Here is a 115343-nt window from a genome sequence, read left to right on the forward strand (position 1 = left end):
CCGGGTCCGGGATGCCCACCGAGGCCGCCTGGGCGACATCGGGGTGCTTCGCGAGCACTTCGTCCAGCTCCCGGGTGAACACCTTGAACCCGGAGACGATGACCATGTCCTTCAACCGGTCCACGATGGAAAAATAACCGTCCTCGTCCATGACCGCGATGTCGCCGGTGTAAAGCCAGCCGTTCCGGATCGTTCCGGCTGTCTCCTCGGGCTTTTTGAAATACTCTTTCATGAGCTGCGGACCCCGGACGACGATCTCCCCGGGCTCGCCCTGCTTGACCGGCTGCCCTGTCCCCGGGTCGAGGAGGACAAACTCGGTGTCCGACAGCGGCATGCCGATGGAGCCGGCCTTTTTCACCCCGTAACGGGGATTGCAACTGGTCACCGGGGATGTTTCCGTCATCCCGTAGAGCTCGATGAAATTCCCCTTCCCGATGATGGACTCCAGTTCTCCGATGCTCTCCTTCGGAAACGGAGCGGCGGCGCTGAGGCACCACTTCAGGTTCTTCATGTCCAGGCGCTTGAATTCGGGGTTCTTCATGAGTTCGTAAAAGACCGTCGGGACGTTGACGATGTAGTGCGGCTGGTAGGCCTTGATCGCCTCGATGATGAAGTGCGTGTCCCGGGGGTTGGGCACGCACACCTGCGTGGTGCCGTGGGCCATGGAGAAACCGCCCAGGGCGAGTCCGGCGATATGGAACAGGGGGAACGCCGACAGGATCGTGTCCTCCGCCAGGATGTCGGTCCAGGCGAGGACCTGCTGCCGGTTGCACATGTAGCTCCGATGGGTGAGAACCGCACCCTTGGCCGGGCCCGTTGTGCCGCCCGTGTACATGATGAAGATCGCGTCGTCGAGGCTGCGGGGCACGCTCACGGGTCCCGGGGGCGTCTCCCGGATGACGTCCGTGAATTTCACCGTCACTTTCCCGGCCAGCGGTGCGACTTCCGCGGTGGGGATCTTTTTCAGGAGGTTTCCCAGGACCCGTTTCACCCCCGGCAGAAAGTCGGCGATTCCGGATACCACGACCGTCCTCGTGTCGATCCGGTCGGCGATCTCGGCGATCTTCCCGTAGAGCAGGTCGATCGTGAAGATCATTTTCGTGCCGGAGTCCCGGATCTGGTTGACCAGTTCGCCCGGCGTCAGGAGCGGGCTCAGCCCGGTGGAGACGCACCCCGCCTTCTGAATGCCGACGATGCTGATGTAGTGGGCGGGAATGTTCGGCAGGTGCAGGCCGATGACGTCGTCGGGTTTCAGCCCGCCCCGGACGAGGTAGCGGGCGACCCGGTCGGACAGATCGTCCAGTTCACGGAAGGTGATCCGCTTTCCCATGTAGATGATCGCCGGCTTGTCCGGGTATGCCTCCACCACCTTCCGGAACTGCTCGACATAGGTCATGGTTTCGTAATTCATGGTCTGCGGCACGTTCGGGTCATAGTGATTCAGCCAGCGCTTGTCGACTTGAAAATCGCTCATGATTCACCCTCCTTTCCGAAAACGGACCCTGGGGCTTGTCTGTCCGTGGCTGCAACGGTTGCGGCCGCGGGCCTGACTGCGATGAACACCGGGTGTATGTCCGGACTTCGTGGGGATTCTGGTTTCGATGGAGTGACGATTGCCTGCCGTTCGACGCGTTGTTGGCTGTGAATGGGTGGCCGACTGCTGTCCGATCCTTCTTCCGGGATGAAATGCCCTCGGAAGGAAGGAATAAGAGAAATGTTGTGGCTCAATTATAAAGGGTCACAGGGAGCAATTGTCAAGCAATATCATGCAATATCAATGAATGTCCGGTATCTTGCCGGCGGAACGGAAGAATCCGTTCGACGTCGGCCCGGCCAGCCCGGCGGCCGCCTCCGGGTTTCACGGGGTTTCATTGACATGGCTGAGAAGCCTGATGTATGAATCTACCTATGAAACCCCGATTTCTTCGGAGCAACTCCCCATGAGCCCCGATCGCACCCCGGATGGAAATCCGCGCTCTTCGCTTCCGGCCCGCTGGCCCTGGGCGGCGGGGGCGCTCGTCCTGGCGCTGTTCCTGATTCTGCTGGCCGTCCGGATGGACTGGATCCCCCGGTCCCTCAAACCGGCCGGCATCCAGGCAGGGCAGGCAGGCGGCATGGTCGAGCGGGATCTCTGGATGAGCATCCTCCAGAACGGCCGGAAGATCGGCTACACCCATCGGGTCACAGAGTCTTCCCCGGAGGGGTGGAAGGTTCGGGAAGACGTATCCATGCGGATCAACACCATGGGATATCGCCAGAACATCCGTTTCCGCACGACCGGCGATCTCCATACCGACCTGACCATGAAGGCGTTCACGTTCGATCTCCAGTCCAGCCTGTTCCGCTTTTCCGCCCGGGGTTCCGTGGAGGGAGACACCCTTGTCGTCACCGCCGGGCCGCCGGGTGAGGGAAAAGGAGCTCGTTATCAACTCCAGTCGGCCCCGCGCCTGTCGGCGGGAATCCTGGAAGCAGTCTGGGCGGCGAAGCTCGGGGAAGGCGAGCAGCGCACGTTCCATGTCTTCGACCCTGTGGCGATGGGGCAGCGTCCCGTGACGGTGACCGCCGGTGGGGAGGAAAATGTGGAGATCGGGGGAGCGAGGCACCGGGCGAGGCGATACGATGTCGATTTCATGGGCGCCCGCCAGACCGCCTGGATCGGGAACCAGGGAGACGTGCTGAAGGAATCGGGGGTGCTGGGCATTACCCTGGAGCGGACCACCCGGGAGCGGGCACTGGAGGACCTTTCCCCGGATGCGTCGGCGGACCTGACCGATGTAGCCTCCGTAATGCCCGACCGGCCGCTGAATCATCCTGCCGACTTGAACCGGCTCCAGATCCGCCTGAGCGGGGCGGATGTGCCGAACCTCGCCCTTGACGGAGACCGGCAGAGTTTCAAGGGCGGCGCCGTCACGGTGGCGAAGGAGGCCCTTCAGCCGGCCGGACCGACGGAACGGGCATTCGTGGTCCGGGGTGCCTACCTGGGGAGCGATCCCTTCATCCAGTCGGACGACCGGTTGATCCTGGCTCAGGCCCGCGAAATCGTCGATCCGAAGGTTCCCGATTCCATCAAGATCCTCAAGATCGTCGACTGGGTCTTCCGGAACATTGAGAAGAAGCCTGTCCTCTCCATTCCGAATGCCCTCGAGACCCTCCAGAACCGGGTTGGAGATTGCAACGAGCATGCCGTCCTCGTGGCGGCCCTGGGACGCGCCTCGGGTATTCCCACGGTGGTCGAGGCGGGACTGGTGTACCAGCGGGGGCGGTTTTACTACCATGCCTGGAACGCCTTCTACATCCGGGAATGGGACCGATGGATCACCGCCGACGCCGTGTTCAACCAGGTGCCCGCCGATGTGACCCATCTCCGCCTCATCCGGGGCGACATGGATCGGCAGATGGACCTCCTGGGCCTGATCGGACGGTTGCGCATCGAGATCCTTTCCGCATCGTAGGGACACATGATCGAATTGAAACAGCTCTCCAAGCGGTACGGCCAGACCCTGGCGGTGGACCGGCTCGACCTGTCGGTGCCGCCGGGGGAAATCTTCGGCTTCATTGGGCCCAACGGGGCCGGCAAGACCACGACGATCCGCATGATGGGCGGAATCCTGGCCCCCACCGGGGGGTCCGTGCGGATCGGGGGGATCTCCATGGCGGAGGATCCCGTGCGTGCCAAGCGGGCCATCGGCTTCATTCCCGACCGTCCCTATCTGTACGAGAAGCTCACGGGAATGGAGTTTCTCCGCTTCTCCGCCGATCTCTACGGTGCGGCGGGTACGGGCTTCCGTCAGAAGGCCGGGGCGCTCCTGGAGCAGTTCTCCCTTGCCGGCTGGGCGGACGAACTGGTGGAGGCGTACTCCCACGGGATGAAGCAGCGGCTGATCATCGCCGCGGCGCTTCTCCACGATCCCCGGGTCCTCATCGTCGACGAGCCCATGGTTGGCCTGGACCCGGGAGGCATCAAGATGGTGAAGGACCTGCTCCGGGATCTGGCCGGGCGGGGAACCACCGTCTTCATGTCGACCCACACCCTCCAGGTGGCCCAGGACGTGTGCCATCGAATCGGCGTCATCCACCGGGGCCGCCTCATTGCCCTGGGGACGACGGGTGAACTGCAGAAAACATCGGGCGCCGGTGAAGCCGACCTCGAATCGGTCTTCCTGGTCCTGACGGCAGAGGAAGCGAAGTAATCCATGAACGCCGTCCGGCTCCTGCTCACTCCACGGATTCTGACCTTCCGCAACGGCGCCGTCGCCGATGCCCAGCGTTACCGGATCCGTGCCGCCCTGTTCGGCTCCCTGGGCCTTGTCTTCTGGGCGGGCATCTTCGCCGTTTTCTATCGGGTCCTGCGATATTTTCGGGGCGCCGAGGGGTTCGGCGACATCCTTGCCGCCAAGCTCCTCTCCATGGTGCTGGTGACGTTCTTTGCGATCCTCGTCTTCAGCAGTATTATTACAAGCTTATCCAAACTCTACCTGAGCCGCGACCTCATTCTCGTCCATGCCCTTCCGGTTTCGCCGGCGCGCATCTTCCTGTCCCGCTGGATCGAGAGTACCGCCGACAGCTCCTGGATGGTGATCGTGTTCAGCCTGCCGGTGTTCCTTTCCTACGGGATCGTCTATTCGGCAGGCCCGGGATTCTACGCCACCGCAGGGCTTTCCCTCCTGTCCATGTGCCTGATCGCATCGGGTGTCAGTGCCCTGGCCGTGCTCATTGCAGCCGTCGTACTGCCGGCGGGGCGCCTGCGGACGGTGTTCCTGTTTCTCGCGGTCATCATCACGCTGGGGCTCGTCCTGGCCTTCCGCCTCATGAGGCCGGAGCGGCTGGTCAACCCCGAGCAGTTCCAGACGGTGATGGCCTACCTGAAGTCCATGGAGACGCCGGGATCGCCTCTCCTCCCCACAACCTGGATGATGGACGCCATGATGGCGTCGCTGAAGGGAGCGTGGCGGGAATCCCTGTTTCACCAGGCCCTGTCCTGGAGCTGTGCGTCCTCCTTCGTCTTCGTCGCAACGGGGCTGGCCGGCGTCCTGTATTTCCCCGGTTTTTCAAGGGCCCAGACGGCGGCCGAGCGCCTGTTCCCGACCCGCTGGCTCCGTCCGGGAAGGCGCCCCCTCCTGCTCCGCTTCCTGCCGCCCCCGGTTCGGGCCCTGGCATTCAAGGAGACCCGGAGTTTCTTTCGGGACCAGACCGCCTGGCCGCAGCTGTTCATGATCGCGGCCCTCATCGCGGTGTATCTCTACAATTTCTCGGTCCTTCCCCTGGACAAGACGCCCATCCGGACGGTCTACCTCCAGAACCTGTTCTCCTTCCTGAACATGGGGCTGGCGTCATTTGTGCTCATCGCGATTGCGTCCCGCTTCGTCTTTCCCGCCGTGAGCATGGAAGCGGAAGCCTTCTGGATTCTCCGCGCAGCGCCCGTCTCGATCCGGACCTTTCTGTGGGTCAAGTTCTTCCTTTATTATGTGCCCCTCGTGATCCTTGCGGAGATCCTGATCGTCGTTTCCAACCTGCTCCTGGATGTGACACCGTTCATGATGGGCCTGTCGACGTCCACCGTGTTCGCCATGGTCCCCGGTGTCGTGGCCCTGGCGGTCGGCCTGGGGGCGGCCTACCCGGATTTCAAGTCCGAGAATCCCGCCCAGGCGGTGACCAGCTTCGGGGGACTTCTGTTCATGATCTCAAGCGCCGGGTTCATCGGCGCGGTCATCATCCTGGAGGCCGGCCCGGTGTACCAGGTGTTCATGAAGGGCCTCCATGGCGGCTCTCTTTCCGTTCTTCAGTGGACCTGGCTCGTCGTATCCTTTGCGGTCTCCCTGGTCCTCTGCATCCTCGCCGTCATCCTGCCCATGCGGATGGGGGAGAGGCACCTGCGTGACCTCGAATAATCATTACGGAAACAACAGGGGATGATTGCCAATCCAATCGTCAGTCTGCTATAGTCCGACCGTTCTAAGGGGAGGGGTCATCCATGTACGTCCACTTCTGGGGAACGCGCGGATCCCTGCCGGTTTCCATGACGGCGGAGGCGGTCCGCGGCAAGATCCGCCGAGCCCTGCTGGAGAGCAGGAAACACAAGATCGAGACCGATCGCGACGTGGAGGCGTTTCTGGAGACGCTGCCCTTTCCCGTCCGGGGCACCTATGGCGGCAATACGTCCTGCGTGGAGATCGGAGGGGGGAAGGAGACCGTTCTCTGTGACGCCGGCACGGGGCTCCGGGACTTCGGCAATGCCTTTTTAAAGTCCGGTCGAGGCTCCGGAAACCATAACGCCATTTTTCACCTGTTCATCACCCATGTCCACTGGGATCATATCCAGGGGTTCCCGTTCTTCGTCCCGGCTTACCTGCCGGGGAACCAGATCGTCATTTACGGTGTTCACCGGGACCTCAGGCGCTCCTTCACGCACCAGCAGGATCCACCTTTTTTCCCGGCGCCGCTTTCATCCATGAGGGGGGACATCCGGTTCGTCACCATCGAGGAGGACAGGGACTACGAGATCGCCGGACTGACGGTTCGGGCGATCCAGCAGAATCACCCGGGAGACTCCTACGGGTACTCGTTCACCGGAAACGGCAGGAAGATCGTCTTTGCCACCGACGCGGAGCACAAAAGGGAGAACAGCCCGGGTGCGGACGGAATTGTGGAATTCTTCCGCAACGCCGACCTGCTGATCTTCGATGCCCAGTACACCCTGCTGGACGCGATCGACACCAAGGAGAACTGGGGGCACTCGAGCAACCTGACGGCCGTGGAGATCGCCGTGCTGGCGGGAGTGAAACGACTGTGCCTGTTCCACACGGAACACAGCTATTCCGACGAGGTGATCGAACAGTTCTGCCGGGACACGCGGAAATACCTGAAGATCCACGCCGAGGCCGAGTTGCCTCCCCTGGAGATCATGGCGGCCTACGACGGCCTCAGGATCGAGGTCTGACAACCATCCCGGGAGCGCCCCGCCGTGGCGCGTCCCGTGTCAAGATTTCCGGCCCGCCGCGGAAGAATGTTTGCCAAAACGGCAGCGGGCATTCCATTCGATAGAGGCGCCATCTGTTGCGCCCTCCGACATCAATTATTCATCTTGCCACAACGGCTGTCTGTCTCTTGCAGTGAACAACATATGGATTCCTTGTTCGGCATGTTGCGCATGACGTTCGTGCGAATGGGGTGGCTATTTCTCATTACCATGAAATCATTGCGGTAAATCCATTTCGACGGATGGCACCTTTCTTGCGGCTGCTGTCCTGAAGCATCCGGCATGTACCCGGCCCATGCAGCCGGGGCAGACGTCTTTTCCCCCTCCACCTCCAACAGGTCCGGACAAGACGATGCTCAAGATCACCAATCTCGAGACAACCTACCATGATGTCATCCTGGCGCTGAAGGGCATCTCGCTCACGGTCCCGGCAGGTGCGATCGTCGCTCTTCTCGGCTCCAACGGGGCGGGAAAGACGACGACCATCAATACCGTCTGCGGGATCAGGAAGACCCTGAACCTGGAAGTCGAGGACGGGACGATGGAGTTTGCGGGGTCGATCATCAACGACCGGGCGCCCCACGAGATCGTGGCCCTGGGGATCTCGCAGGTTCCCGAGGGAAGGCGGATCTTCGCGGAGCTGACCGTGGAGGAGAACATCCGGATCGGGTCGTGGCGGATCGACCGCAGGCGCTACCCGGAGAACCGCGAGCGCGTGCTCCGGCATTTCCCGGTCCTCCGGGAGCGGGGGCGGCAACTGGCGGGATACCTGAGCGGCGGCGAGCAGCAGATGCTGGCCATCGCAAGGGCCCTGGTGGCGGAGCCCCGGCTTCTCATCATGGACGAGCCCTCCCTGGGGATCGCACCGATCGTGGTCCGGGAGATCTTTGAGATCATCCACCGGATCAACGTGGAGGAGGGGACCACGATTCTCCTTGTTGAGCAGAATGCAAACGCGGCCCTGTCCGTCGCCGGTTACGGCTACATCATGGAGAACGGGCGCATCGTCATGGAAGGGTCGGCGGCGGAACTCCGGGAGAGCAGGGATATCCGCGAGTTCTACCTGGGCCTGACGGAGGTGGGGACCCGGAAGAGCTTCCGGGACGTGAAGCACTACCGGCGGAAAAAGCGATGGCTTTCGTGAAGGACGCGGGTGCGGAACTTCTGGCGCTGGAGGACCTGTCGATACATTTCGGCGGCATCCGGGCCCTCGAGAACGTCTCCCTCTCCGTGCGGGAAGGGGAGATCTACTCCATCATCGGCCCCAACGGGGCCGGAAAAACGACCCTCTTCAACTGCATCAGCGGAATCTACCGGTACCAGCGGGGGACCATCCGCTTCGCCGGGGAATCGATCACCGGCCGGAAGCCTCATGAGATAGCCCGCCTGGGCGTCGGCCGTGCCTTCCAGAACATTGCCCTCTTCCGGGGCATGACAGTCCTGGACAACCTGTTGTCGGCCCGGGAGCCGATCCTCCGCTACGGCCTGGTCGAAGCCGCCCTGTTCTGGGGAAGATGCCGGCGGGAAGAGATCCGGAGCCGCGACGCCGTCGAGGAGATTGTCGAATTCCTCGATCTCCAGGCGGTTCGGAAGCTGCCCGTGGGGAGCCTCCCCTACGGAGTCCAGAAGCGTGTGGAACTGGCCCGGGCGCTGGCCATGAGCCCCAGGATCCTGCTGGTCGACGAGCCGGTGAGCGGCATGAACCTGGAGGAGCGGGAGGACATGGCGCGCTATCTCATCGACATCAATGAGGAGATGAACATCACCATCGTGCTGATCGAGCATGACATGGGACTTGTGATGGACCTGTCCGACCGGGTCTCCGTTCTGAATTTCGGAACGCGGATCGCCGAGGGGACACCCGACGAAATCGCCGGGAATCCCGAGGTGATCCAGGCGTACCTGGGAGCGTAGCGGACCATGGAAACGACGGACACGACCCTGCCCCGGCTTCTGATTGAAAAGACGGACCGTTACGGTGACCGGGTCGCCATGCGGCGGAAGTACAAGGGCATCTGGCAGGAGATTTCCTGGCGGACCTACCTCGAACGGGTACAGGCACTGGCCGCGGGACTGGCGAAACTGGGGATGGAGCGGGGCGACCACGCTTCCATCCTGGGGGAGAACTGCCCGGAGTGGGTCATCGCTGACCTGGCGATCCAGAGCCTGGGCGGCGTCTCCGTGGGCGTCTATCCCACCAACTCGGCGGAGCAGGTGCACTACATCCTGGATCACTCCCGGTCGAGGTTCGTCGTCGTCAAGGACCAGTAGCAGGCTGACAAGGTCCTCCTCGTGGCGGACCGGCTGCCTCTTCTTGTGAAAATCGTCGTCATCGACATGAAGGGCCTCCGGAACCACCCGGACCGGCGGATCATCCCTTTTTCGCAGGTGGAAGAGGAAGGGCGCGAGGAGGTCCGGAGGACCCCCGGGTCCTTTGTTGAGGCCGTTTCCCGGACGCAGCCCGACGACGTGTCCTTTATCGTCTACACCTCCGGTACAACGGGCGCCCCCAAGGGGGCCATGATCACCCACCGCAACATCATCCATCAGATCCTTTATGCCCTGCAGCCGGTGCTCCACCTGGGAGAGAAGGATTCGATCCTCTCCTATCTCCCGCTGTGCCACATCTTCGAGCGGAACCTGGCCATGGCGATGCCGCTGGTTCTGGGCTACACGGTCAACTTTGCCGAGTCCATCGACACGGTCCAGGAGAACCTGCGGGAGATCTCCCCGACGTTCTTCGCTGCGGTGCCGCGGATCCTGGAGAAGATCCATTCGACGGTGCGGATCAAGATGGAGGACTCGACGCGCTTCAAGCGGTTCCAGGTCCGCCTCTGGGAGCCCCCGGGAAAGGCCGTCGCCCAGTGCCGGATGAACCTGCGGCCGGTGCCGCCGCTACTCCGGCTGGCGTACACCCTGGGGTACTTCTGGAGCTACCGCCCGCTCCGCGACCGGATCGGACTTGCCGACTGCCGGTGCATCATGAGCGGCGGCGCGCCCATCGCGCCGGAGATCCTGGCCTTTTTCCGGTCCCTGGGGATCCGGACGGTCGAGATGTACGGCCTGACGGAGACCGCCGGCGGGGCCACGGGTCCCCGTGGACGGATCAAGCACGGATCGGTGGGCGAGCCCTGCCGTGCCCTGGAGTGCCGCCTGGCCCCCGACGGGGAGATCCTGCTGAAAGGCGACTCGATCTTTGCCGGGTACTATCGCGACGAGGACGCTACGGCCAACGTGATCCATGGCGGCTGGCTCCATACCGGCGACATCGGCCAGTTCGACGAGGACGGCCACCTCTTCATCGTGGACCGCAAAAAGGACATCATCGTCACCTCCGGCGGCAAGAACATCTCCCCCTCGGAGATCGAGAACCGCCTCAAGTGCAGCAGCTACATCAAGGAGGCCATCATCGTGGGCGAAGGCCGCAAGTACCTGACCGCCCTGATCCAGATCGACTACGACAATGTGGGCAACTGGGCCCAGCGCAAACGGGTTCCCTACACGACGTACCGGAGCCTGGCGGAGAACCCGGACGTGTACCGGCTGATCCAGGACGAAGTGGAAGCCGTGAATGTGCATTTGGCCCAGGTGGAGCGGGTCAAGAAATTCCACATTCTCGTCAAGGAGCTCGACCAGGATGACGAGGAAGTGACGGCAACGCAGAAGGTGAAGCGGAAGATCATCGACGAGCGGTTCTGCCGGGAGATCGAGCGGATGTACGGCGAGGCCGGGAAAAGCGGTCCGGGGGCATAGGCGGAGGGGAAGGCACGGCAGGCGGGAAGACGAAAAGGCGGGGAGGTGCGGATGGAGAAGGTGCTGGAAATCGCATTCAACGGAATGTCCATGGGCGCAATCTATGCGCTGCTGGCGCTCGGATTCGTCATGATCTTCAAGTCCACGGGCGTTCTGAACTTTGCCCAGGGGGAACTGGCCATGGCGGGGGCCTTTCTATGCTTTACCTTCGCCACGCTGGCACAACTCCCCTATGTCCTGTCCTTTCTCCTCGCGCTGGGCGCCGCTGCCGTTCTGGGATGCATCGTGGACGTCGTCTTCTTCCGGCGCATGGTGGGGGAGCCGGTCTTTTCGACGATCATGGTCACCGTCGGGCTGGCCAGCATCCTCACCTCCATGGCGGGATTCCTCTGGGGGCATGACGTCTACTCCATCGTCTCCCCCTTCACGGACAAAACGGCGGACCTGGGCGGCCTGGTCGTCTCCCAGGGATCCCTGTACACCATGGCCGTATCGGTTGTCCTCTTCCTCCTGCTTCTCCTCTTCTTCAACCGTTCGCTCCTGGGGATCGCCATGAAGGGAACGGCGGAGGATGCGGACACGGCGGGCCTGATGGGCATCAATGTGAAACGGATCCACGCCCTGGCCTGGATCCTCGGAGCGGTGCTGGCCGCCGTGGCGGGGATCTTCCTGGCGGAGCAGAGCTTCGTCCGCCTCTCCATGAGCCACACGGGGATCAAGGCCATGGCGGCGGCCATCCTCGGCGGGATGGAGAGCGTCGGCGGCGCCATCCTGGGAGGGCTTCTCATCGGGATCATCGAGAGCCTGGCGGCCAGTTACCTGAGCGGACTGGAGCTGGGGAACTTTCATTTCGGGGATATCAAGGACGTCGCCGCCTTTGCGATCATGATCCTGGTCCTGATGATCCGTCCCCACGGAATCTTCGGCCGGAAGAAGGTGGAGCGCGTGTAACGACATGGGACGATCCTTCAAGACGAGCTACGGAGCCGACATGGCCCTGCTCCAGAACCTCTGGGTGAAGATTTGGCTGGCCCTGTTGCTGCTGATCCTCGCCACCGTCCCGTTCCTTCTGACACGATACCAGCTCAGCATCCTCAACGAGATCCTGATCGCCGTCATTGGGGCGCTGGGCCTGAACCTCCTGACGGGATTCACCGGCCAGATCTCGCTGGGCCACGGCGCCTTCCTGGCCATCGGGGCCTACACGACGGCCCTCCTGACGGGCGAGCTCGGCGTTCCGTTTGTCGTTTCCCTGCCCCTGTCCGGGTGCATGGCGGCCCTCCTTGGATTGGTCGTGGGGATTCCCTCCCTGCGGCTGAAGGGGCTGTACCTGGCCCTGGGCACCCTGGCCTTTGGTTTCATCGTCGAGTATATTCTATTTCACTGGGATCTGACCCAGGGGGACCGGGGGCTGCCTGTGCCGCCCATGAGCCTGGGGGGATTTGCCGCCGATACGGAGCGGGAGGTGTTCCTTGTCCTCACCGTCCTCGCCATCCTGGCTGTCCTGGCGGCAAAGAACATCGCCCGGACGAAGATCGGCCGGAGCTTCTGCGCGATCCGGGACCGGGACATCGCGGCGGAGGCCATGGGCATTCCGCTGGCCCGATACAAGATCATGGCCTTCGGCATCAGCGCCTTCTATGCCGGGGCTGCCGGCTGCCTGGTGGCCCACTACCAGAAATGGATTGTTCCAGGCCTCTTCGATCTTTCGCTCTCTCTTGCCTATATCGCCATGATCGTGCTGGGAGGTCTCGGAACCATCCTGGGGTCGATCCTCGGGGCGCTTCTGATATCGGGGATTCCCCACGGCATCACGTACGCGGTGGACGCCTTCAAGGAGACCCACCCGGCGTTGAGCGGACTGATCGTGGACTTCAAGCTGGGAATCTTCGGCCTGATCATCGTGCTCACGCTCCTCTTCGAGCCGCGGGGCCTCTTCGGAATCTACCAGCGGGCAAAGACGTACTGGAAGACGTGGCCTTTCCGTTATTGAGGCTGCGAGTGTCCGGAAACCGGGCCTTTCGGGTCTGCAGGGGGCGGGCCGGGAAGGGAATCCAACCAGGAAAAAAAGGAGGAACGCCATGAAGAAGAGAACCGTCCTGTCCGCCCTTGTGGCGGGAATGCTGATCGGCCTGATCGTTGCGTCCGGTTCATGGGCCGCCGATGTGCGGGGCGTCACCGACAAGTCCGTCAAGATCGCGTGCCTGGTCGACCTGTCCGGGCCGGGCAAATACGGAGGACCTCCGGTGGCCGATGCCTTCCGGGATTACGTCGCCTGGGTCAACGACACCGGCGGCATCAACGGCCGGAAGATCGAGCTGGTCGTGGAGGACAACGGAATTCTTCCGAACACCACCATGGCGGCCGCCCGAAAGGTGCTCCTGAAGGATGGTGTTTTCGCCATCGCCTTCAACCTCGGGAGCGCCGGAGCCAGCGCGATCGTTCCCATCTGCCAGGAGAACAAGGCCGTCCTGATGCCCCACGGTGCGAACAAGAAGTTCTACCACCCGGGCAACAAGTGGGTCTTTGTCCCCCACACGGCGCAGTACGACATGGCGACCCGGGCGGTTGAGTATGTCCTGGAGAAGACCCCGAAGGCACGAATCGGCATCATCTACCAGGATGACGACTTCGGCCGGGAAGGCCTGGAAGGCGCCCGGGCGGCAGCGTCCTTCAAAAAAACGGCTCTCGTGAAAGAGGCTCCCTACAAGACCGGCACCATCGACTTCACGCCTCACATGAATGCCATGAGGGAAGCGAAGGTGGACACGATCGTCCTGTGGACTTACCTGCCCCAGTCGGCGGCCATCATCAAGCAGAAGGCCAGGATGGGCTGGAACGTCAGCCTGATCTCCAACAACACCACCGGGGTTCCGCCTCTTTTCGCCCTGGCTGGCGAGCAGGCCGACGGCTACATGCTCGTCACACCCTACGCGCCGGGGTGGATGGATCTGCCAGGCATCCGGCGGATCAAGAAGATCAACGCAAAGTATGGCGATCCGAAGAAAACACTCGGCAACCCGGCCTATCCAGATTATCTCTACCTTGCCGCCTGGGGTTACATCGAGTCGTTCGGCGAAGGGCTCCGCAAGGCCGGCCGCGACCTGACGCCGGATTCCTTCGTCAGGGGCCTGGAGAGCATCCAGAATCACGACATGGGCGGCCTGTGCCCGAATATCACCTTCGGGCCGAAGCGGCACGTCAGCAGCTTTTCCAGCCTGATCCTGAAGGCGGACGGGAAAAAGAAGCGTTTTGTCATTGTCGATCCGATCCGCGAACCGAAGACGCCCCGGTAGACACGGATGCGCCGGGCGGGTCGGACCGCCCGGCGCCGGTTTCGAGCGGCCGGCGGGAGAAGGGCGATCACGGCATCGCGATGGGTGGACGGAGGCGGCTGCACTCCAGGGCATGATGGAGGGATGAAGATGAAGGAACCGGCGAAAATCCGGACGGAACTCACGGAGATGCTGGACATCGACTATCCCATCATCGGGGCGCCGATGTTCCTTGTCTCCTATGAGGAACTGGCGGCGGCGGTCTCCCTGGCCGGAGGGTTGGGAACGCTGCCGCTGCCGAATTTCCGGACCGTCGAGGATCTGAAGCGGACCCTCGAAGCGGTTCGCCGCGCCACCGACCGGCCCATCGGAGTGAACATCCACCTGTCGGGCAAGTTTGCCTGGCGGGAGCAACTGGCGGTCTGCCTGGATTACGGCGTTCGATTTTTCCTGACGTCCCTCGGAGACCCCCAGCTTATCCTCGAAGCCGTCCACGGGAAGGGCGGTGTCGTGTTTGCCGACGTGGTTTCGCTCCGCCAGGCCGTCCGCGCCCGGGAAAAGGGCGTCGATGGCCTGGTGGCGGTGGGATCCGCCGCGGGAGGGCACGCCGGAACGACCCCCACCCTGGTTCTTGTCCCTTATCTGAGAGAAAAAACCGGGCTGCCCGTTGTAGCCGCCGGCGGCATCAGCACGGGCGCCCAGATGGCGGCGGCTCTCGCCGTAGGGGCATGCGGCGTCGTCGTGGGGACGCGGCTGATCGCCACCCCGGAGGCCAGGACGGCCGAGACCTACAAGGAGGCGATTGTCCGGGCCGATCCCGACGACATCGTCCTGAGCGACCGGATCACCGGCAACCCGGCCAACTGGCTGGCCGACAGCATCCGGGCCTTCGAGGAGCGGCCCGATCCCGCCTCGAAACGCTGGCGGGATTTCTGGAGCGCCGGACGAAGCGTGGCCCAGGTGGAGGAGATCCGGCCTGCCGGAGAGATCATCCGGGAGATGGCGGCTTCCTATGTCAAGACGGTCCGCCTCCTCGATGGGACGCTTGCGGGATAGCCGCTGATTCACTTGCCCCCGCGGAGTTTGGTTTATCCGGGGCGCGTGGGCTGCCGCCAGGATGCCACCGGTAGCGATTGGTTTCATCCCGGTCCCCTTTTAGGATTTCTTGTACGATCGGAAAGGTGCTGTGTTCCCCTGAAACGCGTGCGCGCAACATGTAGGCGGTCTTGCGCAACATGTTGTGCAAGGAGAGAGCGCTGTTCCCCTCTGAGCGTTCAATCGCATTGATATAATTAACAAATTATCCTTCCGGCCAATGGCACCGATCTTGCAAAATCATGAGGAGTGACCGTTCATCGGTCCTCATCGATCAAAGGGGAGCGGATCCGACGCCGCACCCGCCGACCGGCAAATCCACGCAGAAAGGAGAACAGCTTTGGATACTTCTTACTTGGCCCTGGAAGGAAAGGTAGCCCTCGTAACGGGAGGCAGCCGCGGAATCGGCAAGGCCATCGCCCTGGCGCTGGCCGACGCGGGGGCGGATGTGGCGGTCAGCGCCCGGAAGCTGCCGGACCTGGAGAAGGTGGCGGAGGAGATCCGCGCCAAGGGGCGGCGCGCCCTCGCCGTCTCGGCCCACGTCCGGGAGATGGACGCCATTCGCAACATGGTGGACACCGTCATGAAGGAATTCGGCCGGATCGACATCCTGGTGAACAACGCCGCCACGAATCCCGGCATGGGGCTCCTCGTCGACATGGAAGAGAAGATGTACGACCAGATCATGGTCACCAACCTCAAGGGATACACCATGACGAGCATTCTGGTGGGCAAGATCATGCAGGGCCAGAAGAGCGGCAACATCATCAACATCTCCTCCGTGGGCGGCGTATCGCCCGATATCGGACTGGGCCTCTACTGCATCAGCAAGGCCGGCATCAACATGCTGACCCGGGCGATGGCGAAGGAATTGGGGCCCTATGGGATCCGAGTCAACTGCATCGCTCCCGGCGTCGTACAGACCAAGTTCAGCCAGGCCCTCTGGACGAACGAGCCCCTGCTGAAGCAGGAAATGGGTCACACGCCCCTCGGGCGGATCTCCCAGCCGGAAGAAGTAGGCCGAGTCGCCCTGTTCCTGGCCTCGGACGCCTCGTCCTACATGACCGGCCAGATCCTCGTGGCCGACGGCGGCGGCTCCATTTAGGGATCGAGACCGGGAAGCCGGTCCAGACGGGCGGGCGGCTGCGGCGGGAATCCTTCCCATCCCGTTCCGGCAGCCCCTGCGCCCGCATTCCAGTCGGTGAAACCAGAAAGGTCGCGGAGGCCAAACCGCTTCCCGGCTTTGCATTCAACATCCGGCGCCCGGCCCCGGGGCGGAAAAAAACAATCGGGGACCGGCCTGCGACAAGGCCGGCCAATCAAAGGAGGCAATTCGAAATGGGTTTGATGACAGCACAGGAGTACCGGGACAGTCTGAACGACGGACGCATCGTCTACTACAAGGGCCGGAAGATCGAGAACGTGGCAACGGATCCCGATCTGATGGCCTGCGTCGAGACCGTCGCCGTCGACTACCTGATGGCCCACGATCCGCAATACAAGGACCTGGCCCTCGTCTATGACGAGGAGCTGGGAGAGAACATCAGCCGCTACAACCACGTGCCGAAGAACGGGGAAGACCTGCTCAAGCACCTGGAGCTTATCATCAAGGCGACGGAGCTGGGCGACGGCTACATTCCCCTGGCCCACGACATCGGTGCCGATGCGATGAACGCCATCTCCATCACGGCACGGACGATGGGCGATGCGGGGAAGGTCTACCTGGAGCGGATCGAGAACTACCGGAAGTACCTGAAGAAGACCGACAAGTGCGTCGTCGCCGGCGTCACCGACGTGAAGGGCGACCGCAGGCTCCGGCCCTCCGACGCGGGCCAGGCCCATCCTGACTTCCATGTCCGGGTTGTCGACAAGAATGACGAGGGCGTCATCGTCCGGGGCGCCAAGGTTCACATCACCGGGGCCGCTTACTGCAACGAGTTCTTCGTAATCCCCTGCCGGGCCATGAGCGGGCCGGAAGACGCTCCCTACGCGATCGCCTTCGCCATCCCGGCGAACACCAAGGGGATCCGCCAGATCGTCCGGCCTTTCCACGGGCGGATCAGCGATATGGAGTTCCCCCTCGAGAGCCCCCTCCGTCGCATGCACACGGATTCCCTGATCATCTTCGACGACGTCCTTGTCCCCTGGGACCGCGTCTTCCTGTGCGGCGAGTGGAAGATGGCCGCCACGATGGTCTACAACTTCGCCCTGATGCACCGCCGTACGGGCTGCGCCTACCGCATCCCGCTGAGCGAGCAGCTCCTGGGCGTCGCCGTGGCCATTGCGGACTACAACGGTGTGCTTGACGCGCCCCATGTCCGGGAGAAGATCACCGAGCTGGTCATCTATCTGGAGACGCTCTCGGCCCTCTCCCGCTCGGCCTGCCTGGATTTCGTGGACCACGCGGGCATCCCGGTGCCGAACCCCATCACGACGAACATCGCCAAGTACCACTTCGCCCACAACTACCACAAGGTCTGCGAGATCATCCAGGACCTGGCCGGCGGTCTCCTCGTGACGGCTCCGACCTACAAGGACTGGCAGAACCCCGAGACCCAGGAGGACATCAAGAAGTACCTGCAGGGGAAGGCCTCCGTTCCGACAGAGGACCGGCTGCGGATGTTCGACCTGATCCGCCGCATCACCTCGGCGGACCTGGAGACGATCTGCCTCCACGGCGAGGGCTCTCCCTTCGCCGAGCGGATGACGATCTTCATGGAAGCCAGGAAGATCATCGGTCGGTGCAAGGGTATCGCCGAGAACCTGGCGGGCATCAGGAAATAACCGGACGGCGGGCGGGGTCCCTTTCCCCCGCCCGCGTGCTCTTGAAATCACGGGTGACGGGACGTCTCGCGGTGAGGGGCGGCCGCTCGGACCGGCGGGTCCGTCGTCGGCGGGCTCCGGCGCGACGCGAAGCAAGGAGGAAAGCATGAGCAAGCTGAAAGGAAAGGTCGCCATCATCGGGATCGGCGAGGTGCCCACAGGCCGTTTCCCAGAAACGGCGGCCATCTACCACGGCATGGCCTCGGCCAAGATGGCCATCAAAGACGCCGGGATCAACAAGGACGAGATCGACTACGTGATGCCGACAGGGGCCCTCTACAGCCCCGCCTTCAACACGGAGCTGGTCACCTGCCGCATCGCCGAGGAGCTGGGACTCAAGAACGTGAAGAAGAACTGCCAGATCTTCGCCGGTGGCTCCAGCAGCACCTGCGCCCTCGAGATCGCGGCAGCACTGATCTACAGCGGCGCCGCCTCGATGATCCTGTTCGTCCACGCGGAAAAGCTGGGCACCGGTGTCACTGCCCAGGGGGCCATCGACCTCTTCTCCACGGCGGGCATCTCCGCCGAGTGGGAGGTTCCTTACGGCCAGCACTATTCCGCCGTCACGGCCCTCTCGACCATGCGCTACATGTACGAGACGGGCTGCACCGATGAGCACATGGCGGCGGTCTGCGTCTCCAACCGGAAGTGGGCGGAGCTGAATCCGAACGCCTTCTTCCGCAAGCCCCTCACCATCGAGGAGGTCGTCAAGTCGAAGATGCTCTCCACGCCGCTTCGGGCCAAGCAGTCGAACATGCTCTTCGACGGCGGGGCGGCCTTCATCGTGACCTCCGCGGAGCGGGCGCGGGACCTCGTGGAGAAGCCCGTCTACCTGCTGGGGGAGGGCGGGGTGGTCACCCATTTCGTCTACTCCCAGGAGCCTGACGTGTCCCGGTTCGGCTGGGCCAAGGCAGGAAAGATGGCCTTCGAGGAGGCGGGGCTCTCCCCGGCGGACATGGACCTTGCCGAGATCTACGACTCCTACCCGATCTTCCAGATCATCGGCTTCGAGGAGTTGGGCTTCTGCAAGCGCGGCGAGGCCGGGGAAATCTTCCTCCGGGGCGATACGTGGCCGGGCGGCCGCATCCCCTGCACAACCAACGGCGGCATGCTCTCCCAGGGCCACACGGGAGCCGGCGGCGCCGTGGCGCTCCTGGTGGAGACTGCCCGGCAGCTCATGGGAAAAGCGGGGGAGCGCCAGGTGCCGAACGCCCGCTTTGCTGTGGAGACGGCCGTGGGCGGGACCTATATGGACGCTCAGGTATCGATCCTGGGTACTGAAATACCTTAGCGGGCTGCTGAAAATGGGCCGTCTGCTGCGTTTCCTTCATCCTGCACCGCTCAACGTACTTCAAAGTACGCCTCGCGGCCCAGGATTTCAGGGGCCTTGCATCCAGCCCATTTTGAACAGCCCTTTGAGAAGGGAAGTAAGCCCCATGGTCCGGAACGTCGGGGGCCTTTCATCCAGGCATTTTTGAGCGGTCCGGGGGCGAAATCTGCAGAAACTGTCCCAATAAGGGGACCGATACCTGCCTGAGAAAGGGCCGCTGCCGCGTTTTTCTGTAAACCGGGAAATGACTTGTCCGGCAACTCGCCGGGGAGGAGGACTGATATGGACGCACCGAAGAAACCCGTTCCCGTGGTGAACCCCTGGGCGAAGCCTTTCTGGGACGCCGCGAAGGAAGAGCGGTTCATCATCCAGAAGTGCTCGGACTGTGGAAAATACATCTTCTATCCGCGGATCGCCTGTCCCCACTGCTTTTCCGACGCCGTCGAGTGGGTTCCCGCCTCGGGCCGGGCGACCGTCTACACCTACACCGTCGTCGAGAGCAACGCCCCCTCGGCCTTCATCGCCGACATGCCCTACGTCATCGCCGTGGTCCGGCTGGAGGAGGGAGGGGTCCAGATGCTCACCAACATCGTGGGCTGCAGGCCCGAGGAGGTCCGCTGCGACATGCCCGTGGAGGTCGTCTTCGAGACACTGAACGAAGACTTCAAGCTGCCCAAGTTCCGCCCTGCGGCGAAGTGAAGGGAAAGGAGAACGCGATGCCTGAAAAATACTGGGAAGATTTCGACCCGGGGTTCCACTTCCAGACCCCCTCGATCACCGTCACAGAGACCCACGTGGTGAACTGGGCGGGCCTCACCATGGACTTCTATCCCCTCCACACCGACGAGGTCTACGCTCAGAAGACCGTCTTCAAGGGGAGGATCGCCCACGGCCCGCTGATCTTCGGGCTCGCGGTGGGGCTGGCGGCACAGGCCAAAATCGAGGGCGGCGCCATGATCGCCTGGATGGGGACGGACAACATGCGCATGTTCGCCCCCGTGAAGCTGGGCGACACGATCACGGTCCATATTACCGTAAAGGACAAGAAGGAAACGGGCAAGCCAAGCCAGGGGTTCCAGGTCTGGCATTACGAAGTCCGCAACCAGCGGGACGAGAAGGTCATGTCCCTGGACATGAACTTCCTCATGCACCGGCGGTCCCAGGCGGGATGAGGAATCGGGGAGCGCAGGCGGAAAAGGAGACGGTGCGATGGATTTGAGCTTTACAGAACAGCAGAACGCCTTGAGGAAAACCGTCCGCGACTTCGTGGAACGGGAGATGCCCCGGGAATGGGTCCGGGCCTTCGACGGCAGGGACGAGTTTCCCCATGACCTCGTCCGGAAATTCTGCGACCTGGACCTGGCGCGGATCAACATCCCGAAGGAATACGGCGGAAAGGGCGGCGATGTCCTGGACCTGATGATCCTCTTCGAGGAGATCTCCAAGCGCCTGGCGGTCCTCTCCTGGTCCCTGGGAAACATCCTCCTCTACGGCAACGAGATCATCTCCGTGAACGGCAGCGACGAGCAGAGGGCGAATTACCTCCCGCGACTTGCGAAGGGCGAGATCATGTTCAGCTTCGGCCTCACGGAGCCCAACGCCGGGTCCGACGCGGCGAGCATCCGGACCAAGGCCGTCCCGGAGGACGGCGGCTGGGTGATCAACGGCAACAAGATGTTCATCACCGGCGCCGGCGTGACGGACTACACCATCACCTTCACCCGGACGGCCGAGTCCAAGTACAACGGGATCACCGCCTTCATCGTCGACACGAAGCTGCGGGGATACAGTACGCGGCCCGTCGAGAAGCTGGGCTACCACGGCTCCAACACCTGCGAGGTCAACTACGACAACGTGCGGGTCCGGCAGGAGGACATCCTGGGCGGTGAGAAGGGCCTCAACAACGGCTGGAAGCAGGAGATGAAGCTCCTCAACCAGGAGCGGCTCGTCCTGTCGTCCTGCTGCATCGGCATCGCCGAGGCGGCCCTCCGGGACGCCCTTGCCTTCGCCGCCGAAAAGATCAGGCGGAGCGCCGGGACCGACACCCAGTCCCTCCAGCACACCCTGGCGGAGATGGCCACGGACCTGGAGGCGATGCGCCAGCTTGCCTATTCCGCCGCCTGGAAGGAAGTGCAGAAGATGCAGCCGGTCCTGGAGACCTCCATGTCCAAGTACTTCTGCGCCGAGACGGCGAAGAAGATCTGCCTGCGCGGTATCAACGTCATGGGGGAGTCGGGTTCCCTGATGGCCCACGACATGCAGCGCTATTTCCGGGACATCCTGATCCTGGCCATCGGCGGGGGAACGTCCCAGATCCAGAAAAACATCTTGAGCAAGGTCCTGGGGATGTAAGTTCGTCCGGGGTCATACTGGTTTGCCGGAGGGGGAGAAGCATTTCCGGCGGATTCGAGAAGAGAAAAGGAGACGAGAAGCAGGGAAAGACGCGGAACAGGCCGTACGGGTGTGGGGGGGACCAGGACGAATGGCGTACCCGCGGGGCCCCCGGCGGTGAGGAAAGGATCGATACAATCACCGGGATTCACCATCGAACGAAAAAGGAGAGGAACGATGCAGAGAATCTGGGAACACAACTGGCCCAAGCAGGACCCCGTAGTCCCGCCCCTTCCCAATGAGCCCATTTTCGAGCTGATCCGGAGGCAGGCGAAGATCCGGCCCGACAAGACGGCGATCCTGTTTTACGGACATGAGACGACCTTCCGCGAACTGGACGACGCCACCGATCGCCTGGCCACGGCCCTCGTCAACATGGGTCTCAAGAAGGGCGACCGGATCGGCCTCTACTTCGAGAACTGCCCCCAGTTCGTCATCGGCTTTTACGGCATCCTGAAAATGGGCGGCATCGTCGTCAACGTGAGCCCCATGTACAAGCCGGACGAGCTTCAGTACGAGCTGGAGGACGCGGGCGTCGAGACGATCATCATGGAGGACTTCTTCTGGCCCGTCCTGGAGCCCGTCAAGGACAGGTGCGGTCTGAAAAACATTCTCGTCACGAGCTTTGCCGACTACCTGCCGGAGAAGCCGGCGATCCCTCTTCACGCCTCCATGTCCACGGAGAAGAAGACCATTCCCGGCACCATCGACTTCAAGAGCCTCATCGAGAAGACGCCTCCCAACCCGCCCAAAGTGGACATCGACCTGGAAAACGACGTGGCCCTGCTCCAGTACACGGCGGGAACGACGGGATCCCCCAAGGGGGCCATGCTGACCCACGGCAACATGGCGGTCCACAACCTGGCGGTGCGCCACTATTACGAGTACACGGAGAACGACGTCCACCTGATCATCCTGCCCCTGTTCCACATCACCGGCCTGGACATCGCCATGAACCCGGCCCTGGCCGTGGGGAGCACCTTGATCCTCTTCGCCCGCTTCGACCTCCTGCCCATGCTGGACGTGATCCAGAACTACAAGGTCACCGGCTGGGTCACCATTGCGCCCATCAACGTGGCCGTCTGCAACCTGCCCATCATCGGCAACTACAACCTGAAGTCCCTCCGTTTCGTCCTCTCCGGCGGCGCCCCGGTGCCCCTGGAGATCCACAAGCGCTGGAAGGAGCTGACGGGGACCCACATCGTGGAAGGCTACGGTCTCAGTGAGTGCACGGGCGGCATCGTGGGAAACAACTGCCAGAACTTCTCGCCGGGAACCATCGGCAGTCCCGTGTACTGGCACGACGTGAAGATCGTCCATCCAAACACGCCGGACAAGGAAGCCGGTATCGGCGAGGAGGGCGAGCTCTGGATCAAAGGGCCCTGCGTCATGAAGGGGTACTGGAACGCCCCGGAGCAGACGAAGAACACCGTCACCCCCGACGGCTACCTCAAGACGGGGGACATGGTCACGGTGGACAAGGACGGCTGGTTCCGCATCGTGGGCCGCGCGAAGGAGATGATCAAGGTCTCCGGCTTTTCCGTCTTCCTGGCGGAGATCGACGCCTTCCTGTACCAGCACCCGGCGATCGCCGAGGCGGCGGCCATCGGCGTTCCCCATCCCTACCGGGGCGAGGAGCCCAGGGCCTATGTCGTCCTGAAGCCCGATTTCAAGGGGAAGGTCACCGGAGAGGAGATCATCGGCTGGTGCAAGGACAAGATGGCCGCCTACAAGGTTCCCGCGTCGGTGGTCTTTGTGGACAGCCTGCCCAAGAGCGGAGCCGGAAAGATCCTGAGGCGGCTCCTGGCGGAGCAGGAGAAAAAATAAACCGGTTTCCCGGGTGCGGATCGTCCCTGGACGATCCGCACCAAGGAAGCGCGAAAGGATGAAGGACATGGCAAAGGCGTTTACCAGCGAGGATCAGGGCGGCATCGCCGTCATCCGGATCGACGTGCCCGGAGAGGCCGTCAACACGTGGACGAACGAGGCCATCTCCGGCTTCGAGGAGACCCTTGCCGAGCTGGAGAAAAACCGGTCGTGCTATCGCGGTGTGGTCTTCTATTCCGGGAAGGCGACGGGTTTTCATGCCGGCGCCAACCTGGACATGCTGGGAGGGCAGACGGACATCGAGGCCTTCCGCGCCCGGCTGGCCCATTTCAACGACCTGTTCGGCCGCCTGGAGAACCTCGGCATTCCCACCGTGGCCGCCATCAGCGGTCCCTGCATGGGTGGCGGGTACGAGTTCGCCCTGGCCATGACCGCCCGGATCAGCGCAAACGGTCCCCGGACCCTGATCGGCCTTCCGGAGTGCAACGTCGGGGTCATCCCGGGCGGCGGCGGCACCCAGCGCCTGCCCAGGCTGATCGGGCTTTCCGCCCTGCAGATGATTGTCCGCGGGGCCGTTGTTCCCGCCGGCAAGGCCCTGGAAGCGGGCCTCGTGGACCGGGTCTGCCCGGAAAAGGACGATCTGGTGGAGCGGGCCAAGGCCTTTGCGGAAGAGATCGCCCGTGATGCGTTGACGCTCCGGAGGAGTGCGCCGGACCTCTCCGGCCTGGACGAAGCCGTCGCCGCGGCCCGCGCCCTAGCCCGGAAGGCGTCCCGGGGCCGGGACCTGCCGGCGCCCCGCCTCGCGATCAGGGCCGTTGAGGAGGGACTGAAGTGCGCCTCCCTCTCGGAAGGGCTGAAGATCGAAACGGAGTGCTTTCTCGAGGTTCTGGCGACGCCGGAGTGCAAGGGCTCCATCAACACCTTTTTCCTGAAGACGTACTCGGACAAGCCCCTGACCATGATCCCCAAGGGCTTCCATCCCCGGCCCCTGAAGAAACTGGCCGTCCTGGGCTTCGGCACCATGGGGCGGGGGATCATCATCGACATGCTCCGGCGCCTCCAGGTGCCGGTCGTGGTAAAGGACCTCCCCGAGACCCTGGAGCCTGGAAAAGCCTTTGTGAAAAAAATCCTGGAGGGCATGGCGGAGAAGGGCCAGCTGAAAAAATCCGTCGATGACCTCATGGGTCTGCTCAAGCCCGTCTCGGGGTGGACGGCCGATTTCGCCGACGTCGATCTCGTCGTCGAGGCGGTTTTCGAGGATCCCGCCGTGAAGGACGAGGTCTACGGGGACCTCTGCCGGGCCGTGCCGGAGGACTGCCTGATCGTCAGCAACACCTCGAGCCTGCCGGTGGATCGGCTGGCCCGGAGCGTGACGTCCCCGAAGCGCTTTCTGGGCACCCATTTCTTTTCCCCCGTCTGGCGAATGGAGCTCCTGGAGATCATCCGGGGAAAGGAGACCACGGACGAGGCGGTGTACAACCTCCTGAATTTCGCGGCGGGCCTGCGCAAGCGCCCCATCGTCTGCAACGACAACCCCGGATTCGTCGTCAACGCCATGCTGTTTCCCTACTTCATCAAGGCTTACGAATTGCTGGGGGAGGGCGTGCCCATGGACGCCGTGGACAATGCCATGATGCGGTTCGGCCTTCCTGTCGGCCCGATCCGCCTCACCGACGAAGTCGGGATCGACGTGTCCTACCTGGTCCTGACCAAGTCACTCGGGCGGAAGGCGCCGATGGCGCTGGAGAACGTCTACAAGGCGGGCCGCTTCGGCCGCAACAAGAACGGAAAGGGATTTTACACGAAGGAAGGGGCCGTCGATCCGGAGGCGCTTCCTCTCGTCAATCCGCAGGGGCTGAAGAAAGAGATGACTGTCGAGTCCCTCCAGGAAATGCTGTTTCTCCCCTTCGTGGAGACGGGCAAGGAACTGCTGGAGAAGGGCGTCGTCAAGGGGCCGCGGGCCGTCGACATCGGCGCCATCTGGGGAATCGGCTTCCCCGCCGACAAGGGAGGCCCCTTGAAATGGGCCGACTTGACGGGCCTGAGTGAGAAGCTATACAAAAAAAGCTTCTACAAGGGTTGAAGCCGGCCCCGTGCAGGGACCGGAACGATCAGGAAACTCCCCACCGGGGAAAACGGAGGAGGTTGAGCGATGATATTCGGCACGACGGTCGGAGAGATGTATGACCGGTGCGTCATGAACTTCAGGCACCGGGTGGCCATGAAGTACCACGACGAATCGTACACCTATGATGACATGCAGAAATCGGCCTACAGCCTGGCCAACGCCCTGACGAAACTGGGGCTGAAAAAAGGAGACACGACGGCGTTCCTGATGGCCAACTGTCCCGAGTACATCTCCTGCGAGTACGGCCTGGCGAAGATCGGCGTCATCCGGGTGCCCCTGGCCGTCCTGCTGACCAATGACGACCACGTGTTCATGATGAACCACGCGGAGTGCAAGGCGATCATCTACCACGAAAAAATGGCATCCCGCGTGATGGAGATGATCCCCCGCCTCAAGACGGTCAAGCACTTCATCTGTGTCGGCAAGGACCCGGGGAAGATCGCCGAGGGCCATCTGCACCTCCAGACGCTCATCCGGGAAAACCCGCCGGAGGTTCCACACGTGGACATCGACGAGGAGGACCTGGCGGGGATCTTCTTCACCGGAGGTACCACGGGGCTTCCCAAAGGCGTGATGCTCTCCCACCGTTCCTGGATCGGCACGTACATCACCGAGATGCTGGAGCTGGGCTTCGGCTACGATGAAGTCTTCGCCTTTGCGACGCCGCTGACCCATGCGGGCGGGTGCCTGATGATCCCCATCATGATCCGCCGGGGGGTCTGCGTCATCCTCGACGGGTTCGACCCGAAGAGCTTCCTCGATGCCGTCCAGAGGCACGGGGTCACCTCCACGTTCGTCGTCCCGACCATGATCTACGTCCTTCTCGATTACCCGGACCTTAAGAAGTACGATGTGTCGAGCCTCCGGAACATCGTCTACGGGGCCGCCGCCATCGCCCCGGAGCGCCTCAAGCAGGCCATCAACACCTTCGGGCCCATCTTCACGCAGCTCTACGGCCAGACCGAGGCCCCCATGATGATAAGCGCCCTGCCGAGGGAAGAGCATGTGATCGAGGATCCGGAGAGGGAGCGGCGGATCTTCAGCTCCTGCGGAAGGCCGACGTTTCCGGCGACCGTCCGGCTCGTCGACGCCGACGGGAACGACGTGCCCCCGGGCGAAGTGGGGGACATCATCTGCCGGCACATCAACGTCATGAGCGGCTACCTGAAGAACCCCGAGGCCACGGCGGAGACCATCCGCGATGGCTGGCTCTGGACGGGCGACATGGCGAAGATGGACGAGGAGGGCTTCCTCTACATCGTCGACCGCTCCAAGGACATGGTCGTCAGCGGCGGATTCAACATCTTCCCCCGGGAGATCGAGGACATGCTCTTTGAGCACCCGGCAGTGAAAGGCGCCGCGGTGATCGGCGTTCCCGACGAGCGGTGGGGGGAGGCGGTCAAGGCGATCGTCGTCCTCCATGAGGGGAAGACCGCCACGGAGAAGGAGTTGATCAACTTCGTGAAGGAGCGCAAGGGGAGCCTCATCTGTCCCAAGACGGTCGAGTTCTGGGATGCCATCCCGCTGACCAACTTGGGGAAAGTCGACAAGAAGAAGATCCGGGAGCGCTACTGGAAGGGGTACGAGCGCAGGGTCTGAGGAACGGAAGAGCATCCCGGGGCGTCCCGGCCATGAGGGGCGGAGGGAGAGCCTGAAAGGAATTCAAGATGGATTTCAGACTGACGGAAGAACAGGAAGTGATCAGGGATACCATCCGCCGGTTCATTGCCCGGGAATGCACGCGCGAAGCGGCCCGGGAGGCGGATCAGAAGGGGGACTTTCCGGAGAAACTCTACCGCCCGCTTGCCGACAACGGGTTCTGCGGCCTCGTGGTTCCCGAGGCGTACGGCGGAGGAGGCCGAAACGTTCTGGCGGCGACGCTCATCGTCGAGGAACTGTCGGCCGTTTACCCGGCCCTGGCGGGTGCCTTTGCCGCCTGCGCCCTCGGAGGCGGCAAGAACCTGGGCGATCTGGGCAGTACGGAACAGAAGGAGCGCCATCTACCCTCTGTGGCCGAAGGCTCGGTGCTGTTTGCCAATGCCATCCTGGAGCCGGAAGCAGGGTATGATCCGCTGGCCGTCGGGATGATGGCCACCCTGAAGGGGGACGGGTTCCTGCTCTCCGGGGTGAAACAGTTCGTCCGCCTGGCCGGCAGCGCCACGACGATCCTGACCCTGGCGAGGACGGACGCGGACAGCGGCGGTCTGTCTTTCTTCCTGGTGGACGCAAAAACCCCGGGCGTTACGGCCGGGGCGACGGATCTGGTCGGAACCGCGAGCCTCGGCATCGGCGAGGTTCGCTTCGAAAACGTCGCTTTGTCCCGCGAGGATGTGCTGGGAGGCCCGGAAGGGCTGAATCAGGGCCGGCAACAGTGGGGGGTTCTCCGGGAAGCGGAAGACCTGGATGTCTCCGCATGCGGCCTGGGGATTGCCCAGGGGGCGTACGACTATGCCGTTCAGTATGCAAAGGAGCGGGTCCAGTTCGGCCGGCCCATCATTGCCTTCAGCGCCGTGAAGGACATGCTCGTCGACATGGCCGTACGGATCCGGGCGACCCGCCTGGTCGCCCGGCAGGCCGCCTGCCTGGCCGACGAGGAGAAGCGCTGTGCCGCGGAGGCGGCGACGGCTCGGATCCTGGCCGTGGAGACGGCCCGGAAGGCCTCCATGGACTGTGTTCAGGTGCTCGGAGGATATGGATATACCATGGAGTACGATGCCCAGCGCTACGTGCGGGACGCCATGGTCCTGCTCGGCGGTGCGGGCCCGCAGGAGATGCTCCGGGAAGACCTCGGGAAGCTCCTGGAACTGGGTTAACCAGAGAAATAGCGTCTTTCAAGCCGCCCGCAATCAATGGTGATTGTCTTCACCCTGCGGGAAGAAGGAGAAACCAGCAATTCACATCGCCTGATGCCGGGTGACAGCCGGCACGGGCACGGACCCCGGGTCCCCGGGCGCCTCCCCGGGATGGCGCCGACGGAGGAGTGTTGCCTGCACGTATCCGCAGGAAACGTGAGCAAATTCCGGGAGAACGGGAAAGGAGACCCTATGGCGGAACAGAATCAACTGCGCGTGGACGAATCGAAACCCTGGCTGCAGCCCGAGGCCGGATGGCCCGAGAAGATTCCGAAGAACATCGACTTCCCCAGGATCACCCTCTACGAGATGTTGTCGGTGTCGGCGGAGAAATACGCGGACAGCAGGGCGGCCTGGTTTCTTGACTCCTTCATGACATACCGGGAGATCCTCGGCCACGTGGACGCCCTGGCCCAAAGCCTCCGCAGGCTGGGCCTGAGGAAGGGCGACGTGCTCGCCCTCGTCCTGCCGAGCTGCTTCCAGTATGTCATTGCCTATTATGCCTGCGCCAAGCTCGGGGTCATCGTGACGGGCATCAACCCCACCTACAAGCCGGGGGAGATCCTCCATCAGCTGAACATCACCGGCGCGCGGACGGTGATCTTCCTGGACGCCCTTTATGAGCCGCTCCTCAAGCCCATTGAGCAGGATCTCCATATCCACCACTGGATCGAGACGAACGTGGCGGACATGCTCAAAATCGCCGACTGGAAGAAGTGGATGGCCAAGAAGCTCAAAAAGATCCCCACCGGTCCGGTGCCCCCCGAATCCCTCTGCTTTCTCGACCTCCTGAAAGCGAAGCCGGAGCCGCTGCGGACGACCGTGAGCCCCGACGACGTGGCCACCTACATCATGACCGGCGGGACGACGGGCGTCCCGAAGGCGGCGGTTCTCAGCCACTACAACTGCGCGTGCAACGCCATCCAGGTGGGCGCCTGGCTGTGGACGCTGGAGCCCGGTGCCTGCATGGTCGGGATCCTGCCCCTTTTCCACTCCTTCGGCATGACGGCCATCATGAACACGGTGCTTTACTGCGGGATGTGGATGATGCTCTTCCCTCGTCCGCCGGAGACGGAGGTGCTCCTGAAGACGATCTGCGAGATCGCCCCGGACGGGCAGACCTATTTCCCGGGGGCGGAAGTGATGTTCAAGAGAATCGCCGACTTCCCGGATATCGGCAAGTACCCCATTGCGAACAAGCTCAAGGGCAGCATCTCCGGGGCCGGTCCCCTGCACCGGAATGTCAAGGACAGCTTCGAGCAGGTGACGAAATCGCGGCTTCTGGAGGGGTACGGCCTCTCGGAAGCGTCGCCGGTCGTGGCGGGGGGGCCCATCAGCGACGTGGACACGACGGGAAGCATCGGGCTGGCTCTGCCCGGCCTCGACTGGAAGATCGTCGACATGTTCACGGGCGAGAGGGAAATGCCGGTGGGCGAGAGCGGCGAGCTCATCGTGGCGGGTCCCACGGTCATGCAGGGGTACCTGAACAACCCGGAGGAGACCGCCGATACGGTCCGCGTCCGGGAGGACGGGAAACGCTGGCTTTACACGGGCGACATCGGCTTCATGGACGCCCACGGACGGGTGACCCTGAACGACCGGAAGAAGCAGCTCATCAAGGTGAAGGGCTACTCGGTCTTCCCGACGGAGGTGGAGCAGCTCATGGGAGCTCACGAGGGCGTCAGCGAAGTGGCCGTGGCGGGCCTTCCGGATCCGGACACGGGAGAGGCCATCAAGGCCTGGGTGGTCCTGAAGGAGTCCTGGATCGGCAGGATTACGGAGGACGGACTCAAGGACTGGTGCAGGGCGAACCTGACCCATTACAAGGCGCCGAAGCACGTCGAGTTCATCAAGGAGATTCCCAAGACCCTGGTGGGGAAGGTGATGCGGCGGGAACTGCAGGAAAACGACCCGATCTACAAGGCAGCGCACGAGAAGGCCTGAAGCGGGGAAGGCTTTTCATTCAGGGAGGAGCGGCTTGCGGATCGTCCGCGGGCCGTTCCCCCCATCATTGGTTCCTTTCCGTCGGCAGGCCGCGGCCGGTGTTCCGTTCCCCCTCCAAGACGGAGTCGGCGCGGCCTGCCATCTTTTCCCCGGATGACCTTCAGGATTGGGTCTCGGGTCTCCGGATCCCCAGCTTTTTCATCCGGAAGGCAAGGGTCGAGGGGGGCAGCTCCAGGAGTTCCGCCGCTCCTCCCTTTCCCCGGACCTTCCAGTTCGTCTTCTGCAGGGCCCAGAGAATGTGCCTCCGCTCGTTGTCCATCAGGCTCACCCCTTCCCCCGGGGGCGGGGCCTCGGCCAGGCGCGACCCCAGTTCCGGAACCCGGAACACCGGACCGGGGTTGAGAATCGTTCCGCGCTCGATGATGTTTTCCATCTCCCGCACGTTTCCCGGCCATTCGTAATCCAGCAGCTTCTCCATCTCCGCCTCGGGGATCTTGTTGAATTCCTTGCCCCGCTTCTGGGCGTAGATCTTGAGAAAATGGATGGCCAGGAGAGGAATGTCCTCGCGGCGCTCCCGGAGAGGCGGCACGTAGATGGGGAAGACGGCGAGGCGGTAGTAAAGGTCCGGGCGGAACTTCTGGGTCTTCACGTCCAGCTCCAGGTTCCGGTTTGTCGCCACCAGGAGCCGGAAGTCGGAGCGGATGGTCTCGGCGCCCCCGACCCTTTCGAACTCCCGGGTCTGGAGCACCCGGAGGAGCCGAACCTGGAGATCCAGGCTGATCTCGCCGATTTCGTCGAGAAAGAGCGTCCCACCGTCGGCCAACTCGAAGCGGCCGAGGCGCCGGCGGATCGCCCCGGTGAATGCCCCCTTCTCGTGGCCGAAGAGCTCGCTGGGGATCAGGCTTTCCGGGAGGGCGCTGCAGTTCACCTTGATGAACGGCTTGTCCCGCCGGGTGCTGTGGCGGTGGATGGCCCTCGCCACGAGCTCCTTGCCCACGCCGGTCTCGCCGATGATCATCACCGTCGCGTCCGTCCCGGTGACCTGGTCGATCTGGGCCAGGACGCGGCGGATCCCGGGGCTCTCGCCGATGATGTCGTCGAAGTGCAGGTTCTGGAGGTGTTCTTCCTTGTAGTAGAGGTTTTCCTCGCACAGCTTGCGGTTGAGCCGCTGGATCTCCTCGTAGGCCCGGATGTTGTCCAGGGCGAAGGCCGCCAGGGCCGCGAAATAGGACAGGAGGTCCAGGTCCGATTCCCGGAAGGCGCTGGAGAGGAGCCGGTTGTCGTGATAGAGGACCCCAACGGTCTTGTCCCGAAGGATCATGGGCACGCAGATGCGGGACCGGATGACGTCGGCCTCGATGCCGCCCCCTTCCCCGGCGGGTCCGTCGGCGAGAATCCGGCCTTTTCCCGCCCGGGCAACCTCGCCGATGATCTTCAGGGACGAGGCGAACGAGTGGTGTGTCACCTGCTCCGAGGTCAGGTTCTTCGAGGCCCGAAGCACCGGCCGCGGCGTGCCGTCCTCCTCCTCGAGCAGAAAGATGGCGCTCCGCTCGGCACCGGTGATCCGGTTCAGGGTGGACAGGATGTGCTGGACCAAGTCGCGGTTGTCCCGGATCGTGACCACTTTCTGGCCCAGGTTCAGAATCTCCTTCAGGAGGGATTCACCGGCGGGACGGTCCCCCACGAGCATCCTGAGCTCGTCGGGGATGAGCTTGTCGCTGAACGCATCCGGTGTTTGCGTGGCCGTGACGGTGAGTTCCCGGGCCGCTTCCCGGTCGCCGGCGGCCAGATACTGGCGGGCCAGCTCCAGTCGGGATTTCGCGAGCTCGATCTGCTGTCCCGACTCCTCCAGGTTCGTGATGGAGTCCCGGAGCGACCGGATCACCTCTTCCCGGGGTCGGCCTTCCCGCTGCCACTGCTGCGCCTGGAAGCGGCAGGCGACGCCCTTGAGAAAGATATTGTGGCCGCTGATCGTGCTCTGGATTTCCCTCTCCAGGGAGAGGCCCTCCACGGCGGGGAGTTCCCCCTTTTCCATCGCGAAGCCAAGCTCCAGGAGGTAGGGATAGAGGTACACCGTCGTGTGGACCTTCCGGGTGTGGTGAAGGAACTCCCGGAGGTTCTGGAGGGACTGTTCGGTATCCCCCTTGAGGTAGTACGCGTAGGCCAGGGACATCTTTCCGGTGATCCAGACCCAGTCGTTGTGGGCCCGCTTGGCTATTTTCGCGGATTCTTCCAGGTACTGGACGGCCTCGTCCACCCGTCCGATTTCCAGCATGACGTTGCCGATGTTGCCTTCCGTGTAGGCCCCCAGGTACAGGTCTCCCTTGCCCAGCCCGTGGCTCCGGAGGGCGTCGAGCATACCCAGGCCCTGGGTCACCTGGCCGATCTGGGCATAGCAGTAGCCCACGGTCATGACCGCCAGCAGGGGAAACCCCCCCTGGGGATAGCGCTCGATGTCCGGAACGGCCTTTTCATACATCCGGACGGCCTCCCGGAAACGGCCCTGCCAGAAGAGGAAGAAGGCGCTGAAGGTGGTCGCCGAGTGCAGCAGCCGGGGATCGTTCACCTCCTGGGCCAGGGCCCATCCCTCCTCAAAATACTTGAGAGCGCTGTCGTAGCGGGAGCGGAGCCACTCATTCTTGGCCATGTGCATCTTCAGGAGGGCCCGGGCGCGGTCCACCTTCCAGCGGGTCGCTTTTTCCAGGGCCGACTCCAGGATGGAGAGGACCTTCGTCGTGTCGTGACGCGCCGTGGAAATCTTGGAGTACTTGATGGCCGTCTCGCTGAAGAGGCCGTCCGCCTCGCGCCCCGACAGGGCGGCGAGATCCTCCAGGGCCTTGCTGTAACACTGGAGGGCCTCTTCCGGACGAAAGGCGTCGAGATGCAGGTCCCCGGCCTTGATCAAGTAGCGGCAGCGGTTGGCGTCGTTGAGGATGTGGATCAGGTGGTGGGCGACGGCGTGAGCCTTCTGTTCGTTGTCCGGCAACTGCCGCATCAGGATGTCGGCGATGCAGCCGTGGAGATGTTTCTCCTCCCGGGGATCGAGGCTGGCCCGCAGGCGCTTGCGTTTCCTGTCGCTGGCGAAGCCGTAGTAGCCGGGCTCCTTCCGCACGAGGCTGCCGTCCGTAACCCCCTGTTCCAACTGGCCTAGAATCTGGGACGGCTTCAGGTCCGTCAGCAGGTCCACCAGCCAGTCGATGCAGAAATCGTCCCGGAAAAGGGAAGCGATGACCAGGGTCTTCCGTTCGTCGTATCCGTTGTTTCCGTCGGTATGATAGTACACGGTGAGGGCCTCCCCGAAGTGACGCGGAACCTTACATCAGAACGCCTTATTTTTCAATTGGAATCGGGTGTTGCGGATGGCCCGCGCGCCTTTTCCTGCGGCGGTATTCTCCCCTCCCGGATCTGGTCCGGGATGCCGCGGGCGGGAGCCCGGTTTTGACTTTACCGGGGTTGTCGTTTATAGCTTTCCCGTGCTTCCAGCCCCCGGCCGCGCCCCCGCGAAATTTGGTTTATCCGTGGCGCGGGGGCTGTCACGGGGTGCAAGGGGGGGATCTCCATCCACCCCTTTATTCACCGGATACAAGGATCAGGTTCGTGGAAAACGGGAAACCCTATGACGTGATCATCGCCGGAGCCGGCCCCGCAGGGACGTCGGCGGGCCGGATGCTGGCCGAATCGGGAGCCCGCGTCCTGATCCTGGACAAGGCCCGGTTCCCCCGCCCGAAGCCCTGCGGTGGCGGCCTGCCGCCTCACATCATGCCCCTTGTGGGACCCCTCCCCGAAACGGTCCTGGAGGCGTCCGTCCGGCACATCCGCTTTTCCTATGCCGGGGGGCGGCCGTTCGAAGTGGCCCTGGGGGAGCCCGGGATTGTCATGGTGATGCGGGACCGCTTCGACGATCACCTCCTGCAGTGTGCGAGGCTGGCAGGCTGTGAGGTCCGGGAGGAGCGGGCGGTGAAAGGAGTTGCGGAGAGGGACGGGACTGTGGAGGTTGTGACGGATTGCGGCGAGACTTGGCGTTCCCGGTGGCTCATCGGCGCCGACGGACCCATGGGGCGGGTCGGCCGGTCCGTGGGCCTCTATTCCTGCCGTACCGCCGGCATCGGGCTGTCCGCTGAAACGTCGGTCCCGGTGGAGGACCTGGAGAAATGGAGCGGGAAGGCCTGCATCGATTTCGGAGTCGTTCCCTCCGGGTACGGGTGGGTGTTCCCCAAGAAAAGTGGCCTCTCCTGCGGGGTGGCCACCATGACGCCGCGGCTGCCGGACATCCGGGCACGGTTGCAGGATTTCCTGGACCGGATCCCCGCGACCCGAAGACGAACGGGTGTCCGGATCCAGGGACACCCTCTCCCCTACTGCGACGGCATGCCTGCGCTCGTATCCCGCCGGACCCTGCTTGCAGGTGACGCGGCCGGTCTCGTGGACCCCCTGACGGGAGAGGGGATCCACTTCGCCGTCTTGAGCGGCCGGATGGCCGCCCGGGTCATCGCCGAAGGGAGGCCGATCCGGGAATACGAGGAGCAGGTGAACGACGAGATCCGTCAGGACCTGCAGTATGCCGCCCGCCTCGCCGCCCTGTTCTACCGGTTTCCCGGCGTATCCTACCGCATTGGGGTCCGGAGCCGGCAGGCCGTCCGCTTCTTCGAGGAGCTCCTGGCGGGAAGGCGGACGTACCGCTCTGTCCACGCCGAGCTGAAGTCCCTCTTCTCCACCCGGTTCCACCGGATCATCGGCGGCCGGCGCACCTGAGCGGGTCAGTCCGCCTTCTTTCCGCGGCCGGCGGACTTCATGGCCACTTCCTGGACCTCCTGGATGCTGAAAAAAGAGGAGTTCCAGAGGGCCACGTAATCCAGTCCCTCTTCGACGCTGTGGTTTTCCATGAAGTTCAGGAGCCGCTTGGAGCCCCTCACGGCGGAGCGGGCGTTGGCGGTGATCTCCGCCGCCAGGTTCAAGGCTCCCTCCAGCAATGCTTCCGGCGTTTCGTAGATCTCGCTGAGCAGGCCCATCCGGAGGCACTCGGCGGCGGTGAAGTCCCGGGCTGTGAAGGCCATGAGCCGGGCGTTGCCCTGGCCGATGATCCCGGGGAGCCGGTTCAGGCTACCCATGTCGGCCACGATGGCGACCCGCGCTTCCCGCAGGGAGATGACGGCATCCCTCGACGCCAGGCGAATGTCGCAGGCGGCGGCCAGGTCGAGCCCTCCGCCGAGGCAGTAATGATGGATGGCGGCAATATAGACGTTGTCGCCGCCGTGCATCCGGCTGAATCCCTTCTGCATCCGGAGAATCAGGCGGCGGAAGTCCTCCCGGTTCGCGGGGGTCGCGGCGCTGATGGTCTCCAGGAACTCCGAGGCGAAGCCGAAGATATCGATGCCGACGCTGAAGGCCCTGCCTTTTCCGGCAACCACGACCGCCTCCACCTCGGGATCCTTCTCCAGTTCGTCCACCACCAGCTCAAGGTCCCGCCAGAACGGCCAGTTCATGGCGTTCATCTTTTCCGGCCGGTTCAGGTAGAGAATGGCGGTCTTCTGCTCCGGCCGCTTTTCCACTGCATAGGTCTCGTACTCGTACATGATCGGTTCAACTCCTTTCGTGATGGGCGACCATTCCGGACGGGCCGACGCCCGGTTCTTCCGGGGACGGTACGGGCCGTCAGGCCGGAATGGTGGTGTAGGATCCGCTCAGGCAGACGGGGATGAGGCCTCCGGTCTTGCCGACAGCAGCACGGACGGGCCGGATTGCGTGGGCCAGCCCGGCGGGCAGGTACACGGCGGCGGGCGTTGCGACTTCGTATATTTCCCCATCCAGCATGATCTCGAACGTAATGGCCCCCTCCTCGCCGATCATGAGGTACATCTCATCGAAGTCGTGCCGGTGGGGAGTCGCCTTTCCCACGATGTCGATCAGGTCCACCATCTCCTGCGTGATCTCCTTGATGAACATGTAGAGAGCCCAGGCTCTGGCCTCCGGGACGAGGTCCCGGCACATGAGGACGGGATAAGGGAGGACGTCGCCGATTTCGTGGGACGGCAGTTCCTGGACCAGGATGGGTTTCCGGACGATCAGGCGCTCATGCTTCTTTTCCATGAAATACCTCCTTGCGGTGTTGGGACACATTTCACGCATGGCGTCAGGATTTGACATGATATTCCCTGCGCGCCGTTCCTGCCGCTGCTATTTCCACGCTCCCCAGAGAATGGCCAGAACCAGGGCCGGGATCAGGTTGCCGATCCGGATTTTGGTGAGTTCCAGGAGGTTGATCCCGATGGCCACAATGAGGAGCCCTCCCGTGGCGGTGACCGCGTCGAGGACAGCGGGCGCCTGCAGGAAAACGAGCCGCGACGCCAGGAGCGTCAGGCTTCCCTGGACGGCGAAGACCGAGAGGGCGGAGAACAGGACGCCGGGACCCAGCGTGGAGGCCAGGGCGATGGAGGCCACGCCGTCGAGCATGGCCTTGATGTAGAGCGTCCGGGGATCCCCCGCCACGCCGTCCTGGATGGAGCCGACGATGACCATGGCCCCCGTCACGTAAAGAAGGGAGGAGGTCACGAAGCCCTCCACAAACGTGGAGGAGCCGGAGCGGGCTTTGGTCTTGAGCCATTCGCCGAGCCGCTCGATCCACCGTTCCAGGTTCACCCCCTCGCCGATGATGGCGCCGAGGAGCAGGCAGGCGATGACGGCCATCAGTTCCTTGCCGGAGAGGGCCATCTGGAGGCCGATCAGCAGGGTCGAGAGGCCGAGGCACTGGAGAAGGAGCTTCTTCATGCGCTCAGGGAGGCGTTTCCCTGCGGCAAGGCCGATGAGGCTTCCGGCGACGACGGCTCCGGTGTTGACGATGGTTCCGGTCAAGAGAGGCTCCGGGATTGGTTTGCGGCGACAGTTCCACGCTTGTACCGGAGGGTGGAAAAGGTTGTCAACGGGTTTTATAACTAGCCGATTAACAAGCTGAAAATGTTGATTCGCAGGTCAGGAACCGCTTTCCCTGCCGTATCGATTGTGTTATGCAATCCCCCGTGTCCCGGAATGAGACGCCGGTCCGCGACTCCGCCGGCCGGAGGCGGAAGGCGCCTCCCCCCGGACCCGAACCTCTCTTGGGAAGGAGAAAGCAAAATCATGGGAAGCTTGATCGTTGACGAACGGGATCAGAAGTTTCTGCTCCACGAGCTCCTGGACGTGGAGAAGCTGTGTGCGGCGGAGCGTTTTCAGGATCTCTCGGCGGATCTGTTTGACATGATTCTCACCGAGGCGCGGAAGTTGTCCACCGAGGAGATCCTGCCCACCCTCGCCACGGCGGATCGCGCCGAGTGCTCCCTTAAGGACGGCAACGTCGCCGTTCCGGAGGTCTTCCACCGTCCCTACAGGCTGTACTGCGAGGGCGGATGGATGGGGATGAGCAGACCGGCCGAGCACGGCGGGCAGGGGCTGCCCATCGTGATCAGCTCGGCGGCGAAGGAATGGTTCATGCACAACTTCGCCTTTCACGCCTATCCCGGCCTCACCGAGGGGGCGGCCCACCTCGTCGAGACCTTCGGGACGGACGAGCAGAAGCGAAAATACATGGAAAAGATGTATTCCGGCGCCTGGGGAGGCACCATGGCCCTGACGGAGCCGGGGGCGGGTTCCGACGTGGGGAACCTCAAGACGAAAGCCGTCCGCATGCCCGACGGGACCTTCCGGATCTCCGGCACGAAGATCTTCATCACCGGCGGGGACAGCGACCTGACGGAAAACATCGTCCATCCGGTCCTGGCGCGTATCGAGGGGGATCCCCCGGGGACGGCGGGCATCTCCATCTTCCTGGTTCCGAAATTCCTCGTGAACGATGACGGGACGCTGGGGAAGAGAAACGATTACACCATCGGCAGCATCGAGCACAAAATGGGGCTCAAGGGATCGGCGACCTGCCTGATCAACTTCGGCGACAACGGGGACTGCTACGCGGAGCTCCTCGGCCAGGAGCGCCAGGGCATGCGCGTCATGTTCCAGATGATGAACGAAGCCCGCATCGGCGTCGGCCTCCAGGGGCTGTCCAGCGGCTCCATCGCGTACCTGCACGCCCTCCAGTACGCCAGGGATCGGTTCCAGGGCTCTTCGCTCATGAACATGAAGAACCCCGAGGCGCCGCGGGTTCCCATCATCCAGCACCCCGACGTCCGCCGGATGCTCCTGTGGATGAAGGCCCAGGTGGAAGGGATGCGGGCCCTGATGTACTACACGGCTTTTTGCGTCGACAAGGCCCGCACGGCGTCCGACGCGGCCGAGCAGGACAAGTGGATGGGCCTCCTGGAAGTCCTCACGCCGATCTGCAAGGCCTATTGCTCCGACACGGCATTCCGCGTCACCGAGCAGGCCATCCAGGTCTACGGCGGATACGGCTTCTGCCAGGAGTATCCCGTGGAGCAATTCATGCGGGACGAGAAGATCGCTTCCCTGTATGAAGGGACGAACGGCATCCAGGCCCTGGACCTGGTGGGACGGAAACTGGGCATGAAGAAGGGCCTCTACTTCATCAGCCTCCTGGGTGAGATCGGAGCCGTCACGGCCCGATACAAGGACCGGCCGCTCCTGAACGGGCTGTCCGACAGCGTCCAGGGGGCCGCCAACGTGCTGGGTGAGATGGCCATGTTTTTCGCCGCCAGCGGCAAGGCGGGAAAATTCATGATTCCCGTCGCCAACGCCTATCCGTTTCTCATGATGATGGGCAAGGTTGTCCTGGGGTGGCTCCTTCTCTGGGAGGCCGGCGTCGCGGAGGAAAAGCTCCAGGCCCTATGCCGGGAAAACGGCGTCGATCCGGCGGACCTGTTCAAGATGTTCGAGGTCCACGATCTCCTTAAAAACAACGGAGACGCGGCGTTCTACCAGGGAAAGATCGCGGCGGCGAAATACTTCATCCGGCACGTCCTGCCGGAGGTGGAGGCCGCGGCGCAGTCCATCCGCAGCGAAGACCTCTCCATGCTGGAGATCGCCGACGAGAGCTTCGGCTGAGCGAGAGGCGGATACCCCTGACAAAGGGACAATCCCTTCGGGGGGTGGGGGCTTTCGCGGCGGTTTCCGCCGGAGACCCCCGGCCGCACCCCGGCGGATGCAAGACAGAGGGACGGATTCAAAATCTGCCCCATTTCCAGGACTCCGATCCTGCCTGGGGAAATCCATGAGGGCCATCTTCCTTTCCGACGCGCACCTGATCGACCGGCACGAGGCGGCCTACAGGGCGGTGATGCGGTTCCTGGAAGGGCTGGAGGGACCACGCAGGGTGTCCGGGTCCGGAGGACGTCAGGTCCCCGGTGAGGGAGCGGGGCGGTGCGATGCCCTGTTTCTCGCCGGGGACTTCTTTGATTTCTGGTTCGGCCGGGAGGGCCGGATCTTTCCCGATTTCCTGCCGGTCATCGAACGGCTGACGGCCCTTCGGGACCAGGGGGTCCGCATCGGACTCTGCGAGGGGAATCACGATTTCTTCCTGGAGGACTACTTCACGGACGTCCTGGGCATGGAGGTCTTCCCCGACTGGGCGGAGCTCGACCTGGACGGGAAGCGAATCCTCCTGACCCACGGGGACATCATCGATCCGCCCGATTCCGGGGCCGCCCTGGTCCGAAAAATCCTCCGGAGCCGATTCCTCTTCCGGCTCCAGCGGATCCTGCCGGCCCCGTTCGTCTGGCGTGCCGCCCGCCTGACCTCCCTGACGAGCCGGCGCTTCTCCGGGGAGATGGAGAACCGTATCGTGGATTCCATGCGCCGCTTTGCCCTCAACAAGTTCGGGGAGGGATACGACGCCGTCATCTGCGGCCACAGTCACCGTCCTGTCATCGAGATCCACGAGACGGCCGGGCGAGCCCGGACCTTCATGACCCTGGGCGACTGGATCCGGCACTGCTCCTACGGCGTATTCGAGGACGGCTCGTTTTCCCTGTCGTTTTTCAGACCCTGAAAGGTCCCTCGGTCTCGACATCGGTGGGGCCGTGTGCTATGGTCCGCTTCTTTTTTTGGAGATGCCTATGAATTTCGGAGGTCTGGAACCTGAATATACCGGCCTGGAGCGGTCCGCCTTCGTCGTGATCCCCGTTCCCTACGACCTGACCTCGACTTACCAGTCGGGGTCCCGGCGGGGGCCGCTGGCGATCCTGGAGGCGTCGGGCAACATGGAGCTTTACGACGAGGAACTGGACCGGGAGACATACCGTGTCGGGATTCATACCGCTCCCGCCGTCGAGGCGGATGCGTCGGGGCCGGAATCCATGGTCCATGCCGTAAGGGAGCGGGTGGAGGAAGCCGTCGGTCTGGAGAAGATCCCCGTCCTCCTGGGAGGGGAGCACAGCATCTCCCTGGGCGCCGTCCAGGCGCTCAAGAGGAAGTATCCCGACCTGAAGGTCCTTCAGTTGGATGCCCACGCCGATCTCCGGGAGTCCTACCAGGGTACGCCGTACAGCCATGCCTGCATCGCCCGCCGGATCGTGGAGATCTGCCCCCTCGTCCAGGCGGGCATCCGCAGCATGAGTGCGCCGGAGGCGCTCTACCGGAAGGAGTCCGGCATCCATTCGTTCAGCGCCGATTTTGTCATGGCGGGGGATGCGAACCTGGACCGGATCAGTGAACTTCTGGACGGGGACCTGTACATCACGGTGGATCTGGACGCCCTCGACCCGGCCTTCATGCCCGCAACGGGAACTCCCGAGCCCGGCGGCATCGACTGGAGAGCCCTCACGGGACTCCTCCGACGGGTCGCAAAGCGGACCCGGATCCGGGGCATCGACGTGGTGGAGCTTTCCCCTCTTCCGGGTCTTGTGGCCCCCGATTTCCTGGCGGCTAAGCTTGTCTACCGGTTGATGGGATATGCCTGTATATCTGTAAATTCTTGAAAGCGATGGCGAATCGGGCGAGGGACCGTGCCGGCTGATTCAACTTGAAAAAAAACAAAAAATGGAGCATGAAGCCTTTCGGCGCAGCCGGAACAGATTTCAGCCTGAAGGAGCGGGGCAATGATAGGATACGTACCCAAGAAGATATTTTTCACGAAAGGGGTGGGCGTCCACCGGGAAGAACTCCATTCGTTCGAGCTGGCTCTTCGGGACGCGGGCATCGAGAAATGCAACCTGGTGCAGGTGTCCAGCATCATGCCGCCCGGGTGCAAGGTGGTCTCCAGGCAGAGCGGCCTCAAGGAGCTCAAGCCCGGGGCCATTACATTCTGCGTCATGAGCCGCTGCTGCAGCAACGAGATGCGACGTCTGCTCGCCGCCTCCGTGGGCTGCGCCGTTCCCGCCGACAAGAGCGCCTACGGGTACATCAGCGAGCACCATGCCTTCGGCCAGACCGAGAAACAGGCCGGGGAGTATGCCGAGGACCTGGCGGCGGCCATGCTGGCCTCTACCCTCGGCATCGACTTCAACGTCGATGAGAGCTGGGACGAAAAAAAGGAAATCTTCAAGATCAGCGGAAAGATCGTCCGAACCCTGAACAGCACGCAGTCGAGTATTGTGAAGGCCAACAGCTACACCACCGTTCTGGCGGCCGCCGTGTTCCTTTTCTGAGACGGCCGGCGACACCGTGCGGAGCGGGAAGCCTTTTCGGGGCGGCCCGGCCCGCGGATCTATCGTTCCCGTCTCGCCCTCAGGGGCACCCTGCGGGGGGGTGAGGCATTGCAAAAGCCGGCACCGCGCCGGCCTGAGGCATGCTTCCCGATCCCTATTCCACCTTTCCGGCCGTTGCCATCCCCCCCGTCCTCGGTATCTTTGTCCTTGTTTTTCTTGCCGCGATCACGGTTCTTAAGGGACGGCGCACGTCCGCCAACCGCCTCTTCGCCGTCCTGTGCCTGATGGGCGTTCTGAATAACGCGGACCTGGCGGCGTTGAGCCTCGTCGCGGACAACGATCGGGTGCTCTCCTTCGAGCGGCTGATTTATGTCATCTTCGTGTTCAGCCTGCCCGTGTATGTCCAGTTCGTCCACCGCCTGCTGGAAATCACGGGGCGGCGGTGGCTGGAGCGCCTCGCCTGGATGGTCGGTCTCGGACTGCTGCCGCTGACGCAGACGGACCTGTTCATCCAGGGGCTCCATCGGGGGCCCCACGGTTTCATCGCCGATGCGGGTCCTGCGTTCCAGGTCTTCTCCGTCCTGGCGGGCTGTACGGTGATCTACTGCCTCCTGCTCCTTGTTCAGGGCATGAGGGGGACTACGGACAACCGCGAGCGCAATCGCCTGAAATACGTCACGGCCGGCGTGGGATTCAGCTCCCTCCTGATCGCCCTGAACATCCTGCCGGTCATCGGGCTGGATGTGCCCCCCGTGGGCGGATTCAGCTTCGTGCCGGCGGCGATCCTGGCCTACGGTGTCCTGCGCTATGATCTTCTGGATGCCGGGGCGGCGATCCGCAAGGGAATCGTCTATTCGGTCCTGGTGATTCTCCTGGCGGTTCTCTCGGCAGCCTTCCTTTTCATGACCCACATGCTGTTTGTCCGGAGCGGTTTCCGCGACGTCGCCGGGACTTCCCTCCTGCTGGCCCTGATGATGGTGTTCCTGTTCCAGCCGATGCGGGAGCGGGTCCAGGCGTTTCTGGACCGCCTCTTCTTCCGGGGCCGCTACGATGCCCGCAGGCTGCTCCGGGACCTGAGCGGCGAACTGGCGAGCCTGAAGCGCTCCGAAGAGGTCCGGACTCTGCTGTTTGCGTCCATCCCGGAGGCCATCCCGGTCGAACGGTTTATCCTTCTCGTCCGGGACGCGGGGACCGGCCGATTCCGTGCATACAGCCGGGAAGGCGATGCCGCGGGACTGGATGAAATGCCGATGTACCATCCCATGATTCCGTTTCTGGAACGGGCGGGAGGACCGGTCAGCCGTTTCCAACTGGAGGACAGTGCCGGAACATCCTCTGGAGCGGATCTCCCTCCGGCGTATCTCGACTCGTACGGGATTGACCTCGCCGTGCCCATGCTGTCGCGGAACCGGCTGATCGGTGCGATGCTGCTGGGGCAGAAGCGATCGGGAGCGCTGTTCGTCCATGAAGACCTGGAGCTGCTCGGCACCATCGCCAACCAGGCGGCCGTCGCGCTGGAGAACGCTGCCGGGTACGAAGAGATCGAGCGGATGAACCGGGAACTGGAGCAGCGGGTCGAAGAGCGGACCGCCGACCTCCGGAAGGCGCTGGAGGAGAAGGAACGGACCCAGCAGCAGCTCATCCGATCCGAGAGCCTGGCCGCCATTGGCCAGCTTGTAGCGGGAACGGCCCACGAACTGAACAATCCGCTGGCCGGCGCCGCCAGCCTCGTCGAATCCTCCATCGAGGAGCTCCGGGAGCGGCCGGGCGGCGTGTTCGCAGACGTGCTGGAGGATCTCCGGTTTTCCCTGAAGGAGCTTCACCGGGCGGGGGCGATCGTCCGGAGCCTCCTGGACCTTTCCCGCCAGACCCAGACCTACACGGAGCCGGTGGACATTCACGCCGCGGTGGACGACGCCCTCCGGATCCTGTATAACAGCTACAAGCTCCTGCCGATACACATTGAGCGACGATATGCTGCGGACCTGCCGCGGGTGGAGGGGAATTTCGCCAACCTCGGGCAGGTCTTCGTCAACATCGTCAAGAATGCCCTCGATGCTCTGCCGGGGGAAGGGGGAGCGATCACCATCACCACAACCACCGATGGCGACAGGGATGGCAACCGGGTGTCCGTGTCGTTCCGCGACACAGGACACGGGATTCCCGACGGCCGTCTGGTGGACATCTTCAAGCCCTTCTTCACCACCAAAGAGGTCGGACGGGGAACGGGTCTCGGGCTTTACATTTCCCACGAGATCATCAGGCGGCACGGGGGCGAGATCCTCGTCCGCAGCGAAGAGGGGCGGGGGACGGAGGTGACGGTCCTCCTGCCGGCAAGGAGAATGCCATGAACGGAGTGCTCATTGTTGACGACGAGGAGGGAGTGCGCAGATCTCTGAAAAAGGTTCTGGAGCGGGACGGCTACGAGATCTGTACGGTGGAAAACGGCGGGGAGGCGATCCAGATGGTCCGGGAGCGGGGGGATGCCATCGAGACGGTCATCTCCGACTACCGGATGCCCGGTATGGACGGAATGGAGACGCTGGTCGCCATCGGGCGGATCAACCCCGAGATCACCCGGATCATGCTGACGGGATATGCCACGATGGAGAGCGCCATCGAGGCGGTGAACCAGGGGATCGACGGGTTTCTGACGAAGCCCTTCGAAAACAGCGAACTCCGGGCCAAGATCCGGGAGTTCAACGTCAAGAAGAGGCTCAAGCAGTTCGTTCCGGAGCAGGTTCTCGGGGAGCTTCAGAAACGGGGAAGGGGCATCCGGCCCATCAGCCAGACCGTGACGGTTGTGTTCACCGATATCCGCGGTTTTACCGAGATCGCCGAGGGGATGACGCCGGAGGAGGTCGCCCATTTTCTCAACACGTACTATTTCGCCCCGCTGGACGGGATCATCCTGGAGCACAACGGGACCTTGGACAAGCATATCGGAGACGGAATCATGAGCCTCTTCGGCGCCCCGGTGGCGGGTCCCGACGACGCCCTCCGGGCGGTCCGCAGCGCCCTTGGCATGCGGGACGAAATTGCCCGCATAAACAGGCAGCTCGGGGGTTGTCCGAAAGAGCTGGCCATCGGCATCGGCATCGCGACGGGTGAGGTGATGGCGGGCATCTTCGGATCTCACCGGAAGAAGGAGTACACCGTCTTCGGCGCCGCCGTGAACCTGGCCGCCCGGCTGATCGGCTCGGCCAGGAGAAGCCAGATCCTGATCTGCGAGCGCACATGGGAGCAGGTCCGGGACGCCGTGGATGCCGTCCGTCTGGATCCCTTCCCCATCCGGGGGATCAAGCGAAGCGTGGCAATATACGAGGTGCAGGGGGAGGGGGATAAAACTGCTTGACAAAACCGCGCTCCGGAGCGTAAGAAACGGACTCTTTTCCGGAACGACACGACGCGGGGTGGAGCAGTCCGGTAGCTCGTTGGGCTCATAACCCAAAGGTCGGTGGTTCGAATCCACCCCCCGCTACCAATCAAATCAGGGGGTTAGGCGAGACGCTTAACCCCCTTTGATTTGTCCGTGCTGCCATCCTGCTGCCGGGTGTCCCTCTTTCGGCCTTCCCGATCATCGAAAAATGCGGCTCATCCTTCCGGCCGGTTCCCCCAGTCCTGGAATCACCGCCGGATCGTGAATGTCAGCGGCTTCACTCGATTCGTTCCCGAAATTGTTTCACCCTGCATTGACATCCTCGTCCTTTTTTCATAGGCTTCCTTCGCCCGCAGGCCGCCGGCACACCGCTTTCCCCTGGCGGTGATCGTTTCACCGCGTGGTCTCTGCCCGATGTACAACCATGGCCGACAGCTACCAGTGATGTTTCCGTTTCCAGCGACGGGTCCGGCCGAGTTCTCATTTGAGTTTTCAAAACGAAGAAGAACGATCGCGAAGACAAGGCAACCCTGCAGTGTCTGCCGCGACGAAAGATTCTGTCTATCGGTATGCTGAAAAGCTCGTTTTGTGACCGTTCGATAAACCGGGGGTAGAATTATGGATGTTCTTCATCTTCGGAAGCGCGTGGGCCGAAACGTCTTATTCCCGAGACCGGGGAGCCGGCCGGGGGTGCAAATCCTTTGCGCCGTTCTCCTCATGCTGGCCGGGACGGTCATGACGGCGCATGCCGCTACGAAGCTCGTCCCGGACACAAATTACTCCGATATTATGATGAACATTTATGACGACAGTTACGCGGACGATGATCCTTATACAAATCAAGGGATCATTAACGTCTACAGCACACTGGACAACTACGGCACGTTTCGCAATGAGCCGGATGCCCTGCTGCGCAACTACGGCACGCTGCGCAACGATACCGGCGCCACGCTGCACAACCGGTCGGGAGGCAGGCTGTTCAATGAATCAGGCGGTACGCTGATCAACAGTACGGGCAGTACACTGAACAACTCCGGCGAGTTCGTCAACAACAGCACGGTGACCAACTCCGGCGGGCTGGTCAACTCGGGCGATTTGACGAACAAGCTGCACGGGACGCTGAACAACGGCTCCGGTGCCACGCTGACCAACGATGCAACCGGGACGCTGACCAACCAAGGTACGATAAACAATTCCGGGACGTTGACCAACCTCGGCGTCTTTGGCGGCTCGGGAACCATCGTCAACGACGGGGGCACCATTGACCATTCCGGCACATCCATGTCCATCACGACCCTGGTCGTGAATACGGGCAAAACGGGCGTCGTCACCGGTTCAAGCGCGACCTCCGTCACAACGGGCAATGTGAGCGGCACCCTGAACCATACGGGGAGTGGCGGCATCTCTTTTACCACGCTCAACCTTGACGGCGGCGTCTTCAACAACAACGGCAGCGGCGGTGTGAGCATTGGAACCGCAGCCGTTGCCGGCGGCTTCACGGGCACCATCGGGGGCACGGGACCCGTCGGGCTGACCGCGGCCGCTGTGGACGGAACGCTTCATGTCACCGCGATTCTCTCCGGTACGGAATCCCTCACCAAGACGGGAACGGGCACCCTCATCCTATCCGGTGCCAACACGTATACCGGGGGTACGAACATCCTTGGCGGGACGATCCGTGTGGGCAGCGACGGCAATCTCGGCGACGCTTCAGGAGGGCTTACCTTCGGCGGCGGCACCCTCAAGGTGACAAACAGTTTTACGACGAACCGGTCCGTTGCGCTGGACAGCGGCGGCGGCACGTTTGATACGAACGGCAACAGCCTGACCCTGTCCGGGGTCGCCTCCGGCACGGGCTCCCTTCATAAAAGCGGCGACGGCACCCTCACGCTCACCAGAGCCAACACCTACACCGGGGGCACGACCGTGAGCACGGGAACGCTCGCCCTCTCGGGGGCCGGCACCCTGGGCGATGCGACGGGGAGTACAACGGTGACGGGAGGCACCCTCGATCTGGGAACGACCACCCAGACGCAGGCGGAACTCAGGCAGTCCGGCGGAACGGTGCAGAACGGAACCATGAATGTCACAACCTATCAGATGACCGGCGGGACGCTTTCGTCCGATGCAACGGTCTCCGCCACATCCAGCTTTGACATGCAGGCCGGCACGGTGGACGGCGTTCTATCCGGTACGGGCACCCTCACGAAAACAGGCCCGGGCGAACTGACCCTGTCCGGTACGAACACCTACACCGGCGGCACGAACATCAACGAAGGGACCGTCGGTGTGAGCAAAGACGAAAGTCTGGGCGACGCTTCGGGTGCACTTGCCTTCGACGGCGGCACCCTCAAGGCGACCGGCAGTTTTGCGACGGGCCGGTCCGTCACGCTTGGCAGCGGCGGCGGCACCCTCGACACGGACGGCCATGATGTAACCATAACAGGGGATATCTCCGGCGCGGGCTCCCTCGCCAAAGAAGACGGCGGCAGGCTCATTCTCACCGGCACGAACACCTACACCGGCGGCACAAGCATCAACGGCGGTACCGTCAGCGTGAGCAGAGACGAAAACTTGGGCGATGAATCGGGGGCGCTCACCTTCGGCGGCGGCACCCTCGATGTGACAAGCGGCTTTACGATGAACCGGTCCGTTACGCTCAGCGGAGGCGGCGGCACCATCGACACGAACGGCAACGACCTGACCATCAACGGGGACATTTCGGGTACGGGCTCCCTCACCAAGGAAGACGGCGGCAGGCTCGTTCTCACCGGTACGAACACCTACACCGGCGGCACTGCCGTCAACGGGGGCATTCTGCAGGGCGATGCGGCAAGCCTTCAGGGCGATATCACCAACAACAGCCAGGTTATCTTCGACCAGGAATCGACGGGCATGTACGCCGGGAGCATGAGCGGAACGGGCTCCCTCACCAAGGACGGCGACGGCACCCTCGTCCTTGCCGGCGTCAACACCTATACGGGGGGAACCTCTGTGAATCGCGGCGCCCTCGCCGTGGAAGGCAGCATCACGGGCGATCTCGCCGTCGGCGTATCGGGAACCCTCATGGGCAACGGCACGATCACCGGCAACACCGTGATCTCAGGCACCCTCGCCCCGGGGAACTCCATCGGAACGCTGACCATCGCCGGCGACTACACCCACAACATGGACGCCGTCTATGCCGTGGAAGTCGATGCGGCCGGCCGGTCGGACAGGCTCGTCGTTACCGGGACGGCCACCCTGAACGGCGGGACGGTATCCGTGCTTGCCGGCTCAGGGCAGTATTTCATGAATACGACCTACACGATCCTAACCGCCGGGACCGTTTTGGGTACGTTTGACAGCGTCACGAGCAACCTGGCCTTTCTAACCCCGTCGCTGAGCTATGACGCCGCAAACGTCTACCTGCTCTTGACCAGGAACTCCACCCGCTTCGCCGATGTGGCCCTCACCCGCAATCAGTTCGCTGTTGCATCGGCCCTCGATCGCGGCACTCCATCCGCCGCCGGCGATATGGCCACGGTGTACAACAGCCTCCTGGGGCTTTCCGCTGTGGGCGCAAGACGCGCCTACAACCAGATGGGCGGCCTTTCACACGCATCCCTCACGGAGGCGACCTTCTTCTCCTTCAACCGGTATGCCGGCGTCCTCTCCGGACGCATGGATGGCTTCGGCAAGGGAGGATCGCCGCTTGCCGGTTCGGGAAACGTGCTCCTGGCATTCCGGGAGGACGCGGGAAGCGATGCGGGAAACATCCTCTTGGCCGCCTGGAAGAGTGCCAGGAGCGAAAACACAAAGGAGAACGACGGAGATGGATCGCCCTGGGGACTCTGGGCAAAGGGATACGGCAACCTGGGGGAACGCAGGGGAGATGACATCCCGACAAAGTATGACTATCGCGGCGGGGGGCTGATCGTCGGCTTCGACAGGACGGTGAGCAAAACGTTGCTGCTGGGTGCATCCATCGGCTATTCCCGTACGACGGTGAACATGAAGGATCTGAAGGACAACATCCGGGTGGCGGGCTATCAGTGGGCACTTTATGCTGCATACGACATGGATCCCTGGTATGTTCAGGGCCTGGTCGCCTATGGTTACAACCGCTATGACACCGCCCGCAACATCGTCTTCGGAGCCATTGCCAGGACTGCCCATGCCGGCTATGGCGGTCACAGCCTGGGCAGCTATGGCGAGGCGGGTTACCGCTACCAGATCGGTGGGGTCAGTGTCATCCCGATGGTCTCTTTGCAGGCGGGATCGCTCTGGCGCAATGCCTTCACGGAGACCGACGCCGGAGCGCTCGATCTCGCCGTGGACGGCGACCGGATGTCGTCGCTGACCGGTTCCCTGGGGATTGGGCTGAAGAAGGAATTCAGGATGGAAAGCAGCTCCATCACCCCGGAGATCCGGGTCCGATGGCGCCGCGAGTTTGTGAACGGCGATTATACGATCGATGCTTCTTTTGCGGGTGATCCCGTTTCCACCTTCAGCGTCAGGGGTGACAGGGGGCGGCGGGACAGCGCGGCCATCGGTTTCGGGCTGAGCTGGGAGATCGACGAACACTTCCGTCTTGCCCTGTCCTATGATGCCATTTGGTCGGGAGACAGCACGGAGCATGGCGGGACGGCGGGAATCCGATACAAGTGGTGATGAACGTTATCAATAGGTGCGGTACCCTGCCGTCGATCCGTCATGCGTCTTAGCGGGCAGCGAACGGCTTCTTGTTTCCCTCACCTGTATCGGAGATTCGGACCCTGTTCACAACGGGCCGATAGAGAAACAGATTCCTGCGGATAAAACTCGTCTTTTTTTCGAAATCTTCATGCGAATTGCACACATACGTAACGACGAGGGTTCCGTTACGGGCGTATTCCGGATGTTCCTTGCCGGCGTAGCAGAAATTGTTTCTGTCGAAACGGGGACTGTCCCGGTCGACCTCGGGGACGGGAGCGAGGAGGATCCTCGGCACGGACCAGGGACCCTCCAGGGCGTCTGCCGTCCGGTACAGCATCCGGTCGCCGTTGTTCTGGAGCGACAGGTAAATGCAGATCCATTTCCCGATTCCCGGATGGTAGCGTAAGCTCAGCTCCGAGACGGCGGCGTCGAGGACGATCCTGACCTTCGCGGGCTTGAGTTCTTTTGTCCACCCTCCATCCGCGTTCAGGTATTCGATGGACCGGGCCGGATCGTCAATCCTTTCGACTGGGATGCGGGCCAGGATGTTGCCCAGGATGCTCCGTCCGTCCACCGTTGCACCATAGAGGGGGTAGAAATAGACGTGATCCCGGAAGGCCACCGCCGTAGTCGCAAATGCTCGGATTTCCTCCGGGATTCCGGGTGTCAGATCCAGATACTCCACGGCCCACCGGTTCGGGTCGGTCTCCCGGAAGTCTCCGATCCGGGCGAGTTTGTGTCCTACAATCCTGAATTGGAAAGGTCCCGGAAGTTCCGGGTCGGCCTTTACGGATAGAAGCGGCACGTAAAGGGTGCCATGGGCCATGAAGGGGGCCTGCGGCCACAGCCACTCCTTTTCCCCGAAGGAAGATACAAACTCCCCGTTTTTCTTTTTCAGGTGATAACGGATTTGAAATCCGGAGTCGTCTTTGCATGTTGAAACAGCCAGTGTGGTTCCCAGGACCACGTTCATACCCGTGCGATCCTGCCTTCCTTCCTGCTCTGAAACAAAGGAATCCCCGAAGAGCCACAGAATACGCCGGTCGTCCAGACGGATGGAATACGCGCCGTCCCCGCCGTACCATCCGTCCCCGTCGGGAAATGCGGGCAGGCATTCCGCCGGCTGGGAATACGGGTGGTGCATCTTCCCCGGGACGGCCGAACACGAAGAGAACAGGAGGCAAAGAAGCAGGGCAAGCCATGCAGCGAAGTATACCGGATTTTGTGCGGGTCGACAGGGTTTCATGTGTGCTTTTTTTCCCGGTAACGTTCCGGAACGGGAAGAAGGATGGCGGATATCCCGCTTGGCATGGTCTTTTCTTAAATCGCAACTTGACGAGTGCAAAAGGCGTTGCGGTTCCTCTTTTGATGATCTCACTGGATTGAAATGTACATGTCAAGCATAGCTTATATAGTATCGATGAACGAATACTAAATATTCATGACACTCGAACCCTGCCAGGGAAATGGCATCTTGTCCAATTCTTTCTATGTCGACTGAAAACATCCTTGGTCTGTCCTGATCATTATGAATACTTTGAGTGGATGTGGCGTCGCAAACAAAGGGAACAGAGTCTGACCGGTATTTGAATTTCCCCTGTAACCACTAAAATGCAATAATGGATATATGACATCCAAATGAATGGATGATTCAACAAAAGAGACGTACATTCTTTTATAAGAAATAAAGCAAAAAGGAAGATTGACAGCCAGGATAAAGCATGCAAAATGGAATAAAACGTTATTCCAAAGAAGGAGGATTCAGTCAAAATGGCGAACCCACTCGTCGAGTTAACAGCGGAAATTGTAATTTCCCATGCATCCAGCGCAGCTTTGACAAAGGATGAGCTTCTGGAAACCATAAAGGAAGTCTATTCCACTCTGGAGGCGCTGGAAAAAGGTGGTCCGGCCGGCGTGGCCGAGCCGAAAACAGCCGTCGTGGGAAAAGGAAAGAGGGGACGACCGAGAACCAAAGTTGCAGCGGAGAAGCCGGCGAAGCAGGAAAAGCCTGCGGAACCGGCGAAAGCTCCAGCCCCCCAAGGGCCGGTGTTGTCGTTTGAGGAAGCATTTCAGCCGGATGAAGTAGGATGCATGATCTGCGGCAAGAGGGGCATGAAAACCCTGAAAAAGCATCTGTCGACGGAACACGGGTTGAAACCCGGCCAGTACAAGAGAATGTTCAAGATTCCCAAGGATGTGGACCTGGTGGCCCCGAAGTATGCCGCCGCAAGGCGCCAGATGGCCATCGACCGGGGACTCCCGGAAAAGCTGGCGGCCGCCAGGGCATTGAGAAAGAAGAAAGCCGAATAGGCATCCGGATTCAGGAACGGCATTCACGGGAAAGGCGCAGGAGACGGCGCCTTTCCCGTTTTTTTTGCCTTCCTTACGGAGCGTGCTCCGTTTCGACCCCGAGGGCCGACAGGTTCTTCTTCGCCTCGAGATGATCCGGATTCAGGAGAAGGGCCCGCCTGATTGAAGCCGCCGCTTCCTTCCCTTTTCCTTTCAGTGCCTGGGCGACCCCCAGGTTGTTCCATGCATCGGCACTGTTCGGCCGCAGGGACACGGACCTCTCCAGGTGCAGGACCCCGTCGTCAATCCGTCCCTGTTTCACGAGAGCGATTCCCAGATTGTAATGGGCCTCTGCGAAGGAGGGATCGATCTTGAGGGCGGTTCGGTAATGCTCCAGCGCCTCTTCCGTTTTCCCGAGAGCAATGAGGCTGTTGGCGAGATTGCTGTGGGCCTGGGCCATTTCCGGCTTGAATTCCAGGGCTCTTCGGTACTGCACCGCAGCCTCTGCATGGGCTCCTGTTGCCATCAGCGTGTTCCCGAGGTTGTTATAGCCCTCCGCGTAGTGCGGCCTGATGAAAAGGGCCTTCCGGATGGCGGCGATGGATGCGTCGAAATTTCCCTGCTTCCTCAAAGTTGTGCCAAGGTTGTTGTAGGCGAGATAGTTGTTCGGGACGGCCCGCACGGCCTGTGAAAACAGGGTCCAGTCGTTTCTCCATACCTGCACCTGGCGGGCGGAGAGGGCCGATGGAACAAGGACCAGTGCCGCAGACAGGATCAGCAGGAGCGGCCGCCGGAGACGAAAAGCCGCCGCAAGGTCTGCGCCTCCCCAGACGAGGATGACGAAGACGCCGATCAGGGGGAGGTAGGTGTAGCGGTCCGCCATGGCCTGGGAACCGATATGCACCAGCCCGATAACGGGAATCAGGGTGCCGAGATACCAGAGCCAGCCCATGGCCAGGTATGGATAGCGGCGCCATCCGAACAGGGCACCGAGGCTGATGCCGACGAGCACAAAACCGCTTGCCAGGATGTCGCCGACGGGCCAGGCGGCCGGAAGCGGGTAGAAGACGGACAGGTCCTTCGGCCAGAGGGTTTTGACAAGATAGGTTCCGTACGAAACGACCGCATTGGCCAGCCTGGAGTCGAATCCGTACGTGTCGATCGGCACGAGGGCGCCCGACTTCTCCTGGCTCCAGACCGCTGCCGCGCCTGCCGCGGCGGCGAGCAGAATCAGGGGCGCTTTTTCCAGGATCAGAGCGGAGAGGGTTGACTGTTTCCATCGGGACGGCGGTTCGGGGGGCGGGCCGCTGCCTGCCACCCGCCGGAGCGGGTGGAAATCGATCAGAAGCAGGAGAAAGGGAAGCGTCACGATCATCGCTTTGGATGCCAGGCCCAGGAGAAAGAAGCAGCAGACGGCAAGATAGCGGACGGTTTCCGGTTTTCGTGCGTACCAGAGGTAGGATCCCATCGTCAGCATCCAGAACAGCCCGCACAGGACGTCCTTTCGCTCGGCGATCCAGGCGACGGACTCGACATGGAGGGGGTGAATCCCGAACAGGGCGGCCACCAGGGCGCTTTTCCAAAGGGAACCCGTCATGGACGACAGCACCAGGAAAAGAAGAACCGTCGAGATGGCATGGATCAGCATGTTCGTCCGGTGGTAACCGCCGGGTGCGGGGCCGTACAGGCGGTAATCCAGGAACAGGGAAAGCCACGTCACCGGATGCCATGATCCCCCGTCCGTGGCCGTCAGCATCCACTGGATGGATTTCGCGGTCAGCCCTTCTTCGAGGCGGGGGTTGTCCTGCACGTAGAGGCTGTCGTCATAATTGATGAAATCATAATGCTGTACGGGCCAGAAAACGGCCAGGACGAGCAGGAAGAGGGCAAGGCCGGCAAGGATCTTTTTCACTCCGGATCCCGGTGGATACATGTCTTCTCCCACGATTGGAAAAGCCTTTCGTACATAGGCCTGGCAGCCTGCTTTCATGAATGGAGCCGGGTTTCTCGAAAACGACGGCCGGCGATGAGGTGCGTCAGACCCGGCGCCGTGTCTCCTGTACCACATGTCGAGGCGGAATGCCTTCGCCCGACACAAAAAAGCGGGGCCGTCCGGACGGACATGCCCGACCTTCGGGGCGGTATCATTCTTGCTGTGAACGGATGGGGATGTTCTGGTACACGCATGAAAACATCCCTCGAAAGGAATGAAACACATGATGAAGCCGCATGCAAGTGGTCGCTATTCATCATATTTCCTTATAAAACAGATAATCTGCAGTGTTTGTTTCCTTTTTCTGCTCGCCTCAGTCGTTCCGGCATGGGCAAGCCAGCAGCCTGACGGGCCTGCCGAGGATTTGACGGCCAGGAGCCTCACCGAGCTGATGGGCATCGAGGTCGAAACGGTGTACGGGGCGTCCCGATTCATGCAGAAGGTCACCCGGGCGCCGTCGTCTGTCACCATCGTCACGGCGGAAGACATCCAGCGCTTCGGTTACCGGAACCTGGCGGATATTCTCTCCGGTGTCCGGGATTTCTACGTAAGCAATGATCGCAACTACAGCTATATCGGAAGCCGGGGCTTCTCGCGTCCGGGGGACTACAACACCCGCTTTCTGCTGATGATCGACGGGCATCGCCTCAACGATGGCATTTACGAACAAGCGGCCATCGGAAACGATTTTCCCCTGGATGTGGATCTAATTGACCGGGTGGAGGTGATTCGCGGTGCCAGTTCCTCCCTTTACGGGACCAATGCCTTTCTGGGCGTCATTCACGTCCTGACGAAGAAGGGACGGCAGTTGAACGGCATAGAGCTGTCCGGCGAGGCAGGGACGCAGCACACCTTCAAGGGCCGGTTGACTTGGGGCGGGCGTTTCGACCAGAGAGATGCGGAAGTCCTGCTCTCTGCGACCCGATCTCGCAGCAAGGGCAGCAGGGAGCTTTTCTATCCGGAGTTCAACAGCCCGGACACTTCCTACGGAACCGTGCACGGTGGAGACGGCGAGGCCTATGGAAACGTTTTCCTGAACCTGTCGCACGGATTTTTCAATCTCCAGGGCGCATTTTCAAGCAGGAAAAAGGACATCCCGACAGCGTCCTGGGGGACAGTCTTCAACCAGCCGGGGACGAAATCCGTCGATGACCGGGGATATGCCGATCTGCGTTTCGACCGGACCTTCGACAACGGGCTGGGCCTCCTGGCTCGTCTTTATTACGACCATTATCGTTACGACGGGGATTACATCTTTCCGTACGGTCTGAACAGGGACCAGGCGATCGGCCAGTCCTGGGGCGGGGAAGTGAAGGTCACTGGTGTGCTCTTCGAGCGCCATCGGCTCGTGGCGGGCGTGGAGTACACGGATCATTTCCGGCAGGACCAGATGAACTGGGATGAATTCCCGCGAGTCGACTACCTGAACGAGCGGAGGTCGACCTACCAGTGGGCGGCCTACCTTCAGGACGAGATCAGGTTACTGCCGGGCCTGCTTCTTAATCTGGGCGTCCGTTATGACCACTACGGCACGTTCGGCGACACGGTCAATCCGCGGCTGGCGCTGATCTACGCCCTCCGGGAGACGACTCATGTCAAGCTCCTGTACGGCCAGTCCTTCCGGGCACCCAGCGTCTACGAGCTTTATTACAGCGACGGCAACATGACATCGAAGGCCAACCCGGACCTCCAGCCCGAGACAATCACGTCCTGGGAGCTGGTCCTGGAGCAGTATTTCCCCGGACAGATCAAGCTGTCGGGTTCGCTGTTCCACAATACCACCCGGAGCCTGATTGCGCTCCAGACGGATCCGGCGGATGGTCTGCTTGTCTTCCGGAATGTGGACAAGGTCGAAACAGTGGGAGCCGGCCTGGAACTCGAAAAACGATGGAGCAATGGAATTCGGGGACGCATCGCCTACACATTCCAGGAGTCTGAAAACAGGCTGGATGGAACCGTTCCGGTCTCATCCCCTCGTCACCTGGCCAAGATGAACCTGCAGATCCCTTTTCTGAACGAGAGGATCGTCCTGTCGCTGGAGGAGCAGTATGCAGACAGCCGCCGGACGGTCACCGGAACCGATGCGGCCCCTTATTTCCTGACCAGCGTCACTCTACTGGGCAAGGGATGGATCAGGGGCCTGGAGGGATCGGTCAGTGTGTACAACGTGTTCGACAAGCGGTACGAAGATCCTGCATCCCAGGAACACGTGCAGAACACGATCACCCGGGACGGACGGGAATTCAGGGTCAAACTGACGTATCGCTTCTGATCGGAAAGAAACATGTCCGGAAATCGTACACCCAGGCTCATCGTCTTCATGCTGACGGCATGGATCGTCCTGGGATTCCTTTCCTCTCCGTCCGCCACCCTGTCCGAGGAAGGGCCTGTCCGCGAATACGATCTCAAGGCGGCCTTCCTGTACAACATTCTGAAGTTCGTCGACTGGCCCGACGAGGTGCAGGCCCGTCCCCATCTGGTCATCGGGATTCTCGGGGAGGACCCCTTTGGGGCCTCCATTGAGGTGCTGAGGAACAAGATGATCGGCCGGCGCATCGTTGTGATCCGCAGGGGAAGCAGCGTCCAGGCACTAAAGCAGTGCGACGTCCTGTTCATTGCGCGGTCCGAGTCGGAGCGGGTGGAAAGGATTGTCCGTTCCGCCGTGCCGATGCATACGCTGGTCGTGGGCGATACCACCGGGTTTGCGGAGAGGGGCGTCATGGTCAACTTCTTCCTGCTGGATCGGAAGGTTCGCTTTGAAATCAACTTGGAAGCCGCCAGGCGCGCCAAGCTGACCGTAAGTTCCCAGGTGCTGAAACTGGGGCGAGTGATCCGGGAACAGGGGATTCCCGCGGAAAGATAACGTCATGCCGTTCGATCGCTTCCAATCGATGCCCATCCGGCAGAAACTGATCGCCGTCAGCCTTGTCACGATGGTTGTCGCCGTAGCTATCATGTCGCTCTTCCTTCTTGTCCGCGAGATCGTGACGTTCCGGACAACTTTCCTCGATCGGCTCACGGCGCAAGCCGACATGGCCGGATACAGCGTCAAGGCGGCGCTGGCATTCGATGTCCGCAAGGATGCGGAGGAGGCCATCGCCGCCCTCGGTCTCGACCGGAACATTCTTTCCGTGGCCGTCTACGACAGGCAGGGAAGGATTTTTGTCCAGTACAGCAGGAACAAGTCACAGGACACTCCTGATGTGTCGGGAGTGCCGAATGAAGTCTTCGACTGGTTCGGGGGATTTGTCCAGATTGTCGAGCCCGTCGTTGTTGACGGCGAACCGATCGGGTCGATCATGATCCGGTCAAGCCTGGTTCCTTTCTACAACCGCCTGATCGGTTATATCATCCTGAGCTTGGTCGCGATGCTCATCGCGGTTGCCATCGGCTTCGGCCTGGCGACCCTTCTAGGCAGGCTGATCGCCCGGCCGATCCTCCAGATCACCGATGTCATGAAGCTCGTCGCGGCCCGGAAGGATTTCAGCCTGCGTGTGGAATCGGATTCAAAGGATGAGATCGGATTCCTCGCGGGGAACCTGAACGAGATGCTGTCCAGGATCCAGGTCCGGGATGAAGAACTGGAGGAGCATCGCTACAACCTGGAGAGGCTGGTGCAGATCCGGACCGATGCCCTGGAGAAGGTGAACCGGCGCCTTACGGAGGAGCTCCGGCACCGCAAGCAGACAGAAGAGGACCTCCTGCGGCTGGCAACGGCCATCGAGCAGTCCGCGGAGGGGATCTACCTGGCGGATCCGAACTGGATCATTCTGTACACGAATCCCGCCTTCAACAGGATGCTCGGGTTTGAACCGGGGGAACTCATCGGATGGCACACGCGGCTTCTAAAAAGCGGTATGCACGACAGGACCTTCTACCGGAACATCAAGGAGACCCTGGCCCGGGGAGCGGTCTGGACGGGGAGGGCGTTCAACAAACGGAAGGACGGGACCATTATTCCGGTCGAAGCGACCCTGTCGCCGGTCCGGGACGGAACGGGGCGCATCATCAACTATGTAAGCAGCCATCGCGACATCAGCGTCCAGGTGCAGGCGGAAGAGGATCGGCAGGCACTCCAGGAACGCCTGCAGCGCTCCGAGAAGATGGAAGCGCTTGGCACATTGGCAGGCGGTGTCGCCCATGATCTGAACAACGTCATCGGAGTCCTGGTCGGATACTCGGAGCTGCTCCTGCTGAAGAGCCCGGAGGGCAGCCCTCTGAAGACCTATGCGGAGCAGATTCTTCAGGGTGGACAGCGGGCGGCGGCGATCATCCAGGATCTCCTGACTCTGGCACGGAGAGGGGTGACGGTATCGGAGGTGCTCAATCTCAACCCTGTCATCACAGATTTCATGAGATCCGCCGAACTGGAAAAGATCCGGTCCTACAACCCGCGCGTCCGGCTCGATATGCAGCTGGACCAGGGACTGCTGAACATCCGGGGGTCCAGTATCCACCTGACCAAGACCCTCATGAATCTGCTTCTGAACGCCGTCGAGTCCATCTCCGGAGAGGGGAAGGTAACGGTTCGGACGGAAAACGTGTACCTCGATGTACCTCTTCCGGGATATGAGAGTACGAAGGAAGGCGAGTACGCGGTCCTGACGGTAGCCGATTCAGGGGTCGGGATTCCGCCGGAGGACCTGGACCATATTTTCGAGCCTTTCTATACGAAGAAAGTCATGGGCCGGAGCGGAACCGGGCTGGGGCTGGCTGTTGTATGGGGCACGGTCAAGGACCATGACGGGTATATCAACATCAGGAGCGAGGTCGGCAAGGGGACCACGTTCATTCTGTATTTCCCCCTCTGCCGCGATTCCCTTCCCGAGCAGAGGGAAGCCGTTTCCCGGACGGAGTACGAAGGCCGGGGGGAACGGATCCTGGTGGTCGACGATGTCGAGGGGCAGCGCAGCCTTGCCGTTTCAATGCTGGAAAGCCTTGACTACGTGGTTCATGCAGTTGCCAGCGGCGAAGAAGCGGTTGAATACCTGAAAACGAATCCAGTGGACCTTGTGGTGCTGGACATGATCATGGACCCGGGATGGGACGGATTGGAAACCTGGCGGAAGGTCATCAGGCTGAATCCCCGCCAGAAAGCGATCATTGTCAGCGGGTATGCCCAGACGGAGCGTGTGCGGGAAGCCCAGGCACTGGGTGCCGGTGCTTACCTTCGCAAGCCGTATGTCATGGAACAGCTCGGGATGGCCATCCGCAGGGAACTGCTGCGGGCGCCGGAGATATAGCAGGCACCCGTTCCACCGGAGGCGGGATCGGAGCCTTGAGGATGCAGGGCATCCGGAGGCGGTCCCGATTTCCCGGGGCTCTTAGCTGGACCGGTTTCCGTCCGGATCTGCAATATTGTGTGTTGCCGCGTGTCGAAACGTGATAGAGACAGCGCCGGTAACCGTTTCACAATCTTCCGGGAGACTTCCCGCTTCGTCCGTGACCGTGCGACGAGAAGCGGACGGTTGCTGGAGGTCAACCTGTCGTCGCCTGACCCCGTTGCAGCGGAATGTAAGGCGGGATTGCCGAGATAAAGAGGAACCAATCGGCCCCCGTGTTTCGGGGCTGGAGAAGGAAAGGAAGAAATGGAGAAAAACGGATTCTATCTGATGGATAATATGGAGGAGTCGGTCCGGCTGGAGGTAAAGACGGATCCGGAGGCTGTTCGCGAAGAGGCTCGCTGGTGCGGCGTGAAACCGGGAATGCGGGTCATGGATGCCGGGTGCGGTCCGGGCCTCACAAGCGCGCTCCTTCTGGAGTTGTTGCAGCCTGGAGGAGAGGTGGTGGGCATCGACTACATGGAGCCGCGGATCCGGGATGCAAGGGAGAAGTACGGCGAACGGCCGGGGATGGAGTTTCTGCTGCACGACCTGAGGCAACCTCTGCCGCCGATGGAGCCCTTCGACCTCATCTGGATTCGTTTCGTCCTGGAGTACAATCTGCGGGAAAGCCTCGATATCGTGCGCAACCTGACTGCATGCCTGAAACCGGACGGCTGGCTCTGCCTCATGGACCTGGATTACAACTGCCTGAGCCACTATCCGCTCCCGGAATCCATGGACAGGACCCTGCAGAAGGGGATGAAGCTGTTTCAAAGGGATCTGAACTTCGATCCCTATGCCGGGCGCAAGCTCTACTCCTATCTTTACGACCTGGAATACAGGGACGTCGAGGTCCGTATGAAGGCCCACCACCTGATTTACGGGGATGTCCGGTCCTCCGACCTCTTCAACTGGACAAAAAAACTGGAAGTGGCCGCCGTGCAGGTCCAGGGCGCCTTCGATGACTACCCGGGCGGCTATCAGGGATTCTTTTCGGATTTCAATGCGTTTTTCAATGATCCCCGCCGGTTCACCTATACACCCATGATCCTCTGCAAGGGGCGGAAACCGTCCGCGGATCCCGGGACTACCGGAGGGTAAAGGACTTCTCCCGGAAGAGGCGCAGGCAGGCGTCCACGACTTCCGGGTCGTAGTACTTTCCCCGGTTCGTGACGATTTCGTCGAGGGCTTTCTCGATGCCCAAGGCCGGACGATAGGGGCGGTGGTTCATCATCGCCTCCACCACGTCGGCCACGGCCAGGATTCGCGCCTCCAGCAGGATCTCCCTACCGGAAAGGCTGCCCGGGTAGCCGGAGCCGTCGTACCGTTCGTGATGCTGGTGTACGATCTGGGCCACCGGGTGATGAAATTCGATGTTCCGGAGGACCCGGAAGCCGACGTCCGGGTGGGTCTGGATGAGGCTCATCTCGATGGCGCTGAGCCGCCCAGGTTTGCTCAGGATCTCGGCGGGGATCTGCATCTTGCCGATGTCGTGGATCAGGGCCGCCATCTGGAGACCCTCGATGCGGTCGTCCGACAGCCCCATCTCTTCCGCGATCGCCGCGGACAGGTCCCGGACGTGACGCTGGTGGCCCGCGGTATAGGGGTCCCGGGATTCGACGATATCGGAGATGGCTTTGATGGTGCTTTGCAAGGCCGCCTGCAGCATGGCGTGGCTCTTTTCGAGGGCGGTCATGTCTTTCATCGTCCCCACGATTCCTGTCAACTGCCCCGAGGGATCCACGTTGGGACAGGCACTGATGCTGAAGAGCCGCTCCGTTCCGTCCCGGCCGATCATGCGCCCCATTTCGCTCTTCACCGTTTCCCCGTTTTCCCGGATCCGCTTGAAGATCCGCGAATAGGAAGAGGTCTCGTCTTCCCTCACGAAGTCGGTGAAGGATTTCCCGATGACTTCCCCGGACTCATGTCCCAGCAGGGCCTCCCAGGCGGGATTGACATACGTGTAGGTTCCTTCCGGGTCCAGCGTGTAGATGATGTCGGGGGCATTCTCACCGAGGCTCCGGAATCGCTCCTCGCTTTCCCGGATTTTCTCGTAATCCCGGACCCGGTTGATGCTGACGCCGATCTGGGGGGCGATGCCCTGAAGCAGGTTCAGGTCGCTCTGGCTCATGGAGCGCTGGGAACGGTAGTTGTCCACGGCCAGGATTCCCTCCGCGTGTCCTTCGTAAAGGATGGGAACGCAGGCGAATGCCTTGACGCCCATGAAGCGTGCATATTCATAGCTCTTGGCGGACAGCTCGGGCCGGATCTGTTCGATGTCGTCCACGAGAAACGGCTTCTGCTCCCGGAAGGAGACGATGAAGGGGCCCCTGGAATGGGGCTTGTCCAACTGGAAGGACGTATTCTGGAGAAACCAGGATTCGTCGGAATTGTACCCGTATCCGTCGGCATACTGGAGCTTCGTGCCCTCCGGGTTTGCCAGGAGCACCATGCCGCGGTCGAAATCCAGGAGCCGCTCCATGGAGTCCATGACAGAGCGGAGGAGATCCTTCGTGTTGAGGATGCTCGCGGTCGCCTGCCCGATTTCGTTCACCAGGAGGGCATTGTTGTAGCTCGTATTGATCCGGTCCATCAGTTCGCCGGTCCGCTCGCCCTTTTTCCGGAGCGCTGTCTCGACCTCCGTTTTTTCCACCCGTTCCAGGCCCAGCGAAAGGAGCGAGACGACGGTGATGGCCGACAGCGTGAACACGACCCATTCGGTCTTGTCCATGAAGAAGAAAAGAACACCCGCGAGGACCGCTCCGACGAGAAGGGATGCATTCCGGATCTGTTTCCAGAGATGACTGGCGGAAATCTCCCAGGAAACGACGTAACGGCAGACGTCTCCTCCTTTGTGGATGCAGGTTTCATGGTCGATCCGGGCGAATTTGTCCGTGAACAGCCTGCCGATGGCCTCGAGGGTGCCGAGGCGATTGTCACACTGGTAGGGTTTTTCGATGATCCCCGGCCTGATCTTGACGATGATTTCGATCTGCTGTCTGCCAAGGCTCCGTGTGGAGACAATGCAGGAGCGGGAGGCCCGGGTGAAGATCCGGCTGAGCATCCGGTAGGCGATGGAGGGGTTGACAAAGCTCAGGGCATACTGCTGAACGTCCCCGGCGGCGGCGGAGAGGGCCGAGAAGCGGCCGGCCTCCCGGGAGATGTCGGGATTCGGAATGGCCTTGGTGATGGCTTCGTGGAAGCGATCCACCTGGTTCTGGGTGAACCAGTGGCCGGCGTCTTCGACCTGATACGGAGTCATGCCCGCATATTCGAGCAGGGCGCGGACATCCACCGCGGGATGGTGCGTCTTGAGATACTCGACGTAGTTCTTGGTGATCCGGCTGTTGTAAAGAGCGTCCGTTTTCATCTCTGGATCATTTTCTGGGCCCACTGGAGCAGCGCCAGGAGCGGCTTGCTGCGCTGTATCTTGCGCTCCATGTAGTTGATGAAGGCACGACCGTACTGGACGTCCAGGATCCACATGGAGTACTGCTTTTCCTGCTTGATCCCCTGCTCACCCGGGTAGGTGGCCGGGTAGATCATGACCGGGACCTTGGGAATGCCGTACACGGCGGTCAACTGCCCGACGGCTGCCTGGATCGCTTTCCAGGGCGTGCCGGCCGGGTCCAGCATGAACACCTTGAAGCCGTTGAGCAGTTCTGAAAGGTTCAGGCCCAGGTCCGATTCGTTCCTCCAGAGGGCGGCCTTCATCTGCCCGTCGTACAGGAGGGCGTGTGTCGAAACCCGCCGGACCATCCCGTTCCTCCGGTAGAACTCTTCAACGGTGGGTTCCTTCTCTCCCGGCCGGGCGTTCAGCACGTCCATCAGGAGCCCCCCCGAGAAGTGGCGGTAGAAGCTTTCCAGGGTCCTCTGCCTTGCGGGAGTCAATTCTTCCAGGGTCCAACCGGGTGGGAGGCTTCCCGCCTCCTCATCGTTCGTGGGGAATTCAATGAAAGCGAAAAGATCCTGGGAACAGGCCCGGGGTTCCTTGATGGCCTTGGCAAAGTCCCCCACGAGGTTGGGGAACCGGTTTTCCGGCCGGAAGTAAAAAACGAGGTGGTCCATCCGGACGGAGGGCAGCCGGTGAATCCCCTCGAAGTAATTCACAATCAGCTTGAGCATGGCCAGGGCTACCCGAAGCGATCCCTTGCGTCGCGCCGCCAGGTGATGCACCATCCACGAGCGTTCGTAGGCCTTCACCATCGAAAGGTGGCCGTAGATGATGCCGTCTTCCTGATAAAGGAAATGCTCTGCGATCTCCGGGTGGTTGCAGTACAGTTTCCGGTATGTTTCCTTGAACTGATCGCGATACTCCTGGATCATCCGGTACTTCTTCGGATAGAGAAATCCTGTCTGGAACAGGAAACTCCACAGGGCGTCCAGGTCCGGTTCCTGGGAGACGAAAAGGTGCGGATCCGTCATGTTCGTCAGGATGTGGCTCAACTGCTTGTATTCCTGGATGTCCATGTCCAGGAAAGCCAGCCCGCAGATGACCCGGGATCCCTTTTCCTGGCGGTATGCCACTCTTGCCCGGGGAGCGATGACGGCTCCGCCGGGAAAGTGAATCTGCACCTGGGGCAGCACCAGACCCTGGAGAAGAACGCCGTCGTCGGGGCGCTCGAAGACGGAAAAACCCGTGAGGGAAAGGTCGTGGATGTCCCGCTGGATCCTCTCCCCCGACAGGGGATGGCGGCACGTGATATACGCCGTGGGGTTCATCCGGTGGCGGAAACTCCGTTTCGGTTTGTTCCGGGTGCGGGGGAGGGGTTCCGGGAGGGCCGTCAGGACGATTTCCCGGGAGCGGACCCCCGGTGTATGCCGGATGCACCGGCAGGAACTGGAATATACGACGTTCCCGTCGATTGAAAGGCGGGTCAGAATGGGCCGGTCCGGCTGAAACCAGTGAAATGAGTCGGGATAGTCCGTCCGTGCCTGGATGCGGAACGCCTGATTGCTGAAATCGATGAGGTTTCCTCGGGCGGTGAAGCCGCTCTGGGTGATCTCAGCGGCAATCTCCACCGGGGCCGGGTGCCTTCTGGCACAGCGTTTCCCGATGGCAAGCCCTTTTTCAGGGATTTGAATGGTGAAATTGCCGTTGATGGACTCCATCTCCGGGATGGGGACCAGGATGACGGACTGCCCGTCGGGGATCACGAGATTGAGAAGCCGGAGGTGGTCGCTCCCGTTTGGAGGATCGCCCTTCCACCTGCAGGTGATGGTCCGATCCTGGCAGCATTCCGGGAACGCCTCGGCGAGAAAATCCTCTCCGTAGCGGACGTCCCGGAGATGAACCTGCAGGGGGGTGCCTTTGAAGTGGTGCAGGTTGATGATGTTGATCAGCTGGTTGGCGGAAAGTTTCTCGGCCGAACGCCTGCGTTTCAGGAAGTCGCTGCGGAAAACCCAGGAAGACAGGGACGGGGTTTCCCGGTGGTCGCTTTCCGTCGGGTGCTTTTCGCCGGTATGATCGATCTGGGTCTCGATCACGGGTCTCAACGGCTCCTGATGAAGAGCGGTTCGTCAGAATGAAATCTCTGCAAGGGCTGCTCCTCTGGAATCGGGATCCACAAATTGGGGTATCAGTATTATATCAGCGCCCGGAATGCAAGAAGAAATAAGGGGAAAATGAACGGGAGCGCATTGGACCCCGATGGGAATTGGAATCAGTCACAACGCCCGTTGAGAGATCGCACCAAGTCTGATAAAAGACAGCCGGAGGTTACGACATGACGGCTCTTTGCCGCTTTCATTGTGTCCCTGCCTGGAAACCCTTTGCCGCCGTGCTGTTGGCCTTGTGTTTCCTTCCCGGGATTCTGACCGGATGCGGAGCCCGGAAGGGGGTTGTCTGGCGGGAGCGACCTGTTGCCGAGAAGGCGAAACCCGTGCGGCGAGAACTGGCCCGGATGAATTACACCATCCAGGCCGGGGCGTTCGCCCGCGTGGAGAACGCCGCTCGCCTCACGGAAGGTCTCCGGCGCCAGGGTCTCGATGCTACCTATTTCAAGGCCCGGGAGGGACTGTACAAGGTCCGCTTCGGGAACTTCCAGACCCGGGAGGCGGCCCGTGAGCGCGCGGAAGCGTTGCGGCGCTCGGAAGTGATCGAAGAGTTCTACATCGTCGCCCCGGAGGATTACGCCGTTTCCAAAAGGAAGGCCCTGGGAGACGCTTACCTGCGGAAGGAACTGGTCAAAACGGCGGCGAGCTATATCGGCGTTCCCTACCTTTGGGGCGGAACGTCCGCGGAAACGGGATTCGACTGCAGCGGCCTCGCCATGACGGTCTACCAGCTCAACGGCCTGGATCTTCCCCGTTCCTCCCGGGAGCAGTTCGAAGACGGGACCACCGTGTCGATGGATGATCTGCAGGAGGGGGACCTTGTCTTCTTCGCCACGTCCGGAAGCGGAAACGTTTCCCATGTAGGGATCTACGTCGGGTCGGGGGTCTTCATCCACGCTCCGGGAAAGGGCAAGGCGATCGGCCGCGAGTCTCTGGCCAGGGACTACTACCGGAAACGGTTTCTCGGTGGCCGGACATACTTGTAGCCTGTTCCGCCGGGGTGGTCCGCGGTCAGCCTGCCGGTTGCAGAGGCCACGACCCCCCGGGAAGCATGGAGCGGGAGCGCCGCCGCGCGGCCGGGTATTCCCGTTTCGTATCCTGGAGACAAAAGGAGACGCGATGGCATTGCACACGTTCCGGGCCGAATCGGTCCTGGAGGAGGGGATGGCAGTGGCGAACACCGTGCGGGGATTCACCCTGACGGCGGACGAACCGAAAACGATGAGAGGGACCGACACAGGCATGAACCCCGTGGAAATGCTCCTGTGCGCTCTCGGTTCCTGCCTCTGCATCACGGCACGGTTCCTGGCCCGTCCCTCCAGGATCGACCTTCAGGAATTCCGCGTCTCCGTGGAGGGAACCCTGGACCCGGACGGATTCATCCGGGGAAAGGAAGGGGTGCGTCCGGGATACCAGGAAATCCGTATGACGATGACCATCCGCTCGTCTTCTCCCAGAGAGGAGGTCGAGGCCTTCCTGGGGCTTGTCAGGGCCCGTTGCCCCGTCAGCGACAGCCTCCTCAAGGGAGTGCCGGTTCGGGAGGAGGCGGAAATCCTGGATGGGGAAATTTCCCGTTGACAGGGTGGATGAATTCCATCATAGGCACACCGATGTCCGCCCCGGTCGGCGGGATCCGAAATGCCAAATGAGGGAAGTGTCATGCTGGATCTGAAAAACATTGTCTTTTCCGTGGAGGACGGTCCCGACGAAAACGGGGGGAACGGCGGCATCCGCCGCATCATCGACGGGATCGATTACAGCTTTGAACGGGGCAAGTTCTACGCCATCACGGGGCCCAACGGGAGTGGGAAAACGACGCTGGCGAAGCTCATCATGGGAATCAATCCCGTAACGGAAGGCTCCATCCTGTTCCAGGGCGAGAACATCACCGGGTACTCCATCACGGAGCGTGCGAAAGCCGGGATATCCTACAGCTTCCAGCAGCCAGCCCGGTTCAAGGGAATCACCTTCCGGGATCTCCTGTCCATCGCTTCCGGCACGGACGAGGAAATCCAGCTTCTGGCCCTGCTCCGCCGCGTGGGCATCTGCTCCCTGTCGTTCCTGGACAAGCCGGTGGACTCCAAGCTCTCCGGCGGCGAGATCAAAAAGATCGAACTGGCCACGACCATCGCCCGGAACCCCAAGGTGGCCATCTACGACGAGCCGGACACGGGAATCGACCTGTGGACCATCGGGCCCATGGTGAACCTGCTCAAGCGGGAGCAGGCGGAGCACGGGACGACGACGCTGGTGGTGAGCCACAACCGAGCCTTCCTGGAGGTAGCCGACGTGGTTCTCATCGTCAACGGCGGCCGCTTCGCCTACGAGGGTGATCTGAAGGGTGCCCTTCCTCTCCTGAGTGACATGAGTATCTGCAACTACAAGGCATGCGTGAGAATCGACGATGTTGGATGCTTTCGATAAAGACCTGCTGAAGACGGTGGCGGACCTGGAGGGGCTTCCGAAGGGGGCCTACAACATCCGAAAAAACGGGCGTCTCCTGGCCCGGGAGGTATCCGCCAACATCCAGATCGAGAGCCTCGAGGACAACCGGGGCATCGTCGTCACCATCAAGCCCGGAACGGTGAACGAATCGGTTCATATCCCCGTCATTTTAAGCCAGGCGGGCTTGAACGACGTCGTGTACAACCGCTTCATCATCGGCGAGAAGTCCGATGTGACGATCATCGCCGGTTGCGGGATCCACTGCGGCGGAGCCGACCCGGAAGGCCACGAGGGGCTCCACGAGTTCCAGGTTGGCCGGAAGGCGAAGGTCCGCTATGTGGAGAAGCATTACGCCACCGGCCCCGGCCGGGGCAAGCGGTCCCTGAACCCCTCCACCCGGGTCGTCCTCGCCGAGGGCGCCCAGGCGGAGATGGAGCTGACCCAGATCGGCGGAGTCGACGAGGCGAACCGCGTCAACGAGGCCGTCCTGGGGCCCGGCAGCGTGCTCCTGGTGACCGAACGAGTCATGACCGAGGGGAGCCAGCGGGCCGTCTCGCGAAACTCCCTGGTCCTGGAGGGGGACGACAGCCGGGCCAACCTGGTGTCCCGGTCCGTCATCAAAGACGACTCGGTGCAGGACTTTTTTGCCACGCTGGAGGCCCGGGCCCGGTGCTTCGGCCACATCGAGTGCGACGCCATCCTCATCGGAAACGGCCGGAACGAGACGATCCCCTCCCTCAAGGCCTTTCACCCCGAGGCGGAGCTGACCCACGAGGCCTCCATCGGCAAGATCGCCAACGACCAGCTCATGAAGCTCATGAGCCTGGGGCTGAGCTACGAAGAGGCCGTCAACCGGATCATCCAGGGGTTCCTGCGCTGATCCGCCGCTCGCCGGTTCCGGCGGCAACCTGAAAGGATCATCGATGATGTTCGAAAATCTCCTCGTGACGGGAGGATGCGGATTCATCGGGAGCAACTTCATCCGGTTTCTCCTGGAACGGAATGATTTTACCGGCCGCATCGTCAACCTCGACAAGCTGACCTACGCAGGCAACCCGGACAATCTGACGGAAGTCGCGGAGCGATACCCGGGACGTTATGTCTTCGAGCACGGCGATGTCTGCGACGCCGCGTGCCTGGAGGACCTCTTCGACCGGCACGGCATCGACGGGGTCTGCCATTTTGCCGCCGAATCGCACGTGGACCGGTCGATCCGTCGCCCCGAGAGCTTCATCCACACGAACATCCTGGGGACCTTCCAACTCCTGGAGCGGGCCAAGGCCCGGGGGGCCGCCTTCCGGCTCTTCCATCACGTGAGCACCGACGAGGTTTACGGGAGCCTCGGTCCGACGGGTCTCTTCACCGAGGACATGCCCTACCGTCCCAACAGCCCCTACTCGGCCTCGAAGGCCGCCTCGGACCACCTGGTCCGGGCCTATTCGGAGACCTTCGGACTTCCCGCGACGATCTCCAACTGCTCCAACAACTACGGTCCCTACCAGTTTCCGGAGAAGCTGATCCCCCTGATGGTTCTTAACGGCCTGGAGGGCAAGCCCCTGCCGGTCTACGGCGACGGCAGGAACGTCCGGGACTGGCTGTACGTGGAGGACCACTGCGAGGCCATCTGGCTGATCATGCGGGAAGGGAAGCGGGGGGAGACGTACAACATCGGAGGCAACGCGGAGATGGAGAACATCGCCATCGTCCACCTGATCTGTGCGCTCTTGGATGAACTGGCGCCGGCGGAAAACGGGGAGTCCCGGGAGCGGCTGATCACGTATGTCGCGGACCGTCCGGGCCACGACCGCCGCTATGCCATCGACTTTTCCAAACTCGCCGGAGAGCTGGGATGGCGGCCCCGCCAGTCCTTCGCGGAGGGCCTGCGGAAGACGGTGGCATGGTACCTGGCGAACCGGCCGTGGATCGAGGGGATCCGGACCGGGGCATACCGGTCCTGGATCGAGGAGCATTACGGCAAAGAAGCCTGACGGCGGAAAGGAGACAGCCATGGATTTAGGATTGAAGAACCGGGTGGCCGCGGTGGCCGGAGGGAGCATGGGCCTGGGGCTGGCGGTGGCAAAGGCGCTGGGGCGGGAAGGCGTCCGCCTGGCCATCGGCGCCCTCGACGACCCGGCCCTGCCGGCGGCAGCGGATGAAATCCGGAGGGAAACGGGGGCCGAAGTCCTGGCCGTGGCGGCGGACGTGTCCGATCCCGCACAGGCAAAGGCCTTTGTCAGCAAGACCGTCGAACGTTACGGCACGCTGGACATCCTTGTGAACAACGCCGGGGGGCCGCCGTCGGTGCCTTTCCTGGATATCGATGACGGGATGTGGGAGAAGGGCTTCCACCTGAACCTGCTGTCCACCATCATCATGACCCGGGAGGCCGTCCCCGTCATGAAGGAGAAGCGGTGGGGACGCATCATCAACATGACCTCCATCTCCGTGAAGCAGCCCATTGACGGCCTGATCCTGTCCAACACGATCCGCTCGGGCGTCATCGGCCTGGCCAAGTCCCTATCCAACGAGCTGGCGCCGTTCAACGTCACGGTCAACAGCGTCTGCCCGGGCTACACACTGACGGAGCGCGTCCGGAGCCTTTCCCGGACCGTTGCCGAAAAGACGGGCACGACGCCCGAAGCGGTGATCGCCAAGTGGGAGGCGGACATCCCCATGAAGCGTCTGGGGACGCCGGAGGAGTTCGCGGCCCTGGTGGCTTTCCTGGCCTCCGAGTCCGCCGGCTACATCACCGGCGCCGCCATACAGATCGACGGCGGCTGGTACAAAGGGGTCATGTAAACAAACGAAAGAGGGCGGATTTGAAATCCGCCCCCTCCCAAAATTGACAGGGGGCAGCTTTGGAAGCTGCCCCCTGTCTTGTCTTATCGATACGGTAAGTTGCAGGCCTCAGTGGCCGCCACCACCACCGCCTCCCCCAACACCGGCAGCCTGAGCGGCCGCTACGTCGGCCTCGGTCGCCACCGTGATGGATGTGACAACCGCTTCCGCGCTGGAGGCTGCTTCTCCGGACGACGGCGAGCCCGCGAGGGCTGATCCGCAGGGGCCGGTCGGATCGACGTTCACGCAGCGGGTGAAAGCGTCGATCGCCTTATCCCATTCCCCCAGGTCCTGCCAGTCGAGCCCCTCACCGTAAAGCAGCAGTCCCTGGTAGGAGCGTGTTGCATACCGGTTGATGATCTGCTCGTCGGCAGGCGTCAGCTTGATCCCCAGATCCTTCAGGATGCCGAAGACGATGGCCTTCTGAAGCTTGAAGAACTCCTCCGTTTTCCCGCGGGCGTCCTGGTCTCCCAGGTCTTTCCCTGTGGCGACGCTGGTCAGGATCCGAAGGATGTGCAGGTCGTCGGCACCGGCGCCGAGCATGCCGCCCGAGACGATCTTGCCGGCCCCCAGGAGCCGTCCGATCCGGGGCGAAGTGGCCGGATCCACAATCCCCGACTGGCCGAGCTTCATCTCGTCCAGCAGCTTCTGCAGCCTGATCCGTTCCACCACCTGGATCCCCTTGGCCTTGCTCAGGTCGGTGATGATCATCGCCGCCAGGGCCTTCCGAAGGTGTTTCGTCTTTTCCGTGTTTCCCTTGTCCCCGAAGGGGGACACGGCAATGATGTTATCATTCACCGGGAAGGCCTTGTCCAGCTTCTCCTTCGGTATGGCTGCCGCCTTGGGCCTGGTCGCGGCTGTGGAGCCGGGCTTTGGCGATGGAGCGACAGCTTTCACTTCCGCCCGGGGCTTTTCCTTCGTAGCGGTCCGCGACTTGCGACTGGTCCGGCTTCGTGTGGCCTTTTTGGAGGACCTGGGGGGCGGTGCCTCCCGGACGGTTTCCTGCTTGGCCGGGGAAGATACTGCCTCCTGCTCCGCAACGAGTCCGCTCGATATCAGTGCCCTCTCCTGGGCAAGGGCGTTCTTCGCCTGTTGGGATGCGTCCTTGTAGGTTGCCAGCAATCTTTGCTTTTTCACCAGGTTGGCTATGTTGCTGTCGGGTTCTCGGGCCAGGAGGACGTCCCAGGTATCGATCGCCTTCCCGTAATTCCCTGTCTCCGCGTAGGCCAGGCCGAGGTTGATGATGGTCCGCCGGTCCGGGTCGGCTTTGTAGGCCTTCTCCAGGGCGGGGACGGCCTCGGGTCCTTTCTTCATTTTGAGGTATGTCTCGCCGATTCCCTTGAGGGCCTCCACGTTGTTCGGATCCGACTTCAGGATTTCCTGGTAGGCCGCCAGCGCCTCGTCGTAACGCTTGTTCTGGAGCGCCGAGTTGGCCTTTACCTGGAGAGCAACGGAGCCACAGCCCGCCAAAAGGAAAACCGCTGCCAGGAGCAGCAGGAGCGTGCTCCGATTCGAGAGTGCAGACTTGTCCATGATGACCTCCTATGGAATCTGGGACGAAAGCTGCAGCAGAACATCCGCAGTCAGCTTCTCCTCGAGTTCTCGCAGCCGGGTGAATTTCCCGGTACCCTTTCCCGTGGATAGAATCTCGGCTGTTTCCGTCTTGACAACCCGGACACTGATTCTGACCGAATCCCGGTATTTGTGAAAGGATCCGAGGACCACGGCGTTTGCCCCCAGGAGCAGGCCCGCCCGAACGGCGTATCGCTCGTCCGGAACCCCCGATACTCCCGGATTCATCCCCTTCAGGATCTCATGCAGCCGCGACCGCTCCACGACCCGGACCTTTCCGGAGCGGGCGAATCCATCCGTGAGGGCCGCGGCAATTTTTTCCCCGAGGCCCCTCGTCTCCTCCGAGGCCGACAGGTCCTCCAGGGGAAAGACGGCGACCAGCCAGCCGCCTTTCGGCTGCCGGACGGTCTCTTCCGCGGCGTGGCATGCAAAGGATCCCACAAGGAGGACGGCCGCCAGGATGTAAATCAGACAGGAAGCCCTTCGGGTTCCGTTCAAGGCCGCTTCACCCCCCTTTTCAACTGCAGTTCCCTTCGTTTCTGAGCAGCCTGCTCGAAGCCCGGGTCGATCCGGAGGGCCTCTGTGAATGCCTTTTCCGCCTCCCGCCATTTGCGGCGGTCCATTTCGTCGAGCCCCCGGGAGTATTCCAGGAAAGCGGCAAAGGATCGTCCGCCCGCCCGCGTCAAGAGGCTCCGTTCCTCCGTCGTCAGCGGCGCGTCCAGACCAGCGGCGATTTTCTCCACGAGGGAGGTCTCCAACTGGAAGAAGTCGTCCGTTCGTCCGGTGACTTCCTCGGCCTTCAGGATGAGGCCGGTTTCCACCTCCACGATCCTGGCGTCGATGCGGATCATGTCTCCGATGGCCGTGTAACTGCCCATCAGGAGGGCCTGGACACCGAGGATCCTGCCGAGCCGGACCGCCGAGGCCGGGTCCGTCAGGCCCGACTGCTGGAGTTTCATCTCCGACAGCAGGGCGTCCAGCCGTTCCCTCTCCACGACCTGCAGGCGACCCAGGCGGCCCAGGTCGGCGATGAGCGTTTCCGCAATTCCTTTCTGAAAGGCGTCGAGCTTTTCCCGGTCAGCAATGCATTCGTTTTCGAAATAGAGAACCGCCAGGTGGATTTTCCCGGTTTTACGGGCCGCACCGGCTTCCACCGACAGGGACCACCACCCGGTCAGGGCCACAGCACATAACAGGATGAGGAAAAACGGGAATCGCCCGGAGGGGATCATAATGACGACCTTACTTGTAGGGTTTCGGCCTTTCTTATAGCGGGTTTTCCCCGGAAAGGGAAGGGGCTTCCGGTTCAATATGGGAAGTGTAATCCTATTTAACGACGGCTGCCGATGACGGATTCGAGACGGATCAGGAGGGCGGGAAGGGTCTCAGGATGGAGGGCCGAGACGGCCGGCGCCTCGTACCTCCGGGACAGGGTCTCCAGCAGGGCCGGGTCGTCGATGCGGTCCGCCTTGTTCAGGACCTTCAACAGCGGCTTCCCGGCGATGTCGAGTTCCCGAAGGATGTTATCCACCGCCTCGATCTGTTCCTCGAAGCCGGGGTTGCTCACGTCGATGACGTGCAGGAGCAGGTCCGCCTCCTGAAGCTCGTCCAGGGTTGCCCGGAAGGCCGCCATCAGTTCCCGGGGCAAGTTCCGGATGAAACCGACAGTATCTGTAATGATGGCCTCGGTGTCCCGCGGGAAGCGGAGGCGGGAGCTCTTCGGGTCGAGGGTGGCGAAGAGGCGGTCCTCGGCGAGGACGTCGCTCTTCGTGAGGGCGTTCAGGAGCGTTGATTTTCCGGCATTCGTGTAACCCACGATGGAGATGACCGGCAGGCCCTCCCGCCGGCGTCTTGTTCTTCTCTGGTCCCTGGCCTTCTCGATCTCCTTCAGCTCCCGTTCGAGGCGGTGGATGCGGTCGCGGACACGGCGCCGGTCGATCTCCAGTTTCTGCTCACCGGGACCCCGGCCGCCGATTCCTCCGGCGAGGCGCGAAAATGCGGTGTTTCGCTGGGCCAGGCGCGGGAGGCGGTACTTGAGCTGGGCCAGCTCCACCTGGATCTTGCCCTCACGGCTGTGAGCCCGCTGGGCGAAGATGTCCAGAATGACCTGGGTCCGGTCGATGACCCTGAGCTCCGTGAAATCGGCGATCGAACGGGCCTGCGCAGGGGACAGCTCGTGGTCGAAGAGAAGGCAGTTGGCGCCCATCTGGAGTGCACGGATAACGACATCCGCCAGTTTTCCCTTTCCCAGGAGGTAGCGCGGGTCCGGCTGGGGCCGCTGCTGGACGGCGGCATCGAAGACCTCCACTCCGGAAGTCCGGCACAACTCGCGCAATTCGACGAGGGCCGCCTCCGTGTCCGCCATGGGATTCGTCTCCACCCGCACCAGGATGGCCCGGTCGGCGGCATCCACCCGCCGGGAGGTCTGGCGCTTTGCGATGGCTCCCTCCAGGTCGGATATAAAGGAGGCGAAGTTCAGGACGAGGTCGGGGGGCCGGACGGGTTTCAGGAAGGACCAGTAGGAGCCTTCGGGATTTTCCGGGACCAAGTGGGCCGTGTGGACAATGCCGGGGAGCCCGTCAAGGTCCGCCAGCACGGCGCACACCAGGTCCAGCCGGAGGAGGGCCAGATCCGTCAGATCGTCTTCCGTGAGGCTTTCTCCGTTCAGGTGGGTGTGGATGAGGCGAAGCCCCCGCAGGCGGCTGGCGGCGAAGCGGAAGCGGTCCAGGCTGGGGATCAGGATGTCCCGGTGGGAGCCGACGATCACTTCCTCCACGTCCCCCCGGCGGTTCACGAGGATCCCGATCTGGCGGTTCAGTTCGCGGGACGGCTCCGTGAGATGCCGGGCGACGTCCTGGGTGACGACGCGGTCTGGCGGGATCCGGCGGCGGTAGAGCTGCTCGATCCGCCGGATCTGGTCCGGTTTCAGTCCCGTGAGATTGCCGTGAATTTTCCGGATGGAAGCACCTACTTGAACTTCTCGGGGCTGACCCTTCGCTCCATGCCGTCCAGGAAGGAAGACCAGGAATTCGTCTTGAACGCCGTGACGCGCTTCTTCGGCTTTCTGGCCCCGCACTGGGGACAGGCTAACCCGTCGTACGGTTCCCCGATCTTCAGGAAGTGGTCGTAGACGGTCTCACACTTGCTGCATTCGAATGTATAGATGGGCATGGCGGTTCCTGTTCCTTAAAATACAAGGGATTATAATGGTTTTGATTCAGGCGGATATGGTTCTTCTATGCGACACGGGCTGGATTTTGTCAATAAAAAACCCCGGAGGGTTTCCCCTCCGGGGCCGTCGGCAAACGGGGGTCGATGACGGCTGAACTTAGAAGCTCAGTGTCAGCTTGTGCATCAAGAGGTAGTCGTTGGACAGGGCCGGCTCGAAGTTGTAGCTGTTGGCCCAGTTGAGACCCGCAATCGTTGTGGGTGCGTTGTAGTTGCCCTTGAAGTAGTCACCGGGCCAGAAGTAACCGGCGCCGATCATGTACTCCAGGTTGTCGTAGATCTTGTACGAGGCCACGAGGTCAAGCTCGTACCCGTACTTGTCGGAGTTGTACTCGGACAGAGGGTTGCCCGTGTTGGGGGTACCCCCGGCAAGCCATGCGAATCCGGCTGTGGCAGGGGAGGCCCAGGGCTTCTTCTGCGCGGTGGCGTACGTGAAGGCCAGCTTGATGTCCGCCTTGGGAACAGGCTTCACGCCCACGTAGATGTGATAGAACCAGCAGTTGTCGAGGAACGTGCTGACATAGTCAGCCGCGCGTCCCGCCGTCAGGGCTCCGCGATAGTTTGCGCTGCCGCGGTCGCCGACCCAGGTGTGGAAGTCATCGTTGAACATCATGAGGGCCGGGTTGTAGGCCTGACCGGCGAGCAGGCCGGCCATGAAGCCGCCTTCCCGCTTGTCCGGGGTCGCCGGATCGTCACCGGTGATGTAGGCGAACTGGAGGCCGAAGTACACCGGGGCGAAATCAGCGCGGGCACCCAGGTAGAGGCCGTAGCCGAACAAGTCGACGTCCGTCGTCATCGATCCGGCACCGCCCACGATGGCCGCTGCCTGAATCGGGTTTTCCCAGGAGAGCTTCCCGTAGATGACCGCCGCCTCGCCTTCGATGTAGACGGGACCGAGGGTCGCCTTGAAGTAGGGATCCAGCACGAAAGCGCTCTGGAACGTACCCACGTCCCATGCTCTCGTGGTGTAAACATAGTTCGCACGGTTGACGGTAGCACCGCCGGCAGTACGACCCCACTGCAGGATGGCGCCGGCTTCAACCGACTGGCCCTTGTACACGAAACCGAGGTCGAAGATGTCCGCGTCGGTGTCGTTGTAGAACTCCGGAACCACACCAGCGGCAGCCTGAGAGGTCGGCCGCCCGCTGTCGCCTTCCGTCATCTTTTCCCAGGCCGCGATGATGGCCACCGGGCCGACGGGAAGGATGTACTTGATGCCGGGGCGGGTCGCGTTCGAGTCGCCGAAGAGCGTCCCGAAGGCGAGGAAGTTCTGGTAACCCACGAGGAATTTGCCGATGCCGGTGTTGAAGTCGACATAGGCCCGCTCGAATTCGATGTTCTCCTGAACACGAGCGTCAGCGCCGAGACCGCTCCACGCGGCGCGGCTGGTGCTGTCCACTGCACCTGCCCATCGCCGATCGCCCCACTTCTTCTCCAGGGCGTCGAACCGGGTCACCAGCGTGAGGCCTTCAACGACCTTGAACTCGGTCTGCATTCTCAGGCGCTGCTGGAAAAACGCCTGGGAGCCGTACTGGCCGATGCCAGCACCGGTCGCCGCGTTGCCGAGGAGACCGCCCGCCGCGTTAACGGCGTTCTCGTTATCGAGCAGGGAGTGGTTCTTGTCGAACACGCCCCACACGTGGTAGGTGCCGCTGAACTTTACGTCCACGGCGGATGCCGGCATGGCGATCGCGAAGACGACCATGGCCGACAGCAAAGCAATCCAAAGTTTCTTCATTGTTTCCTCCAAAAGAGAAAATCTGAATTTTGTCCGGTCCTTCCGGGCAGAAAGGACCCTTCTTCCGCTCCCTCTTGCTTCCCTGCCGCCTGACGGCGGAAGGAAATGACCGGCCGGGCGTTTGCCTTCCCGACCCGTCCTGCTGACCCCCGTGTCACCTCCTTCCTTTTTGAAAAGGTTTGCGGAAGGTATCACCCCCCGCTACCCTTTGTCAAGGCGACTGTCTGTATTTGTGACAAACGGGCAACCTTGATGAACGTTGAGCTTGCAAGGGGTGTACCACGGAAGGGCAGTACGGTGTGGATCGTGCCTCAAGGATCTCTTTATCTTATCGAAATGAAAGGAAATGTACGTTGTGTCCGGGCACCATTTGGAAACATTGCCCAGGAGCAGCCAAGGGTGCGGCCTGTCCCCGGTGTGTTCCCTTTTGGGATCGGCCCGCCGAGAGTGTAGCAAAAAAAACACACGCTCTGGAGATTCTCTGTCTGCTGTTTCCAGGTCTCTCAGCCTGGGGAGGACCGGGGGCCTTCCGGGAGCCCTTTCCGGCGTTCCGATTCACCGTGGAACACCCGCCGGACGGGCCGTGGCGGCCCATTGCCGGGGCAAAATAACGCTTGACAGAAAGAGGATAATTGATATAGGGCAAATCGCGCGTTAGCGTATGACCGGGAGTCAGCGAATGACCACCGTTCACAGGCCCCACGCATCTTGCCGCAGGCCATCCCCTTTTGGAATTCAGGCGGGTTTCATGTTCAGGTCGGATCGCCTCCGACGGTTCCGGCACGGTCGCGAAATGATGACTGTGATCATGACCCGGCGGGCACGGCCAGCCTGAATCCGGCAAACCAGGAGCGCTGGCAAACGCTCCTTCAGGCTTCGTAAAGGGACAGGGCGGGTACCCATCAATTCAAAAAACATCAAGCAAGGGAGGTACGTAGAACACATGGCAGAAGAAAAGGTTCAGTTGAAAGAGGTCTATCCGGTACCGGAGAAGATCAAGAAGATGGCCTACATCAGCGGCCGGGAAGCGTACGACAAGATCTGGAAACGCTCCATCGACGACCCTGATGGATTCTGGTCCGAGATCGCCAAGGAGTACGTGGAGTGGTTCAAGCCGTTTGACAAGGTCATGGACTACAACTTCGACATCAAGAAGGGCGACATCTACGTGAAGTTCTTCGAGGGCGGCAAGCTGAACGTGTCCTACAACTGCCTCGACAAGCAGCTCAAGACCCGGGCCAACAAGGTTGCCATCCAGTTTGAAGGCAACGAGCCCGGCGAGGACAGGGCCATCACCTACAAGCAGCTTCACGAGGAAGTCTGCAAGTTCGCCAACGTTCTGAAGTCCCTGGGCATCAAGAAGGGCGACCGTGTCTGCCTGTACCTCCCCATGATCCCCGAACTGGCCATCTCCATGCTGGCCTGCACGCGCATCGGCGCCGTCCACAGCATCGTGTTCGGCGGCTTCAGCTCCGACTCCCTGCGTGACCGGCTCCAGGACAGCACCTCGAAAATCCTGGTCACCTGCGACGGCACCTTCCGCGGCGCCAAGGCGGTTCCCCAGAAGGACAGCGCCGACGCAGCCGTGGCGGAGAGCCCCTCGGTGGAGAAGATCATCGTCGTGAAGCGCGTCGGCGACAAGATCAAGTGCAACATGAATCCCGCGAAGGACATCTGGTGGGATGATGCCATGGCGAAGGTCTCCGCCGATTGTCCCGCGGAGCCGATGGACGCCGAGGATCCCCTCTTCATTCTCTACACGTCCGGCTCAACCGGAAAGCCCAAGGGCGTCATGCACACCACGGGCGGCTACCTCGTCTTCGTCGCCTACACCCACAAGATGATCTTCGACTACAAGGAAGAGGACGTCTACTGGTGCACCGCCGACATCGGCTGGGTCACGGGACACTCCTACATCGTGTACGGTCCCCTCTGCAACGGCGCCACCTCGGTCATGTTCGAGGGCGTGCCCAACTACCCCGACATCAGCCGCTTCTGGAAGATCGTCGAGAAGTACAAGGTCAACATCTTCTACACCGCTCCCACGGCCATCCGCGCCATCGCCAAGGAAGGCAACGAGTGGGTCAAGAAGGCCGACATCTCCAGCCTCCGGATCCTCGGAACCGTCGGCGAGCCCATCAACCCCGAGGCCTGGAACTGGTACTACAACATCATCGGCCGCGGCGAGTGCCCCATCGTGGACACCTGGTGGCAGACCGAGACGGGCGGCATCCTCATCACCCCGCTCCCCGGAGCCATCGACATCAAGCCCGGCATGGCCACCATGCCCTTCCCAGGTGTCTGGCCCGTTCTCCTGGATGACGAAGGCAAGGAAATCACGACCACCGAGGCCTCCGGCGCCCTCTGCATCAAGCGCCCCTGGCCCGGCATCATGCGCGGCGTCTATGGAGATCCCAAGCGCTTCGCCGAGACCTACTTCGAGCAGTTCCCCGGCTACTACGTGACGGGTGACGGCTGCCGCCGCGACAAGGACGGCTACTACCAGATCACCGGGCGTATCGATGACGTCATCAACGTTTCCGGACACCGGATGGGAACGGCGGAAGTGGAGAGCGCGCTGGTCGCCCACGCCAAGGTTGCCGAGGCGGCCGTTGTCGGCTATCCCCATGACCTGAAGGGCCAGTCGATCTATGCCTACGTGACGGTGAAGAGTGGTGTCGAAAAGTCCGATGCCCTCAAAAAGGAACTGGTTGCCCATGTCCGGACCCTGATCGGTCCCATCGCCACGCCGGAAAAGATCCAGTTCGCCGACGGTCTGCCCAAGACCCGGAGCGGCAAGATCATGCGGCGTATCCTCAAGAAGGTTGCCGCCAATCAGATCGACGACCTTGGCGACACCACCACGCTGGCCGATCCTTCCGTTGTCGACGACATCGTGAAGAACCGGCTCTAATCGACAGGATGTAACAAGAGGGCGGGACTCCCCGCCCTCTTGCATGAAGAAACCAATACATGCTGGATGGAGGGGTCGTCCGCACAAGGCCGGCTCCCATTCGGGAAGGAGGAGAACGTGAATATCATTGCATGTGTAAAGCAGGTTCCGGATACGGAAGCCCAGATCAAGGTCAAGGCCGATGGTTCGGGGATCGACGAGGGCGGCATCAAGTGGGTCATGAATCCCTATGACGAGTTTGGTGTTGAAGAAGCCCTGAAGTTGAAGGAGAAGGTCGGCGGCGACGTGACGATCGTGTCCATCGGACCCGCCCGGGCCATGGAAACCATTCGCACCGCGCTGGCCATGGGCGCCGAGAAGGGCGTACACATCGACGACCCCGCCCTCAACGCGGCCGATGCCTACACCACGGCGGCGGCCCTGGCGGCGGCCATCAAGGGCATGCCCTATGACATCATTTTCTGCGGCCAGCGGGCCATCGACGATGACTCCGCCCAGGTCGGTGCCATCCTGGCGGAACTCCTGGGCATTCCCCAGGTGACCTTCGTCACGAAGCTGGACATCGACGGAACGGCCGTCAAGGCCGTGCGGCCCATCGAGGGCGCCCAGCTGGTCATCGAGACGGCGCTGCCCTGCGTGATTACTGCGACCAAGGGTCTCAACGAGCCCCGCTACGCCTCGCTCCCCGGCATCATGAAAGCCAAGAAGAAGCCGGTCGATGCGAAGAACGCCGCCGCTCTCGGCGTCTCCGCCGATGCCAAATCGAAAGTGGCGAAGATGGTCCCCCCGCCCGCCCGTCCTCCTGGAAAGATTCTCTGCGCCGACGATACGCCCGAAGGCAAGGCGGCGGAACTGGCGAAGCTTCTGCGGGAAGAGGCGAAGGTCATCTAATTATAAAAACATACGGAATCACGGAGGATATCGATCATGGCAAAAGGTGTATGGATTGTTGCAGAACTGCGTGACGGCGCCTTCCGGAAGGTGACTTTCGAGTTGGCCAGCACCGCCCGGAAACTGGCGGACCAGCTGGGCGAGGAAGCCTGCGCCGTGGTGTGCGGCTCCGGCGTGTCGGGCATTGCCGGAGAGCTGGGAAAATACGGAATCGACAAGGTTTACGTGGCCGACAATGCCGCGTTCGAGCCCTATACGACGGATGCCCATGCGGCGGCCGTCGCCAAGGTTGTGAAGGACAACGATGCGGCCATCCTGCTGGTGGCAGCCTCTTTTCAGGGCAAGGATCTGGCCCCCCGGCTGGTCGGCAAGCTGGCCACCGGCATGGCTTCGGACTGCACGGATGTGAAGATTGCCGATGGCAAGCTCCTGGCGGTTCGCCCCATGTACGCCGGCAAGTGCTTTGGTGAGATCGTCACGTCCGCAACGCCGCAGATCGCAGCCCTGCGTCCGAACGTCTTCCCGATTGTCGAGACCGCAAAGGCCGGCGCCGTCGAGTCGTTCGACCCGGGTTTGGGCGACCTGAAGACGAAGGTCCTGGAAGTGCAGAAGGAACAGTCGGGCAAGATCGACGTGTCGGAAGCGAACATCATCGTCTCCGGCGGCCGCGGGATGAAGGGCCCGGAAAACTTCGCCATCCTGGAAGAGCTGGCGGCCGTTCTCGGAGCCGCGGTGGGTGCCTCGCGTGCCGCCGTGGACGCCGGCTGGAGAGCCCAGTCGGACCAGGTGGGACAGACCGGCAAGGTCGTGTCTCCGAACCTGTACATCGCCTGTGGAATTTCGGGCGCCATCCAGCATCTCGCCGGCATGAGCTCCTCGAAGTACATCGTGGCCGTCAACAAGGATCCGGAAGCCCCGATCTTCCAGAAGGCCGATTACGGGCTCGTGGATGACCTCTTCAAGGTCGTGCCGGCCCTGACGCAGGAGTGCAAGAAGCTGCTTGGGTAGCAGGTTTCTTCAGTGGTAAGTCGCAGTGGGTAGCCGGCGGCCGTCAGGGTCGTCGGCTACCTGCACGTTTCCCATGCGTACGTCTTTCACCGCTGTCTTTGCTTCCCATTCGCCACCCCTCGCTGATCACGCAAGAACATATCGCTTGGAGGAGTTATGGCACACGGAATCGCACCAATCGGAATCGGCAACGAAGGCCGGCAGGTATTCTGGAATGCCGAGAGCTTCGAGCTGTTCCTCTTCCTTTTTACCGGCATTGCCATGGTCATCTTTGCAGTCGGCTTGTTCCGGCGCTGGCAGATGTGGACCGCCATGGGCAAACCGGAAATCCGCACGGACAACCGCAACGAACGGCTCAAGCTGCTCTGGAGAAACGGAATCCTGCAGATCAAGACTTGGCAAGACCTGTACCCGGGCATCATGCACGGCATGATCTTCTTCGGGTTCTTCGTTCTCATTTTCGGGGCCGCTTTCGACGCGACCGAGTTTCACATTACCGAACCTTTCGGCATCGCTTTCCTCAGGGGCAAGTTCTACCTCGTGTTCTCCATGATCATGGATCTCTTCGGTCTCTTCGTCCTGATCGGTGTCCTCATGGCCCTGTGGAGACGCTACATCCAGAGACCAGACCGCCTGACCTACAAGGGGAATCCGGATACGACCCCCGATGACGCCATCGTCCTGCTTTTGATCCTCGGTATCATCGTAACGGGATTCATCATCGAGGCTCTCCGGATCCATGTCACCTGGCAGGAGGCGCCCTGGGAGACCTGGTCGTTTGTGGGCTGGAACCTGGCCAAGGCCTTTTCCGGAGTTGAACCGGGATCTGCAAAGGCGATGCATGCGGCGACCTGGTGGATCCACACCTTCATCGCCCTGGGATTCATCGCCTACATCCCCTATTCGCGGCTGATGCACATCATCACGACACCGGCCAACCACTTCATGACAACCCTGAAACCGGTCGGCCAGCTGGAGCCCATCCGCGACTTCGAGAATGCAGAGAGCTTTGGTGTGGGCACCCTGGAGGAGTTCACCTGGAAGCAGATCTTTGACTCCGACGCCTGCACCCGCTGCGGGCGATGCCAGGATGGATGCCCGGCTTACCTGACGGGCAAGCACCTTTCGCCCAAGAAGCTGGTTCAGGACATCAAGACCTACTGGCTGGAGAAGGCACCGGCCGCCGTTGCGGCAAAGAACGCCACTGCCGGCGACGGCAAGCTCGCCAAGCTGGGAAGGATACTGGATCTGGCCTCCCTCATCGGGAAAGTCAAAATGGCCGGAGAGGGATACCAGCCGCCTGCGGAGCGGGCCCTCGTGGGCGAAGCCATCGATCTCCACGAGTTGTGGGACTGCACGAACTGCATGTACTGCATGGAGAACTGCTCGTCTTCCATTGAGCATGTACCCAAGATCGTCGGCATGCGGCAGTACAAGGTCCTGATGGAGGCGGACTTTGCCCCCGAGCTTCAGTTGACCTACCGTAACATGGAAAACAACTCCAATCCCTGGGGCGTGGGATCCCACCTCCGGGCGGATTGGGCCAAGGAACTTGGCGTGAAGACGCTGGCTGAGGACGCCAACGTGGAATACCTCTTCTACGTGGGCTGTGCCGGCTCCTTTGACGACCGCGGCAAGAAGGTCACCGTCGCGTTCACCAAAATTCTCCAGGCGGCGGGAGTCAGCTTCGGCATCCTGGGAAACGAGGAGAGCTGCTGCGGCGACTCGGCCATGCGGGGAGGGAACGAATACCTCTATCAGACACTCGCCCAGGCGAACATCGAGATGATGAAAGCCTATGGCGTGAAGAAGGTCATCGCCACCTGCCCCCACGGCTACAATGCCCTGAAGAAGGATTATCCAAACTTCGACGGGAACTTCGAGGTCTATCACCACACGGAGATCATCGCCGACCTGATCGCCCAGGGAAAAATCAAGCTGCAGAAACCTGTGGAAGGTGCCTTCACCTACCATGACTCCTGCTTCCTGGGACGTTACAATAACGTGTACGAGCAGCCCCGAAAGATCCTCGCGGCGGTTCCCGGCGCGAAGACGGTGGAGATGGCTCGGAACCACGGCAAGAGCTTCTGCTGCGGCGCCGGCGGTGCTCGCATGTGGATGGAGGAGCACGGCGACCGCATCAACGACGCCCGGGCCAAGCAGGCCATCGACGTGAATGCGGACACCATCGCCGTCGGATGTCCCTTCTGTCTCACCATGATGAGCGATGGAATCAAGTTCCACGGCAAGGAAGAGAGCATGAAAGCCCTCGACCTGGCGGAGATCGTCTGGAAGGCCATGGGTCTTGAGGAAGAGCCGGCCCCGGTCGAGGTCTGTGCCGCACCGGCGGAGGAATAAAATAGTTTCAGGCAGATCGTTTTCACGGCCCCGGCTCGAGCGAGCCGGGGCTTTTTTTATGGATAATGGGAAGACGATCCATTATAATCCAACCGATTAACTTCCGTGTCTCACCGCGCACCCCCTACCGGAACGTGGAATGCACGCGCGGCATCCGCGCCGGTATGGAAGAAACCGTTACAATTCGGTCCGTTTTTTTCTCGAAAGGAGGCTTTTCATGGCAGGAGAGAGCGTCTATGCAAAGAAACTGTGGCTGAAGTCTTACGAGCAGGGAGTTCCCGAAAACGTCAAGTACGAGAATATTTGTCTTCCGGACATCATGGAGCGGACGGCCGGGCAGTTCCCGGACAGGCCCGCTCTCATCTTCCAGGGATATACCGCTTCGTTCCGGCAGATGAAGGACATGGTGGACCGATTCGCCGCCTGCCTGACGGATTTCGGGATCCGGAAGGGCGATGCTGTGGCCCTTCTCCTGCCGAACGTGATCCCCTGCGTCGTGGCCTATTATGCAATCCTCAAGATCGGCGCCATCGCCGTCATGAACAATCCCCTCTATTCCGACCCGGAGCTGGACCACCAGTTCAACGACTCCGGTGCCAAGGTCCTGGTTACCCTGGATCTCCTGGGGAACCGGATGATCGACCTGCGACCGCGAACGTCGATCCGCCAGATCGTCTACACATCCATCGGGGACTACCTTCCCTTCCCGAAGAACCTTCTCTTCCCGCTGGTGGCAAAAAAGAAGAAGATGGCCGCCGACGTGAAGGCCGCACCGGACGTCTACCGCTGGAAGGACTGCCTGAGCAAATACGGTCCGACCGCTCCTGCGGCAAAGCTGACCTTTGACGACATCGCCATGTACCAGTACACCGGGGGAACCACCGGCGTGTCGAAAGGGGTCATGCTGACTCACGGCAACCTGAGCAAGCAGGTCCAGCAGCTTTCCGCCTGGTTCCCGAAGTTCACGAAGGGTACGGAGATCATGCTGGGCGCCCTGCCGTACTTCCACGTCTTCGGCCTTTCGGTGTCCATGAACTTTTCCATCCATATGGGATGGGCCCAGGTCCTGGTGCCGCGACCTCAGCCGGAGCCGCTCCTGGAGGCGATCGGGAAATTCAGGCCCACCTTCGCCCCCCTCGTTCCGACCATGTACATCGGAATGTTGAGTCACCCAAACCTGAAGGCCACCGACATGAGCTGTATCAAAGGGGCCTTCTCCGGAAGCGCACCGCTGCCCGTGGAGGTCATCCACGATTTCGAGAAGCTCACGGGGGCGACCATTGTGGAAGGATTCGGGATGACCGAGACCACCCCGGTCACCCATGTCAATCCCTTCCATGGCGGGGCCCGCAAGGTGGGAAGCGTCGGGGTGCCCATCTCCGACACGGAGTGCCGCATCGTGGACCTGGAGGACGGTGTTACCGACATGCCCGTGGGCGAGCGGGGCGAGCTGATCGTCAAGGGACCCCAGATCATGCTGGGCTACAAGGGGCGCTCGGAGGAGACGGCCAGCACGCTGAAGGACGGCTGGGTCTACACCGGGGACATCGCAACCATGGACGAGGACGGGTATTTCTACATTGTCGACCGGAAGAAAGACATGATCATCTCCGGCGGCTATAACGTCTACCCACGGGATATCGACGAAATCTACTACCAGCATCCCAAAATTCTGGAGGCCTGCTCCATCGGCATTCCGGACACGAAGCGCGGCGAGAACGTGAAGCTGTTCGTCGTCCTCAAGGAGGGGGAACAGGCCACGGCGGAGGAGTTGATCAACTGGGGCAAGGATCACCTGGCCGCTTACAAGCTGCCCACGGAGGTCGAGTTCCGTACGGAGTTGCCGAAAACGAACGTCGGAAAAATCCTGCGGAAGCAACTTCGAGCAGAGGAATTGGAGAAGAGAAAAAAGGGCTGATCGGGATTTCCGGCAGTCTATGCAGGAGACGGGGGGACCGGCTTGAAATCGGTCCCCCCATTCATTGTGGTTCAGGCACCGAACTTTTCCAGTCTTCCCGCATGGGCCAAGGCCAGGGCCATGAGGTTCACCATGGGGATGTGACCGAGCCCGCCCCCGATGCAATCTCTCTCCCCGAATCGCTCCACCCGGTCGGGCCGGCAGGTCCCGGCCGACAGGAGGACCGGGACGGGGTGCCAGCTGTGGCCGCTCAGGGCGGCCGGCGTGGAATGGTCGCCTGTCACCACCAGCACATCCGGCTTGAGATCGAGGATGCGCGGCAGCAGGGCATCCACCTCTTCGATCACCCTCACCTTGGCGTCAAAGTTGCCGTCTTCTCCGCGCGAGTCTGTCGGTTTGACGTGGACGAAGAAGAAATCATGCATCCCGAAGGACGCGCGGAGGGCCTCGAACTCGTCGGCGATCGTCTCTGTCGGCGCGTGGACCGTCATGCCCAGAAGACGGGCGATTCCCCGGTACATGGGATAGGAGGCGATGGCCAGGGGATTCAGCCTGAACCGCTCCGACAGGCTCGGGAACTTCCGGTATTTTGCATAGCCGCGCAGGAGGACCATGTTTGCCTTTTCCTCGTCCGCGAGAACCCGCCGGGCCTCGTTCACCAGTTCCGAGAGGACCGCTTCGGTTCCGCCCGCTTCCGGTACAATCGCCCGGGGAGGAAGGGGCGGCTTCCCCGTCTTCTGGGGATCTGTCTCCTCGATTTCATCCCGGAGACCCTCGTCCCGGAGGACGAGGAGGGCCCGATGCTCCTTTACGGGTTCGAAGAAGAACGGGACGTTGGACCGGAGGCGGATTCCCTCCTGAAGCTTGCGGCACACGCGGCGGTTCGTCTCGTTGTCGATCCGGCCGGCGCGACGGTCGATGACGAGTCCGTCCCGGTCCATGGTGGCGAAGTTGACCCGGATCAGCAGGTCCTTTTCCGTCATGGGGTAGTCGATGCCGGCCCCTTCCAGGATTCCGCGGCCGATGTTGTTCTTCACGGGGTCGTAACCGAAGAGGGCGAAGTGCGCCGGTCCGCTGCCGGGAGTGATGCCCGGGCCGACAGGGTCCAGCAGGCCGCATACTCCTTCCCGGGCCAGGGCATCGAGATGGGGCGTCCGCGCCGCCTCCAGCTCCGTATCCGTTCCGCCGGGAGCGGGCAGTCCTCCCAGGCCGTCCATGACAAGGTAAACAATTTTTGTAGAGCCCGGCTGGGCAAGGCGATCGATCTGTTCCGTGTCCATGATGTTTCCTTCTTCGATATCAGAAATGCTTGAGCGGTGGTTTCCCCAGGGGATATACGTTGAAGCCGAGATCGAAACACCCGCGATGGTCGAGGATGTTCCGCCCGTCGAAAAGGAAGGCCGGCTTCTCCATGCCGTGGAAGATCCGCCGGTAGTCCAACTGCCGGTAGAGGTCCCATTCGGTCATGACGGCGATGGCATGGCAACCCGCCGCCGCTTCATAGGGGTCTGCGACATAACGGATGTCCCCGACGGCGCTTCTCAGGTCCGCCCGTGCGCTGTCGAGTGCCTGCGGATCCGTGATGACCACCACCGCCTTTTCCTCCAGTAGCCTGCGGGCGATGAAGATCGCCGGGCTTTCCCGGGTGTCCCCCGTATTGGCCTTGAAGGCGAAGCCGAACAGGCAGATCCGCTTCCCTGCCAGGGTGTTGAACATGGCCGCCAGCATTGCGCCCATGAAACGTGACTGCTGGTATTCGTTGATGCGGACGACGCTTTCCCAGTAGGAGGCCACGTCGTCGAGGCCGTAGTGGCGGCACAGGTACACGAGATTGAGGATGTCCTTCTTGAAGCAGGAGCCCCCGAACCCGATGCTTGCATTGAGGAACTTGGGACCGATCCGGCTGTCCATGCCGACGGCCCGGGCCACTTCCTCGACATCGGCATCGGTCTTCTCGCAGAGCGCGGAAATGGCGTTGATGGAGGAGATCCTCTGGGCAAGGAACGCGTTCGAGACGAGCTTGGAAAGCTCGCTGCTCCAAATATTGGAGGTGACGATCCTTTCCCGGGGAACCCAGGAGGCGTAGATGTCCACGAGGATCTGCCGGGCCCGGAGCCCCCTCTCCGTCTCCCGCGACCCGATGAGCACGCGGTCCGGTGTCTGGAGGTCCCGGATGGCCGATCCCTCCGCCAGGAACTCGGGATTCGACAGGACCTCGAACCAGACTCCATTTCCGGTGTGGTGGAGGATGCTTTCCATGGCCTGGGCCGTCTTGACCGGGAGGGTGCTTTTCTCGATGACGATCTTTGGGGTTTCGGCGTACTGCAGGATCTGGCGGGCGGTCTTTTCCCAGTACTGCAGATCGGCGGCCATGCCGGCTCCGACGCCGAAGGTCTTCGTAGGGGTGTTGACGCTCACGAAGATGATGTCGTTCTCGCGGATTCCCTTTTCGATGTCCGTACTGAAAAAAAGATTTTTCCCCCGGACGGCCCGGATGACTTCATCCAGGCCCGGTTCGTAGATGGGCAGTCTGTCGGAATTCCAGGCTGCGATTCTCTCCGCGTTGATGTCCACCACGGTCACCCGGTAATCTGGGCACTTGAGGGCGATCATGGCCATCGTGGGGCCGCCCACGTAGCCGGCTCCGATGCAGAGGATGTTTCGGTTGTAAGGCATGGTCTCTCCTGAACTCACTCGATGGTACTGCGGAAGTAGGCGATGGTCCTCCGGAGCCCTTCTTCCAGCTGGACGGAAGGATTCCAGTCGAGGAGGCTCCGCGCCTGGGCGATGTCGGGTTTACGCTGAACCGGATCGTCCTGGGGCAGGGGACGATGAACGATCTTCGATCCGGATCCGGTCAGGCGGAGTATCTCCTCCGCAAGGGACAGGATCGTGAATTCAGCGGGATTTCCAATGTTGATCGGGCCGGTGCAGTCGTCGGGTGTGCTCATGAGCCGCTCCAGTCCCGCGATCATGTCATCGACGTAGCAAAACGACCGGGTCTGGGATCCGTCACCGTAGATGGTCAGGTCTTCGCCCCGGAGTGCCTGCAGGATCAGGTTGCTCACCACCCGGCCGTCATTAAGGGCCATTCTCGGTCCATAGGTGTTGAAGATCCGGGCGATCTTGATCCGGACCCCGTTCTGCCGGTGGTAGTCCATCATCAGGCACTCGGCGGCCCGCTTCCCCTCGTCGTAGCAGCTCCGGATGCCGATTGGATTCACCCGGCCCCAGTAGCTTTCCTGCTGGGGATGCTCCTCCGGATCGCCGTAGACCTCCGAGGTGGATGCGAGCAGGATCTTCGCCCGGACGCGCTTCGCGATACCCAGGGTGTGGATTGTCCCGAGGACGTTCGTCTTGATGGTTTTGATGGGGTTGTACTGGTAATGAACCGGAGATGCCGGACAGGCGAGGTTGTAGATTTCGTCGACCTCCAGGTAGATCGGGTTCGTGATGTCGTGGCGGATCAGTTCGAACCGTTCGTGGGAAAGCAGATGGCGGATGTTGTCCTTGCTGCCCGTGAAGAAATTGTCCAGGCAGATGACCTCCTCGCCTTTTGCTATCAGGGCATCGCAGAGGTGGGAACCGAGAAACCCGGCTCCGCCGGTAACGAGGACCCTTTTTTTCACAGTCATGGCGGAGACGCTCCGATTTCTTTGGCGTTGGCTTTTCCCGGGGAGGTTGCTATGAGTATCTCTCCGCCGGCCTGGAAACGGCTCCGTCGGTATCGTGCAGACCACAGGGGACGGTAGCCCATACGGCATCCGGACGATTCCAAGGCGGTGGCTTTTAACCATAAAACACATTGATATGTCAATCGAAAAGGGGATGCAGTCATGCCGACGGCAACGCTGTACATCGTGGCAACTCCCATTGGGAACCTGGAGGATGTGACCCTGAGGGCACTCCGGATTCTGAAAGAGGTGCACTGCATTGCGGCGGAGGACACACGCCGGACGAAGAAGCTCCTGAATGCCTATGGAATCCGGACCCCCCTGGTCAGCCTTTACGATCAGACGGAGCGCAGCCGTACGCCGTCCCTGATCCGGCGTCTTCAGGAAGGACAGGACATCGCCTATGTGGCGGACGCCGGCACCCCGGGGATCTCCGATCCCGGTTACGTGCTCGTCAACGGCGCCATCCAGGCGGGCATCCCCGTGGTTCCCGTTCCGGGGCCGACTGCGTCGATTGCAGCCCTCTGCGTATCCGGTCTTCCCATGAACCGGTTCCTGTTTGCGGGGTTCCTTCCAGCGCGTTCTCCTGCCCGCCGCCGCTTCCTCGAATCGTTGAAGGCGGAGGAAGGAACGCTCCTGTTTTATGAATCCCCGACGCGACTGACGGAGTCCATCCGGGACATGGCGGCCGTCCTGGGGGACAGGAAAGCCGTGGTAGCCAGGGAAGTGACAAAGATCCATGAAGAGATCCTCCGTGGAACCCTGGGGACGCTGCTGGAATCTCTGTCCGGGCGGGAGGTGAAAGGTGAGGTTGTCGTGCTGGTCGATGGGTGCCCGGACTCAACCGGGGAAGTGACGGACGAGTCGATTCTCCGGGTTCTCGAGGAAGCCCGGCGCAGGGGTATTCACTCGAGTCGAGACCTTGCCACAGAGGCCTGCCGCTGTTTGGGAGTCCCGAAGAAAAGGGCCTATGGACTGATCGTCCGCCATGCGGACAGGAACGGTCCGTCCTGACGGAGACAGGCTTTCTTTCCACGCAAATCCCATGGTTCGGATTCGGTTATCCCCTTGATGCCCATGGGGAGATATGATACCGTTTGCGCCGCTGTACGACCGGGAAGGCCGGTGTGGCCGGGAAATTAGACGAGGACGCGGAGGGAAAACCATGACGGGAGCGGAAATACAGGGAGGCAGCCGCAGGATCATCGATCTGGTGGACGTCCTGGAAGAGGGATCCGTCATTTCCGAAAGCCGTGAAGCTCCTTCCCCGTCAACGAGGGCTTCCGCCTCTGAAACACGGAAGATCCACGATCTCACGGACGTGGTGAAAGATGTCCCCCTCCGGGCCGTTGCCGATCCTGCTCTCCGGGACATGGTCCTCCAGCAGGTTACGGAAATTGCGGAGCGCCTGGCCAGGGAGATGATCCCGACCATTGCGGAAAGGGTGATCCGGGAGGAAATTGAAAAGCTCAAAGCGGCGGACAATCCATAAGACCATGTCCCGATCGGGCACTGAAACATGGAGACCCCGTCGGTCGGCCGTTTTGTTTTCTCTTTTACTCATGCTGTTCCCGGCGGCGATCCCTGTTTTTTCGCAGGATGATGTTGCCGTCATCCATGTCGAAGCGCGCGGAACGGCCCAGATTCGAGGCTCGGATCTGGCAAGGGCCAGGGAGGGCGCGGTTCGTGATGCCCAGAGGAAGGCGGTCCGGCAGGTCCTCTTGGAGGTCCTGAAGATCGAAGACCCGGGGAAGCTTCCTCCGGGCTCGGATCGGCTTCTTGCCCGCCATGACCGCTATGTGGATACCTTTTCCGTTCTGGAGGAAGGACCGGATGGGGGAAACTACAGCGTTCAGTTGAGGGTTGCCGTCATCTCTGAATTTCTGGTTCACGATCTCAGGAAAATGGGGGGACGGCGGGAGGGGATTGCCGAAGCTCGGCAACGTCGCATTGCCGTTCGAGTGAGCGGCGTCGGCCGGTTTGATCGCTACGTGAGGGTTCGCGAGGTGTTGTCCGGAATACCTGGTGTCCGGCAGGTCCTCCCCAGGAAGGTTGCCCGGGACGAGGTATGGCTGGAGGTGGAGTCGGTTGAAACACCGGCAGCGCTCGCGAAACATATCGAATCTTCGGGACTTTTCCGGGTTCGGAAAGACCCCGAAACGTCCGACCGCCTGGATTTCGAATTCCTGCCCTGAAAGGAAGAGTTGATGACCAGAACAATCCGGATTCTTTTCCTGCTGACTGCACTGTTCCTCCTCGCCGGGTGCGGTTCAAAGGCACCATATACGATTGTCGACGACTTCTCCAAAAGGGGTACACGGCTGATTGCCGTGGTGCCACCCATTCAGGCCTCGAAAGAGGTCGACCCGGCGGGAGGGAAGATCCTGAGGGACAGGGCGGTGGAAGAGCTTTATTTCAAGGGGTACCCAAAACTCCCGTTTGCGGGTATCGATGAGCGGCTGGCTGCAGCGGGAATAGAGATCCGGGACGGAGAGGCATCCGCCCGGTCGCTGGGCGGTGCACTGGGAGTCGATGCGATCCTGTTCATCACCGTGGAAACATGCGGCAGCTCCTTCTTTCTGAACACGGCCAAGACCACGGCGGCGGTTCAATTCACGCTTCGCAGTGCCCGGAGTGGGGAGATTCTCTGGCAAATGAGGGCGGTAAGGTCGACACGAACGTTCCATGTGACCCGGAAATGGCTTCAACAGGACGTAATTGGAATTTACGAGCCGCTTCTGAGAGAACTGGTGAGTAAAGCCCTGGCCACGCTTCCGGACGGGCCGGATGCATAATCGTCCGGAAGCAGGCGTGTGCCGGTAATTGGTTGGACTATTCGGGACAGCCCACCGGCTGGACGTTATCCGCTGCAAGGGGAGGTCGAGATGAAAAAGCATTTCTGGATAACCGGTTTATTGGCTGTCTGTGTCGCGCTGATCCTTTCGGATTCGGTACAAGCCGCCCGGGCGACCTTTCTGAAGATCGGACCCGGCCAGGCGGTGGTCAGCGTCCTCCAGGGATCGGCGACGGTGACGACGCCAGGAAAAAAAGGAGCCCGTTCACTGAAGGCGGGGGATCTCCTCAACGGCGGAGACGAGGTTGTGACGGGCCGTCGCTCCCGCCTGGAACTGACACTGCCGGACCGATCGCAGGTCCGTTTCGCCGACAACACGCGCTTCAAAATTCTGCAGATCAGCGTGGCGGAAGCGGACAAGAACCGCGACGTGCGTTTCCACATGTCCCTCGGGCGGTCGTGGGCAAAGGTCAGCAAAACCTTCACAGGACGAAGCCGTTTCGACGTGTCGTGTGAAAATGCCGTGGCGGGGGTCCGCGGAACGGTCTGGCGCATGAACGTGGATAACGACCAGTCGGCGATGGTGCGGGTTTACGACGGGGAAGTCAATGTGGCGGGAGGCGGAAAGACCATGGACGAAATCAGGTCTCAGGCGAAGCCTTCCATGCGACTGACGGCGCCCAAGCCGATTGCCGGGCCCCATGCGGTGAGCATGAAGGAATGGACCCAGATCGTTCGCGCCCTGCAGGAGATCCGCATCGACAAGAACGGTGTGCCATCAAAGCCGTTCTCGTTCTCGCCGGAGGCGGACCGTGACGAGTGGGTGGACTGGAACAGGGAGCAGGATCAGGAAGCCGACAGGTAAAAGGACGCATGACGGTTCCGAATAAGGCGGAGCGGATCAATATTCCCAACAGTCTGACTATCCTGCGCATCGTTCTGGTGCCGGCCATCGTCATTCTGTTGATGCAGGGATCCTTCAAGATCGCGATCGTGGTGTTTCTCATCTCGGGGCTGACGGATATCCTGGACGGATACCTGGCCCGGGTGCTTCACCAGCAGACCGTTCTTGGCTCCTATCTCGATCCGATCGCCGACAAGGCCCTCATGATCAGCTGTTACGTGACGCTGGCCGTGAAAAAGATCCTTCCGGGATGGCTTTCCGTCGTGGTGATCAGCCGCGACTGCATCATTTTGATCGGCGTGGCCGTGTTGTCTCTCATGTCCGTGTCCTATAAGATCCAGCCGGCCCTGATCGGCAAATTGACAACGGCCGTGCAGATCCTGACGGTCTTCATCTTCCTGGTTTCCCGTGCGGTTCCCGGCTCCGTGTCCGCTTCGGTCATGGAGGGGCTGATCTGGGTTACCGCGTTTTTTACGGTTGTTTCCGGTTTTCACTACATCATGGTCGGTGTGCAGCAGATCAACCAGCAGCAAAAGCCCCGGTCTGTGTAATTTTGTTTCATATTTGCCTTGACTTTGAAAAATCGAATTGGTAAAAGTACCAGCCTTCGAATCAGGGAATCCCATAGGCACGTAGCTCAGGGGGAGAGCGCCATCCTGACGCGGTGGATGTCCAGGGTTCAAATCCCTGCGTGCCTACCATGAAAATACACCGGTACAGCTCTTATCCCGTGCCGGTTGGGTTCAGGGAAAGGGCATCAGCATTTTCTTGATGATGCCCTTTCTTTAATTCGCAGAAATTGTTCTGTGAGCGGCATATTTGCCCGACGAAATGGACGAAGCGATGAGCGAAATCCGAGTTAGCCTGCCTGACGGATCGGTAAGAACCTACCCGGCAGGTGTGACGGCGCGGGAGGTGCTGACCTCCTGGCGGGATGACCTGGTGCCGTCGGCGGTGGCCGTGCGGTTCGGAGGGAATGCCCTGGATCTGAGTCGTACGCTTCATGAGGACGGGGCCCTGGAGGTGATCGGAATTGCCTCTCGGGAAGGGCTTGGGATCCTCCGTCACAGCATATCCCACGTCATGGCCCAGGCCGTTCAGGACGCCTTTCAGGGTGTCCGGGTCAGCATCGGTCCCTCCATTGAAGACGGATTCTACTACGATTTCGACTATGACGAGACCTTCACCCCGGAGGACCTCGCAAAGGTGGAAGCGCGCATGGCGGAAATCGTCCGTGCCGACAGCGCCTTTGAGAGACGGGAAATCAGCAGGGAGGACGCCGTTGCCCTGTTCCGGGAAAAGGGCGAGAGCTACAAGGTGGAACTGATCGAAGACCTTCCGCCGGACGTGAAAACGGTCAGCCTCTACAGCCAGGGCGATTACGTCGATCTTTGCCGCGGTCCCCACATTCCGTCCACCGGGATCATCAAGGCATTTAAACTGCTGAACGTGGCGGGTGCCTACTGGCGGGGCGACGAGCACAACAAGATGCTCCAGCGGATCTACGGGACCGGGTTTGCCACCAAAGAGGAGCTGGAAGACTATCTCCACATCCTGGAGGAAGCGCGCAAACGAGACCACCGGCGCCTGGGCCGTGAGCTCGATCTGTTCCAGGTCAACGAGGAGGCCGGTGCGGGGCTTGTCATCTTTCACCCCAAGGGCATGCTGCTTCGGTACCTGATTGAGGAGTGGGAGCGCAAGGAGCACCTGAAGCGCGGCTACGACATGGTCATGGGCCCGCAGATCCTCAAAGCGGATCTCTGGCGGCGCTCCGGTCATTTCGATCACTATCGGGAGAACATGTACTTCACGGAAGTGGAGAACCAGCTCTACGGCATCAAGCCGATGAACTGCCTCTCCCACATGCTGATCTACAAGTCAAAGGTGCGCAGCTACCGCGACCTTCCCCTCCGGTACTTCGAGTTGGGGACCGTTCACCGCCACGAGAAGGCGGGGGTCCTTCACGGACTGATGCGAGTACGCCAGTTCACCCAGGACGACGCTCACATCCTGTGCATGCCGGAGCAGCTGAACTCGGAGATCAGGGACATTGCCGATTTCGTCGCCTACGCCATGAAGATCTTCGGCTTCGATTACGAGGTCGAACTGAGCACGCGCCCGGAAAAATCCATCGGTTCCGACGCCGACTGGGACATGGCGACGAACGCCCTCGAGCAGGCCCTGAAAGACAACCGGATGACCTATGACGTCAATCCGGGAGACGGTGCTTTCTACGGGCCGAAAATCGACTTCAAGCTGAAGGATGCCCTGAAGCGGAAATGGCAGTGCGCCACCATTCAGTGCGATTTCACCCTGCCGGACCGTTTCGACCTGACCTATGTCGGGGCGGACGGGGAACGCCATCGCCCGGTCATGCTGCACCGGGTGATCCTCGGTGCCATCGAGCGGTTCATGGGCGTTCTCATCGAGCATTATGCCGGTGCCTTCCCGGTCTGGCTGTCCCCTGTCCAGGCTGTCATCCAGACGGTAACGGACAGGCAGATTCCCTTCGGGGAGGAAGTCTACCGGAAACTGATGGAAGCCGGGATCCGGGTGGAAAGGGATTTCCGGAACGAAAAGCTGGGGTACAAGGTGCGGGAAGCGCAGAGTCAGAAGATTCCTTTCATGCTCGTCATCGGAGACCGGGAAGTGGAAGGGCGGAAGGTTTCGCCCCGCCAGAGGGACGGTAAGAATCTGGGCCCCATGGATGCGGATTCCTTCATCGGCATGGTGGAGGATCTCTGCGCCCGGTATCAGTAACCAGGGGCTGACAAGACAGGGAGGTGGCCTATCCAAAAGGATTGGAGAATCAACCGGGAGATCCGTGCAGCGTCGGTCCGCGTGATTGACGCCGAGGGGAAGCAGCTGGGAATCCTGACGCTGGCGGATGCACTGGATGTCGCCGCAAAGTCCGGGCTGGACTTGGTGGAAGTTGCTCCCCAGGGGGATCCACCGGTCTGCAAGGTGATGGATTACGGGAAGTTTCGGTATCAGCAGAGCAAAAAGCTGCATACCGCCAAGAAAAGCGCGAGCGTAATCCAGATCAAGGAAATGAGGTTGAGGCCGAAGACGGAAGAGCACGATCTTCAGGTCAAGATCCGCCATATCCGGAAGTTCCTGGAGGAGCAGAACAAGGTTAAAATCACCATGATGTTCCGCGGCCGTGAGATTGCCTATGCCGACCATGCCCGCCGGACCATGGAGCAGATTCGGAACATGCTGGTGGATATCGCTACCGTGGAGCAGTTTCCGAGGCTGGAAGGGCGGCATATGACCATGTTCCTGGCCCCGAAAAAGCAGGGCTGAGCGGTCGAAAAAGGAAAATGAATGGAAAAGGGGTGAAAGAGACATGAGCAAACTGAAAACGCACCGGGGAGCGGCCAAGCGATTCCGTTTCACCGGGACGGGCCGGGTAAAGCGGAGCAAGGCCTATACCAGCCACATCCTGACGACAAAGAGCACCAAGCGGAAGAGGAACCTGAGAAAATCCGCGTTGGTGGACAAGACCAACGAAAGGGCGATCAAGGCGCTCCTGCCCTATCTGTAAATCCCGGATTCGTCGATTCACTTCACGGATACCCCGGTCGGGGCGTCCGCTCCCGCGATGGAATCATCGATTATCATCTGGAGAAGGGAAATCATGTCGAGAGTAAAGCGCAGCCTTACGGCAAAAAAGAAGAGAAGAAAGATATTCAAGATGGCCAAGGGCTATTTCGGTGCCCGGAGCCGTCTCCTCAGGACTGCCACCGAGGCGGTCAACCGGGCCATGAAGTATGCCTTCCGGGACAGGAGGGTACGGAAGCGTGAGTTCCGTGTGCTCTGGATTGCCCGGATCAACGCGGCGGCCCGCATGAACGGCATTACCTACAGCCGGCTCATGGAAGGAGTCCGCAAGGCGGGCATCGCCCTGGATCGGAAAATTCTCTCCGATCTGGCTATCCACGATCCCGGTGCCTTCTCGCGGATCGTCGGCATCGTTAAAGGTACTCCGGCGGCATGACCAGCGACCTGGAGGAGCTCAGAAAGCAGGCGGAAGTTGAGGTTGCAGAGGCCGCGTCGGAAGAGCAGCTTCTGGAGATCCGCACCCGTTACCTGGGGCGGAAAGGCCTGCTGACAGGTCTCCTGCGGACCATTTCCTCCGTGCCCCCATCGGACCGCCCTGCCTTCGGAAAGCGCCTGAACGAGATCAAGGCTGCCCTGGACGGGCGGATTGAAGACGCGCTGCAGGAAAAACTGTCCACCGGGCGTGAACAGGCGCTCCTGAAGGAGCAGATCGATGTCACGCTGCCGGGACGGGCGGTCGTGCCGGGCCGACTCCATCCCATCACCCGCGTCAGGCAGGAAATCTATGCCATTTTCTCGGGACTCGGCTTTTCGATCGTCGAGGGGCCGGAGGTCGAGACGGATTATTACAACTTCGAGGCCCTGAACATACCGAAGGACCATCCCGCCCGGGATATGCAGGACACGTTCTACGTAGAGGGTAACGTAGTCCTTCGGACCCACACATCGCCCGTGCAGATCCGGACCATGGAGCGGATGAAGCCGCCCGTCCGGATCCTTTCACCCGGCCGCGTCTATCGTCCCGATTCGGACGTGTCCCATTCGCCGATGTTTCACCAGGTCGAAGGGCTGCTGGTAGACCGCCGCGTCACCCTGGGTGACCTCAAGGGAGTCCTGACTTCCTTTCTGACCCAGTTCTTCGGGGAGGACACGGTCCTGCGCTTTCGCCCCAGCTTCTTTCCCTTTACCGAGCCCAGCGCCGAAGTGGATATCCGCTGCGTCATGTGCCATGGCGCGGGATGCCGCGTCTGCGGACAGAGCGGATGGCTGGAGATCCTGGGGTCGGGCATGGTCGATCCGGAAGTCTTCAAGAATGTCGGTTACGACCCGGAGGAAGTGACCGGATTCGCGTTCGGTCTCGGGGTGGAGCGATTAACCATGCTCAAGTACGGCATCAACGACATCCGCCTCTTCTTCGAAAACGACTGGCGATTCCTGGAGCAGTTCGGATGAAGGTTTCCCTCAAGTGGCTGAAGGATTACGTCGATTTTGACCTGCCGGCGCAGGAGCTTGCGGATCGCCTGACCATGGCCGGCCTGGAAGTGGATGCCCTGGAGGAGAAGCGGGCCGACTTCAGCGGTGTTGTGGTAGCACGGATCGTCTCCGCGAAGCGCCATCCCGATGCGGACAAGCTCTCCCTCTGCGAGGCCAGCATCGGGGACAGGACGCTCCCCATCGTCTGTGGCGCACCCAACGTCCGGGAGGGAATCCTCGTTCCGCTGGCCACTGTGGGTGCCGTCATTCCCGGCGGCTACACGATCAAGCTGACGAAAATCCGGGGGCAGGTCTCCGAGGGGATGTTCTGTTCCGAGGAGGAACTGGGCATCGGGTCCGACAACACGGGCATTATGGTCCTGCCGGATGAACTGATTCCGGGGATGCCTCTCGATCAGGCCCTGGATCTCACGGATACGGTACTGGATGTCGGCGTAACGCCCAATCGCTCCGATTGCCTCAGCATCGTCGGCATCGCCCGGGAAGTAGCGGCCATTACCGGCAAGTCGCTGCGCTGTCCGGCCATTGCGGTACCGGAGAGCGAGGAGAAGGTATCCGACGTCACCTCTGTTACGATCCTGGATCCCGATCTCTGCCCCGAGTACACCGCCCGCATCGTCCGCAACGTGGCGATCCGGCCCTCCCCCCTCTGGATGCGTCAGCGTCTGGAGGCTGTCGGCCTGAGGGCCATCAACAACGTTGTGGACATCACCAATTTCGTCATGCTGGAGCTCGGACAGCCTCTGCACGCGTTTGATTTCCGTTTCCTGGAGGAGGGACGCATCGTTGTCCGGAAATCCCGGGAAGGCGAGATCTTCATCTCCCTCGATGAAAAGGAACGGGTCCTGAAGGAAGGAACCCTCCTGATCTGCGACGGCGTCAAGCCGGTGGCCATTGCCGGGATCATGGGCGGCCTCAACTCGGAGGTGAAGGACGACACGTCCACGGTCCTCCTCGAAAGCGCCTATTTCAATCCGGGCTCGATCCGGCGATCCTCCCGCTTTCTCGGGATGGGCACGGATGCGGCGTTCCGCTTCGAACGGGGAATCGACCCGCAGGGGGTTGTGCGGGCCCTCGACCGGGCGGCCGGGTTGATGGCGGAGCTGGCGGACGGCGTATCCTGCCTCGGCTATATCGATGCCCATCCGCAAGAGGTCCAGATCGCGAAAGACATTCCCTTGCGGGTCACGCGGGTCAACGACATCCTGGGAATATCCCTGACGGAGAAGGAGATCGTCCCGATCCTGGAATCCCTGGAGATGACCGTGATGCCTGAAGACGGCAACCCCGGGATTTACCGGATCACACCGCCGACCTGCCGGGTGGACCTCACCCGGGAGATCGACCTCATCGAGGAGGTGGCGAGGCTGCACGGGTACGACCGTATCCCCGTCACCCTGCCCGCCGTCACGGCGGCGCCGTTTGCTCCGGATCCCAGGCGGCTCGTGGAGGATCGGGTCAGAGCCCTCCTGAACGGTTACGGGTACTCGGAGGTCATCACATACAGCTTCGTTTCGCCGAACTCGACTGATCTCCTGGCTCTTCGGCCGGATGATTTCCGTCGCCGGATGCTCAAAATCATGAATCCCCTGACGGAGGACCAGTCGGTCATGAGAACGGCATTGGTGCCGAGCCTGCTCAAGACCATGCTGGACAACGCCAACGCGGGAACCGTGGATTTGAAGATCTTCGAAATCGGGAAAGTGTTTCATCCGCGGGAAGGCCTTGAACTCCCGGAGGAAAGAGACCGCATCGGAGCCCTGCTCACGGGCCGGCGTTACGAGGACCGCTGGCACTTCACGTCCGTCCAATCCGATTTTTACGACCTCAAGGGATGCCTGGAAGGAGTCCTGGAGGGACTGGGAATCCGGGAAGGGGATTTCCGGGTGCGCTCGTTGGAGCCGTTCCTTCACCCGGGACGTTCCTGTGACCTGTTTCACGGCGATCTTCGACTCGGTTTTCTCGGAGAGGTTCATCCCGACGTACTGAGTCGCCTGGATTTGAAAAATCGGGCCATGGTGTTTGAACTGGACGTCGAGGCGCTGTCTACGATTGCCTCGCGGGAGCTGAAGTTCCGGGGGGTCCCGCGATATCCCTCCAGTTCACGCGACGTGGCGTTCCTGGTCAACGCCGGGATCACCAGCGGTGACATGATCCGCTGGGCTGCCGGCAATGAAGAAGAATTGCTTGAAAAGATATATGTTTTTGATGTATACGCCGGCCAGGGAATCCCCGAGGGAATGAAAAGCCTCGGCCTTCGATTTTCCTACCGCGCTCCGGATCGGACATTGACCGATCAGGAGATTCACGAAGTTCACAGCCGGATCATGGAGAGGATTATGGCGGCGAGCGGCGCCAGAATCCGTTAAGCCATCATTTTTGGTCACAGGGCAGGAGGGCAGAAATGACGAAAATCGACATCATTCAGGAAGTTTACGAGAAGCTCGGGTTTTCCAAGAAGGATTCTGCCAGCATTGTCGAATCCGTCTTTGAAATCATGAAGGAAACCCTCGCCAAGGGAGAGAAGATCAAGATCTCGGGATTTGGAAACTTCATGGTGAAGGAAAAGAAATCCCGCCGGGGCCGGAATCCCCAAACGGGAACGGAAATTACCATCACCGCCCGGAAGGTCCTGACCTTCAAATCCAGCCAGGTCCTGAGGAAGGCGCTCAACAACTGATCGCGGGCATCCGGTGATCGCGGCCGTCGATGCAGCGCCCTGTCTCCCGGATATGCACGAAATGATTCCCGACAAGGCCTACTTCAGAATCGGCGAGGTCAGCCGGATCCTGGCCGTAGAACCCTACGTGATCCGCTATTGGGAATCGGTTTTCAAGTCGGTCAGGCCGGAGAGGACGAGGTCTGATCAGAGGCGATACCGAAGGAAGGACGTGGAGGAGCTTCTGGTCATCAAAGACCTCCTGTATGGGAAGCGGTTCACCATTGCCGGAGCGAAAAAAGAGCTGCGGCGGATGAAGCAGGGTGCCGGGCAGGACTTGGAAGACCCGGTAAGACCTGACGATCCGGAGGGGATGAGCGACCACGAACCGGGAAGAGATCGGCTGGCGGCCGTCAAGGAGGGATTAACCCAGATTCGTGATCTGTTGAACTGAAAAGTCGGGCATTTCTCACCTGAAGGGAAATGAAAAAGGCCGATCCGGACTGTTTATGTACGGATCGGCCTTTTTTGTTTTCCTGGACTGAATTTCGCGGCCTATTTCTTTTTGGATCGTTTGGATGCCTTCAGGGGGTTCAGCTTCTGCACTACTTCCTTGACTTCCTTTTTGACATGGGAAGCCATGGGGCAGATACCATAGGCCCAGCGGGCGGCCGGGTCCGGGTAGATCCGGCAGTACGCGCCGCCGTTCACCTCGATCACCTTGTTGCAGCCGTTGCACTGCTCGGCGATGACCAGGCAGCTGCCTCCGGTGAAACTGCAACCCTTTTTGGACATGAAGGAACACTCGCTGCCCGCTTTCACGGTCTGACAGATCACGGTCGAGACTCCTTTCCGTTGCCTTGTATTTCCGCGGTCGGCCCGGATGGATGGGCCGGGATGATGGAATTCCGCGAGGCTGGGTTTGCTAACAAATAACGGGGGGACTGTCAAGGAAAAAGTCCCTGTCCGGACGGGAAACACTATCGCCCGATCTTGAATAACCCTTTGAATGGTTTGACTTTCGGGGATGATCATGGTAGATACGGCGCCGATTGATCCAATACGGAAGCATTGATCCGACAGGGAAACAATGAGGCCCAAACGTTCATGACCCGCCCCCCCCTGATCCAGGTTTTTGCCCGATCCCTTCTCATCCAGGCGTCCTTTAATTACTGGCGGATGCAGAATCTCGGATTTGCCTTTGCCATGATTCCGGTAATCCGCCGATTCAGCCGCGATCGGAAGGATGTGTCGGAACGTCTGGACCGTCACTTGATGCGGTTTCATACCCATCCGTGCATGGCGCCCTCGATCCTCGGTTCGGTCGTGTGCCTCGAGGAGACCGGGGGGGCGTCCGCCGGGGCCGATGCCATCGCTCTGAAGGATAGCCTTATGGGGCCGTATGCGGCCCTGGGGGACCCGCTGTTCCTGGGCGGAATACGGCCCCTTTCCTCCGTCTCCGGTGTTTTCTTTTTTGCCCTGGGGATGATGATGGCGGCTCCCCTGTGCCTCCTCGGTTTGTACAATGTGCCGTCCCTCTGGATCCGGTGGAGGGGGTTTCGGGAGGGGTACAAGAGGGGGCGCTGGGCCTTCGAGTTTTTCCAGACGCTGGATCTGACCCGCTGGACATCCCGGATGCGCTGGGCCGGGCTGGTTGCTCTGGCCGTGGTCGGGGCTGTGGTGGCCAAGGTATTCCTGCATCGTGAAGGGCTTTTTCCCCTGCCTGAGGGGTATTTGTCGGTGCTGGCCTTCCTGCTGGCGGTCTTCTGGCTCATTCGCCGGGGAGTGCCCCGGGTTTGGATTCCCTACGGCATATTTGTGCTGTTCCTGATCGTGCAAGCAGTCGTGTCATGATGATAATTCGGACCTTCGAGGTCAGAAATAAACTGGGCATTCATGCCCGGGTTGCCGCCAAACTGGTTTCCGTGGCGGTTCGTTTCCGGTCCACGATTTATTTCGAGAGGGACGGAAACGAGGTGAATGCCAAGAGTCTCCTCGGCATTCTCACCATGGCCTGTCCGCAGGGCAGTTTTATCACGATCCGGGCGGAGGGAAACGACGCGGAGGAGGCGGTAGAGGCAATCACGCGCCTTTTCGAAGATAAATTCGGCGAAGAGTGACGGGATGAAATCCAGGCAGGAAAAACAAACAGCCGTTTTGAGAGGGGTCGTCGTATCCCCGGGCATAGCGATCGGAAAGGCCTTTCATTTCGACCGCCTGGAGTCGCAGGTGGCATTCTACAAGCTCCGCGACAAGAGCCATGTATCCCATGAAATCAAGAGGTTTCGTGATGCCGTTGCGGCCTCGCTCCGGCAGCTCCGGGAAATCCGCCGTAAACTGGGCCGGGTGGAAGGCGTGGATCCCCTCTACATCCTGGATGTACACATCATGCTCCTGAAGGATCGGTCATTCCTCACCCAGGTCACCTCATTCATCCGGACCATGGAGGTCAATGCCGAGTGGGCCGTCCGGATGGCCATCGACAAGTACCGGGAGATCTTCGATAAGGTGGAGGACGAATACATCCGGGGTCGTTTCAGCGACATTCAGTACGCCGGCAACCGGATCCTCCGGAACCTGGGGGGCCACCGAAGGGAAACTGTGCCGGACCTGGACGAGGGGATCATCGTGATCGCCACGGATCTGTCCCCCGCGGACACGGCCCAGATGAAGATCGACCGCGTCCAGGGATTCGCCATCGACATGGGAAGCAAGACGTCCCACACGGCCATCGTGGCCCGTTCGCTAGAGATACCGGCCGTTGTGGGCCTGGAAAGGATCACCCGAGTCGTGAAAACCAATGACAACGTGATCATCGACGGTTCCGCGGGGCTTGTCATTGTCAACCCCGATCCGGAGATCCTCTTCCGCTACGAAGGAAAGAAGAGGGACTTTGACGAGGCCCGGCTTGAACTGCTCGCCGACGCCCGCCTGCCCGCCGTCACGAAGGATGGTCACAGCGTCGACATCGGCTGCAATATCGAGTTCATGGAAGAGATCCCTTCCGCCGTTACCCACGGGGCGGACGGCATCGGCCTGTACCGGACGGAGTTTCTCTACATCAACCGGGAGAATCTTCCGACGGAAGAGGATCACCTGGACAATTACCGGAGGGTTCTGGAGGAGAGGGAACTTCGCTGGGCCACCATTCGCACCCTCGACCTGGGTGGGGACAAATTCTTCTCCGACCCGAAGCTGGCGAAAGAAATGAATCCCCAGATGGGTCTCCGGGCGATCCGCCTGTGCCTCCGGGAGGAGAACATCTTCCGGGCGCAGCTGCGGGCGATTCTGCGTGCCGGAGCCGATGAGAGGGTCCGGATCCTGATTCCCATGGTCTCCGGAATCGAGGAGATCCGGGAAGCGAAGCGGATTCTGGCGGAACTGAAGGACGATCTGGCGCGGGAGGGGATCCCCGCTGGACTGGACCTGCCCGTCGGTGTCATGATCGAGGTGCCGTCCGCGGTCGTCATCGCCGAAGAACTGGCCCGGGAAGCCGACTTTTTCAGCATCGGCACGAACGACCTGATCCAGTATGCCCTGGCCATCGACCGGATCAACGAGCGGGTCTCCTACCTCTACGAACCGCTTCACCCTGCCGTGCTCCGCCTCATCAGGCAGGTGGTGGAGGCAGGGCACCGGGCGGGCATCCCCGTGGCCATGTGCGGCGAAATGGCGGGAGACCCTTTGTATACCCTCATCCTGCTGGGATTCGGCTTGGACGAACTGAGCATGAATCCCCTGGCGATCCCGCGGGTCAAGCGGATCATCCGCGCCTCCACGCGGAAGGAATCCCGGAGGCTCCTGAAGCGGATCTTTGCCTTTTCCTCCGCCGCGGAAATCCGCTCTCATGTCGAGGATTATATGCACAGTAGGTTTCCGGAGGCGTTTCCAGCCGCGGAATCGTAAAATGCGAATCGGGGAGGCGGCATCCGAACACCTCCCGTACTTCGTTTCTATCTTCGGGAGGCACCGGCCTTGTCCCTATCTCAGAAACTCAGATCCTGGCTCACCGGTCTTGAAGAACAACACAGCGGCTGCCTGTACGGGAAAGACAGCCTGCCCCTGATTCTCCTGCTGAAGAAAGTTCTCTCCAAGGTTCTCATTCCCGAGGAGACGGAGAAGAAAATCGCCAGGGCCGCCTCCGATGGCGTGGTCGTCTACGCCGTCAAGCAGCAGAGCCAGCTGAACACGCTGATCATCCGGGAATCGGCCCGCACCCGCGGATTCCCCCGGCCGACCTTTTCCCACGATACGAACATGCTGTTCTGGCAGCCCTTCGGCAAGGCCCTCCGGACCATTTTGGCCCTCATTCTGCTTCCTCTTTCCCGGCGCCGGAGCACCGGCCCGCGCGAGCGCTCCTTCGTCCGCAAGTCCGTCCGCCGGAGCGAGAGCGTTGTCGTCCACCTCGGAATGTCCGAACTGACCCCGAACAAACACGTGGAAGACGGCCTGTCCCAGCTTCTTTACGCCCAGTGGGAAATGGACCGGCCGGTCCTCGTCGTTCCGGCTTTGGTCAGCTATGGACGGCGGCGCGACATGGAGCGGGAGAGCGTGATCAATATCCTTTTCGGCCAGACAGAGGGCACCGGCACCATCCGGCGGGTGATCACCTTCTTCCGCTATTCAAACAAGGCCTCGCTCGTCTGCGCAGAGCCGGTGAATCTCAAGTCGTTCCTGGCGGACAACAAGGACCTGTCCAGGGAGGAGATGATCAACCACCTCCGGGGCGACCTCATCGAGCGGATCGACGAGGAGAAGACCGCCACGGTGGGTCCGATCCTCAAGTCCCGGCAGGAAATGGTTTCCCTGGTCCTGAAGGACGAGAAGGTACGGCAGGCCATCGAACAGCGGGGGATCGAGAACCGCAAGGGGTACGACGCGGCCTTCAAGGAGGCCAGGCGCTACCTGAACGAGATCGCCTCCGACTACAGCGAGATGTTCATCGAGCTGTGGGACAAGGTGCTCGGCTGGCTGTGGAACAACATCTATGACGGCGTCATCGTGGACCGCGACGGCATGACGAAGATCCGGAACCTGTCCAAGAAGATGCCCTTCGTCGTTGTGCCTTGCCACCGGAGCCACATCGACTATCTGCTTCTGTCGTACGTCTTCTACAAGCACAACATCCAGATGCCCTTCATCGCCGCGGGGACCAACATGCTCTTCTGGCCCCTGGGCTCCGTCTTCCGCAAGTCCGGCGCCTTCTTCCTGCGCCGCAGTTTCCGGGGGAACGAGCTCTACGGCGAGGTGTTCAACGGCTATCTCAACGTCCTGCTCAAAGAGGGGCTGCCCGTCGAGTTCTTCATCGAGGGGGGGCGCAGCCGCACAGGGAAGATGATCATGCCCCGCTACGGGCTCCTGTCGATGATCATCCAGGCCTACGCCAGCGGTGCCTGCGAGGACCTGGCGATTATCCCCGTCTACCTCGGCTATGACCGCATCATCGAGGAGAAGGCCTACCTGAAGGAGCTGGGAGGCGAACAGAAGCATGACGAAAGCGCCTCCGACGTGATCAAGAGCGGAAAGGTCCTCCGGAAGCGCTACGGCCATGTATACGTCAACATCGGCGAGCCCATCCTCATGAAGCAGTACCTGGAGAGCCAGGAAAAGACCTACGAGGGCATGTCCACGGAGGAGAGGCAGCGGCTATACCGGAAGATCGGATACGAGATCGTGCTGAACATCGACCAGGTCTCCGTGGTGACCCCGTTTTCACTCCTTTCGGCGGGATTCCTCTGGTCCGACCGCCGTGGTATCTCGGTGGACGACCTGATGGAGGTCCTGGGGCATTTCCGGGACTACCTCCTGGCCCGGAAGGTCCGGTTCTCCGAGACCTTCGGCGACATGGAAAAGGCCGTGACGAGCGCCCTGGGTCTGTTCGAAGAGTCCCGCCTCATTTCCCGTGTCGGGGAGGACGAAGACCTCCCGGACGAGGGAGAGGAGGTGGTCTACTCCCTGCCCGAGGAAAACCGGCTGAACCTCGAATACTACAAGAACAACATCCTTCATTATTTCGTTCCCGCCTGCTTCCTGGCCGCCTCCGTGGCGCTTCACCGGGAAGATGTCCTGTCCCTGCAGGAGATTATGGAGGATTACCGCTTCTTTAAAAAGATGTTCCGCCATGAGTTCATTTTCGATGACCGGGTGGACGACCTGGATGAGATCCGGGAGGTTCTGCTGTACCTGTCGCAGAAGGGCATGGTCTCCATCAGCGGCGGTGAGGCGGGGGGCTTTGCGTCCATCGAAGTGAAGGGCAAGGGGAAGCGGAACCTCATCCCCTTCGCGGGCCTGATCCGGAATTACATCGAGTCCTACTGGGTGGTCGTCCGGGCCTGTGCCTATCTCGCCCAGGGGCGGATGCCGGAAAAGGATTTTCTCAAGAAGATTCGGGGGCTTGGAGAAAGGATGTTCCAGAAGGGAGAGATCCGCCGCTCCGAGGCGCTCTCCCAGTCGAACTATGCCAACGCGCTTCGGTTCCTGGAGGACATGGGCATCGCCGGCATGACGGAGGAGGCGGTGAAGGGGGAGAAGCGCCCCGTTCGCTACTGGAGCCTCTCGGAAGACCGGACGCTCCTGGAGGGGCTGAGGCGGCGCCTGTTCCGGTTCCTGTAAGACAAGGGATCTGCAGGCTCCTCCGGTCGTTGTCGGTATTCGTCATGACGGTCCCAAGCCCATCCGCGGGATCAGGAACCGGTTCCACCGTTCTTCAGGACATTTAGAAAAGCCCCGAATGCGCTGTTGCATCCGGGGCTTCTGGTTTCATCCCTTCTCCCGTCAAGGAACGGTTTTCTGTCGCCGGGATCGAATCAGCCCCGAACGGAATACAATGCCCCCTTGCCGCGATAGACGGCCATCTCACCCAGCTCCTCCTCGATGCGGAGCAACTGATTGTATTTGGCCAGCCGCTCGCTGCGGGAGAGGGAGCCGCTCTTGATCTGGCCGCAGTTGGCTGCCACGGCCACGTCCGCCATGCAGGCATCCTCCGTTTCGCCGGACCGGTGGGAGACGACGCATGTGTAGCCGGCCTCCTTGGCCGTCTGGATCGTCTCCAGGGTCTCCGTGAGCGACCCGATCTGGTTCAGCTTGATGAGGATCGAGTTGGCCACGCCGAGGCCGATCCCCTTCTCCAGGAGCTTCTTGTTCGTTACGAAGATGTCGTCGCCCACGATCTGGACCTTCTTTCCCAGGGCCGCAGTGAGCAGCTTCCAGCCCTCCCAGTCGTTCTCGTCCAGGCCGTCCTCGATGGAGATGATGGGGTATCTCTTCACGAGGTCCTCGTAATACCGGACCATTTCCGCCGCTGTCTTGTTCGGCTTCTTTTCCGCTGCAAGCCGGTAAATACCCTTCTCGTAGAAGGAGCTGGCCGCCGAGTCCAGGGCGATGGAGACATCCTTGCCGGGCTTGTACTTTGCCTTCGTGATGGCCTCCACGATGAGCGACAGGGCCTCCTCGTTGGACTTCAGGTTCGGGGCGAATCCGCCCTCGTCGCCGACGGCGGTGTTGTAGCCTTTGCCCTTGAGGACGGCCTTCAGGGTATGGAAGACCTCCGCGGAGATCCGGAGCCCTTCCTTGAAGGTCCTGGCCCCGATCGGCATGATCATGAATTCCTGGATGTCCACGTTGTTGTCGGCGTGCTGGCCGCCGTTGATGATGTTCATCATGGGGACCGGGATATCCTTCGCGGCCACCCCTCCGATGTAACGGTACAGGGGAAGCTCGAGGGTCATCGCCGCCGCCTTGGCGCAGGCCAGGGAGACGCTGAGGATGGCGTTGGCGCCGAGGGCGCTCTTGTTCTCGGTGCCGTCCAGGGCGATCATGGCATAGTCGATCTCCCTCTGCATCAGGGCGTCCATGCCAAGGATCTCGGGGCCGATCTTGCCGACCACGTTGGCCACGGCCTTCTCCACGCCCTTTCCGAGGTAGCGCTTCTTGTTCCCGTCCCGCAGCTCCAGCATTTCGTGCTCCCCCGTGGATGCGCCGGAGGGGACTGCCGCGCGGCCTGTGACACCGGAGAAGAGCGTGACTTCCGTCTCTACCGTGGGGTTGCCTCTCGAATCCAGGATTTCCCTGGCGTGTACATTGATGATTTCTGTCATAAATCCTCCTCGTCTCTTCCACTGGAAGAGCTTGATTTTTTGGTAATCCGTTTCCGATATCCTTCCAGGCGCCCTGCCGGGGCCGGTCCTTATGTACTCGAATCCGCCCCGGTTATCAAGGAATGATGCGGCGTCCGGGGCTCTTGGGCTTGATTCGGAGACCCATCTGGGATAGAGGGAGAACTCCGGACAGCCCCGTGTCGAGGGGCGGCCGGGAGAAAGGCCGAAATCGGGCAGGAGCATGGAAAGAGAGCGCACGAGAACGCGCCTGTTCCTCCACCTCAAGAAGTGGCTGGAGCGGGCCGTCATGGAATACGGCATGATCGAAGAGGGCGACCGGGTACTCGTGGGGGTATCCGGCGGGGCCGACAGTCTCGTCCTCCTGGACCTCCTGGATTCGCCCATGGTCTTCACGCCGTCCTTCACGCTCCTGGCCGTTCACGTCGATCTGGGCTTCGATCCCGGCGGGGAGGACCTCCGGGCGGTGGAAGCGTGGCTCCGGGGCACCGGTTGCGAATACGTCCTCGACAGGACCGACTACGGTCCCGTGGCCCACAGCGAGGTCAACCGGAAGAACCCCTGCTTCCTCTGCTCACGCCTGCGGCGGAAACGGATCTTCGAGATCGCCGAGGAGCGCGGCTGCAACAAGATCGCCTTCGCCCACCACCGGGACGACATCATCGAGACGCTTCTCATCAACCTGTTTTACGGGCGCGAGATCAGCACCATGAAGCCGATGCAGGAGTTCTTCCGGGGGAAGCTCCACGTGATCCGGCCCCTGGCGTACCTCGAAGAGGAGCTCGTCAAGAAATACGCCCGGGAACAGGGGATCCCCGCCGTGAAGAACCGGTGCCCCACCAGCGGCGCCTCGAAGCGGCAGTATATCAAGGATCTCCTGGACCGGCTGGAGCGGGACAATCCGCAGATCCGCCACAACATCAACCTGGCCATGCGGCACGTCAAGCCCGATTACCTTCCAGGGGCGGGCCTGCGGCAGGCGCCGGGCCGGCCCTGAGGAGCAGAAGAACCATGGCCAGGAAAAGCGAAGCCGCCGAAAAGTCCATCTGCACCAACAAGCAGGCGCGGCGGAATTATTTCATCGATGAAACCTACGAGGCCGGGATCGCCCTGGTGGGGACGGAGGTAAAGTCCCTGCGGGAGGGCCGGGCCAACCTGAAGGACAGTTTTGCCTCCGTGAACAACGGAGAGGTGGTCCTCTATGACCTGCACATCAGCCCGTACACCTTCGGGAACCGCTGGAACCACGACCCGCTGCGGCCGCGGAAGCTCCTCCTTCACAAGCAGGAGATTCGCCGTCTCTACGGCAAGGCCCGGGAGAGGGGGCTCACCCTCGTACCCCTCAGGATGTATTTCAAGAAGGGTAAGGTGAAAGTGGAGCTGGGGGTTGGCCGGGGGAAGAAGCTCTACGACAAGCGGGACGACCTCCGGGCCCGCGAGGACAAACGGGACATGGAGCGGGGGTTCCGGGACAGGGGCCGGGATTGAGGCCTGCCGGTCCGGCTGTATTGAAGGCGGGCTTGGGATTTCCGGAGCGGATCATAGAATTGGCCGGGTCTGCTGGATACTCTGCCGCTGCCACGGCCGGATCGCTCCGGGATCATCCTGCGAATCGCCGCCAATCCGGATCCCGGGATTCCGCTTGACGATGACCGGATGAAGGTTATACAAAGGGCCAGTTCTTTCCAATTCCAATATGGGGGCGTCACGGTTTCGACGGGGATCGTTGAAGCTATCAGAAGCGTGCCGAGGTTCCTGCAGGCCTCGTTAAACAGGCAGGAAAACACTTAGTCGCCAACAACTACGACTACGCACTGGCCGCATAGGCCAGCGTCCTCCCGATTTCGCCTGCCGAGTCGGATGAGGGCGTCATAAAGGCAGGATAACCGACTTCCTCTGCCTGGGGGGAAGGGGGCGAAAATCTAAAAGGCTAGCCTGCATCCATCCCGCCCCTGGGAGGGATGACAGGCGAAATCAAATCAGGGGCTGCGCACGGAGAAACTGAAGTGGAAGGTTTCCGGACGCGGGTTCGACTCCCGCCGCCTCCACCATCGAAATAAAACTAATGATATCACATGGATACGTTTTGGCAGGTCGCGATTTCCGATAGGAAGCTTTAGGAAAAGGCTATACAATTCAAACAGTTATTAAATCAAACATCCAATTCTCTAATTATACCGCCGCCCATCTGTCGAAAACCCATAAATTCAATTGCTTAAAAGCAGCCGCCTTTTTTTGTGCCCACCATTGTGCCTAAAAATGGTTTTTGGGGTTGAAAATGGTGTGCCGGATGTTCCCACATATCCACTCATGGATGTTTAAAGCCTTTACATCCGTGAACCCCATTTTTATCAGTCGTGATCTTGGCTCACGGCGGTATAAGTGTCCCAGAGAACAGTGCTTGCAGCAAAGCATTGAAGCTACACATTTCAGTAGCCAAATGATAAATCAGATCCAAACCGATAACATCTCGGGGAAAATGGATTTTAAAACAGTCGACTCTATATCGTCTCTTGGTGCGTAACTGCTTCCCCATGAAAAGAGCCAAGAGGGGAGTCATCTTGGGAAGGATTGTCGAGCCAGGAGGAATGAATGGGAAGGGGAACAAAATACGATACTTCCGGCTTGTTGGAAAGTCAGTACCAGCAGGGGTCGCGGGGGCGAGTCCTGCGTAATTTGTGCGGGATAAAGAGCAAACGGCAAATGGACGCATTGGAGGCACAGGAGCTGCTGCGAGCCCTGAAGAATCTTGCCGGCCAATATGGAGAGGACCATCGGTTCACTGCGGCAGATATCTGCAGGATGCACAAAACGTGGCTTGGCGGCATCTACCCATGGGCCGGGCAATACCGTCAGGTCAACATCAGCAAAGGCTCGTTTCCCTTCGCCGCTGCGGCGCAGATCCCCCGTCTCATGGACGAGTTTGAGAAGAAAATTCTTGGCAGACATACACCCTGCCGCTCCAAGTCCCGCCATGACGCGGCCTATGATCTGGCCATCGTTCACACGGAACTGATCCTGATTCATCCCTTTCGAGAAGGGAACGGACGATTAGCCCGTCTCTTAGCCGTGCTGATGGCACTGCAGGCAGGGCTGCCGCCGCTGGATTTCGGACTGCTGAAGGGAAAGAAGCGGCAAGGGTATTTCGCGGCCGTACAGGCGGGAATGGACTGCAACTATGAACCGATGACACGGATTTTCAGCGAGGTGATCGATCGCTCTTTGAAGACTTCGCGGCCGCTTTCGGCTTCCGGGACGGCACGGAGATAGACGCCTTTTTTGCCGCGAGATGGACCCCTTCCACGGCTGCGGATGTGAACACCGATATCGTGAAGAGGGCGTCGCACACCTCGACATCTTTCAAGTAAGGATTGGTTTTCAGAAGGGATTTCTTATTCATGTCGGAAGTATACACGATGAAGACGGGGAGCGCACGGAATTTCCCCAAGGCACCGCGATCATGGGATAGATCCGCCCGGCGGGAAGATCTCGGTTGTTCCAGGGAAGGATTTCCTGTAGGCGTTGCGGGAATGGTTCCCAAAATTGTGCCCAAACAGTGATGACGACGGATGATTTTTGATGATCTTCAGTGACATACCAAACGGACGACGAGGCAAGAGAAAAGCCAGTTATGTCGTCATCATTCGTAATTGTTTGTCATCGTTGGTCATCCGTCATCATCGGCTTTTTATTGGTTCGACTCCTGCCGCCTCCACCATCACTTTTAAATCAAGTAAAAACAATAAGATGTAAATGCATAGGGGCCAAGGCAGGGGTCATGACCGCCGGGATGATCCGGTTGGTTTTGGCCCTTTTTTCTTACTTTTGGATTCGTGTGTCTGGGGAAATCGACTCCGTGTTTCTATCCGGGCGTAAAAAAAGGATCCGTTTCCACGGGCCACGTTATCGGCAAATGTGTTAAGTGACGGGAAGATCATCGATATAAAAAAAGAGAACGACCATGACGGAATGGAAATTGCCGCCAAAAGCCAAGATTTATGAAGCGTTGAGTGCCTTCGCCGACGGAAGGGTGCGTATCAAAAGCCCGAACGAGGCGGGAGTCACATCGTCCGCCGCCGACAAGGAATACTCCGTTCAATGGTCCGATGACATGAAGCGCCTCAGTTCAAACGACAATGCCTCTTATTGGCAGGGATACGCGGGATACCCTGTCGTTGCCGTTCTTCTGGCGCTTGGCAGAATCGATTTTGATGCCGAAATCGCAAACAGTCTGGCCGGGGTTCCGTGGAAGCGAATGAATGATCGGTTTAAGCGGGACTACGACAAGGCTGTCGATTGCGTCCTTGAGGAACTTGAAGCAAAGGGAGTGGATCGGGCTGCCATCGTCCGGCAGGTCGACAGCATTTATGCCCAGCTGGAGGCATTGAAAATCGAGCGCGGTCCCCGTACTGGGCCACCGCCGAAGTGATCAATCAATCGTCCGGGCAAGGGCTCATCTGCAAATCTCAAATTCTTGAGGCCTTAACTCGGCTGTCATTCTTCTCTCTTCTACCGTTTCCATTGTCATGAATCGTTTGTTATGGGACTTCCTGTTCCTAATCCGGTTTTATGACCCAGCGGAACCGGATCTCCAGGGGCGTGACAAGGGCGAGGATGTCGTAATCCGACCGATGGTTGTATAGGATGATGCAGGGCTGTCCCGCTTTGATCTTCTTTCGGAACCGGAAAGCGCTCACCTGGAAACGGGGGCGGTCAGGATGATCTCGCAGCAGTCAGCCCCCCGGTTCAGGTTTTTCGTGTGCCGGACGTCGAGGGCAAACTCCTTTCCGTAGATCCCCCGGGCGAGGCCCCGGTACGTTTCGGCCGTCGCGATGCCGCAGTCGGCGATTCCGGCCTTGGCGATGGCCTTCTGCGTTTCGCAGTCCGTCACCCTCACGGTGATCGCTCCGCCGTCTACAGTGATGCTCCTCCCCTCCATTTTCATCACGGCGCACAGGACCTCCAGCACGTCCAGGAAATCGTCCGGCCATTTCGGCTCCGCCGTCAGCATTCCCCGGAGCCTCTTCCCCATGACGTAGGAAAGCTGCCGCCATGCCGCCACGTCGGTCTCCCACGCCGCCTCCTTCCCGAATTTTTGCGCCACGGCCATGAACCACGCGCCATCCATGCGGATCATGGAGAACTGGGCAAGCTCGAAGAGCTGATTGCGATCGAGAATCATGCGAAACGAACCTCCTGGATGGATTTTTCGGGGAATCACCATGGCTCCTTAGCAGAAGCCGCCGGAAGAATCCACCGGGTCGGCGGCAGGGAGGGATCCTCCCTCGATTCCGAACGGGTGCAAGCGGCTCGTTGTTCCTGCCCGGGAGGAGCCGATTTCGGCCCGGAGGAGGGCATCCGTTCATCGAGATGAAACATCCACATGAAATTCCATGGAAATGAGCGATGCGGGCGAGTATCGCGGAATGGAAGTTTATGATGGTTACCATACCGTACGGTATGGTATGAAACGAGCCATGTCGAAAGAGCGAGACACAAGGAAAACTTGGCTTGAAGAGGGCCTGAACATCCTGGCAAAGGAAGGCCCCAGCGCGCTTTCCATCGACCGGCTCACGCTCGCCACGGGGAAGACCAAGGGCTCCTTCTATCACCACTTCAGCAGCCGTGACCATTACATCGAGGCCCTGCTCGAATACCACGAGAAGAACATGATCGACGAAGTCGTGGAGCAGACCAATGAGGCGGGCGATCATCAGGCCAGGCTGAAGAAACTCACAAAGCTGGCGTTCCAGATCTCGGGCGAGCTGGAGTTGGCCATGCGGGCATGGGCCCTGTACGATCCCAGGGTGAAGTCCTTTCAGGACCGCCTGGACAGGCGCAGGCTGGAATACGCCAGGAATCTGTATGTGGAATCGGGGATCGCCCCCGACAAGGCTCAGATGCTTTCACACCGCGACTACTCGCTTTTCATCGGGCTTCAGCAGCTCAAGCAGTACTGTGACGAAAACGAGTTCCGGAGCATCCTGCGCAGCGTTTTCACAGGCAGTGCCTGAACGGAATCCGTTTCGAACGGCGCCTCTGGAAAAATGCAGCCGGGTGAAGAGCCGCCGCGATCGCTTCATCGCATGGATG

General features: G+C 61.2%; 89 protein-coding genes, 2 tRNA genes, 1 other RNA gene and 1 pseudogene (1 of these 93 cut by a window edge). 72 read left to right on the forward strand and 21 right to left on the reverse strand.

Annotated features, from left to right (window positions below; all coding sequences use genetic code 11):
• Positions 1-1474 carry the 5' portion of an AMP-binding protein gene (locus PLO63_03785; protein ID HOI73249.1) on the reverse strand. Its footprint begins 224 nt before the window's first position, so only the first 1474 of its 1698 coding nucleotides appear in the window; it begins with the start codon at positions 1472-1474; its stop codon lies beyond the left edge, outside the window.
• Between the two features lie 466 nt (positions 1475-1940).
• On the opposite strand from PLO63_03785, the gene PLO63_03790 reads away from it, so the two are divergent.
• The 22 genes and pseudogenes from PLO63_03790 (at position 1941) to PLO63_03895 (ending at position 30394) form a co-directional block, all read left to right on the forward strand.
• Positions 1941-3452: a transglutaminase-like domain-containing protein gene (locus tag PLO63_03790; GenBank protein HOI73250.1), complete on the forward strand. Its 1512-nt coding sequence runs from the start codon at positions 1941-1943 to the stop codon at positions 3450-3452.
• A gap of 6 nt (positions 3453-3458) precedes the next feature.
• Positions 3459-4190, forward strand: coding sequence for an ABC transporter ATP-binding protein (locus tag PLO63_03795; protein ID HOI73251.1), 732 nt, complete (start codon positions 3459-3461; stop codon positions 4188-4190).
• Between the two features lie 3 nt (positions 4191-4193).
• Complete coding sequence (locus PLO63_03800) at positions 4194-5888, forward strand: hypothetical protein (GenBank protein HOI73252.1); 1695 nt, start codon at positions 4194-4196, stop codon at positions 5886-5888.
• 83 nt (positions 5889-5971) lie between these two features.
• Positions 5972-6937 carry an MBL fold metallo-hydrolase gene (locus tag PLO63_03805; protein HOI73253.1) on the forward strand — a complete coding sequence of 322 codons (966 nt, stop codon included), beginning with the start codon at positions 5972-5974 and terminating at the stop codon, positions 6935-6937.
• Positions 6938-7328: 391 nt separating this feature from the next.
• Positions 7329-8120 carry an ABC transporter ATP-binding protein gene (locus PLO63_03810; protein ID HOI73254.1) on the forward strand — a complete coding sequence of 264 codons (792 nt, stop codon included), beginning with the start codon at positions 7329-7331 and terminating at the stop codon, positions 8118-8120.
• A complete protein-coding gene (locus tag PLO63_03815; protein HOI73255.1) occupies positions 8108-8890 on the forward strand; it encodes an ABC transporter ATP-binding protein in 783 nt (260 codons plus the stop codon). The genes PLO63_03810 and PLO63_03815 overlap by 13 nt, the downstream gene beginning before the upstream one ends.
• 6 nt (positions 8891-8896) lie before the next feature.
• A pseudogene (locus tag PLO63_03820) lies at positions 8897-10729 on the forward strand (AMP-binding protein).
• Positions 10730-10780: 51 nt separating this feature from the next.
• Entirely contained in the window at positions 10781-11680 is a 900-nt protein-coding gene (locus tag PLO63_03825; protein HOI73256.1) for a branched-chain amino acid ABC transporter permease, read from the forward strand.
• 4 nt (positions 11681-11684) lie between these two features.
• Positions 11685-12722 carry a branched-chain amino acid ABC transporter permease gene (locus PLO63_03830; protein HOI73257.1) on the forward strand — a complete coding sequence of 346 codons (1038 nt, stop codon included), beginning with the start codon at positions 11685-11687 and terminating at the stop codon, positions 12720-12722.
• A gap of 88 nt (positions 12723-12810) precedes the next feature.
• Entirely contained in the window at positions 12811-14025 is a 1215-nt protein-coding gene (locus PLO63_03835; protein HOI73258.1) for an ABC transporter substrate-binding protein, read from the forward strand.
• Between the two features lie 129 nt (positions 14026-14154).
• On the forward strand, positions 14155-15060 hold the full coding sequence (locus tag PLO63_03840; GenBank protein ID HOI73259.1) for a nitronate monooxygenase: 906 nt from the start codon (positions 14155-14157) through the stop codon (positions 15058-15060).
• A 379-nt stretch (positions 15061-15439) separates the two neighbouring features.
• Positions 15440-16204, forward strand: coding sequence for a glucose 1-dehydrogenase (locus tag PLO63_03845; protein ID HOI73260.1), 765 nt, complete (start codon positions 15440-15442; stop codon positions 16202-16204).
• Between the two features lie 233 nt (positions 16205-16437).
• The gene (locus PLO63_03850; GenBank protein ID HOI73261.1) at positions 16438-17883 is read left to right on the forward strand and encodes a 4-hydroxyphenylacetate 3-hydroxylase N-terminal domain-containing protein; all 1446 of its coding nucleotides are present in this window, start codon (positions 16438-16440) and stop codon (positions 17881-17883) included.
• Positions 17884-18028: 145 nt separating this feature from the next.
• A complete protein-coding gene (locus PLO63_03855) occupies positions 18029-19213 on the forward strand; it encodes a thiolase family protein (GenBank protein ID HOI73262.1) in 1185 nt (394 codons plus the stop codon).
• A gap of 321 nt (positions 19214-19534) precedes the next feature.
• Entirely contained in the window at positions 19535-19951 is a 417-nt protein-coding gene (locus PLO63_03860; GenBank protein ID HOI73263.1) for a Zn-ribbon domain-containing OB-fold protein, read from the forward strand.
• Positions 19952-19968: 17 nt separating this feature from the next.
• Positions 19969-20424: a MaoC/PaaZ C-terminal domain-containing protein gene (locus tag PLO63_03865; GenBank protein HOI73264.1), complete on the forward strand. Its 456-nt coding sequence runs from the start codon at positions 19969-19971 to the stop codon at positions 20422-20424.
• 37 nt (positions 20425-20461) lie between these two features.
• A complete protein-coding gene (locus PLO63_03870; GenBank protein ID HOI73265.1) occupies positions 20462-21604 on the forward strand; it encodes an acyl-CoA dehydrogenase family protein in 1143 nt (380 codons plus the stop codon).
• A 216-nt stretch (positions 21605-21820) separates the two neighbouring features.
• On the forward strand, positions 21821-23470 hold the full coding sequence (locus tag PLO63_03875) for an AMP-binding protein (GenBank protein ID HOI73266.1): 1650 nt from the start codon (positions 21821-21823) through the stop codon (positions 23468-23470).
• A 67-nt stretch (positions 23471-23537) separates the two neighbouring features.
• Positions 23538-25553, forward strand: a complete 2016-nt coding sequence (locus tag PLO63_03880) for a 3-hydroxyacyl-CoA dehydrogenase NAD-binding domain-containing protein (GenBank protein ID HOI73267.1) — start codon at positions 23538-23540, stop codon at positions 25551-25553.
• Between the two features lie 69 nt (positions 25554-25622).
• On the forward strand, positions 25623-27197 hold the full coding sequence (locus tag PLO63_03885) for a long-chain-fatty-acid--CoA ligase (protein HOI73268.1): 1575 nt from the start codon (positions 25623-25625) through the stop codon (positions 27195-27197).
• A gap of 68 nt (positions 27198-27265) precedes the next feature.
• Positions 27266-28411 (forward strand): acyl-CoA dehydrogenase family protein, encoded by a 1146-nt coding sequence (locus PLO63_03890; protein HOI73269.1) that lies wholly within the window; start codon positions 27266-27268, stop codon positions 28409-28411.
• Positions 28412-28642: 231 nt separating this feature from the next.
• Positions 28643-30394: an AMP-binding protein gene (locus PLO63_03895; GenBank protein ID HOI73270.1), complete on the forward strand. Its 1752-nt coding sequence runs from the start codon at positions 28643-28645 to the stop codon at positions 30392-30394.
• Positions 30395-30554: 160 nt separating this feature from the next.
• Here PLO63_03895 and PLO63_03900 read toward each other — a convergent pair whose 3' ends face one another.
• A complete protein-coding gene (locus tag PLO63_03900; GenBank protein HOI73271.1) occupies positions 30555-33677 on the reverse strand; it encodes a sigma 54-interacting transcriptional regulator in 3123 nt (1040 codons plus the stop codon).
• 314 nt (positions 33678-33991) lie between these two features.
• Between PLO63_03900 and PLO63_03905 the strand changes: the two genes are divergently transcribed.
• Positions 33992-35146, forward strand: a complete 1155-nt coding sequence (locus PLO63_03905; GenBank protein ID HOI73272.1) for a geranylgeranyl reductase family protein — start codon at positions 33992-33994, stop codon at positions 35144-35146.
• A 5-nt stretch (positions 35147-35151) separates the two neighbouring features.
• Here PLO63_03905 and PLO63_03910 read toward each other — a convergent pair whose 3' ends face one another.
• The 3 genes from PLO63_03910 to PLO63_03920 all read right to left on the reverse strand — a co-directional run bounded on the left by PLO63_03910 (position 35152) and on the right by PLO63_03920 (position 37243).
• A complete protein-coding gene (locus PLO63_03910; protein ID HOI73273.1) occupies positions 35152-35967 on the reverse strand; it encodes an enoyl-CoA hydratase-related protein in 816 nt (271 codons plus the stop codon).
• Between the two features lie 79 nt (positions 35968-36046).
• A complete protein-coding gene (locus PLO63_03915) occupies positions 36047-36481 on the reverse strand; it encodes a hypothetical protein (GenBank protein ID HOI73274.1) in 435 nt (144 codons plus the stop codon).
• 87 nt (positions 36482-36568) lie between these two features.
• The gene (locus PLO63_03920; protein ID HOI73275.1) at positions 36569-37243 is read right to left on the reverse strand and encodes a DUF554 domain-containing protein; all 675 of its coding nucleotides are present in this window, start codon (positions 37241-37243) and stop codon (positions 36569-36571) included.
• Between the two features lie 264 nt (positions 37244-37507).
• Here PLO63_03920 and PLO63_03925 point away from each other — a divergent pair, with 264 nt between their 5' ends.
• From PLO63_03925 to PLO63_03960, 8 genes are all read left to right on the forward strand, one after another.
• Positions 37508-39379 (forward strand): acyl-CoA dehydrogenase, encoded by a 1872-nt coding sequence (locus tag PLO63_03925; GenBank protein HOI73276.1) that lies wholly within the window; start codon positions 37508-37510, stop codon positions 39377-39379.
• Between the two features lie 166 nt (positions 39380-39545).
• Positions 39546-40322: a UDP-2,3-diacylglucosamine diphosphatase gene (locus PLO63_03930; GenBank protein ID HOI73277.1), complete on the forward strand. Its 777-nt coding sequence runs from the start codon at positions 39546-39548 to the stop codon at positions 40320-40322.
• Between the two features lie 67 nt (positions 40323-40389).
• Positions 40390-41250: an agmatinase gene (gene speB / locus PLO63_03935; protein HOI73278.1), complete on the forward strand. Its 861-nt coding sequence runs from the start codon at positions 40390-40392 to the stop codon at positions 41248-41250.
• A 120-nt stretch (positions 41251-41370) separates the two neighbouring features.
• On the forward strand, positions 41371-41919 hold the full coding sequence (locus PLO63_03940; GenBank protein HOI73279.1) for an arginine decarboxylase, pyruvoyl-dependent: 549 nt from the start codon (positions 41371-41373) through the stop codon (positions 41917-41919).
• Positions 41920-42059: 140 nt separating this feature from the next.
• Positions 42060-44270 (forward strand): ATP-binding protein, encoded by a 2211-nt coding sequence (locus PLO63_03945; GenBank protein HOI73280.1) that lies wholly within the window; start codon positions 42060-42062, stop codon positions 44268-44270.
• The gene (locus tag PLO63_03950; GenBank protein HOI73281.1) at positions 44267-45274 is read left to right on the forward strand and encodes an adenylate/guanylate cyclase domain-containing protein; all 1008 of its coding nucleotides are present in this window, start codon (positions 44267-44269) and stop codon (positions 45272-45274) included. The genes PLO63_03945 and PLO63_03950 overlap by 4 nt, the downstream gene beginning before the upstream one ends.
• Before the next feature lie 52 nt (positions 45275-45326).
• Positions 45327-45403: transfer RNA gene (locus PLO63_03955), tRNA-Met, on the forward strand.
• A gap of 585 nt (positions 45404-45988) precedes the next feature.
• A complete protein-coding gene (locus PLO63_03960; GenBank protein ID HOI73282.1) occupies positions 45989-49951 on the forward strand; it encodes an autotransporter domain-containing protein in 3963 nt (1320 codons plus the stop codon).
• A gap of 49 nt (positions 49952-50000) precedes the next feature.
• Here the strand turns inward: PLO63_03960 and PLO63_03965 are convergent, their stop codons facing one another.
• Positions 50001-51119 carry a DUF4185 domain-containing protein gene (locus tag PLO63_03965; protein HOI73283.1) on the reverse strand — a complete coding sequence of 373 codons (1119 nt, stop codon included), beginning with the start codon at positions 51117-51119 and terminating at the stop codon, positions 50001-50003.
• 626 nt (positions 51120-51745) lie between these two features.
• On the opposite strand from PLO63_03965, the gene PLO63_03970 reads away from it, so the two are divergent.
• Entirely contained in the window at positions 51746-52285 is a 540-nt protein-coding gene (locus PLO63_03970; protein HOI73284.1) for a MucR family transcriptional regulator, read from the forward strand.
• A gap of 73 nt (positions 52286-52358) precedes the next feature.
• On the opposite strand, the gene PLO63_03975 is transcribed toward PLO63_03970, so the two are convergent.
• On the reverse strand, positions 52359-54197 hold the full coding sequence (locus PLO63_03975; protein HOI73285.1) for a tetratricopeptide repeat protein: 1839 nt from the start codon (positions 54195-54197) through the stop codon (positions 52359-52361).
• A gap of 424 nt (positions 54198-54621) precedes the next feature.
• Between PLO63_03975 and PLO63_03980 the strand changes: the two genes are divergently transcribed.
• The 4 genes from PLO63_03980 (at position 54622) to PLO63_03995 (ending at position 60682) form a co-directional block, all read left to right on the forward strand.
• Positions 54622-56529 carry a TonB-dependent receptor gene (locus PLO63_03980; GenBank protein HOI73286.1) on the forward strand — a complete coding sequence of 636 codons (1908 nt, stop codon included), beginning with the start codon at positions 54622-54624 and terminating at the stop codon, positions 56527-56529.
• A 12-nt stretch (positions 56530-56541) separates the two neighbouring features.
• Positions 56542-57120 (forward strand): YfiR family protein, encoded by a 579-nt coding sequence (locus PLO63_03985; GenBank protein ID HOI73287.1) that lies wholly within the window; start codon positions 56542-56544, stop codon positions 57118-57120.
• Positions 57121-57124: 4 nt separating this feature from the next.
• Positions 57125-59500 (forward strand): ATP-binding protein, encoded by a 2376-nt coding sequence (locus tag PLO63_03990; GenBank protein HOI73288.1) that lies wholly within the window; start codon positions 57125-57127, stop codon positions 59498-59500.
• Between the two features lie 345 nt (positions 59501-59845).
• Positions 59846-60682, forward strand: coding sequence for a methyltransferase domain-containing protein (locus PLO63_03995; protein HOI73289.1), 837 nt, complete (start codon positions 59846-59848; stop codon positions 60680-60682).
• Here PLO63_03995 and PLO63_04000 read toward each other — a convergent pair.
• Both PLO63_04000 and PLO63_04005 read right to left on the reverse strand, forming a co-directional pair.
• A complete protein-coding gene (locus PLO63_04000; GenBank protein ID HOI73290.1) occupies positions 60669-62951 on the reverse strand; it encodes a PAS domain S-box protein in 2283 nt (760 codons plus the stop codon). The two genes, PLO63_03995 and PLO63_04000, sit on opposite strands and share 14 nt — an antisense overlap.
• The gene (locus tag PLO63_04005; GenBank protein ID HOI73291.1) at positions 62948-65068 is read right to left on the reverse strand and encodes a PilZ domain-containing protein; all 2121 of its coding nucleotides are present in this window, start codon (positions 65066-65068) and stop codon (positions 62948-62950) included. Before PLO63_04005 ends, PLO63_04000 begins: the two co-directional genes overlap by 4 nt.
• Positions 65069-65307: 239 nt before the next feature.
• Here PLO63_04005 and PLO63_04010 point away from each other — a divergent pair, with 239 nt between their 5' ends.
• The 6 genes from PLO63_04010 (at position 65308) to PLO63_04035 (ending at position 70381) form a co-directional block, all read left to right on the forward strand.
• On the forward strand, positions 65308-66123 hold the full coding sequence (locus PLO63_04010) for an NlpC/P60 family protein (protein HOI73292.1): 816 nt from the start codon (positions 65308-65310) through the stop codon (positions 66121-66123).
• A 133-nt stretch (positions 66124-66256) separates the two neighbouring features.
• Complete coding sequence (locus PLO63_04015) at positions 66257-66715, forward strand: OsmC family protein (GenBank protein HOI73293.1); 459 nt, start codon at positions 66257-66259, stop codon at positions 66713-66715.
• Between the two features lie 81 nt (positions 66716-66796).
• Entirely contained in the window at positions 66797-67561 is a 765-nt protein-coding gene (locus tag PLO63_04020; protein ID HOI73294.1) for an ATP-binding cassette domain-containing protein, read from the forward strand.
• Positions 67542-68462, forward strand: a complete 921-nt coding sequence (locus PLO63_04025) for a SufD family Fe-S cluster assembly protein (GenBank protein HOI73295.1) — start codon at positions 67542-67544, stop codon at positions 68460-68462. The genes PLO63_04020 and PLO63_04025 overlap by 20 nt, the downstream gene beginning before the upstream one ends.
• A gap of 43 nt (positions 68463-68505) precedes the next feature.
• Complete coding sequence (gene rfbB, locus PLO63_04030; GenBank protein ID HOI73296.1) at positions 68506-69570, forward strand: dTDP-glucose 4,6-dehydratase; 1065 nt, start codon at positions 68506-68508, stop codon at positions 69568-69570.
• A gap of 19 nt (positions 69571-69589) precedes the next feature.
• Positions 69590-70381 (forward strand): SDR family oxidoreductase, encoded by a 792-nt coding sequence (locus PLO63_04035; GenBank protein ID HOI73297.1) that lies wholly within the window; start codon positions 69590-69592, stop codon positions 70379-70381.
• Positions 70382-70489: 108 nt separating this feature from the next.
• Here PLO63_04035 and PLO63_04040 read toward each other — a convergent pair whose 3' ends face one another.
• The 6 genes from PLO63_04040 to PLO63_04065 form a co-directional block, all read right to left on the reverse strand.
• Entirely contained in the window at positions 70490-71953 is a 1464-nt protein-coding gene (locus PLO63_04040; GenBank protein ID HOI73298.1) for a tetratricopeptide repeat protein, read from the reverse strand.
• Between the two features lie 9 nt (positions 71954-71962).
• On the reverse strand, positions 71963-72490 hold the full coding sequence (locus tag PLO63_04045; protein ID HOI73299.1) for a CsgG/HfaB family protein: 528 nt from the start codon (positions 72488-72490) through the stop codon (positions 71963-71965).
• Positions 72487-73224: a CsgG/HfaB family protein gene (locus PLO63_04050; protein ID HOI73300.1), complete on the reverse strand. Its 738-nt coding sequence runs from the start codon at positions 73222-73224 to the stop codon at positions 72487-72489. The genes PLO63_04045 and PLO63_04050 overlap by 4 nt, the downstream gene beginning before the upstream one ends.
• A gap of 98 nt (positions 73225-73322) precedes the next feature.
• Positions 73323-75017 (reverse strand): GTPase HflX, encoded by a 1695-nt coding sequence (gene hflX / locus PLO63_04055; protein ID HOI73301.1) that lies wholly within the window; start codon positions 75015-75017, stop codon positions 73323-73325.
• Positions 74960-75163, reverse strand: a complete 204-nt coding sequence (locus PLO63_04060; protein ID HOI73302.1) for a zinc ribbon domain-containing protein — start codon at positions 75161-75163, stop codon at positions 74960-74962. The genes hflX and PLO63_04060 overlap by 58 nt, the downstream gene beginning before the upstream one ends.
• Positions 75164-75320: 157 nt before the next feature.
• Positions 75321-76958, reverse strand: coding sequence for a hypothetical protein (locus tag PLO63_04065; protein HOI73303.1), 1638 nt, complete (start codon positions 76956-76958; stop codon positions 75321-75323).
• Between the two features lie 943 nt (positions 76959-77901).
• Between PLO63_04065 and acs the strand changes: the two genes are divergently transcribed.
• The 5 genes from acs to PLO63_04090 all read left to right on the forward strand — a co-directional run bounded on the left by acs (position 77902) and on the right by PLO63_04090 (position 86047).
• Positions 77902-79872 carry an acetate--CoA ligase gene (gene acs / locus PLO63_04070; GenBank protein HOI73304.1) on the forward strand — a complete coding sequence of 657 codons (1971 nt, stop codon included), beginning with the start codon at positions 77902-77904 and terminating at the stop codon, positions 79870-79872.
• A 117-nt stretch (positions 79873-79989) separates the two neighbouring features.
• Entirely contained in the window at positions 79990-80763 is a 774-nt protein-coding gene (locus PLO63_04075; protein HOI73305.1) for an electron transfer flavoprotein subunit beta/FixA family protein, read from the forward strand.
• Positions 80764-80799: 36 nt separating this feature from the next.
• The gene (locus tag PLO63_04080; protein ID HOI73306.1) at positions 80800-81771 is read left to right on the forward strand and encodes an electron transfer flavoprotein subunit alpha/FixB family protein; all 972 of its coding nucleotides are present in this window, start codon (positions 80800-80802) and stop codon (positions 81769-81771) included.
• Between the two features lie 156 nt (positions 81772-81927).
• Positions 81928-84129, forward strand: a complete 2202-nt coding sequence (locus tag PLO63_04085; GenBank protein HOI73307.1) for a heterodisulfide reductase-related iron-sulfur binding cluster — start codon at positions 81928-81930, stop codon at positions 84127-84129.
• Between the two features lie 217 nt (positions 84130-84346).
• Complete coding sequence (locus PLO63_04090) at positions 84347-86047, forward strand: long-chain fatty acid--CoA ligase (protein ID HOI73308.1); 1701 nt, start codon at positions 84347-84349, stop codon at positions 86045-86047.
• 71 nt (positions 86048-86118) lie between these two features.
• Here PLO63_04090 and PLO63_04095 read toward each other — a convergent pair whose 3' ends face one another.
• From PLO63_04095 to PLO63_04105, 3 genes are read right to left on the reverse strand one after another with little or no spacing between them, the layout of a single operon-like run.
• Positions 86119-87327 carry a 2,3-bisphosphoglycerate-independent phosphoglycerate mutase gene (locus PLO63_04095; protein HOI73309.1) on the reverse strand — a complete coding sequence of 403 codons (1209 nt, stop codon included), beginning with the start codon at positions 87325-87327 and terminating at the stop codon, positions 86119-86121.
• Between the two features lie 19 nt (positions 87328-87346).
• Positions 87347-88723, reverse strand: coding sequence for a nucleotide sugar dehydrogenase (locus PLO63_04100; GenBank protein ID HOI73310.1), 1377 nt, complete (start codon positions 88721-88723; stop codon positions 87347-87349).
• 14 nt (positions 88724-88737) lie between these two features.
• Positions 88738-89682, reverse strand: a complete 945-nt coding sequence (locus tag PLO63_04105; GenBank protein HOI73311.1) for an SDR family oxidoreductase — start codon at positions 89680-89682, stop codon at positions 88738-88740.
• 201 nt (positions 89683-89883) lie between these two features.
• Here PLO63_04105 and rsmI point away from each other — a divergent pair, with 201 nt between their 5' ends.
• The 15 genes from rsmI (at position 89884) to PLO63_04180 (ending at position 101590) form a co-directional block, all read left to right on the forward strand.
• Positions 89884-90735 (forward strand): 16S rRNA (cytidine(1402)-2'-O)-methyltransferase, encoded by an 852-nt coding sequence (gene rsmI, locus PLO63_04110; protein ID HOI73312.1) that lies wholly within the window; start codon positions 89884-89886, stop codon positions 90733-90735.
• A gap of 151 nt (positions 90736-90886) precedes the next feature.
• Positions 90887-91213: a hypothetical protein gene (locus PLO63_04115; protein HOI73313.1), complete on the forward strand. Its 327-nt coding sequence runs from the start codon at positions 90887-90889 to the stop codon at positions 91211-91213.
• Positions 91214-91265: 52 nt separating this feature from the next.
• Entirely contained in the window at positions 91266-91916 is a 651-nt protein-coding gene (locus PLO63_04120; GenBank protein ID HOI73314.1) for a hypothetical protein, read from the forward strand.
• Between the two features lie 12 nt (positions 91917-91928).
• Positions 91929-92516, forward strand: a complete 588-nt coding sequence (locus tag PLO63_04125; GenBank protein HOI73315.1) for a DUF799 family lipoprotein — start codon at positions 91929-91931, stop codon at positions 92514-92516.
• 90 nt (positions 92517-92606) lie between these two features.
• Positions 92607-93380, forward strand: a complete 774-nt coding sequence (locus PLO63_04130) for a FecR domain-containing protein (protein ID HOI73316.1) — start codon at positions 92607-92609, stop codon at positions 93378-93380.
• An 8-nt stretch (positions 93381-93388) separates the two neighbouring features.
• The gene (pgsA, locus tag PLO63_04135) at positions 93389-93970 is read left to right on the forward strand and encodes a CDP-diacylglycerol--glycerol-3-phosphate 3-phosphatidyltransferase (GenBank protein HOI73317.1); all 582 of its coding nucleotides are present in this window, start codon (positions 93389-93391) and stop codon (positions 93968-93970) included.
• A gap of 75 nt (positions 93971-94045) precedes the next feature.
• Positions 94046-94120: transfer RNA gene (locus PLO63_04140), tRNA-Val, on the forward strand.
• A 142-nt stretch (positions 94121-94262) separates the two neighbouring features.
• Entirely contained in the window at positions 94263-96179 is a 1917-nt protein-coding gene (thrS, locus tag PLO63_04145; GenBank protein HOI73318.1) for a threonine--tRNA ligase, read from the forward strand.
• A gap of 48 nt (positions 96180-96227) precedes the next feature.
• On the forward strand, positions 96228-96725 hold the full coding sequence (gene infC / locus PLO63_04150; protein HOI73319.1) for a translation initiation factor IF-3: 498 nt from the start codon (positions 96228-96230) through the stop codon (positions 96723-96725).
• A gap of 43 nt (positions 96726-96768) precedes the next feature.
• The gene (rpmI, locus tag PLO63_04155; protein ID HOI73320.1) at positions 96769-96966 is read left to right on the forward strand and encodes a 50S ribosomal protein L35; all 198 of its coding nucleotides are present in this window, start codon (positions 96769-96771) and stop codon (positions 96964-96966) included.
• A 93-nt stretch (positions 96967-97059) separates the two neighbouring features.
• Entirely contained in the window at positions 97060-97419 is a 360-nt protein-coding gene (rplT, locus tag PLO63_04160) for a 50S ribosomal protein L20 (protein HOI73321.1), read from the forward strand.
• Complete coding sequence (gene pheS / locus PLO63_04165) at positions 97416-98435, forward strand: phenylalanine--tRNA ligase subunit alpha (GenBank protein ID HOI73322.1); 1020 nt, start codon at positions 97416-97418, stop codon at positions 98433-98435. Before rplT ends, pheS begins: the two co-directional genes overlap by 4 nt.
• Positions 98432-100846, forward strand: a complete 2415-nt coding sequence (gene pheT / locus PLO63_04170; protein ID HOI73323.1) for a phenylalanine--tRNA ligase subunit beta — start codon at positions 98432-98434, stop codon at positions 100844-100846. The genes pheS and pheT overlap by 4 nt, the downstream gene beginning before the upstream one ends.
• A 35-nt stretch (positions 100847-100881) precedes the next feature.
• Entirely contained in the window at positions 100882-101157 is a 276-nt protein-coding gene (locus PLO63_04175; protein ID HOI73324.1) for an integration host factor subunit alpha, read from the forward strand.
• A gap of 61 nt (positions 101158-101218) precedes the next feature.
• Positions 101219-101590 (forward strand): MerR family transcriptional regulator, encoded by a 372-nt coding sequence (locus PLO63_04180; protein HOI73325.1) that lies wholly within the window; start codon positions 101219-101221, stop codon positions 101588-101590.
• A 101-nt stretch (positions 101591-101691) separates the two neighbouring features.
• Here the strand turns inward: PLO63_04180 and PLO63_04185 are convergent, their stop codons facing one another.
• On the reverse strand, positions 101692-101973 hold the full coding sequence (locus tag PLO63_04185; protein HOI73326.1) for a PxxKW family cysteine-rich protein: 282 nt from the start codon (positions 101971-101973) through the stop codon (positions 101692-101694).
• 270 nt (positions 101974-102243) lie between these two features.
• Here PLO63_04185 and PLO63_04190 point away from each other — a divergent pair, with 270 nt between their 5' ends.
• From PLO63_04190 to PLO63_04205, 4 genes are all read left to right on the forward strand, one after another.
• Positions 102244-102990, forward strand: coding sequence for a PTS system mannose/fructose/sorbose family transporter subunit IID (locus PLO63_04190; protein ID HOI73327.1), 747 nt, complete (start codon positions 102244-102246; stop codon positions 102988-102990).
• Entirely contained in the window at positions 102987-103256 is a 270-nt protein-coding gene (locus PLO63_04195; GenBank protein ID HOI73328.1) for an HPr family phosphocarrier protein, read from the forward strand. The genes PLO63_04190 and PLO63_04195 overlap by 4 nt, the downstream gene beginning before the upstream one ends.
• Before the next feature lie 4 nt (positions 103257-103260).
• Positions 103261-105042, forward strand: a complete 1782-nt coding sequence (gene ptsP / locus PLO63_04200; protein ID HOI73329.1) for a phosphoenolpyruvate--protein phosphotransferase — start codon at positions 103261-103263, stop codon at positions 105040-105042.
• Positions 105043-105111: 69 nt separating this feature from the next.
• The gene (locus tag PLO63_04205) at positions 105112-107748 is read left to right on the forward strand and encodes a 1-acyl-sn-glycerol-3-phosphate acyltransferase (protein ID HOI73330.1); all 2637 of its coding nucleotides are present in this window, start codon (positions 105112-105114) and stop codon (positions 107746-107748) included.
• 194 nt (positions 107749-107942) lie between these two features.
• On the opposite strand, the gene eno is transcribed toward PLO63_04205, so the two are convergent.
• Positions 107943-109232, reverse strand: coding sequence for a phosphopyruvate hydratase (eno, locus tag PLO63_04210; protein ID HOI73331.1), 1290 nt, complete (start codon positions 109230-109232; stop codon positions 107943-107945).
• Between the two features lie 241 nt (positions 109233-109473).
• Between eno and PLO63_04215 the strand changes: the two genes are divergently transcribed.
• From PLO63_04215 to PLO63_04235, 5 genes are all read left to right on the forward strand, one after another.
• Entirely contained in the window at positions 109474-110247 is a 774-nt protein-coding gene (locus PLO63_04215; GenBank protein HOI73332.1) for an ATP-binding protein, read from the forward strand.
• 14 nt (positions 110248-110261) lie between these two features.
• Complete coding sequence (gene smpB / locus PLO63_04220) at positions 110262-110738, forward strand: SsrA-binding protein SmpB (protein HOI73333.1); 477 nt, start codon at positions 110262-110264, stop codon at positions 110736-110738.
• 210 nt (positions 110739-110948) lie between these two features.
• Positions 110949-111301: a transfer-messenger RNA gene (gene ssrA, locus PLO63_04225) on the forward strand.
• 541 nt (positions 111302-111842) lie between these two features.
• Entirely contained in the window at positions 111843-112520 is a 678-nt protein-coding gene (locus PLO63_04230) for a Fic family protein (GenBank protein HOI73334.1), read from the forward strand.
• 691 nt (positions 112521-113211) lie between these two features.
• The gene (locus tag PLO63_04235) at positions 113212-113679 is read left to right on the forward strand and encodes a hypothetical protein (protein HOI73335.1); all 468 of its coding nucleotides are present in this window, start codon (positions 113212-113214) and stop codon (positions 113677-113679) included.
• Positions 113680-113943: 264 nt separating this feature from the next.
• On the opposite strand, the gene PLO63_04240 is transcribed toward PLO63_04235, so the two are convergent.
• Positions 113944-114432 carry a DUF6125 family protein gene (locus tag PLO63_04240; protein ID HOI73336.1) on the reverse strand — a complete coding sequence of 163 codons (489 nt, stop codon included), beginning with the start codon at positions 114430-114432 and terminating at the stop codon, positions 113944-113946.
• A gap of 295 nt (positions 114433-114727) precedes the next feature.
• On the opposite strand from PLO63_04240, the gene PLO63_04245 reads away from it, so the two are divergent.
• A complete protein-coding gene (locus PLO63_04245; protein ID HOI73337.1) occupies positions 114728-115264 on the forward strand; it encodes a TetR/AcrR family transcriptional regulator in 537 nt (178 codons plus the stop codon).
• Positions 115265-115343 lie beyond the last annotated feature (79 nt).

The sequence above is a fragment of the Syntrophales bacterium genome, from assembly GCA_035363115.1.
Taxonomy (GTDB): Bacteria; Desulfobacterota; Syntrophia; order Syntrophales; family PHBD01; genus PHBD01.

Coding starts and splice junctions, on each gene's coding strand:
- PLO63_03790 (HOI73250.1), top strand. CDS start 1,941: ATGAGCCCCGATCGCACCCCGGATGGAAATCCGCGCTCTTCGCTTCCG.
- PLO63_03795 (HOI73251.1), top strand. CDS start 3,459: ATGATCGAATTGAAACAGCTCTCCAAGCGGTACGGCCAGACCCTGGCG.
- PLO63_03800 (HOI73252.1), top strand. CDS start 4,194: ATGAACGCCGTCCGGCTCCTGCTCACTCCACGGATTCTGACCTTCCGC.
- PLO63_03805 (HOI73253.1), top strand. CDS start 5,972: ATGTACGTCCACTTCTGGGGAACGCGCGGATCCCTGCCGGTTTCCATG.
- PLO63_03810 (HOI73254.1), top strand. CDS start 7,329: ATGCTCAAGATCACCAATCTCGAGACAACCTACCATGATGTCATCCTG.
- PLO63_03815 (HOI73255.1), top strand. CDS start 8,108: ATGGCTTTCGTGAAGGACGCGGGTGCGGAACTTCTGGCGCTGGAGGAC.
- PLO63_03825 (HOI73256.1), top strand. CDS start 10,781: ATGGAGAAGGTGCTGGAAATCGCATTCAACGGAATGTCCATGGGCGCA.
- PLO63_03830 (HOI73257.1), top strand. CDS start 11,685: ATGGGACGATCCTTCAAGACGAGCTACGGAGCCGACATGGCCCTGCTC.
- PLO63_03835 (HOI73258.1), top strand. CDS start 12,811: ATGAAGAAGAGAACCGTCCTGTCCGCCCTTGTGGCGGGAATGCTGATC.
- PLO63_03840 (HOI73259.1), top strand. CDS start 14,155: ATGAAGGAACCGGCGAAAATCCGGACGGAACTCACGGAGATGCTGGAC.
- PLO63_03850 (HOI73261.1), top strand. CDS start 16,438: ATGGGTTTGATGACAGCACAGGAGTACCGGGACAGTCTGAACGACGGA.
- PLO63_03855 (HOI73262.1), top strand. CDS start 18,029: ATGAGCAAGCTGAAAGGAAAGGTCGCCATCATCGGGATCGGCGAGGTG.
- PLO63_03860 (HOI73263.1), top strand. CDS start 19,535: ATGGACGCACCGAAGAAACCCGTTCCCGTGGTGAACCCCTGGGCGAAG.
- PLO63_03865 (HOI73264.1), top strand. CDS start 19,969: ATGCCTGAAAAATACTGGGAAGATTTCGACCCGGGGTTCCACTTCCAG.
- PLO63_03870 (HOI73265.1), top strand. CDS start 20,462: ATGGATTTGAGCTTTACAGAACAGCAGAACGCCTTGAGGAAAACCGTC.
- PLO63_03875 (HOI73266.1), top strand. CDS start 21,821: ATGCAGAGAATCTGGGAACACAACTGGCCCAAGCAGGACCCCGTAGTC.
- PLO63_03880 (HOI73267.1), top strand. CDS start 23,538: ATGGCAAAGGCGTTTACCAGCGAGGATCAGGGCGGCATCGCCGTCATC.
- PLO63_03885 (HOI73268.1), top strand. CDS start 25,623: ATGATATTCGGCACGACGGTCGGAGAGATGTATGACCGGTGCGTCATG.
- PLO63_03890 (HOI73269.1), top strand. CDS start 27,266: ATGGATTTCAGACTGACGGAAGAACAGGAAGTGATCAGGGATACCATC.
- PLO63_03895 (HOI73270.1), top strand. CDS start 28,643: ATGGCGGAACAGAATCAACTGCGCGTGGACGAATCGAAACCCTGGCTG.
- PLO63_03910 (HOI73273.1), bottom strand. CDS start 35,967: ATGTACGAGTACGAGACCTATGCAGTGGAAAAGCGGCCGGAGCAGAAG.
- PLO63_03915 (HOI73274.1), bottom strand. CDS start 36,481: ATGGAAAAGAAGCATGAGCGCCTGATCGTCCGGAAACCCATCCTGGTC.
- PLO63_03925 (HOI73276.1), top strand. CDS start 37,508: ATGGGAAGCTTGATCGTTGACGAACGGGATCAGAAGTTTCTGCTCCAC.
- PLO63_03930 (HOI73277.1), top strand. CDS start 39,546: ATGAGGGCCATCTTCCTTTCCGACGCGCACCTGATCGACCGGCACGAG.
- speB (HOI73278.1), top strand. CDS start 40,390: ATGAATTTCGGAGGTCTGGAACCTGAATATACCGGCCTGGAGCGGTCC.
- PLO63_03940 (HOI73279.1), top strand. CDS start 41,371: ATGATAGGATACGTACCCAAGAAGATATTTTTCACGAAAGGGGTGGGC.
- PLO63_03945 (HOI73280.1), top strand. CDS start 42,060: ATGCTTCCCGATCCCTATTCCACCTTTCCGGCCGTTGCCATCCCCCCC.
- PLO63_03950 (HOI73281.1), top strand. CDS start 44,267: ATGAACGGAGTGCTCATTGTTGACGACGAGGAGGGAGTGCGCAGATCT.
- PLO63_03965 (HOI73283.1), bottom strand. CDS start 51,119: ATGCACCACCCGTATTCCCAGCCGGCGGAATGCCTGCCCGCATTTCCC.
- PLO63_03970 (HOI73284.1), top strand. CDS start 51,746: ATGGCGAACCCACTCGTCGAGTTAACAGCGGAAATTGTAATTTCCCAT.
- PLO63_03975 (HOI73285.1), bottom strand. CDS start 54,197: ATGTATCCACCGGGATCCGGAGTGAAAAAGATCCTTGCCGGCCTTGCC.
- PLO63_03985 (HOI73287.1), top strand. CDS start 56,542: ATGTCCGGAAATCGTACACCCAGGCTCATCGTCTTCATGCTGACGGCA.
- PLO63_03990 (HOI73288.1), top strand. CDS start 57,125: ATGCCGTTCGATCGCTTCCAATCGATGCCCATCCGGCAGAAACTGATC.
- PLO63_03995 (HOI73289.1), top strand. CDS start 59,846: ATGGAGAAAAACGGATTCTATCTGATGGATAATATGGAGGAGTCGGTC.
- PLO63_04000 (HOI73290.1), bottom strand. CDS start 62,951: ATGAAAACGGACGCTCTTTACAACAGCCGGATCACCAAGAACTACGTC.
- PLO63_04010 (HOI73292.1), top strand. CDS start 65,308: ATGACGGCTCTTTGCCGCTTTCATTGTGTCCCTGCCTGGAAACCCTTT.
- PLO63_04015 (HOI73293.1), top strand. CDS start 66,257: ATGGCATTGCACACGTTCCGGGCCGAATCGGTCCTGGAGGAGGGGATG.
- PLO63_04020 (HOI73294.1), top strand. CDS start 66,797: ATGCTGGATCTGAAAAACATTGTCTTTTCCGTGGAGGACGGTCCCGAC.
- PLO63_04025 (HOI73295.1), top strand. CDS start 67,542: ATGTTGGATGCTTTCGATAAAGACCTGCTGAAGACGGTGGCGGACCTG.
- rfbB (HOI73296.1), top strand. CDS start 68,506: ATGATGTTCGAAAATCTCCTCGTGACGGGAGGATGCGGATTCATCGGG.
- PLO63_04035 (HOI73297.1), top strand. CDS start 69,590: ATGGATTTAGGATTGAAGAACCGGGTGGCCGCGGTGGCCGGAGGGAGC.
- PLO63_04040 (HOI73298.1), bottom strand. CDS start 71,953: ATGGACAAGTCTGCACTCTCGAATCGGAGCACGCTCCTGCTGCTCCTG.
- PLO63_04050 (HOI73300.1), bottom strand. CDS start 73,224: ATGATCCCCTCCGGGCGATTCCCGTTTTTCCTCATCCTGTTATGTGCT.
- PLO63_04060 (HOI73302.1), bottom strand. CDS start 75,163: ATGCCCATCTATACATTCGAATGCAGCAAGTGTGAGACCGTCTACGAC.
- PLO63_04065 (HOI73303.1), bottom strand. CDS start 76,958: ATGAAGAAACTTTGGATTGCTTTGCTGTCGGCCATGGTCGTCTTCGCG.
- acs (HOI73304.1), top strand. CDS start 77,902: ATGGCAGAAGAAAAGGTTCAGTTGAAAGAGGTCTATCCGGTACCGGAG.
- PLO63_04080 (HOI73306.1), top strand. CDS start 80,800: ATGGCAAAAGGTGTATGGATTGTTGCAGAACTGCGTGACGGCGCCTTC.
- PLO63_04085 (HOI73307.1), top strand. CDS start 81,928: ATGGCACACGGAATCGCACCAATCGGAATCGGCAACGAAGGCCGGCAG.
- PLO63_04090 (HOI73308.1), top strand. CDS start 84,347: ATGGCAGGAGAGAGCGTCTATGCAAAGAAACTGTGGCTGAAGTCTTAC.
- PLO63_04095 (HOI73309.1), bottom strand. CDS start 87,327: ATGGACACGGAACAGATCGATCGCCTTGCCCAGCCGGGCTCTACAAAA.
- PLO63_04100 (HOI73310.1), bottom strand. CDS start 88,723: ATGCCTTACAACCGAAACATCCTCTGCATCGGAGCCGGCTACGTGGGC.
- PLO63_04105 (HOI73311.1), bottom strand. CDS start 89,682: ATGACTGTGAAAAAAAGGGTCCTCGTTACCGGCGGAGCCGGGTTTCTC.
- rsmI (HOI73312.1), top strand. CDS start 89,884: ATGCCGACGGCAACGCTGTACATCGTGGCAACTCCCATTGGGAACCTG.
- PLO63_04115 (HOI73313.1), top strand. CDS start 90,887: ATGACGGGAGCGGAAATACAGGGAGGCAGCCGCAGGATCATCGATCTG.
- PLO63_04125 (HOI73315.1), top strand. CDS start 91,929: ATGACCAGAACAATCCGGATTCTTTTCCTGCTGACTGCACTGTTCCTC.
- PLO63_04130 (HOI73316.1), top strand. CDS start 92,607: ATGAAAAAGCATTTCTGGATAACCGGTTTATTGGCTGTCTGTGTCGCG.
- pgsA (HOI73317.1), top strand. CDS start 93,389: ATGACGGTTCCGAATAAGGCGGAGCGGATCAATATTCCCAACAGTCTG.
- thrS (HOI73318.1), top strand. CDS start 94,263: ATGAGCGAAATCCGAGTTAGCCTGCCTGACGGATCGGTAAGAACCTAC.
- rpmI (HOI73320.1), top strand. CDS start 96,769: ATGAGCAAACTGAAAACGCACCGGGGAGCGGCCAAGCGATTCCGTTTC.
- rplT (HOI73321.1), top strand. CDS start 97,060: ATGTCGAGAGTAAAGCGCAGCCTTACGGCAAAAAAGAAGAGAAGAAAG.
- pheS (HOI73322.1), top strand. CDS start 97,416: ATGACCAGCGACCTGGAGGAGCTCAGAAAGCAGGCGGAAGTTGAGGTT.
- pheT (HOI73323.1), top strand. CDS start 98,432: ATGAAGGTTTCCCTCAAGTGGCTGAAGGATTACGTCGATTTTGACCTG.
- PLO63_04175 (HOI73324.1), top strand. CDS start 100,882: ATGACGAAAATCGACATCATTCAGGAAGTTTACGAGAAGCTCGGGTTT.
- PLO63_04180 (HOI73325.1), top strand. CDS start 101,219: ATGATTCCCGACAAGGCCTACTTCAGAATCGGCGAGGTCAGCCGGATC.
- PLO63_04190 (HOI73327.1), top strand. CDS start 102,244: ATGACCCGCCCCCCCCTGATCCAGGTTTTTGCCCGATCCCTTCTCATC.
- PLO63_04195 (HOI73328.1), top strand. CDS start 102,987: ATGATGATAATTCGGACCTTCGAGGTCAGAAATAAACTGGGCATTCAT.
- ptsP (HOI73329.1), top strand. CDS start 103,261: ATGAAATCCAGGCAGGAAAAACAAACAGCCGTTTTGAGAGGGGTCGTC.
- eno (HOI73331.1), bottom strand. CDS start 109,232: ATGACAGAAATCATCAATGTACACGCCAGGGAAATCCTGGATTCGAGA.
- PLO63_04215 (HOI73332.1), top strand. CDS start 109,474: ATGGAAAGAGAGCGCACGAGAACGCGCCTGTTCCTCCACCTCAAGAAG.
- smpB (HOI73333.1), top strand. CDS start 110,262: ATGGCCAGGAAAAGCGAAGCCGCCGAAAAGTCCATCTGCACCAACAAG.
- PLO63_04230 (HOI73334.1), top strand. CDS start 111,843: ATGGGAAGGGGAACAAAATACGATACTTCCGGCTTGTTGGAAAGTCAG.
- PLO63_04235 (HOI73335.1), top strand. CDS start 113,212: ATGACGGAATGGAAATTGCCGCCAAAAGCCAAGATTTATGAAGCGTTG.
- PLO63_04240 (HOI73336.1), bottom strand. CDS start 114,432: ATGATTCTCGATCGCAATCAGCTCTTCGAGCTTGCCCAGTTCTCCATG.
- PLO63_04245 (HOI73337.1), top strand. CDS start 114,728: ATGTCGAAAGAGCGAGACACAAGGAAAACTTGGCTTGAAGAGGGCCTG.